The sequence below is a fragment of the Pseudomonas sp. QL9 genome (assembly GCF_041409665.1).
GTDB classification, from domain to species: domain Bacteria; phylum Pseudomonadota; class Gammaproteobacteria; order Pseudomonadales; family Pseudomonadaceae; genus Pseudomonas; species Pseudomonas knackmussii.
Map to the genome: position 1 here is coordinate 1,801,264 of NZ_CP166971.1, position 110,530 is coordinate 1,911,793.

At 66.7% G+C, this 110,530-nt stretch carries 110 protein-coding genes, 3 pseudogenes and 2 riboswitches (2 of these 115 running past the window's edge); of the genes and pseudogenes, 45 read left to right on the forward strand and 68 right to left on the reverse strand.

Translation table 11 applies throughout. The features are described from left to right. On the forward strand, positions 1-772 hold the 3' portion of the coding sequence (locus ACA097_RS08450) for a GNAT family N-acetyltransferase (RefSeq protein ID WP_371369728.1). Its footprint begins 770 nt before the window's first position; the window shows 772 of its 1,542 coding nt (coding positions 771-1,542); its start codon lies beyond the left edge, outside the window; the stop codon is at positions 770-772. 6 nt (positions 773-778) lie between these two features. Here the strand turns inward: ACA097_RS08450 and ACA097_RS08455 are convergent, their stop codons facing one another. After that, positions 779-1,318: an ATP-binding protein gene (locus ACA097_RS08455; RefSeq protein ID WP_371369730.1), complete on the reverse strand. Its 540-nt coding sequence runs from the start codon at positions 1,316-1,318 to the stop codon at positions 779-781. Between the two features lie 639 nt (positions 1,319-1,957). Here ACA097_RS08455 and ACA097_RS08460 point away from each other — a divergent pair. Continuing rightward, positions 1,958-2,299 (forward strand): hypothetical protein, encoded by a 342-nt coding sequence (locus ACA097_RS08460; RefSeq protein ID WP_371369732.1) that lies wholly within the window; start codon positions 1,958-1,960, stop codon positions 2,297-2,299. A gap of 219 nt (positions 2,300-2,518) precedes the next feature. Here ACA097_RS08460 and ACA097_RS08465 read toward each other — a convergent pair whose 3' ends face one another. Further along, positions 2,519-3,214 (reverse strand): SOS response-associated peptidase, encoded by a 696-nt coding sequence (locus ACA097_RS08465; protein WP_371369734.1) that lies wholly within the window; start codon positions 3,212-3,214, stop codon positions 2,519-2,521. 203 nt (positions 3,215-3,417) lie between these two features. Here ACA097_RS08465 and ACA097_RS08470 point away from each other — a divergent pair, with 203 nt between their 5' ends. Both ACA097_RS08470 and ispA read left to right on the forward strand, forming a co-directional pair. Beyond that, entirely contained in the window at positions 3,418-3,660 is a 243-nt protein-coding gene (locus ACA097_RS08470; protein ID WP_160285810.1) for an exodeoxyribonuclease VII small subunit, read from the forward strand. Continuing rightward, positions 3,657-4,544 carry a (2E,6E)-farnesyl diphosphate synthase gene (gene ispA, locus ACA097_RS08475; RefSeq protein ID WP_371369736.1) on the forward strand — a complete coding sequence of 296 codons (888 nt, stop codon included), beginning with the start codon at positions 3,657-3,659 and terminating at the stop codon, positions 4,542-4,544. Before ACA097_RS08470 ends, ispA begins: the two co-directional genes overlap by 4 nt. 3 nt (positions 4,545-4,547) lie before the next feature. Here ispA and ACA097_RS08480 read toward each other — a convergent pair whose 3' ends face one another. Then, positions 4,548-5,633, reverse strand: a complete 1,086-nt coding sequence (locus tag ACA097_RS08480; RefSeq protein ID WP_371369738.1) for a polysaccharide deacetylase family protein — start codon at positions 5,631-5,633, stop codon at positions 4,548-4,550. Between the two features lie 65 nt (positions 5,634-5,698). Then, positions 5,699-7,435 (reverse strand): VWA domain-containing protein, encoded by a 1,737-nt coding sequence (locus tag ACA097_RS08485; protein WP_371369740.1) that lies wholly within the window; start codon positions 7,433-7,435, stop codon positions 5,699-5,701. A 385-nt stretch (positions 7,436-7,820) separates the two neighbouring features. Here ACA097_RS08485 and dxs point away from each other — a divergent pair, with 385 nt between their 5' ends. Together dxs and ACA097_RS08495 are read left to right on the forward strand one after the other, a co-directional pair. After that, the gene (gene dxs / locus ACA097_RS08490) at positions 7,821-9,713 is read left to right on the forward strand and encodes a 1-deoxy-D-xylulose-5-phosphate synthase (protein WP_371369742.1); all 1,893 of its coding nucleotides are present in this window, start codon (positions 7,821-7,823) and stop codon (positions 9,711-9,713) included. Positions 9,714-9,749: 36 nt separating this feature from the next. Further along, positions 9,750-9,950, forward strand: a riboswitch (cobalamin riboswitch). Between the two features lie 93 nt (positions 9,951-10,043). Beyond that, entirely contained in the window at positions 10,044-11,909 is a 1,866-nt protein-coding gene (locus ACA097_RS08495; protein WP_371369744.1) for a TonB-dependent receptor domain-containing protein, read from the forward strand. Positions 11,910-12,124: 215 nt separating this feature from the next. Here ACA097_RS08495 and ACA097_RS08500 read toward each other — a convergent pair whose 3' ends face one another. Genes ACA097_RS08500 through ACA097_RS08515 form a run of 4 tightly spaced genes read right to left on the reverse strand, consistent with a single transcriptional unit; the run spans position 12,125 to position 15,757 of the window. Next, complete coding sequence (locus tag ACA097_RS08500; RefSeq protein ID WP_371369746.1) at positions 12,125-12,724, reverse strand: HAD family hydrolase; 600 nt, start codon at positions 12,722-12,724, stop codon at positions 12,125-12,127. Continuing rightward, positions 12,721-13,590, reverse strand: coding sequence for an acyl-CoA thioesterase II (gene tesB, locus ACA097_RS08505; protein ID WP_371369748.1), 870 nt, complete (start codon positions 13,588-13,590; stop codon positions 12,721-12,723). Before tesB ends, ACA097_RS08500 begins: the two co-directional genes overlap by 4 nt. Next, a complete protein-coding gene (locus ACA097_RS08510) occupies positions 13,587-15,188 on the reverse strand; it encodes a SagB/ThcOx family dehydrogenase (RefSeq protein ID WP_371370496.1) in 1,602 nt (533 codons plus the stop codon). Before ACA097_RS08510 ends, tesB begins: the two co-directional genes overlap by 4 nt. A gap of 5 nt (positions 15,189-15,193) precedes the next feature. Continuing rightward, entirely contained in the window at positions 15,194-15,757 is a 564-nt protein-coding gene (locus ACA097_RS08515) for a GNAT family N-acetyltransferase (protein ID WP_371369750.1), read from the reverse strand. A gap of 123 nt (positions 15,758-15,880) precedes the next feature. Here ACA097_RS08515 and ACA097_RS08520 point away from each other — a divergent pair, with 123 nt between their 5' ends. The 3 genes from ACA097_RS08520 to ACA097_RS08530 all read left to right on the forward strand — a co-directional run bounded on the left by ACA097_RS08520 (position 15,881) and on the right by ACA097_RS08530 (position 18,962). Next, on the forward strand, positions 15,881-16,801 hold the full coding sequence (locus tag ACA097_RS08520; protein WP_371369752.1) for a histone deacetylase: 921 nt from the start codon (positions 15,881-15,883) through the stop codon (positions 16,799-16,801). Positions 16,802-17,074: 273 nt separating this feature from the next. Continuing rightward, on the forward strand, positions 17,075-18,316 hold the full coding sequence (locus ACA097_RS08525; protein WP_371369754.1) for an NAD(P)/FAD-dependent oxidoreductase: 1,242 nt from the start codon (positions 17,075-17,077) through the stop codon (positions 18,314-18,316). A 40-nt stretch (positions 18,317-18,356) separates the two neighbouring features. Further along, positions 18,357-18,962, forward strand: coding sequence for an N-acetyltransferase (locus tag ACA097_RS08530; RefSeq protein ID WP_160285801.1), 606 nt, complete (start codon positions 18,357-18,359; stop codon positions 18,960-18,962). A 126-nt stretch (positions 18,963-19,088) separates the two neighbouring features. On the opposite strand, the gene ACA097_RS08535 is transcribed toward ACA097_RS08530, so the two are convergent. The 9 genes from ACA097_RS08535 to ACA097_RS08575 all read right to left on the reverse strand — a co-directional run bounded on the left by ACA097_RS08535 (position 19,089) and on the right by ACA097_RS08575 (position 28,681). Next, positions 19,089-20,558 carry an aldehyde dehydrogenase family protein gene (locus ACA097_RS08535; RefSeq protein WP_371369756.1) on the reverse strand — a complete coding sequence of 490 codons (1,470 nt, stop codon included), beginning with the start codon at positions 20,556-20,558 and terminating at the stop codon, positions 19,089-19,091. Positions 20,559-20,577: 19 nt separating this feature from the next. After that, entirely contained in the window at positions 20,578-21,396 is an 819-nt protein-coding gene (locus ACA097_RS08540; protein ID WP_043249219.1) for an ABC transporter permease, read from the reverse strand. Between the two features lies 1 nt (position 21,397). Beyond that, positions 21,398-22,309, reverse strand: coding sequence for an ABC transporter permease (locus ACA097_RS08545; protein ID WP_160285798.1), 912 nt, complete (start codon positions 22,307-22,309; stop codon positions 21,398-21,400). Between the two features lie 149 nt (positions 22,310-22,458). Next, positions 22,459-23,601, reverse strand: a complete 1,143-nt coding sequence (locus ACA097_RS08550; protein WP_043249217.1) for a PotD/PotF family extracellular solute-binding protein — start codon at positions 23,599-23,601, stop codon at positions 22,459-22,461. Positions 23,602-23,678: 77 nt separating this feature from the next. Continuing rightward, positions 23,679-24,794, reverse strand: coding sequence for an ABC transporter ATP-binding protein (locus tag ACA097_RS08555; RefSeq protein ID WP_371369759.1), 1,116 nt, complete (start codon positions 24,792-24,794; stop codon positions 23,679-23,681). 210 nt (positions 24,795-25,004) lie between these two features. Continuing rightward, positions 25,005-25,823 (reverse strand): response regulator transcription factor, encoded by an 819-nt coding sequence (locus ACA097_RS08560; protein WP_371369761.1) that lies wholly within the window; start codon positions 25,821-25,823, stop codon positions 25,005-25,007. 160 nt (positions 25,824-25,983) lie between these two features. After that, on the reverse strand, positions 25,984-27,330 hold the full coding sequence (locus tag ACA097_RS08565) for a DEAD/DEAH box helicase (protein ID WP_371369763.1): 1,347 nt from the start codon (positions 27,328-27,330) through the stop codon (positions 25,984-25,986). A gap of 53 nt (positions 27,331-27,383) precedes the next feature. Then, positions 27,384-27,860 (reverse strand): NYN domain-containing protein, encoded by a 477-nt coding sequence (locus ACA097_RS08570; RefSeq protein ID WP_043249213.1) that lies wholly within the window; start codon positions 27,858-27,860, stop codon positions 27,384-27,386. Between the two features lie 89 nt (positions 27,861-27,949). Beyond that, the gene (locus tag ACA097_RS08575) at positions 27,950-28,681 is read right to left on the reverse strand and encodes a DUF2076 domain-containing protein (protein WP_371369765.1); all 732 of its coding nucleotides are present in this window, start codon (positions 28,679-28,681) and stop codon (positions 27,950-27,952) included. Between the two features lie 169 nt (positions 28,682-28,850). Between ACA097_RS08575 and ACA097_RS08580 the strand changes: the two genes are divergently transcribed. Beyond that, positions 28,851-29,516 (forward strand): YciC family protein, encoded by a 666-nt coding sequence (locus ACA097_RS08580; protein ID WP_371369767.1) that lies wholly within the window; start codon positions 28,851-28,853, stop codon positions 29,514-29,516. A gap of 7 nt (positions 29,517-29,523) precedes the next feature. Here ACA097_RS08580 and ACA097_RS08585 read toward each other — a convergent pair whose 3' ends face one another. Beyond that, positions 29,524-30,363, reverse strand: coding sequence for an SDR family oxidoreductase (locus ACA097_RS08585; protein WP_043249210.1), 840 nt, complete (start codon positions 30,361-30,363; stop codon positions 29,524-29,526). A 199-nt stretch (positions 30,364-30,562) separates the two neighbouring features. Between ACA097_RS08585 and ACA097_RS08590 the strand changes: the two genes are divergently transcribed. After that, complete coding sequence (locus tag ACA097_RS08590) at positions 30,563-31,312, forward strand: substrate-binding periplasmic protein (protein ID WP_371369768.1); 750 nt, start codon at positions 30,563-30,565, stop codon at positions 31,310-31,312. A 4-nt stretch (positions 31,313-31,316) separates the two neighbouring features. Here the strand turns inward: ACA097_RS08590 and hrpB are convergent, their stop codons facing one another. Next, on the reverse strand, positions 31,317-33,836 hold the full coding sequence (gene hrpB, locus ACA097_RS08595; RefSeq protein WP_371369770.1) for an ATP-dependent helicase HrpB: 2,520 nt from the start codon (positions 33,834-33,836) through the stop codon (positions 31,317-31,319). A gap of 169 nt (positions 33,837-34,005) precedes the next feature. Here hrpB and ACA097_RS08600 point away from each other — a divergent pair, with 169 nt between their 5' ends. Genes ACA097_RS08600 through ACA097_RS08610 form a run of 3 tightly spaced genes read left to right on the forward strand, consistent with a single transcriptional unit; the run spans position 34,006 to position 35,832 of the window. Continuing rightward, positions 34,006-34,422: a hypothetical protein gene (locus ACA097_RS08600; protein WP_043249207.1), complete on the forward strand. Its 417-nt coding sequence runs from the start codon at positions 34,006-34,008 to the stop codon at positions 34,420-34,422. Position 34,423: 1 nt separating this feature from the next. Next, entirely contained in the window at positions 34,424-34,939 is a 516-nt protein-coding gene (locus ACA097_RS08605; protein WP_371369772.1) for a DinB family protein, read from the forward strand. Then, positions 34,936-35,832: a cation diffusion facilitator family transporter gene (locus ACA097_RS08610; protein WP_371369774.1), complete on the forward strand. Its 897-nt coding sequence runs from the start codon at positions 34,936-34,938 to the stop codon at positions 35,830-35,832. The genes ACA097_RS08605 and ACA097_RS08610 overlap by 4 nt, the downstream gene beginning before the upstream one ends. On the opposite strand, the gene ACA097_RS08615 is transcribed toward ACA097_RS08610, so the two are convergent. Next, positions 35,825-37,123: a DUF6515 family protein gene (locus ACA097_RS08615; RefSeq protein ID WP_371369776.1), complete on the reverse strand. Its 1,299-nt coding sequence runs from the start codon at positions 37,121-37,123 to the stop codon at positions 35,825-35,827. The genes ACA097_RS08610 and ACA097_RS08615 overlap by 8 nt on opposite strands. Before the next feature lie 444 nt (positions 37,124-37,567). Between ACA097_RS08615 and ACA097_RS08620 the strand changes: the two genes are divergently transcribed. Together ACA097_RS08620 and ACA097_RS08625 are read left to right on the forward strand one after the other, a co-directional pair. Continuing rightward, positions 37,568-38,047 carry an Lrp/AsnC family transcriptional regulator gene (locus ACA097_RS08620; RefSeq protein ID WP_043249202.1) on the forward strand — a complete coding sequence of 160 codons (480 nt, stop codon included), beginning with the start codon at positions 37,568-37,570 and terminating at the stop codon, positions 38,045-38,047. Between the two features lie 261 nt (positions 38,048-38,308). Continuing rightward, positions 38,309-38,512: a DUF2788 domain-containing protein gene (locus ACA097_RS08625; protein ID WP_043249201.1), complete on the forward strand. Its 204-nt coding sequence runs from the start codon at positions 38,309-38,311 to the stop codon at positions 38,510-38,512. Between the two features lie 7 nt (positions 38,513-38,519). Here ACA097_RS08625 and ACA097_RS08630 read toward each other — a convergent pair whose 3' ends face one another. Further along, on the reverse strand, positions 38,520-39,080 hold the full coding sequence (locus tag ACA097_RS08630; protein ID WP_371370497.1) for a pseudouridine synthase: 561 nt from the start codon (positions 39,078-39,080) through the stop codon (positions 38,520-38,522). Positions 39,081-39,225: 145 nt separating this feature from the next. Here ACA097_RS08630 and ACA097_RS08635 point away from each other — a divergent pair, with 145 nt between their 5' ends. Beyond that, positions 39,226-40,290, forward strand: a complete 1,065-nt coding sequence (locus tag ACA097_RS08635; RefSeq protein WP_371369778.1) for an MBL fold metallo-hydrolase — start codon at positions 39,226-39,228, stop codon at positions 40,288-40,290. Here the strand turns inward: ACA097_RS08635 and deoC are convergent. The 17 genes and pseudogenes from deoC to ACA097_RS08720 all read right to left on the reverse strand — a co-directional run bounded on the left by deoC (position 40,287) and on the right by ACA097_RS08720 (position 58,695). Beyond that, on the reverse strand, positions 40,287-41,060 hold the full coding sequence (gene deoC / locus ACA097_RS08640) for a deoxyribose-phosphate aldolase (RefSeq protein ID WP_371369780.1): 774 nt from the start codon (positions 41,058-41,060) through the stop codon (positions 40,287-40,289). The genes ACA097_RS08635 and deoC overlap by 4 nt on opposite strands. Positions 41,061-41,142: 82 nt before the next feature. Then, complete coding sequence (gene amn, locus ACA097_RS08645) at positions 41,143-42,618, reverse strand: AMP nucleosidase (protein ID WP_160285784.1); 1,476 nt, start codon at positions 42,616-42,618, stop codon at positions 41,143-41,145. Positions 42,619-42,757: 139 nt separating this feature from the next. Next, on the reverse strand, positions 42,758-44,407 hold the full coding sequence (locus tag ACA097_RS08650; protein WP_371369782.1) for an acyl-CoA dehydrogenase family protein: 1,650 nt from the start codon (positions 44,405-44,407) through the stop codon (positions 42,758-42,760). Beyond that, complete coding sequence (locus ACA097_RS08655; protein ID WP_371369784.1) at positions 44,404-45,051, reverse strand: TetR/AcrR family transcriptional regulator; 648 nt, start codon at positions 45,049-45,051, stop codon at positions 44,404-44,406. The genes ACA097_RS08650 and ACA097_RS08655 overlap by 4 nt, the downstream gene beginning before the upstream one ends. 127 nt (positions 45,052-45,178) lie before the next feature. Then, positions 45,179-46,408 carry an EAL domain-containing protein gene (locus ACA097_RS08660; protein ID WP_371370498.1) on the reverse strand — a complete coding sequence of 410 codons (1,230 nt, stop codon included), beginning with the start codon at positions 46,406-46,408 and terminating at the stop codon, positions 45,179-45,181. A gap of 5 nt (positions 46,409-46,413) precedes the next feature. Next, a complete protein-coding gene (locus tag ACA097_RS08665; RefSeq protein WP_160285780.1) occupies positions 46,414-47,472 on the reverse strand; it encodes a chemotaxis response regulator protein-glutamate methylesterase in 1,059 nt (352 codons plus the stop codon). Beyond that, the gene (locus tag ACA097_RS08670) at positions 47,469-47,975 is read right to left on the reverse strand and encodes a chemotaxis protein CheD (protein WP_160285779.1); all 507 of its coding nucleotides are present in this window, start codon (positions 47,973-47,975) and stop codon (positions 47,469-47,471) included. The genes ACA097_RS08665 and ACA097_RS08670 overlap by 4 nt, the downstream gene beginning before the upstream one ends. Next, on the reverse strand, positions 47,972-48,811 hold the full coding sequence (locus ACA097_RS08675) for a protein-glutamate O-methyltransferase CheR (RefSeq protein ID WP_052355171.1): 840 nt from the start codon (positions 48,809-48,811) through the stop codon (positions 47,972-47,974). Before ACA097_RS08675 ends, ACA097_RS08670 begins: the two co-directional genes overlap by 4 nt. 10 nt (positions 48,812-48,821) lie before the next feature. Then, positions 48,822-49,355 carry a chemotaxis protein CheW gene (locus tag ACA097_RS08680; protein ID WP_043249193.1) on the reverse strand — a complete coding sequence of 178 codons (534 nt, stop codon included), beginning with the start codon at positions 49,353-49,355 and terminating at the stop codon, positions 48,822-48,824. A 57-nt stretch (positions 49,356-49,412) separates the two neighbouring features. After that, positions 49,413-50,435 (reverse strand): annotated as a pseudogene (locus ACA097_RS08685) (methyl-accepting chemotaxis protein); the annotation flags it as partial. A 42-nt stretch (positions 50,436-50,477) separates the two neighbouring features. Beyond that, a pseudogene (locus tag ACA097_RS08690) lies at positions 50,478-51,014 on the reverse strand (MCP four helix bundle domain-containing protein); the annotation flags it as partial. A gap of 20 nt (positions 51,015-51,034) precedes the next feature. Further along, positions 51,035-53,239: a chemotaxis protein CheA gene (locus tag ACA097_RS08695; RefSeq protein WP_371369787.1), complete on the reverse strand. Its 2,205-nt coding sequence runs from the start codon at positions 53,237-53,239 to the stop codon at positions 51,035-51,037. Then, on the reverse strand, positions 53,236-53,574 hold the full coding sequence (locus tag ACA097_RS08700; RefSeq protein ID WP_371369789.1) for a lipid asymmetry maintenance protein MlaB: 339 nt from the start codon (positions 53,572-53,574) through the stop codon (positions 53,236-53,238). The genes ACA097_RS08695 and ACA097_RS08700 overlap by 4 nt, the downstream gene beginning before the upstream one ends. Before the next feature lie 10 nt (positions 53,575-53,584). Next, the gene (locus tag ACA097_RS08705) at positions 53,585-53,953 is read right to left on the reverse strand and encodes a response regulator (RefSeq protein WP_043249191.1); all 369 of its coding nucleotides are present in this window, start codon (positions 53,951-53,953) and stop codon (positions 53,585-53,587) included. A gap of 26 nt (positions 53,954-53,979) precedes the next feature. Then, positions 53,980-54,564 (reverse strand): annotated as a pseudogene (locus ACA097_RS08710) (methyl-accepting chemotaxis protein); the annotation flags it as partial. 742 nt (positions 54,565-55,306) lie between these two features. Then, positions 55,307-55,948, reverse strand: a complete 642-nt coding sequence (locus ACA097_RS08715) for a response regulator transcription factor (protein ID WP_043249190.1) — start codon at positions 55,946-55,948, stop codon at positions 55,307-55,309. A gap of 356 nt (positions 55,949-56,304) precedes the next feature. Beyond that, on the reverse strand, positions 56,305-58,695 hold the full coding sequence (locus ACA097_RS08720) for a hybrid sensor histidine kinase/response regulator (RefSeq protein WP_160285774.1): 2,391 nt from the start codon (positions 58,693-58,695) through the stop codon (positions 56,305-56,307). Positions 58,696-58,859: 164 nt separating this feature from the next. Here ACA097_RS08720 and ACA097_RS08725 point away from each other — a divergent pair, with 164 nt between their 5' ends. The 4 genes from ACA097_RS08725 to ACA097_RS08740 all read left to right on the forward strand — a co-directional run bounded on the left by ACA097_RS08725 (position 58,860) and on the right by ACA097_RS08740 (position 62,414). Beyond that, positions 58,860-59,657 (forward strand): hydroxymethylpyrimidine/phosphomethylpyrimidine kinase, encoded by a 798-nt coding sequence (locus ACA097_RS08725; protein WP_043256871.1) that lies wholly within the window; start codon positions 58,860-58,862, stop codon positions 59,655-59,657. Between the two features lie 19 nt (positions 59,658-59,676). Next, positions 59,677-60,300 (forward strand): thiamine phosphate synthase, encoded by a 624-nt coding sequence (thiE, locus tag ACA097_RS08730; protein WP_371369792.1) that lies wholly within the window; start codon positions 59,677-59,679, stop codon positions 60,298-60,300. Between the two features lie 64 nt (positions 60,301-60,364). Then, positions 60,365-61,648 carry a glutamate-1-semialdehyde 2,1-aminomutase gene (gene hemL, locus ACA097_RS08735; RefSeq protein WP_371369794.1) on the forward strand — a complete coding sequence of 428 codons (1,284 nt, stop codon included), beginning with the start codon at positions 60,365-60,367 and terminating at the stop codon, positions 61,646-61,648. A 220-nt stretch (positions 61,649-61,868) separates the two neighbouring features. After that, on the forward strand, positions 61,869-62,414 hold the full coding sequence (locus tag ACA097_RS08740; protein ID WP_043249111.1) for a tetratricopeptide repeat protein: 546 nt from the start codon (positions 61,869-61,871) through the stop codon (positions 62,412-62,414). A 122-nt stretch (positions 62,415-62,536) separates the two neighbouring features. Here the strand turns inward: ACA097_RS08740 and ACA097_RS08745 are convergent, their stop codons facing one another. After that, on the reverse strand, positions 62,537-62,866 hold the full coding sequence (locus tag ACA097_RS08745) for a DUF1820 family protein (protein ID WP_043249109.1): 330 nt from the start codon (positions 62,864-62,866) through the stop codon (positions 62,537-62,539). Positions 62,867-62,995: 129 nt separating this feature from the next. Here ACA097_RS08745 and miaB point away from each other — a divergent pair, with 129 nt between their 5' ends. The 5 genes from miaB to lnt all read left to right on the forward strand — a co-directional run bounded on the left by miaB (position 62,996) and on the right by lnt (position 68,498). Beyond that, positions 62,996-64,336, forward strand: coding sequence for a tRNA (N6-isopentenyl adenosine(37)-C2)-methylthiotransferase MiaB (gene miaB / locus ACA097_RS08750; RefSeq protein ID WP_371369797.1), 1,341 nt, complete (start codon positions 62,996-62,998; stop codon positions 64,334-64,336). An 88-nt stretch (positions 64,337-64,424) separates the two neighbouring features. Then, positions 64,425-65,441 carry a PhoH family protein gene (locus ACA097_RS08755; RefSeq protein ID WP_371369799.1) on the forward strand — a complete coding sequence of 339 codons (1,017 nt, stop codon included), beginning with the start codon at positions 64,425-64,427 and terminating at the stop codon, positions 65,439-65,441. Further along, positions 65,434-65,895: an rRNA maturation RNase YbeY gene (gene ybeY, locus ACA097_RS08760; RefSeq protein ID WP_160285770.1), complete on the forward strand. Its 462-nt coding sequence runs from the start codon at positions 65,434-65,436 to the stop codon at positions 65,893-65,895. Before ACA097_RS08755 ends, ybeY begins: the two co-directional genes overlap by 8 nt. 21 nt (positions 65,896-65,916) lie before the next feature. Then, a complete protein-coding gene (locus ACA097_RS08765; protein WP_043249103.1) occupies positions 65,917-66,756 on the forward strand; it encodes an HlyC/CorC family transporter in 840 nt (279 codons plus the stop codon). 209 nt (positions 66,757-66,965) lie between these two features. After that, the gene (gene lnt, locus ACA097_RS08770; RefSeq protein ID WP_371369801.1) at positions 66,966-68,498 is read left to right on the forward strand and encodes an apolipoprotein N-acyltransferase; all 1,533 of its coding nucleotides are present in this window, start codon (positions 66,966-66,968) and stop codon (positions 68,496-68,498) included. Between the two features lie 50 nt (positions 68,499-68,548). Here the strand turns inward: lnt and ACA097_RS08775 are convergent, their stop codons facing one another. Together ACA097_RS08775 and ACA097_RS08780 are read right to left on the reverse strand one after the other, a co-directional pair. Then, positions 68,549-69,310, reverse strand: coding sequence for a YdcF family protein (locus ACA097_RS08775; RefSeq protein ID WP_371369803.1), 762 nt, complete (start codon positions 69,308-69,310; stop codon positions 68,549-68,551). Positions 69,311-69,359: 49 nt separating this feature from the next. Continuing rightward, on the reverse strand, positions 69,360-69,791 hold the full coding sequence (locus tag ACA097_RS08780) for a hypothetical protein (RefSeq protein WP_043249098.1): 432 nt from the start codon (positions 69,789-69,791) through the stop codon (positions 69,360-69,362). A 234-nt stretch (positions 69,792-70,025) separates the two neighbouring features. On the opposite strand from ACA097_RS08780, the gene leuS reads away from it, so the two are divergent. The 5 genes from leuS (at position 70,026) to ACA097_RS08805 (ending at position 76,092) form a co-directional block, all read left to right on the forward strand. Next, entirely contained in the window at positions 70,026-72,647 is a 2,622-nt protein-coding gene (gene leuS / locus ACA097_RS08785; RefSeq protein ID WP_371369805.1) for a leucine--tRNA ligase, read from the forward strand. Between the two features lie 61 nt (positions 72,648-72,708). Next, complete coding sequence (gene lptE / locus ACA097_RS08790; protein ID WP_084166564.1) at positions 72,709-73,323, forward strand: LPS assembly lipoprotein LptE; 615 nt, start codon at positions 72,709-72,711, stop codon at positions 73,321-73,323. Between the two features lie 37 nt (positions 73,324-73,360). Next, positions 73,361-74,398, forward strand: a complete 1,038-nt coding sequence (gene holA / locus ACA097_RS08795; protein WP_371369807.1) for a DNA polymerase III subunit delta — start codon at positions 73,361-73,363, stop codon at positions 74,396-74,398. Between the two features lie 99 nt (positions 74,399-74,497). Continuing rightward, positions 74,498-74,650 (forward strand): alternative ribosome rescue factor ArfA, encoded by a 153-nt coding sequence (gene arfA / locus ACA097_RS08800; RefSeq protein ID WP_160285766.1) that lies wholly within the window; start codon positions 74,498-74,500, stop codon positions 74,648-74,650. Between the two features lie 164 nt (positions 74,651-74,814). After that, positions 74,815-76,092, forward strand: coding sequence for a lytic murein transglycosylase (locus ACA097_RS08805; protein WP_371369810.1), 1,278 nt, complete (start codon positions 74,815-74,817; stop codon positions 76,090-76,092). 57 nt (positions 76,093-76,149) lie between these two features. On the opposite strand, the gene lipA is transcribed toward ACA097_RS08805, so the two are convergent. The 12 genes from lipA to ACA097_RS08865 form a co-directional block, all read right to left on the reverse strand. Next, a complete protein-coding gene (gene lipA, locus ACA097_RS08810; RefSeq protein ID WP_043249086.1) occupies positions 76,150-77,133 on the reverse strand; it encodes a lipoyl synthase in 984 nt (327 codons plus the stop codon). Then, positions 77,130-77,792 (reverse strand): lipoyl(octanoyl) transferase LipB, encoded by a 663-nt coding sequence (gene lipB / locus ACA097_RS08815; RefSeq protein ID WP_043249085.1) that lies wholly within the window; start codon positions 77,790-77,792, stop codon positions 77,130-77,132. The genes lipA and lipB overlap by 4 nt, the downstream gene beginning before the upstream one ends. Continuing rightward, the gene (locus ACA097_RS08820; RefSeq protein ID WP_043249083.1) at positions 77,792-78,082 is read right to left on the reverse strand and encodes a DUF493 domain-containing protein; all 291 of its coding nucleotides are present in this window, start codon (positions 78,080-78,082) and stop codon (positions 77,792-77,794) included. Before ACA097_RS08820 ends, lipB begins: the two co-directional genes overlap by 1 nt. Positions 78,083-78,276: 194 nt before the next feature. Next, positions 78,277-79,437, reverse strand: a complete 1,161-nt coding sequence (locus ACA097_RS08825; protein ID WP_043249082.1) for a D-alanyl-D-alanine carboxypeptidase family protein — start codon at positions 79,435-79,437, stop codon at positions 78,277-78,279. An 86-nt stretch (positions 79,438-79,523) separates the two neighbouring features. Further along, positions 79,524-80,549 carry a septal ring lytic transglycosylase RlpA family protein gene (locus ACA097_RS08830; protein WP_052355161.1) on the reverse strand — a complete coding sequence of 342 codons (1,026 nt, stop codon included), beginning with the start codon at positions 80,547-80,549 and terminating at the stop codon, positions 79,524-79,526. Beyond that, entirely contained in the window at positions 80,546-81,568 is a 1,023-nt protein-coding gene (gene mltB, locus ACA097_RS08835) for a lytic murein transglycosylase B (RefSeq protein ID WP_156957982.1), read from the reverse strand. The genes ACA097_RS08830 and mltB overlap by 4 nt, the downstream gene beginning before the upstream one ends. Positions 81,569-81,588: 20 nt before the next feature. Further along, positions 81,589-82,692: a rod shape-determining protein RodA gene (gene rodA, locus ACA097_RS08840; RefSeq protein ID WP_156958110.1), complete on the reverse strand. Its 1,104-nt coding sequence runs from the start codon at positions 82,690-82,692 to the stop codon at positions 81,589-81,591. 50 nt (positions 82,693-82,742) lie between these two features. After that, the gene (gene mrdA / locus ACA097_RS08845) at positions 82,743-84,629 is read right to left on the reverse strand and encodes a penicillin-binding protein 2 (RefSeq protein WP_043249076.1); all 1,887 of its coding nucleotides are present in this window, start codon (positions 84,627-84,629) and stop codon (positions 82,743-82,745) included. Positions 84,630-84,644: 15 nt separating this feature from the next. Further along, a complete protein-coding gene (rlmH, locus tag ACA097_RS08850) occupies positions 84,645-85,112 on the reverse strand; it encodes a 23S rRNA (pseudouridine(1915)-N(3))-methyltransferase RlmH (RefSeq protein ID WP_043249074.1) in 468 nt (155 codons plus the stop codon). Between the two features lie 7 nt (positions 85,113-85,119). Further along, positions 85,120-85,473, reverse strand: a complete 354-nt coding sequence (gene rsfS, locus ACA097_RS08855; protein ID WP_043249073.1) for a ribosome silencing factor — start codon at positions 85,471-85,473, stop codon at positions 85,120-85,122. A 10-nt stretch (positions 85,474-85,483) separates the two neighbouring features. After that, positions 85,484-86,146: a nicotinate-nucleotide adenylyltransferase gene (nadD, locus tag ACA097_RS08860; RefSeq protein WP_160285761.1), complete on the reverse strand. Its 663-nt coding sequence runs from the start codon at positions 86,144-86,146 to the stop codon at positions 85,484-85,486. Then, a complete protein-coding gene (locus tag ACA097_RS08865) occupies positions 86,146-87,411 on the reverse strand; it encodes a glutamate-5-semialdehyde dehydrogenase (protein ID WP_371369815.1) in 1,266 nt (421 codons plus the stop codon). The genes nadD and ACA097_RS08865 overlap by 1 nt, the downstream gene beginning before the upstream one ends. A gap of 302 nt (positions 87,412-87,713) precedes the next feature. On the opposite strand from ACA097_RS08865, the gene ACA097_RS08870 reads away from it, so the two are divergent. Next, positions 87,714-88,940 carry an alpha/beta fold hydrolase gene (locus ACA097_RS08870; RefSeq protein ID WP_371369817.1) on the forward strand — a complete coding sequence of 409 codons (1,227 nt, stop codon included), beginning with the start codon at positions 87,714-87,716 and terminating at the stop codon, positions 88,938-88,940. Between the two features lie 42 nt (positions 88,941-88,982). On the opposite strand, the gene ACA097_RS08875 is transcribed toward ACA097_RS08870, so the two are convergent. After that, positions 88,983-89,837, reverse strand: coding sequence for a class I SAM-dependent methyltransferase (locus tag ACA097_RS08875; RefSeq protein ID WP_043249066.1), 855 nt, complete (start codon positions 89,835-89,837; stop codon positions 88,983-88,985). Between the two features lie 62 nt (positions 89,838-89,899). Between ACA097_RS08875 and ACA097_RS08880 the strand changes: the two genes are divergently transcribed. Both ACA097_RS08880 and ACA097_RS08885 read left to right on the forward strand, forming a co-directional pair. Continuing rightward, positions 89,900-90,619: a DNA-3-methyladenine glycosylase gene (locus ACA097_RS08880; RefSeq protein WP_371369819.1), complete on the forward strand. Its 720-nt coding sequence runs from the start codon at positions 89,900-89,902 to the stop codon at positions 90,617-90,619. Beyond that, entirely contained in the window at positions 90,616-91,929 is a 1,314-nt protein-coding gene (locus tag ACA097_RS08885) for a bifunctional DedA family/phosphatase PAP2 family protein (protein ID WP_371369821.1), read from the forward strand. The genes ACA097_RS08880 and ACA097_RS08885 overlap by 4 nt, the downstream gene beginning before the upstream one ends. On the opposite strand, the gene ACA097_RS08890 is transcribed toward ACA097_RS08885, so the two are convergent. Then, positions 91,926-92,840 (reverse strand): LysR family transcriptional regulator, encoded by a 915-nt coding sequence (locus tag ACA097_RS08890; RefSeq protein ID WP_371369823.1) that lies wholly within the window; start codon positions 92,838-92,840, stop codon positions 91,926-91,928. The two genes, ACA097_RS08885 and ACA097_RS08890, sit on opposite strands and share 4 nt — an antisense overlap. A 102-nt stretch (positions 92,841-92,942) precedes the next feature. Here ACA097_RS08890 and ACA097_RS08895 point away from each other — a divergent pair, with 102 nt between their 5' ends. Both ACA097_RS08895 and ACA097_RS08900 read left to right on the forward strand, forming a co-directional pair. Continuing rightward, complete coding sequence (locus ACA097_RS08895; RefSeq protein ID WP_371369825.1) at positions 92,943-93,236, forward strand: putative quinol monooxygenase; 294 nt, start codon at positions 92,943-92,945, stop codon at positions 93,234-93,236. Positions 93,237-93,247: 11 nt separating this feature from the next. Continuing rightward, complete coding sequence (locus ACA097_RS08900; protein ID WP_371369827.1) at positions 93,248-94,261, forward strand: zinc-binding alcohol dehydrogenase family protein; 1,014 nt, start codon at positions 93,248-93,250, stop codon at positions 94,259-94,261. A 78-nt stretch (positions 94,262-94,339) separates the two neighbouring features. Here ACA097_RS08900 and ACA097_RS08905 read toward each other — a convergent pair whose 3' ends face one another. The 12 genes from ACA097_RS08905 to nrdR form a co-directional block, all read right to left on the reverse strand. After that, entirely contained in the window at positions 94,340-95,149 is an 810-nt protein-coding gene (locus tag ACA097_RS08905) for a cobalamin-binding protein (protein ID WP_371369829.1), read from the reverse strand. Then, positions 95,149-95,565, reverse strand: coding sequence for an MFS transporter (locus tag ACA097_RS08910; protein ID WP_371369831.1), 417 nt, complete (start codon positions 95,563-95,565; stop codon positions 95,149-95,151). The genes ACA097_RS08905 and ACA097_RS08910 overlap by 1 nt, the downstream gene beginning before the upstream one ends. Next, positions 95,562-96,185, reverse strand: a complete 624-nt coding sequence (ribA, locus tag ACA097_RS08915) for a GTP cyclohydrolase II (RefSeq protein ID WP_371369833.1) — start codon at positions 96,183-96,185, stop codon at positions 95,562-95,564. The genes ACA097_RS08910 and ribA overlap by 4 nt, the downstream gene beginning before the upstream one ends. A gap of 131 nt (positions 96,186-96,316) precedes the next feature. Continuing rightward, entirely contained in the window at positions 96,317-96,961 is a 645-nt protein-coding gene (locus ACA097_RS08920) for a TIGR02281 family clan AA aspartic protease (RefSeq protein ID WP_043249047.1), read from the reverse strand. An 83-nt stretch (positions 96,962-97,044) separates the two neighbouring features. After that, positions 97,045-97,560, reverse strand: a complete 516-nt coding sequence (locus ACA097_RS08925) for a phosphatidylglycerophosphatase A (protein WP_043249044.1) — start codon at positions 97,558-97,560, stop codon at positions 97,045-97,047. Between the two features lie 2 nt (positions 97,561-97,562). After that, positions 97,563-98,522, reverse strand: a complete 960-nt coding sequence (thiL, locus tag ACA097_RS08930; protein WP_371369836.1) for a thiamine-phosphate kinase — start codon at positions 98,520-98,522, stop codon at positions 97,563-97,565. A gap of 18 nt (positions 98,523-98,540) precedes the next feature. Beyond that, on the reverse strand, positions 98,541-99,020 hold the full coding sequence (gene nusB, locus ACA097_RS08935; RefSeq protein ID WP_043249041.1) for a transcription antitermination factor NusB: 480 nt from the start codon (positions 99,018-99,020) through the stop codon (positions 98,541-98,543). Next, positions 99,017-99,493 carry a 6,7-dimethyl-8-ribityllumazine synthase gene (gene ribE / locus ACA097_RS08940; RefSeq protein WP_043249039.1) on the reverse strand — a complete coding sequence of 159 codons (477 nt, stop codon included), beginning with the start codon at positions 99,491-99,493 and terminating at the stop codon, positions 99,017-99,019. Before ribE ends, nusB begins: the two co-directional genes overlap by 4 nt. 97 nt (positions 99,494-99,590) lie before the next feature. After that, the gene (gene ribBA / locus ACA097_RS08945; RefSeq protein ID WP_043249037.1) at positions 99,591-100,685 is read right to left on the reverse strand and encodes a bifunctional 3,4-dihydroxy-2-butanone-4-phosphate synthase/GTP cyclohydrolase II; all 1,095 of its coding nucleotides are present in this window, start codon (positions 100,683-100,685) and stop codon (positions 99,591-99,593) included. Between the two features lie 15 nt (positions 100,686-100,700). Continuing rightward, positions 100,701-101,363 (reverse strand): riboflavin synthase, encoded by a 663-nt coding sequence (locus tag ACA097_RS08950; protein ID WP_043249035.1) that lies wholly within the window; start codon positions 101,361-101,363, stop codon positions 100,701-100,703. A gap of 163 nt (positions 101,364-101,526) precedes the next feature. Further along, positions 101,527-101,693: riboswitch (FMN riboswitch) on the reverse strand. A 122-nt stretch (positions 101,694-101,815) separates the two neighbouring features. Next, positions 101,816-102,916: a bifunctional diaminohydroxyphosphoribosylaminopyrimidine deaminase/5-amino-6-(5-phosphoribosylamino)uracil reductase RibD gene (gene ribD, locus ACA097_RS08955; protein ID WP_371369839.1), complete on the reverse strand. Its 1,101-nt coding sequence runs from the start codon at positions 102,914-102,916 to the stop codon at positions 101,816-101,818. Continuing rightward, positions 102,913-103,377, reverse strand: coding sequence for a transcriptional regulator NrdR (gene nrdR / locus ACA097_RS08960; RefSeq protein ID WP_043249030.1), 465 nt, complete (start codon positions 103,375-103,377; stop codon positions 102,913-102,915). The genes ribD and nrdR overlap by 4 nt, the downstream gene beginning before the upstream one ends. Positions 103,378-103,519: 142 nt before the next feature. On the opposite strand from nrdR, the gene ACA097_RS08965 reads away from it, so the two are divergent. The 3 genes from ACA097_RS08965 to trxA all read left to right on the forward strand — a co-directional run bounded on the left by ACA097_RS08965 (position 103,520) and on the right by trxA (position 105,711). Continuing rightward, positions 103,520-103,963, forward strand: coding sequence for a YbaY family lipoprotein (locus tag ACA097_RS08965; protein WP_371369841.1), 444 nt, complete (start codon positions 103,520-103,522; stop codon positions 103,961-103,963). Continuing rightward, positions 103,960-104,619 carry a 50S ribosomal protein L11 methyltransferase gene (locus ACA097_RS08970; protein ID WP_371369843.1) on the forward strand — a complete coding sequence of 220 codons (660 nt, stop codon included), beginning with the start codon at positions 103,960-103,962 and terminating at the stop codon, positions 104,617-104,619. The genes ACA097_RS08965 and ACA097_RS08970 overlap by 4 nt, the downstream gene beginning before the upstream one ends. Positions 104,620-104,841: 222 nt before the next feature. Then, complete coding sequence (gene trxA / locus ACA097_RS08975) at positions 104,842-105,711, forward strand: thioredoxin (protein ID WP_371369845.1); 870 nt, start codon at positions 104,842-104,844, stop codon at positions 105,709-105,711. A 102-nt stretch (positions 105,712-105,813) separates the two neighbouring features. Here trxA and ACA097_RS08980 read toward each other — a convergent pair whose 3' ends face one another. After that, entirely contained in the window at positions 105,814-106,194 is a 381-nt protein-coding gene (locus ACA097_RS08980) for a hypothetical protein (RefSeq protein ID WP_371369847.1), read from the reverse strand. 105 nt (positions 106,195-106,299) lie between these two features. On the opposite strand from ACA097_RS08980, the gene ACA097_RS08985 reads away from it, so the two are divergent. The 6 genes from ACA097_RS08985 to ACA097_RS09010 all read left to right on the forward strand — a co-directional run. Beyond that, the gene (locus ACA097_RS08985; RefSeq protein WP_043249020.1) at positions 106,300-106,857 is read left to right on the forward strand and encodes a DUF2796 domain-containing protein; all 558 of its coding nucleotides are present in this window, start codon (positions 106,300-106,302) and stop codon (positions 106,855-106,857) included. Positions 106,858-106,863: 6 nt separating this feature from the next. Further along, positions 106,864-107,571, forward strand: a complete 708-nt coding sequence (locus ACA097_RS08990) for an ABC transporter ATP-binding protein (protein WP_371369850.1) — start codon at positions 106,864-106,866, stop codon at positions 107,569-107,571. Between the two features lie 2 nt (positions 107,572-107,573). Further along, entirely contained in the window at positions 107,574-108,839 is a 1,266-nt protein-coding gene (locus tag ACA097_RS08995; RefSeq protein WP_371369852.1) for an ABC transporter permease, read from the forward strand. 11 nt (positions 108,840-108,850) lie between these two features. Then, positions 108,851-109,381 (forward strand): DUF3299 domain-containing protein, encoded by a 531-nt coding sequence (locus tag ACA097_RS09000; protein WP_371369854.1) that lies wholly within the window; start codon positions 108,851-108,853, stop codon positions 109,379-109,381. 129 nt (positions 109,382-109,510) lie between these two features. Continuing rightward, positions 109,511-110,233: an OmpW family protein gene (locus ACA097_RS09005; protein ID WP_043249014.1), complete on the forward strand. Its 723-nt coding sequence runs from the start codon at positions 109,511-109,513 to the stop codon at positions 110,231-110,233. Between the two features lie 73 nt (positions 110,234-110,306). Then, on the forward strand, positions 110,307-110,530 hold the 5' portion of the coding sequence (locus ACA097_RS09010) for a SirB2 family protein (RefSeq protein ID WP_371369857.1). 133 nt of this gene lie beyond the right edge of the window; 224 of the gene's 357 nt are visible here — the first part of the coding sequence; it begins with the start codon at positions 110,307-110,309; the stop codon falls past the right edge of the window.

Genomic DNA, 110,530 nt, shown 5'->3' on the forward strand with positions numbered 1-110,530 from the left:
AGTTTTCTGGTTCGCTCAGAAGAACAAATATGATCTTGTGTATGTTACAACATACAAAACACAGACATCGCTAATTGACCTTCTTGAATACTACGGCTTCCAGCATACTGGGACTAAACCAGATGGCGAGCTAATATACGAAAAAACTTTCTCTACAAAGAGACTTGATCGCCAACCAGGCCAATCACTTTTCACTACAGCCCGAATTAACTACCCACGCTTTGTCACGGACTCCAAAGTAAGAGCCTTCGGGATACCGATTAAAGAGGAGTATCACGATACCCTATATCCCGATCTTAAATTCCGACCTCAAGCGGACCTATTCGAGAGCGCCGGCATGACTGGTGGCCCGCAGCGGCCTGGAAACACAATTCGCAAGGTATATCTTTGCAGAGCAAAATCGAATCTCGGCGAACCAGGATCAATCCTATTCTTTTATAAAGGAAAATCCAAGCACGATCCTTCCCAAGTCATAGCGGCTGTTGGGATATTGGAAGAAATCGCAAGTGCAAGCTCAACAAAGCAACTGATGACACTTGCCGGAGGGAGGTCCGTATATAGCGAAAGCGAAATTGAGAGTTGGGGCGCAACAGAAGAAGACCCCATAAAAGTAATAAACTATTTGCTTGTAGGCTATATAGAGCCGCCTGTTGGCATTAGCGAACTAAAAGAAATGAGTATTTTCGGCGCCCATCCCCCACAATCAATATTCGAGATTAAAACCAATCTCAGAAATCTAGTCATACGGGCAAATCTTGGATTTGAAGTCTAAATCTAACTACTGCCTATTGCTCTCAACTTCAAACAGCCCAGCGACAACTCTTGAGAAAACTTCAAGATCCGGCTGACGAAGGACGTGAAGGGGAACACACAGCTCTTTGCAGACCCGTTCGGCCTGTTCTCTCTCTGCCTTCAAAAACAAATCAATATCAATAGATCTTTTCAATGAGTCGCGCTTCGACATACGAGAAGCAACAATAGACGCATTTGCCTCAATTAGCACAACACCAGAAATGGCGAGCCCCTGAAACACAGAATAATCCAACGCAACAAACTCTGAATTATCGTTTACTAAAACAAAATGCCCATCGAGTAAAAGGAATTTCTCATCAGATAAAATTCTGCGCACAGCAGCATTAAGTGCCGCCTGATTATCATCAATTTCAGCGACCTTTTTATCAGCACTCCAATTTTCCTTAGAACGCTCCTTTCTGATCAGTCCACTCGCACTTTCATGCACAACTAAAGAAGCACTCGCGTACTTTTTACAGAGATAGCTCTTACCTACACCATGGACCCCAGCAACAAATACAGTCATAACTACCCCCCCCAAAAGATAGCAAAGAGTTTTTACACCCTTACTCCTGAGCATCCTCAGGACATTTGTAGTTTAAATGTTGTTTAGGCAACGACTAAACATCGAAGCCACTTCTCCGACTTACTTGTCGGAGAGAGTAGCTAAACCCCAAGAGCGATCACTTCGCGAAATTTTTCTCCATTAGGGAAACAATCTTCGGAACGCTCAAAGTATTGATTGTGAGAGTTTCATAGGAGCTAACGTTACCTGTTGCCTTTTCCCCGACTGCAAGATGGACTCGTTGGTCATCCGCGTCGTCAACTGAGATCACGATACGGCACCCTGAGCGAGTGCAATCGAGTGACGCAGAATCCATCAAGCACCCACCTGGACCAGGTAGTCCATAAGAGTACCCCATAAGTACACACGAGTTCTGATACAATTTAAGAAAGACATCGTTTGCAGTTGTCGCAATTCCCATCACTCGGGTGAAATCAGCCATGCATTCCTCTACATAGTCAGAAAGGTTCAGCACTGATCCTGCCATAATCGCACCAATTAAAAAAGGCCATCATTTTGGCATCGCAACAAACAAATCATTGACTGCATCAGAGATCACTCATGAGATTCATAGAATCTGTGCCGCGATAGGATGCGCCCATGAGTAAATTTCTTGGTTTCCCTGGCTATATCGACCTAGCGGTCCTCTCCGTCCTTGCCTTCCTCTATCTGAGCCCAGATATACCGCTCACGCTTGCCGTCACCGTTGCGGTGATTCGAGTGCTGTTCGCCGTGCTGTTCTTTCGGAAGTACATCTACTTCTCAAGCAGGGGCCTGACCTACAACCTGATTCTTTTTGCGCTTGCTGCGGGCTATCTGTTGATTGGAGGTCACGGTTGGAGAGCCGCCGTGACGACTTATCTGGGAGTTGGGGGACTGACAGAAATACTGTTCATAATTTGCGCAGAACTGCGGAGCCGGATCAGGTCTTCGAGAGGGTGACTACATTGATGGCCTAGAAAGTAGCAGTAGGGTTCAACTAGGCCTCAGCCACTCTAAGAGCACCGAAATATGGGGTTCTGAGGGACAGCGACGGAGACTCCATGCGATTCATAATGCTGATGTCCCAGGTTCAAGGCCCGGTGTAGCGACCATCTTCAGAAAGGGGTTAGCGAAAGCTAACCCCTTTTGCATTGCCTACGAAAAAGCGGCCGCACGAACTCAGCCCGGCAACGGTTCTATCAACTCCGCCGCATCGTTCTCCTGCCTATTCACCAACAAGCTGACCCGATGCCCCACGAGCGCCGGCCCGGCTTTATCCACAAGGGCCGCGACTTCCTTCGGCGACAGTTGCGGCGCCAGCCAGGCTTCCTGCTGCTCGCGCCCGAGTACCACTGGCATGCGGGTGTGGATGGCTTCGAGGGCGGGCGTGGCGGCGCGGGTCAGCATGGCGCAGGACAGCACTTCTTCCCCGCTCGGGCTTTGCCACACCGACCAGAGCCCGGCGAAGGCCAGCAGTTCGTCGTCGGTGGGGTGGATGTAGTACGGCTGGTGTACCAGGCGGCCGGCGGCGTTGCGCACGCTTTCGCGTTCGTTCCACTCGTACCAGCCCACGGCGGGCATCAGGCAGCGGGTGCTGTGCAGGGCCTGGCGCCACATGGGCTTGCTGGCCGCTTCTTCACTGCGGGCGTTGAAGGAGAAGCGCGGCGGCGTTTCTTCCTTCCACCAGAAGGGGATCAGGCCCCAGCGCGCAGGCAGCAGCTCCAGTTGCCCGCCCGCGCTCTCGCGCAGGATGGGCACGAGGGTGGTCGGCGCCACATTGAAGCCCCGGCGAATCCAGCGGCCAGAATTGCGCGAACCGATATGCCAGTAGCGCTCGATTTCCGACTCTTCGGGGGTGACGTAGCGGCCGCACATGGGAGTTGCCTTCGCGCCGGGGGAAATGTCCTCAAGCATAGGCCGGGCGCGGATTGGCAGCGTGTGGACTCAGTCGAGCGCAGGCAGTCTTCAACGCGGCTTCGCCGCCCTTCCGAACCCCGCTAAAATCCCCCGCAAATTTGCCCGCAAGCCCCGTCTCTGCTAGTGTCGCCGGGTTTTGAACCCCCCCGCCGAGAGTCCCCATGGCCCGCAAGAAAGCCGTCGATTTCGAGCAGTCCCTCGCTGAACTGCAAACCCTGGTGGAACGCCTGGAGAGTGGCGAGCTGTCCCTGGAGGATTCGCTCGGTGCCTTCGAGCAAGGCATCCGCCTGACCCGTGATTGCCAGTCGGCGCTGAGCCAGGCCGAGCAGAAGGTGCAGATCCTTCTGGAGCGCGATGGTGAGCTGAGCGAGGCGCCCTTCGATCCGGCGGGCGACGAAGCATGATCAGCGAGTACCAGGCGCGCTGCCAGGCGCGTGTCGATGCTGCGCTCGACGCCCTTTTCGTTGCTCCCCGCCCCGAACTCACCCGCATCTACCAGGCCATGCGCTACAGCGTCGTGAATGGCGGCAAGCGCGTGCGTCCGCTGCTGGCCTATGCCGCTTGCGAAGCGCTGGGTGGCGACATTGCCCATGCCGATGGCGCGGCCTGTGCGGTGGAGCTGATCCACGCCTATTCGCTGGTGCATGACGACCTGCCGGCGATGGACGACGACGACCTGCGCCGTGGCCAGCCGACCACGCACATCGCGTTCGACGAGGCCTGTGCCATTCTTGCCGGCGACGGCCTGCAGGCGCTGGCTTTCGAGGTGCTGGGCGATGCCGTGCGCAACCCGCAGGACGTCGATACGCGGCTGGCCATGGTCACCGCGCTGGCGCGTGCCGCCGGTTCTGCTGGCATGGTCGGCGGCCAGGCCATCGACCTCGAATCCGTGGGCCGCAAGATCGACCAGGCGGCGCTGGAGAACATGCACCGGCACAAGACCGGCGCGCTGATCGAAGCCAGCGTGCGCCTCGGCGCCCTGGCCAGCGGCAATGCCGATACCGCCCGTCTGGATGCCCTCTCGCGCTACGCCAAGGCCATCGGCCTGGCGTTCCAGGTGCAGGACGACATCCTCGACGTGGAGAGCGACACCGCCACCCTCGGCAAGACCCAGGGCAAGGATGAGGCGAACGACAAACCCACCTACCCCGCCCTGCTCGGCCTGGACGCCGCCAAGGCCTACGCCCTGGCCCTGCGCGACCAGGCGCTGGCCGCGCTGGAAGGCTTCGATGCCAACGCCGAGCCGCTGCGCCAGCTGGCCCGCTACATCGTCGAGCGACGCAGCTGAGGATCAGCTAAGGGGCGAGCCTCGCTCGCCTGCCCAGCGCATGATCAAGTCCCTGCAATCTTCCACCTCGCCACCGCCAGCACGCACAAATCCAAGTAGTTCTGGCAGCACCTGGCGTGCCCTGGGGTGGATATCGTGGAATAGCACTATCCCACTGCGCCAAAGCAGCATCAGCGTCATCAGGCGATTGCGAATGGCTTCTGGCTGCATTTTTCCGTTCCAATCCTGCGAGTCGATGTTCCACAACACCAGGCGCCCACCGCGCTCGTTCAGATAGCCCACGAGTTCGAGGGAGCGTTGACCGTACGGTGGGCGAAACCAGGGCTCGACAGATTGGCGCCCCGGCGCGATCTGCCGGATCAGCTGCCCCGTTTGCTCTAGCGAATCTCGCCAGGAACCCAGCTTCTGGTGAGAAGCGTGGCGATAGCCGTGAGAGCCCAGACACTGACTGGCATACAACTGCCGCATTTGCTCTGCAGTGGAACTTGCCAGGCGTTGCTCCAGCTTCTCGCCAAGAACGAAAAAGAATGCGCCCACTTCCTGAGCCCGTAAGACCTCCAGGGTCTTGTCGGTTTGCCCTGGCAGAGAGGGGCCGTCGTCGAAGCTGAGCGCAAAGTGCCGGTCGGGGAGTTCCGCCCCTGTCAGCTCAAGGCCATCCAGGGGGAGGATTTCGCTTGTGATCGCCGGAAACAGCGCCGCCAGACGCACCTGCTCATAGAGGTAGGTAAGGTGAAAACCCTCGGCCACGCGTTGCCAACGCTCATTGGCGGAGGCCTCCAGTGGCAGAAGTGCGGCAGCCTGCAGGTCATCCCAACTGTTCGCTACACCACCCGCGGCTCGATAGTTCGATACCAGCCGCTGGCGTGTCTTTTCCTGCCAACGATGCACCGAGTCAATATCAGGCTTCTTCACTCCAGTGAACAAACTGATAGCACTCGCGTCTCCCAGCGGAGTGCTTTGCATCACCTTGGCAAAGGACAGAATCTCCTGGCGTGAGGCGCGATCGAAGCGCTCCGGAGTATCAATAGCTTCGGGCCACAAGGCGCGATCGTAACTGGCGACCCGTTCGGGCCCCGCTGCTTCGCTCACTATGGCAACGACTGCAAAAAGCAGCCCGATAACCCGGGCTACTAAGGCTCTCACACAGAACCCCATTAGCGCCCCAGCTTTCCGTTCATGCGAACGATCGCGTTGTCATAGACGCTGTTTTCCTTGCTGCTCTTGGCCCATATGTAGTTTTGCAGGGCCTGCTCGAACTTGTTTTGTGCCTCGAACAAGCGCGCGATGTTGTAGTAAGAACTGGCCAATACAGTCGAGCGCGTGGCACCCCGAGCCAGTGCAATGGCCTGGCGATTAGCCCAAATGGCGTCTGCGACTTTGTTCTGGCGCTGAAAAGCAAGACCAAGGTTGCTGTAAGCCTGCGCATAGCTGGGGTCGTTCTTCAGGGCTTCGCGGTAATAGAACACTGCGTCATCATATTTCTTTGCGTGATAGAACCGCTCACCCTGTTGGTTCTGCTCCATAGCCAGTTTGGCGGTGCGCCGGACATCGTGAGCCCTAGCGATTGGCTCGACGAGTTTGTCGCCCTGATAGAGTTCTATTTCCGCAAAACCGTTGGCACCGCTTTTCGCCGACTCCAGCACAACCTTGAAACTCGATACCGATACCGGAGACGGTAATTTGAACGACTGGCGCGACTTGCCAGCAGCAAGATCGTAGAAGCGCTTGCCCTCGCTGTTGATCTGCACGCTGACTCGCTGCGGTGCGCCACCGGAAGGAAGAGTCAGGGTAAAGCGGTCAGCACTCACCGGGCTGGCGAAGTTGAGTTCCACCCATTCGCCGATACCGGCCCCGGAAATGCCTTCTGCCCAATAGCTCTCGGTATTGCCATCAACCACGTTGTGCGGGGCGTATAGGCTGTCGATACCTCGCTCCGGCTCTGCTCGCGATGAGGCCGTCACCCAACTCGGCGCTTGATATTGCGAGACGCCACTACCTTCGAAAGCCGCACCCTTGACGCGAACCTCAACAGCACGCCAGGTGTCGTCGAACTCCGGCCGGCTCGTACGCAGTGTCAACCGGTAATTGCTCGCGCCTCCACCAGCGATCTGCTCGATGATGCGTTTGAACTGGCCTGAATCCTTGTCGTAGAAGCTGCCGAAACGGCTATTTGCCAGCCAGCGGTATTCATCAAGATTAGGGCCAACCACGTTGAGAACCGCGTCGATATTTGCCAGATCGCCCAGCACATCGTTAGCGGTCAGCGCCGTTACGGAGTCAGAAGAGTGGAAAGGCGCGTCGGTTATCAAAACGAACACTTTGCGGCGGGCGACATCGTGGCTGAGAGTCGTCGCTGCATAACGCAGGGCATCTAGGGCGTTTTCCGGCTCGTCACCGCCACCGTCAGCACGTAGCTCCGACACTGACCTCTTGAACTCCTCTGCCGAATGGGTGAAGTCCACCTTCTTATGCAGCTCGTCACCAAAGGAGACCAGCGCGAACCGATAATCGAAACCAGAACCTTGAACAATGTTGGCGAATTCCATGGTGCGCTGAATCAGGCTGTCGATTTCGTCCTGCATGCTACCGGTGTCATCAAATACAAAGACGAAATCTACACCCCGCTTATCATCCGAATCGGGAGCAAGGCTTTCGACTCGAAGCAACTCCGACGCCCGAAGATCTTCAGATACGGAAAAGTCCGCAGTGGTGAGCCCTGAGATCGGGGTTCCGGTTTTGGCATCGCGAACATTCACATCCACGCTAATGAGCGGAAAACGGCTAGCGACGGGCTGAATCAATAGCTCGGCGGTCTTGGCTGCATGTGCGGAGACACTGAAGGCAAGTGAACAAACAGAGAAAGCAGATAAAGCTGCGAATCGCAGAGACATGACGGCTCCTTGTCGGAAGGTATTGGATACGCCCTGCCCAGACAGGCGGGGCCGGCGAATCTACAAAGCCTGTCTCTGAAGGAACAACCTCAGCGACCGTGAATCATCACCGTCCGCCATATATCTAGGAAATCCCCTACGAAACTCTTCTACTCCGCCACCCAGAGCTGAACAAATAACGGAATCCCGTGACTGCCATTGATGCGCAATGTCATGAAGACGGGGCCAAGCTACTTTCCCATGTCGGCGTTTCTTCGAAGCCTGGCTCGCCCATGCCGACGCTGCAGACCATCCGGTCTGCCCATGAACGCGCCGCGCCTTGCTTGGGCCTGCCCGATGCATCGGGTAAACTTCCGCATCTTTGCCTCTTATAACGATCAGCCCGATGCCCACGACGTTCCACGAGATTCCCCGCGAGCGCCCCGCCACGCCCCTGCTGGACCGTGCCAGCACGCCGGTCGAGCTGCGCCGTCTCGGCGAGGCTGAGCTCGTCACCCTCGCTGACGAACTGCGCCAGTACCTGCTGTACACCGTCGGCCAGACCGGCGGGCACTTCGGCGCCGGCCTCGGTGTGGTCGAGCTGACCATCGCCCTGCACTACGTCTTCGACACCCCGGACGACCGCCTGGTGTGGGACGTGGGCCACCAGGCCTACCCGCACAAGATCCTTACCGGCCGCCGCGAGCGCATGGGCACGCTGCGCCAGAAGGACGGCCTGGCCGCCTTCCCGCGCCGCAGCGAGAGCGAGTACGACACCTTCGGCGTCGGGCATTCCAGCACCTCCATCAGCGCCGCACTGGGCATGGCCATCGCCGCGCGCATGCAGGGTTCGGGGCGCAAGTCGGTCGCCGTGATCGGTGACGGCGCGCTGACCGCCGGCATGGCCTTCGAGGCGCTGAACCATGCCTCCGACGTGCAGGCCGATATGCTGGTGATCCTCAACGACAACGACATGTCGATCTCGCACAACGTCGGCGGCCTGTCGAACTACCTGGCGAAGATCCTCTCCAGCCGCACCTACAGCAGCATGCGCGAAGGCAGCAAGAAGGTGCTCTCGCGCCTGCCCGGCGCCTGGGAGATCGCCCGCCGCACCGAGGAATACGCCAAGGGCATGCTGGTCCCCGGCACCCTCTTCGAGGAGCTGGGCTGGAACTACATCGGCCCGATTGATGGCCACGACCTGCCGACCCTGGTCGCCACCCTGCGCAACATGCGCGACCTCAAGGGCCCGCAGTTCCTCCACGTGATCACCAAGAAGGGCAAGGGCTTCGGCCCGGCCGAGCTGGACCCCATCGGCTACCACGCGATCACCAAGCTGGAGCCGGCCGGCGCCGCGCCGAAGAAGGCCGGCGGGCCGAAATACTCGAACGTCTTCGGCCAGTGGCTGTGCGACATGGCGTCGCAGGACCCGCGCCTGGTCGGCATTACTCCGGCGATGAAGGAAGGCTCCGACCTGGTCGCCTTCGCCGAGCGCTTCCCGGACCGCTACTTCGACGTCGCCATCGCCGAGCAGCACGCCGTGACCCTGGCGGCCGGCATGGCCTGCGACGGCGTCAAGCCGGTGGTGGCGATCTACTCCACCTTCCTGCAGCGCGGTTATGACCAGCTGATCCACGACGTCGCAGTGCAGAACCTCGACGTGCTCTTCGCCATCGACCGCGCCGGCCTGGTCGGCGAAGACGGCCCGACGCACGCGGGCAGCTTCGATCTCTCCTACCTGCGCTGCATCCCCGGCATCCTGGTGATGACGCCCAGCGACGAAGACGAGCTGCGCAAGCTGCTGACCACCGGCTACCTGTTCGAAGGCCCGGCGGCGGTGCGCTACCCGCGCGGCAGCGGCCCGAACACCCCGATCGAACCGGCGCTGGAGCCGGTGGAAATCGGCAAGGGCGTGGTGCGTCGCCGCGGCAGCGCCGGCAAGGTCGCCATCCTCGCCTTCGGCGTGCAGCTGGCCGAAGCCCTGCAGGTGGCCGAACGCTTCGATGCGACTGTCGTCGACATGCGCTTCGTCAAACCGCTGGACGAGGCCCTGGTGCGTGAGCTGGCCGACAGCCACGAGTTGCTGGTGACCATCGAGGAGAACGCCATCATGGGTGGCGCCGGCGCCGCCGTCAGCGAGTTCCTCGCCCACGAGAATCGCCAGCAGCCGATCCTCCACCTGGGCCTGCCGGACTACTACGTGGAGCACGCCAAGCCGAGCCAGATGCTCGCCGAGTGCGGCCTCGACGCGGCCGGCATCGAGCGCGCCATCGCCGAGCGCCTGGCTCAGCTGGGCTGACCGCTAGGCGCATTGCCACCCCTGAGCCTTGCAGCGACGGGCGCACCCTTATAAGGTGCGCCCGTTTTCGTTCGAGGTAACGGGAAGCAGGTGAAAGACCTGCGCTGCCCCCGCAACGGTAACCGACCGCAGGCCCCGGCCTGCCGCGCTCCGAACCGCCACTGTGCGTCACGCATGGGAAGGCCGCGAGCGTGCGTGTCGGCAGCCCGGAGACCGCCCTCGACGCGATCCGACTGGTGTTGCGGAGGGCCGCACCGTCAAGCGCGGCCGTTCGCCGCCCTTGCCTGCCCTCCTCGAAAGTCGCCGACGTACTTTTGAGGATTCCAATCCATGAAGCTTTCCCGTCTCGCCCTGGCCGTCGCCGTACTGCCCGGGGCTTCCTTCGCCGCGACCGATGCCGAGCAGGCCTACAAGCTGCCGGACATGGTCATCACCTCGGCGCGCATGGCGCAGCCGCGCGACCAGGCCACCTCGGCCAACACCGTGTTCACCCGCGACGACATCGAGCGCCTGCAGGCCCGCAGCGTGCCTGAGCTGCTGCAGCGCGTGCCGGGCGTACAGGTGAGCACTGCCGCCGGGCTGATCAGCTACTCGGTGCGCGGCACCAACACCGCGCAGACCCTGGTGCTGGTCGACGGCCAGCGCATCGCCTCGGCGAGCAGCGGCATCGCCCGCCTGGACTACCTGAGCATCGACAACATCGAGCGCGTCGAAGTGACCCGCGGCCCGCGCTCCTCGCTGTACGGCGCCGACGCCATCGGCGGGGTGATCCAGATATTCACCCGGCGCGGCGAAACCGGCCTGCACCCGGAAGTGCGCCTGGCGGCGGGCAACCACGGCACCTTCGAGCGCAGCGCCTCGCTGGCCGGTGGCGACGAGCGCACCCGCTTCAACCTCGGCGCCAGCCTCGACGAAACCCAGGGCTGGGACATGACCCGCGACAACCGCGGCGCCGACAGCGACGACGACGGCCGGCGCAACAAGGCCGTGCACCTGAACCTCGACCACCAGTTGAACGACGACTGGAAGGCCGGTTTCAGCCTCAACGACCAGCGCGGCGACAGCGAATACGACGACGCCTACAGCTACGCGCCGGGCCTGCCCCACGACGAATTCCGCGTCAGCAGCTACAGCGGTTACCTCGAGGGCCAGCTCACCGACATGTGGAACAGCCGCGTCGAACTGGGCCGCAGCTACGACCGCAACAAGGCGGTCGGCGCCGCCGAGGACTGGAACAACGGCAGCCTGGAAACCACCCGCCACTCGGCGAGCTGGATCAACCGCCTGCAACTGGACCCGCGCAACCAGCTGGCCCTGGGCGCGGACTGGTACGAAGACCGGGTCGACGGCAGCACCGAGTTCGCCGAGGACAGCCGCGAGAACCACGCCTTCTTCGCCCAGCACAGCTTCAAGGCCGACGCCTTCTCCACCGAGCTGGGCCTGCGCCACGACGACAACCAGCGCTACGGCACGCAGAACAGCTGGAACGGCGCCCTGACCCTGCCGGTGGGCGAGAACCAGAGCTGGATCGCCAGCTACGGCGAGGGCTTCCGCGCGCCGACCTTCAGCGACCTCTACTACCCCGGCGCCGGCAACCCGAACCTCAAGGCCGAAACCTCGAAGACCTACGAGCTGCAATGGCGCGGCGAATTCGACGGCAACCACCTGGACGCCTCGATCTACCGCACCGAGGTCGACGACCTGATCGCCTGGGACAGCACCGCCAACCAGCCGGAGAACATCGCCAAGGCGCGCATCAACGGCTTCGAGGCGAACTGGGCGCGTGAGGTCTACGGCTGGCAAGCCAACCTCGGCGTAGCAGTGATCGACCCGCGCGACCGCGACACCGGCCACACCCTGCCCCGCCGCGCCCGCCGCACCCTGAGCCTGGACCTGGACCGCCAGTTCGGCGCCTTCGGCCTGGGCGGCAGCTGGCGCGCGCTGAGCAACAGCTATGCCGACGCGGCCAACAGCGAAACCCTGGGCGGCTACGGCGTGCTGGATGTGCGCGGCAGCTGGCTGTTCAGCGAAAGCATCCGCTGGGACCTGAAGGTGCAGAACCTGCTGGACCGCGACTACGCCCAGGCCACCTACCAGCGGCCGACCGACCCGGCCGGCTTCCCCACCGAAACCTTCGCCTATCGCGAAGCCGGCCGCACCGCGCTGCTGGCGCTGACCTGGACGCCGGAGCTGTAGGGCTCACTGTCTTCTGGGCTATTCCCCTTCGGGCCAGCGCAAGCGCTGTTCGCGATGAAGCCGCGTCCCGCGTTCGCGAGAGTGACGGGATTAGATCTCGCTTTCTCCTGCGTCATCCCCGCGAACGCGGGGCCCCAGTTGCGTAGGGTGCTCTCGTAGGAGCGCGCCATGCGCGCGAATCGCGGGCATGGCCCGCTCCTACACGGGGTTCGGTGTTAGGCCAGAACCCCGGCCAACCGCCCCAGCGCCGTGCAATCGGCGGCGTGCCAGTCGGTCAGCTCCGGCCAGGGGTTTTCCGGCAGGTTCACCAGGGCCGTATAGCTACCCGCCGCGCGGCCGCATTCGAGGTCGAAGCGGTAGTCGCCGATCATCAGCATTTCGCGCGGCTGCACGCTCCAGCGTTCGGCCAGGTGCAGCAGGCCGTCAGGGCTAGGCTTGGGCTGGGCTTCGCCGCGGCCGAGGATGTCCTTGGTGTGGAAGCAGTCGCCCAGGCCTATCGCTTCGAGGGTCAGCAGCGCCAGCTCGTGGGCGTTTCGCGTGAGGATGCCCAGGCGATAGCCGGCGCCGTGCAGCGCGCGCACCAGTTCCACTGCGCCCGGCGCGGCGGTCGAGGCGACGGCCAGTTCGCGTTCGTGCTCCAGCAGCCAGGCGTGCTTGGCCGCCGCCTCCGCCTCGGGCAGCGCCGCCAGGTGGTGGAGGATGTCGTCTTCCTGGGGAATGCCCAGGGCCCGCTTGATCGCCGGGAAGTCGTGCACCGCCAGGGTCAGGGTGCCGTCCATGTCGAACACCCAGTGGCGGATCTGCGTGGGGATCATGCCCAGTCCTCGCGGCGGCGGATCAGGCCTTCCTGGGTTGCCGAGGCGACCAGCTGGCCGTCGCGGTTGAAGATGCTGCCGCGCACGAAGCCACGGCCATTGCCGGCCCAGGGGCTGTCGATGGCGTACAGCAGCCACTCGTCCGCGCGCAGGTCGCGGTGGAACCACACGGAATGGTCGATGGTGGCGACCTGCATGTCCTTCTGCCACACCGAGCGCCCGTGCGGCAGCAGCGAAGTGGTCAGGAAGCCGAAGTCAGAGGCGTACGCGAGGATGTACTTGTGCAGCGCCGGCACGTCCGGCAGCTTGCCGTCGGCGCGCAGCCAGAGGTACTTGATCGGCTCGCCGACCGAAGGATCGTAAGGGTCGTTCTGGGTGACCGGGCGGATCTCGATGGGCTTGGGATACAGCAGCTTGTCGCGGATGCGCTCGGGGAACTGGGCGATGCTGCGCTGCTTGAGTTCGAGGTCGGTCGGCAGATTCTCCGGGCCGACCACGTCGGGCATCGGGATCTGGTGGTGGAAGCCCTCTTCCTCGGTCTGGAACGAGGTGCTCAGGGCGAAGATCGGCTGGCCCTTCTGGATCGCGGTGACGCGGCGGGTGCTGAAGGTGCCGCCGTCGCGCACGCGGTCGACCTGGTAGACCACCGGCATGCTGGCATCGCCCGGGCGCAGGAAGTAGCCGTGCATGGAATGCACGTGGCGCGCCGGCTCGACCGTCTGGCTGGCCGCCGACAACGCCTGGCCGAGCACCTGGCCGCCGTACAGCTGGCGGAACCCGAGGTCCTGGCTCATGCCCCGGAAGAGGTTCTCCTCGATGGGTTCCAGGCTCAGCAAAGCCACCAGGTTGTCCAGGATCTGGGTCATGTCGGTTCCTCGAAATCGGTACTGCGAATGGGATGCGGGCGGCGCGGCTGGGGGTACGCGGGCAGGCTGGTGAGGCGAGTGTCCCATACCGCGCGGCCGAGGGTGAAATGATAGAGGCTGACCAGCCGGTCCGTTCCCTCGCCCAGCAATTCCTGTACCGCCGCGTCGAAATAGCAGCCGATGCCGGTGCCGGAAATCCCCGCCGCCTCGGCCTCCAGGTAGAGCAACTGGCCGATCTGCCCGCACTCCCAATACAGCCGTGGATAAGTCCAGGCGCCCTCGGCCAACGCGGCGTCGAGATCGGCGAGCATGGCGAAGGCGACGCAGCCGTCGCTGGCGATGTCCTGGCCGCAGGAGAGGAACGCCGAGAGCTGGCGCGCGTCGCCTTGCAGCAGGCGGTAGAGCGGCAGGTCATCGACGGCGCGTTCCCAGAGGAAGTCCTCACGTAGACCGCCCGGCGCGCGGCCGCTGCGGCCCAGCCAGTAGAGACCGGGCGCCAGGCCCTGGACGCGGTGGACGAACAGCAGCAGGTCGATGCGCGGCGGCTCGCCGGTACTCGCGAAAGGCACGGGCGAGTTCCCGGGCATCAGCCGACGCAGCCAGGCGTAAAGCAACTCGGCGTGAATGCCGGAGCGCCCGTCCATGGACTGCGCGCTGCGCCGCCGGTGCAGGATCGGCCGCAACGGCAGGCCGGGGTTATCCACCGTTACTTCGCGGCGCGGCAGTGCCCCATCGACGGGCGCCAGCGCCGGGGCGCGGCACAGCGAATGCACACGCTCCAGCTCCGGCCAGTGACGGTACTGGCGCGACAGGCGATTGGGCTGGCCATCCAGCTCCAGTGCGGACAGACCTTGCAGCAGCGACTCGGACAGGCGCGGTTCGCTGTCGCGCGGCGGACCAATCCACAGCAGCGCATCCACCGCCTCGCGTTCGTGGAAACCTTCGCGGTCGAGGCCGAACAGCGCATCCAGCCGAGTCTCGGCGACGCCATGCAGCAATCGCACTTCCCAGCCCTGGATGCTCGCGGCGATGGACAGGCAAGCCAGCGCGTGGCCGAGGTCGTGGTTGCAGTAGCGATAGGCGCGCTCGCCGTACTTCCAGGCCTCGCGCCAGGGGATGCTGGACAGTGCCAGGAGCGCACCGCCTTCGGGCAGGTTCAGCGCGGCGGGCAGCTCGGCGCGCACTTCCAGCACATGTTCGTCAGCGCTGTAGTGCGCCAGCACGGCGGACTTGTCCACAGCCCCGGCCGGCAGCAGCAGGTAGGCCTCGGTCGGGTGCAGGTTGCCGCTCGACGGGTTGACCCGCAGGGCCCAGCGGCTGCCGCCGGCTTCCTTCCAGGCGGAGATGGCCAGGCTGTCGTAGAGCAGCTGCGAGAGGCTGGCGAGGTTCAGCGACGCGGGCTCGCCGATGGGGCCGGCGAAAGCCAGGTCATAGCTCGGCGACTCTTCCCGCGGTCGGTGCAACAGTTCGATCAGGCGGGCACCGGCATAGCGGCGGAACGCCGCGGGCTGGGTCGCCCAATCCAGTTGGCCGGGGCCCGGTGCGAAGCGCTGCGGCTCGTGGCAGCTCAGCGCGTGATAGGCGCGGATGTCGTCGATGACGCTCAAGTCTGCGCCTCCAGCCACTGCATACGGGTTATCCGGTAGAGCACATGCGGGCGCAGCGGGTGGCCCTGCGGCAGGCGCGGGTGCTCGAAGTCGAAAGCCGCATCGTGGTGCATGCCGAGGCGCTGCATCAGCCCTTGCGACGGCAGGTTCGCCGGAACGGTGAAGGCCACCACTTCGTCCAGTTGCAGGTGGGCGAAGGCGTATTGGAGTACCGCACGCGCCGCTTCCAGTGCATAGCCCTGGCGCCAGAACGCGTGGTTCAGGCGCCAGCCGATTTCGACCGCCGGGGTGAAGCTCGCCTCGAAGCCAACATGCTGCACGCCAACTACACCGAGGAAGGCGCCATCACTGCGGCGCTCGACGATCCACTGGCCGAAGCCGTGTTCGGCGACGTGCGCGTGGATGCGCGCGGCCAGGGAGTCGCTTTCCTCGCGGCTCATGCAATTGGGGAAATGGCGCATCACCTCGGGGTCCGCATTCATCGCGGCGAAGTCCTGCAGATCGCCTTCGCGCCAGGGGCGCAGCAGCAGGCGGTCGGTGCTCAGGCTGGGCAGTTCCATGGTTCACCTCGGCGCGTTCGAACAATCCGCTATTGTGCCCCATGCCCCGCGGCGGGACACGCTTCTGGCCTAGCGGCGAGCCCTCGGCGTACCCTTGCTGCTGTTCTCCCCGAGCCCCGCACCATGCCGCTGCCCCTGGTCTACCACGACGACTACAGCCCGCCCTTCCCCGCCGGCCACCGCTTCCCAATGGAGAAGTTCCGCCTGCTCAAGGAGCACCTGGTGGACAGCGGCCTGACCTGCGACGAAGCGCTGCTGCGTCCGGAACTGTGCTCGCACGATGTCCTCGCCTTGGCGCACGACCGCGCCTACATCGAACGCTATTGCAGCGGCAACATGAGCCACGAGGAACTGCGCCGCCTCGGCCTGCCCTGGAGCGAAGAACTGGCTCGGCGCACCGTGCGCGCGGTGGGCGGCTCGCTGCTCGGCGCCGACCTGGCGCTGCAACATGGGCTGGCCTGCCACCTCGCTGGCGGCACGCACCACGCGCACCACGACCACGCCTCAGGCTTCTGCATCTTCAACGACCTCGCGGTGATCGCCCTCTACCTGCTGGAAAGCGGGCGCGCCGGGCGGGTGCTGATCTTCGACTGCGACGTGCATCAGGGCGACGGCACCGCGCGCATCCTGGAGCACGTGCCGGATGCGATCACCGTATCGCTGCACTGCGAGAAGAACTTCCCCGCGCGCAAGGCGCAGAGCGACTGGGACATCCCGCTGCCGCTGCATATGGGCGATGCCGACTACCTGCGCGTGGTGGACGAGGCCCTCGACTACCTGCTGCCGCTGTACCAGCCCGACCTGGTGCTCTACGACGCCGGTGTGGATGTGCACAAGGACGATGCGCTCGGCTACCTGAACCTCACCGACGAGGGCCTGGCTGCGCGCGACGAGCGCGTGATCGAGCGCTGCCTGGCCCGCGACATCCCGGTGCTCGGCGTGATCGGCGGCGGCTATGACAAGGACCGCCACGCCCTGGCGCGACGCCACGGCATCCTGCATCACAGTGCCCAGCGGGTGTGGGAGCGATTGGGGATGGATTGAATTGTCCACCGGGACTGTGGAACAACCTGTGGACAAGCTGCGGAGCACCCTCTGGAAACCGCTCCACAGCTGGTCAGCCGACGAATGGTCGAAATTTGAACAGGCGTTCGGCAGGGCGTTGTCCACCGATCCTGTGGAGCATTCTGTGGATAAACTGGGTCCACTCGCGGCGACCCCGCACGGCACAGCGCCAGCGGCGCGTTGCCCGGAAAATGACCAGCCGTCACCCGGCTAGGCTAGAATGCGCCCCCCTTTTCCAGACCCGGCATGGCCATGAGCGAACCCCGTCCCTCGTCCCCCCGCAGCGCCCTCGTCATCGGCGGCGGCCCCGCCGGCCTGATGGCCGCCGAAGTGCTGGCCGGCGCGGGCGTGCGCGTGGCGCTGTACGACGCCATGCCCTCGGTTGGGCGCAAGTTCCTGCTGGCTGGCGTGGGCGGCATGAACATCACCCACTCCGAAGCGCAGGAGGCCTTCGTCGGCCGCTACGGCGAGCGCCGCGAGGAAGTCGGCGCGCTGCTCGCCGGCTTCGACAGCGAAGCGCTGCGCAGCTGGATTCACGGCCTGGGTATCGACACCTTCGTCGGCACCTCGGGCCGGGTCTTCCCCACCGACATGAAGGCTGCGCCGCTGCTGCGCGCCTGGCTCAAGCGCCTGCGCGAACAGGGTGTGGATATCCACACCCGCAGCCGCTGGCTGGGCTGGGACGAACAGGGCCGCGCGCTGATCGAAGGCCCCGAAGGCCGCCAGGCCCTGCAGGCCGACGCCACCGTGCTGGCCCTGGGCGGCGGCAGCTGGCAGCGCCTGGGCTCCGACGGCGCCTGGGTGCCGCTGCTCGAAGCGCGCGGCGTGGAAGTCGCCACGCTGCGGCCTTCCAACTGCGGCTTCGAGGTCGAGGGCTGGAGCGAGTTCTTCCGCGACAAGTTCGCCGGGGCGCCGGTCAAGCCGGTCGCCTTGAGCGTGAATGGAAGCGAACCGCGCCAGGGCGAATTCGTGGTCACTGCCAGCGGCATCGAAGGCAGCCTGGTCTATGCGCTGTCGGCGCCGATCCGCGAGCGCATCTCCCGCGATGGCAAAGCCACCGTGCATCTGGACCTGCTGCCGAACCGCAGCCCGGAACAGATCGCCAAGGCCCTCGCCCAGCCGCGCGGCTCCAAGTCCATGGCCAACCACCTGCGCGGCAAGCTTGGCCTGGACGGTGTACGTGCGGGCCTGCTGCGCGAGTTGTCCACAGCCGCCGACTATGCCGATCCGCAGCGCCTGGCCGGGTTGATCAAGGCGCTGCCGCTGAGCGTGGTGCGCGCGCGTCCGCTGGACGAAGCCATCAGCAGCGCCGGTGGCGTCACTTTCGGGGCTGTGGATAAGCAGCTGATGCTCAAGGCCCTGCCCGGCGTGTTCTGCGCCGGCGAAATGCTCGACTGGGAAGCGCCCACCGGCGGCTACCTGCTCACCGCATGCTTCGCCAGCGGCCGAGTGGCTGGGCATGGCGCGCTGCACTGGCTGAATCTGGAACCATAGTGCTAGATTCTCGACTCCCAGCCCTGCCGAGTCCGAGACCATGCCCCTGAGCTTCCGCCCGGCCCGCCCCGAAGACGTCGACGCCGCCATCCCGCTGATCTACAGCTCCGGCCCCGATGCCTTCGACTACGCCTTCGCCCGCCCCGGCCGCAACAGCGCCCAGGACTTCCTGCGCCGCGCCTTCCTGCACGGCGGCGGCCAGTTCGGCTGGCGCCAGCACACGGTGGGCGAGCTGGACGGCAAGGTCGTCGCGGCGGGAACGATCTTCGGCGGCGAAGCCAACCTCGGCTACCTGCTCGCCGCGGCGCGGCAGATCCTCGGCTACTTCGGCCTGGGTTCGGTCGGCGTGATCCACCACGGCCTGCAGCTGGAGAAGATCATCTGCCCGCCGCCCAAGCACACGCTGTACCTGGCCCACCTGGGCGTCGACCCGAGCCTGCGCAGCCAGGGCGTGGGCCGCGAGTTGATCGAACACTTCCTCGAGCGCGGCCGCCGCGCCGGCCTGAAGACCGCAGCGCTGGACGTCTCGGCAGCCAACCCGCGCGCCCAGGCGCTGTACGAGAAGCTGGGCTTCGAGGTGCAGGTGGAACGAACCTCGACCCTCCCCGGCGTCGCCAACCACCGTTATATGCAGCGGGTGATCTGAGCCGTAGGGCGTACAACCGTTCGCGGTTGTACGCCGATACACCAGGACCACAGGCAACACCCAGGCCGAACACGGCGCACCCTGTAACCAAGGCCAATCGGCGTATAACGCGGAGCGTTATACGCCCTACAGGTACCACCCCCACGGCTGATCGGAGATGTACTCGGTCACCTGCTTCACCTCCAGGTAGTTCTCCAGCCCCCACACGCCGAGCTCGCGGCCGATGCCGCTCTGCTTCATGCCGCCCCAGGGCGCCTGGGTGAAGGTCGGCTGCGAGCAGTTGACCCAGACGATTCCCGCGCGCAGCCCATCCGCCACTCGCGCGGCGCGCTGCGGGTCGCCGGACATCACCGCGCCGGCCAGGCCGAAGCGGCTGTCGTTGGCCAGGCGTAGCGCCTCGGTCTCGGTCTTGAAGCGCTTCACGCAGAGCACCGGCCCGAAGATTTCCTCACGCCAGACGATGGCGTTTTCCGCCGGTTCGTCGAAGATCGCCGGCTCGACGAACCAGCCCTCGTTCAGCCCCGCCGGACGCCGTCCGCCGGTCAGCAGGCGCGCACCGCAGGCTTTGCCCTGCTCGACGAAGCCGAGCACCTTGTCGTACTGCCCCTGGCTCACCAGCGGGCCGAGCAGCACGCCTGGCGTCATGCCATTGCCGATGGTGATGGCGCGCGTCGCCTCGACCAGGCGTTCGATCAGGCGCGGGGCGATGCCTTCCTGCACTAGCAGCCTTGAGGTCGCCGAGCACACCTGGCCCTGGTTCCAGAAGATGCCGAAGAGAATCCACTCCACCGCCGCCTCGACATCGCTATCGTCGAAGACGATGAAGGCCGACTTGCCGCCCAGCTCCAGGCTGACGTTCTTGATGTCCTGGGCCGCCGCCGACATGATCTTCGCCCCGGTCGGCACGCTGCCGGTGAAGGCCAGCTTGTCCACGCCCGGATGCTGGCTGAGCGGTCCGCCCGCCTCGCTGCCAAGGCCTGGCAGCACGTTCAGCACGCCCGCCGGCAGGCCCACCGCATCGGCGGCTGCCGCGAGTTCCAAAGCGCTCAACGGCGTCAGCTCGGACGGCTTGAGCACGCAGGTCGCGCCGGCGGCCAGTGCCGGCGCCACCTTCCAGGCCGCCATCAGCAGCGGATAGTTCCAGGGGATGATCTGCCCGGCCACGCCCACCGGTTCGTGGCGGATACGGCAGCGAAAGCGCTCGTCGGGCAGCGCCAGCACCTGGTCCTGGCGCTCGTCGAGTTCAGCCGCCAGCTCCGCGTAATAGCGGAAGCAACCGATGGCGTCGGCCACGTCCCACTGTGCCTCGGGCAGCGGCTTGCCATTGTCGCGCACCTCCAGTTCGGCCAGCTCGGCCTGGTTGCGCTCCAGTTCGTTGGCCAGCGCTTGCAGCCACTCGGCGCGCTCGGCGCCGCGGCTCTGCCCCCAACCGCGATTGAAGGCCTGGCGCGCCGCGCGCACGGCATGGTCGACGTCCTCCTCGGTGGCTGCAGGCACTTCGCGCAAAGGCCGCCCTGTGGCCGGGTCGAAGCTGGTGAAACGGCCGCCCAGGTCCGGGCTCACCCATTGCCCATTGATGTACAGCTGGTCGCGCATCGCACGTCTCCTTGTAGCCTCAGGCGGTCTGAACGCCGGCACGGCGGTTCTGCAGGTAGCGGGAGGTGAACAGCAGCGCCAGCGAGGCGCAGATGATCACCGTGGATATGGCGTTGATCTCCGGGGTGATGCCCCGGCGGATCGACGAGAAGATGTAGATCGGCAGCGTGGTCTCGGAGCCGGCGACGAAGAAGGCGATGATGAAATCGTCGAAGCTGAAGGTGAACGCGAGCAGGAAGCCGGCCAGGATCGCCGGGGCGATCTGCGGCAAGGTCACGCGCCAGAAGGTGTCCAGGGGCGGTGCGTAGAGGTCCGCCGAGGCTTCCAGCAGCGCCTTGTCCATGGCCTCCACGCGGGTGCGGACGATCACCATCACCAGCGCCATGGTGAACAGCGAGTGCGCCGCGACCACGGTGCCGAAGCCCATGTTCAGCTTCGGCAGGCCCAGCTCCAGGGCCGCCAGCAGCGGGTTGAGCACGTCGAACAGCGTGATGAAGGCGATCAGCGTGGCGATGCCGATGACGATCCCCGGCACGATGATCGCGCAGTAGGTCAGCGCATCGAACAGCAGGCGTACGCGCTTGCCCACGCGCTGCAGGCCGAACACCGCGAGGGTGCCGAACAGCGTGGCGATCAGCGCGGAGCAGGTGGCGATGATCGCGCTGTTGCCCAGCGCTTCCATGATGAAGGGATTGCCGAAGGCGCGGCCGAACCACTGCACCGAGCAGCACTGGAAGCTCAACCCACTGCGCCCGGCGTTGAAGGCGAAGAGCATGATCAGCGCGATGGGCGCATAGAGGAACAGGTAGATCGAGGTCGAATAGCTGCGCAGCCACATCTCAGAGCACCCCGTCGTTGCGCGGCCCGCCGAAGCGCGCCGCGAGTTTCAGGTACAGGCCGATGATCGCCAGCATCATCGCCACCAGGGTCATGGCCACGGCGCTGCCGAACGGCCAGTTGCGCGACTGCAGGAACAGGTCGACCAGGGCGTTGCCGACGAAGAACACCTTGCCGCCGCCGAGGATCGCCGGGATCAGGAACTCGCCCATCAGCAGGATGAACACCAGCATCACGCCAGTGATCACGCCGGGCGCCGAGAGCGGCAGGGTGATCCGGCGGAAGGTCTCGAACGCGCTCGCGCCGAGGTCGCCGGAGGCTTCCAGCAGGCGCTTGTCGAGCTTCTCCAGGGTCACGTAGATGGGGAACACCATCAGCGGCAGGTAGCCGTAGACGATGCCGATCAGCACCGCCCAGGGCGTGTTGATCAGGCGCACGTCGGCGATGCCGAAGGTTTCCAGCAGCGCCGGGATGCCCTTGCCGCTGAGGATGAAGATCCAGGCGTAGGTGCGGATCAGGAAGCTGGTCCAGAACGGCACTATCACCAGGGTCAGCAGCAGCGACTTGTTGCTCCGCACCTTCACCGCCAGGAAGTACGCCAGCGGATAGGCCGCCAGCAGGCAGGCCAGGGTGCCCAACGGGGCGAGGGTCAGGGTGTTCCAGAAGGCCTGGGCGCGCGAGCCGAGGTTCAGGTAGTTCTCCAGCGTCAGCCCGCCGCCGTAGCCGCCCACCGCGCTGCGCTCGCCGAAGCTGAAGACCAGGATGATCACCAGCGGCATCAGCAGCATGAGCAGGAACCAGAGGGTGGAAGGCAGCAGCAGGAGCAGGGTGACGCGCCGGCCGAGACTTCTGGCGCGCGACACCGGGGGCGTCGCCTGCGTCTGCGGCAACGGGGCGCTGACAGCGATGTTCATGTTCGATTCCCTACGCATGGATTTGTCGCCTGGGCATTGCGGTTCACTGGGTCCCCGCGTTCGCGGGGAAGACGATTGGAAACCCCGCGAACGCGGGGCGACGATTGGTGCCCCCCGTCATTCCCGCGAACGCGGGAACCCAGAAACCGTCAGGCAGCCTTGAACCGCGCCATCAGCTCGGCGCGCGCCGGGCTGGTGAGGGTTGCTGCGGCACCGAACTCCAGCGGCGAGAGGCGTTCAGCCGCCGGGTACATGATCGGGTCGTCGAGCATCGCCTTGGGCAGCAGCGCATCGACCCGGCTGTCACCGCTCGGGTAGCCGTGGGCCTCGACCTCCAGCTTGTTGTGCTGCGGGTCGAGCAGGTAGTTGATGAAGGCGTAGGCGGCGTCCTTGTGCTCGGAGCCCTTGGGAATGGCGAAGAAGTCGCTCCAGATTTCGCCGCCTTCCTTGCCCAGCACGAAGGTCATGTCCTTGTTGTCGCGGTGCAGCTGCGAGGCGTCGCCGGTCCAGGCCATGGCCATCCAGGCATCGCCGTTGCGCAGCGAGGGCTGGATGTCGGAGTTGATGGCGAACAGGTGCGGCTTGGCCTGGATCAGCAGCTTCTCGGCCTCGGCGAGTTCCTTCGGGTCCAGCGAGTTGAAGCTGTAGCCGTAGTACTTCAGCGCGTTGCCGATGGCGGTGAGCTGGTAGTCGTGGACGATGGTGCGGCCCGAGGCGCTGGTCAGGGTCAGGTCCCAGAACTGCTTCCAGGAGTCCGGGCTGCCCTTGATGTGGCTGGCGTCATAGACGATGCCGGTGGTGCCCCAGTTCTTCGGCACGGCGTAGACCTTGCCGTCCACCGTGCCCTGGGCCATGAAGCGTTCCTGGAAGTCCTTGGCATCGAAGTTGGGGATGCGCGAGAGGTCCAGCGGCTCGATCAGGCCGAGCTTCACGTAGGTGCTGATGGTGTAGTTGGTCGGCACGAAGACGTCCCAGCCGCTGCCGCCGGCCTGCAGCTTGGCGAGCATCTCCTCGTTGGAGCCGAACACGTTCATCTGCACCCGCGCGCCGGTGGCCTTGGCGAAGGCGTCGAAGTTCTCCGGGTTGTGGTAGTTCGGCCAGGTCGCCAGGGTCACGCGGTCGCCCAGGTTGCTGCCCTCGCCGGCGTAGGCCTTGCCCAGCAGCAGGCCCGGCGTGTTTGCCGCCACCACCGCCGCCGCCAGCCCCAGGCCGGTGCGGCCGAGGAACTCGCGGCGGGTGATGGAACCGTTTTCCCAGCTGCGCATCGTCTTGATGAAGCTCTTCTTGTCCATCGTCACTCCCCGCCTGTCTGCTGATTGTCGTTAGTGTTGGATCGTCGAGTGCCGCGCCGCCCGGCGCGGCGAAAAACTCAGAGGGTCATGGCCAGCCCGCTGGCCTGGTTCCAGCCGACCTGCACGCGCGCGCCGTGGCCGAAGCCGTCACCGCCTTCCCCGCCCTGGCGCGGCACGCGCACGCAGACAAAGCCGAAAGCGTCGGTGCGCACCCGGTATTCGGTGAGATTGCCCAGGTAGATGCGGTCCTCGACGCAGCCGCGCAGGCGCACTTCGCGCGCGAGGTCGGCGTCGTCGGCGGCGATGCCGACCAGCTCCGGGCGCACCGCGATGCAGCCCTCGGTCTGCGGCGCCAGCGCGGGGCCCGTGGGCGTCTGCGGGCTGCTCAGTTCGAGGCCGGTGGCGGTGCCCAGCACCACGCGGTCGCCATCGAGGCGGCGCACAGTGCCGGAGAACAGGTTGGACTCGCCGATGAAGTCGGCCACGTAGCGGCTCGCCGGGGTCTCGTAGAGGGCTTCGGGACTGGCGGTCTGGATGATCAGGCCGTCCTTCATGATGCTGATGCTGTCGCTCATCGACAGCGCCTCTTCCTGGTCGTGGGTGACCAGCACGAAGGTGATGCCGACTTCGCGCTGCAGGCGCAGCAGCTCGGACTGCATCTCCTTGCGCAGCTTGCGGTCCAGCGCTGCGAGCGGTTCGTCGAGCAGCAGCACGGTGGGCTTGTTGACCAGCGCGCGGGCCAGCGCCACCCGTTGCTGCTGGCCGCCGGAAAGCTCGTGCGGCTTGCGCGCGCCGAAGCCGGACAGGCGCACCATCTCCAGCGCCTCGTCGGCCATGCGGCGCTGGGCGGCGCGGTCCGGGCGCGGCGTGCGGTAGCGCAGGCCGTAGGCGATGTTCTCGGCCACCGTCAGGTGCGGGAACAGCGCGTAGTGCTGGAACACCATGTTCACCGGGCGCTGGTGCGCGGGAATCCCGGCCACCGGCTTGCCGGCCAGCAGCACCTCGCCTTCGCTGGGCTGCTCGAAGCCGGCAATCATCCGCAGGGTGGTGGTCTTGCCGCAGCCGGAGCTACCGAGGAAGGAATGGAAGGCGCCGCGACGCACCTTGAAGCTCAGGCCGTTGACCGCCTGCACGCTGCCGTAGCGCTTGACCACGTTGCGGAATTCGATGTCGAAGACCTGGCTGGAATCCATCACCGCGCGCCTCTCGATAGTTGTTTTCGTTGTTGCCGAACACGCTATCAACGGGGCTTTCGGGGTGTATATATCCCTCGGGGGATAGGCCCGGTACGAATAATGTAGGAGCGGATCTCATCCGCGAAAATCCAGCGCAGAGGCCACCTTGTAGGAGCGCACCATGCGCGCGATTCGCGGGCAAGGCCCGCTCCTACAGGTTCCCGCCGTTCAGGCGGTAGCGCGCACTTCTCGGACGCCCTCGTGCCCCGCCAGTTCGCGGATGAACAGGCCCAGCAGCTCCGACTGGCTGCCGATGCCGAGCTTGGCGTAGATGTTCTTGCGGTGGATCTTCACCGTGCCGGGGCTGATGTCGAGCTGCTCGGCCACCGAGGCGCTGGAGTGACCGCGCAGCAGCAGCTGGACGATCTCCTGCTCGCGCGCGGTCAGCACCTGGGCGCCGAACTGGTCGAAGGCCTCGCGGATCTTGTAGTCCAGGTCCTGTGCCGGTCGGGGCTGCGCGCGGCGCAGCGCCCAGGCTTCGCGAACCATCTGCTCGACCACCGGGCGGGCGCATTCCAGCAACTGCATTTCGTCGCGGCTGTACGCGGGGCTCGAAGCCTTGCGCATCAGCGACAGCACCGCCTTGGCGCCGTCGTCGAGGTCGACGAAGAAGGCGATCTCCTCGGTCAGCCCGGTCTGCTGGTAGTAGGTCTGGTAGTACTCGCCCAGGTAGAAGTGGTCCGGCGCGAACTGGCGCAGGCGCCACAGGCCGGGCGCCTGGTCGCGGGTGCAAGCGAGGTAGAAGGGATCGAGCAGGTAGGGGCCGACCTGGTAGTCCTCGACATAGACGTGGCGGACATCAGCCGGAAAGGTGTCGAACAGGTCCAGCGGCCGGTGGTTGCCTTCGTAGACGAAGAGCACGAAGTGATCCACCGGGCAGGCCTGCTGCAACCACTGGCTGAGACCGAGCAGGCGCGGACGCCCGGGGGGCAGCGGGAACAACTGGGCGACACCGCCCGTCCAGGCTTTGAGTTCCTTGTGGCGCATAGGCTTTCGTTCTTGTTGTGTGCGCGGAGCACACACTATAGGCGTTCAGGATTCCGCACGGAAATGCAGGTTCTGCGCCAGTATCCTGAAAGCCCGGTCGGCGCGGCGTCGCGCGAGCCGACCATCGAAAAAGCGCACCAGCTTGATGCGCCCTGCCCTGTCAGCGCCCCTTGCCCTTGGGCGCGCTCGGCTTCTTGCCCGCCGGCGCCTTGGCGAAGCCGGGCGCCTTGCGCACCGCCTTCACCTGCGGTTTGTCGTCCAGCAGATTGCCAAGGTGGACCTTGCCCGGCTTGCCCTCGGGGACCTTGGGCTGCTTGGGTTTCTTCGGCTTCTTCACCAGTTGGCCACCGAGGGTGGTCTGCGGCACCCGGTGCTCGGCCTCGAAACCGTCCTCTTCGCTGCGCGTCAGCAGCTGGCCGATCAGCGTCTCGATGGCCGCCAGCTGCTGTACTTCGTCGGCGCAGACCAGCGACAGCGCCTGGCCGCTGGCCCCGGCGCGGCCGGTACGGCCGATGCGGTGGACGTAGTCCTCGGCGACGATGGGCAGGTCGTAGTTGACCACCAGCGGCATTTCCTCGATATCGAGGCCGCGCGCGGCAACGTCGGTGGCGACCAGGAAGTTCACCTCGCCGTCCTTGAACCGCTGCAGCGCGCGCAGGCGCGACGGCTGCGGCTTGTCGCCGTGAATCGAATCGGCGGCCAGGCCCTCGGCATGCAGGCGGCCGACCAGCTCATCGACGCCCTTGCGGGTCTTGGCGAACACCAGCGCCTGGCGCCAGCCGCGGCTCTGCAGCAGGTGCAGGAACAGCTCGGCCTTGCGCTTCTTGTCCACGGTGATGAGTTGTTGCTTGACCGTCTTCGCCGCGGTGTTGCGCGGTGCCACTTCAATGGACAGCGGATCGCGCAGCAGGCCGCCGGCCATCTTGCGGATCGCCTCCGAGAAGGTCGCGGAGAACAGCAGGGTCTGCCGGCGCTTGGGCAGCGCGGCGAAGACTTCGTCCAGCTCGCGGGCGAAGCCCAGGTCGAGCATGCGGTCGGCTTCGTCGAGCACCAGCACCTGCAATTGGGTGAATTTCAGGGCGTTCTGCCGGTACAGGTCGAGCAGCCGGCCGGGGGTGGCGACCAGCACGTCGACGCCCTTGCGCAGCTTCATCATCTGCGGGTTGATGCTCACCCCGCCGTAGGCCACCGCCGTGCGCAGCGGCACATGCTGGCCGTAGACGCGGAAGCTCTCGTGGACCTGCTCGGCCAGCTCGCGGGTCGGCACCAGTACCAGCGCGCGAATCGAGTTGGCGGCCACCTGCGGGCCTTCCTGAAGCAGCTTCTGCAACAGCGGCAGGGCGAAGCCGGCGGTCTTGCCGGTGCCGGTCTGCGCCGCGGCGAGCAGGTCGCGGCCCTTGAGCACGGCGGGAATCGCCTGCGCCTGCACCGGCGTCGGCTTCTGGTAGTCGAGCCCGTCGAGGGCGCGCAGCAGGGGTTCGATCAGGCCGAGTTCGGCGAAGGTCATGGAAAGCTCGCAATCACAAAGGGAATGGGCGGCATTTTAGCCGCGCCTGCGGTTCAATGGCGCAGCAGCAGGCTGCCTTCGATGGGCACGTAGCGCGTCGCCGAGCGAATCAGCGCCTGCGCGGTGAGCCCCGGCACACCGTAGGCGGTGGCGTCCTTGCCCTGGGCGCGGACGCGCTGCAGCAGCAAGTCGAAGTCGCCGTCGCCGGAGCACAGGACGATCTCGTCTACCCGCGGCACCGCGTCGAGGATGTCGATGGTGATGCCGACATCCCAGTCGCCCTTGGCCGAGCCGTCGCTGCGCTGGATGTAGGGCTTGAGCTTCACCTCGAAGCCGAGGTTGCGCAGGATGCGCTGGAACTGCTGCTGGCGGGCGTCGCCACGGTCGATGGCGTAGGCGTAGGCCTCGACGATCTGGCCGTCGCGGCTCAGCTCTTCCCAGAGCGCGGTGTAGTTGAAATGGCAGCCGTAGGCCTGGCGAACCGTGTAGTAGAGGTTCTGCACATCGGCGAACAGGGCGAGGGTCTTCAACGGCGGCTCCGGGGTTGGCGGCGGGCGCGCATTATCGCAGCCCGCCGCCGCGCCGCCAGCCCCGCGCGTCGTCGGCGCGGGGCGATCGGTCAGCTGAACATGTCGCCGTCGTCGTCGAAGAAGCTCGAATCGCCGCCGCCGAAGCCGCCGTCGTCATAGTTGGTGTCGGTGAAACCGCTGTCGGCGTAGTTGTCTCCGCCGAGGGAGGACAGGCTGTCGTCGAAGTTGGTCGGCTGCTGGTCGAAGCGATCCACCGGCACCTGCTCCTGGATCACCTCGACGATTTCCTGCGGCTGCGAGTGGTGGAACATGTTGGTCAGCAGGTCCGCCACCACCATGCCGCCGGCTACGCCCGCAGCGGTCTGCAGCGCGCCACGCATGAAGCCGCCACCCTGGGCGGGAGCCGCCTGGGGCGCGGCGGCCGGGCGGAAGTCGTTGGGATTGCTGGTATAGCCGGCCCCGGCCGGCTGCGAGAAGCGGGTCTGCCCCCAGCCATCAGGGCGCTGCTGTTGCTGCGGCTGCGGCGCGGCCTCGCGCTGGCCGCCGCCGAACAGGCCGGCGAGGAAGCCGCCGCTGCTTGGACGCGTTTCCTGCTGCTGGGCGACCTGGGCTTCCAGCTCCTTCACGCGCTGGTCCAGGCGCTTGATCGCCGCTTCCTGGATCAGCATCGCCTGCGCCATGTAGTAGGGCGCTGCGGGCTGGCGCACCAGGTACTGGTTGATCTGCGCCTCGGCCTGGGGGTCGCGCGGCGCGGATTGGCGCTCGGCTTCCTGCAGGCGGGTGAACAGGCCTTCGATCAGGGTTTGCTCTTCGGATTTCATGTGCTGCCTCGAGTGAGCGGCGGGGGGGAGAGGGATAGCGCTGAAGATTGGATCGACCGGCGAAAAAACAAGTTCCTGCCCGATGAAATGTTCATCCCCGCGCACCCTCTGGTCGGCCCAGCCGGGCATGGGTTAGAGTCGCTGGCGTCCTGGTCTGCTTGGCGAGCCGATGAATCCCATCTCCATCCTGCGCGATACCTGGTTCTTCTTCAGCCGCCACCTCGGCACCCTGCTGCCGCTGTGCCTGCCGTGGATCGTCCTCGAGAGCCTGACCCAGCAACAGCTGAGCCTCGCCGCCCAGTCCCAGCAGTTCGCGCCCTGGGGCATGGCCGCCGGCCTGGTCTTCTACCCCATCTACACCGCCAGCCTGCTGCTCTACCTGATCGACTTCGGCGAGGAACGCCGGCGCAGCGTCAGCGAGCTATGGCGCGCCGCGCTACGCCTGTGGCCGGCCTTCGCGCTTTTGTCAGCGCTCAGCTCGCTACTGATCGTCATCGGTTTCTCGCTGATGATCCTTCCGGGCATCTACGTGATGATCAAGCTGGCCTTCGCTGAGGTGCTGCTGGTCAAGCGCGGGCTGCGTCCGCTGGACGCAATGCGCGAGAGCTTCCGCCTGACCAACGGGCATTTCTTCCTGCTGCTGACCACGGTGCTGGTGATACTTGCGCCGACCTGGGCGCTGCAGGGCTACATCGAGCAGTTGAACGACGAGGCGGCCGGCTACGGCCTGGCGCTCAACGCCCTGAGCGGCTTCTTCCAGTTACTGCTGACGGTCCTCACCTACCGCATCTACATGCTCGGCCCGGAGCGCGAGCAGGACAGCGAGCAAGCCTGACGGCCGCTCAGCGCGGCCCCGGTTTCAGGCCCGACATCCTGGGCACCAGCAGACGCTCGAACAGCCGCGGGAAGTAGCGCGCCAGGATGCGCGCCCGCCAATTGACGTTGGACAGCACCAGCAATCGCTTGCGACGCAGCGCGCCCTGGTAGATCGCCTCGGCCACGTCACGCGGCGAAGCCACTTCGCTACCCAGCACCGTGGCCGGCTGGCGGATCACCGAACCATCGCCGACCAAGGCGTTCTTGCGCAAATCAGTAGCCGTGAATCCCGGACAGGCCAAGGTGATCGCCACGCCGGTGCCGTCCAGCTCCATGCGCAAGGTGTCGAACAACCCGTGCAGCGCATGTTTGCTGGCGTTGTAGGCGCTGCGATAGAGCAGCGGCGCGAAGCCGGTCAGCGAACTGAGCACGATGATCTGCCCCTGCCGCGCGACCAGGCTGGGCAGCGCCGCCTGGGTGCAATGCAGGGCACCATAGAAGTTCACCGCCATGACCCGCTGGAAGACCTTCAGGTCGGTCTCGGCGAACAGGCTGCGGTGGGTGATGCCGGCGTTGTTGATCAGCACGTCGATGCCGCCGAAGCGCTCGACCGCCAGTGCCACCGCTTGTCGCACAGCTTCCGGATCGGCGATGTCGCAGCGCAGGCCGAGGGCTTCGACGTTGAGATGCTGCTGCAGGTGCTGCACCAGGCTGTCGAGCGCCGCCTGGTCGAGATCGAGGATCACCGGACGCGCGCCGGCCTGGGCGAAACGCAGCACCAGGGCGCGGCCGATCCCCGAGCAGCCGCCGGTGACTAGCACCGTCTTGTGCAGGTAGACCTTGCTGGAAAAGACCTTGCGTTGCATCGCCGATGCCCTCGCCGGACGCCATCGAGGCCGCGTCGCCTCTAGCATAGCCGTTGCCGCTGGAGGCCCCGCCACGTCTGCCGTGCGGCACGTCACAGGTGCACCTGTCAGCGGTCCGGGGAGTGCTGGACAAGCCCCCAAACGGCGACCATGCTCGCTCTGACACCACCACAAAAACGATAAAGGTGCAGAGCCCGCCATGCTCAAAAAATTCCTGCTTCCGCTCGCCTCGACGCTGCTGCCCGCCTCCTTCGGTCATGCCATTCCGGGGACATCGCCGTCTCCGCAGCAGCTAAACGTCGGCTACTACGAGTTCCCGCCATACATCTTCACCGACGACGACGGCAGCACCCAGGGACTGGGCGCCGAGCTGGTGCGCAAGCTGCTGCGCCAGGCCGGTTATCGCGCCGAGCTCCACTCGCTGCCGAGCGCGCGCCTGTACCAGTCGCTGCAGGATGGCAGCATCCAGGTCTGGGCCGGCGCCCCGGGCAAGCCGGAACTGGCCGACAGCACCCTCGAATGCGCGCACACCCTCGGCCATGTCGAGCTCAACCTCTATCGCCTGGCCACGCGCCCGGCGCCGCGCCTGCCGCAAGACCTGGTCGGCAAGCGGATCATCCTGATCAGCGGCTACAGCTACTGGCGCCCGGCGACAGAGCTGCTCGACGACCCGGCGCTCAAGCTGGAAGTGCACCGCACCAGCACCCACGCCGCCGCCCTGCAGATGCTGCTGCGCGACCGGGGCGACTACCTGCTCGACTACCAGGCGCCGGTGGAACAGGCCCGGCGCGACGCCGGCATGCCGCCGCTGGCCGCCACCGCGCTGTTCCGCCTGCCGCTCAAGCTGATCCTCTCGCGCCGCACGCCGGACGCCGAACAACTGCGCCAGCGCCTGGACCACGCCTACGAGGAACTGCACTCCGCCGGCGAACGCCTGGAACTCAACTAGCCGCTCAACTCTTGCGTGGCTTGGCCCGCGCGGTGGGTTCGGCGATCAGCGGGTCGTCCGGCCAGTAGTGCTTCGGATAGCGGCCCTTGAGGTCCTTCTTCACCTCGGCGTAAGTGCTGCGCCAGAAGTTCGCCAGGTCCTGGGTCACCTGCACCGGCCGCTGCGCCGGCGACAGCAGGTGCAGCTTCACCGCTACTCGGCCATTGGCAATGCGCGGCGTATCGGCCAGGCCGAAAAGCTCCTGCAGGCGCACCGCCAGCACCGGTGGAAACTCGGTGTAATCCAGGCGGATGTTCGAGCCGGACGGCACCTGCAAGGTGCGCGGCGCCAGTTCGTCCAGGCGCGACGGCAGCGGCCAGGGCAGGATGCCGTGAAGGATGCCGGCCAGCTCCAGGTTGGCGAAGTGCGACAACCGCGAGACCTTGCCCAGGTACGGCTGCAACCAGTCCTCCAGAGAGTCCAGCAAGGCAGCGTCGCTGACGTCCGGCCATTCGCTCTCCCCCTTGTTCTCCAGGTCGAGCCGGCGCAACAGGTTCACCCGCGCCTGCCATTGGCGCAGCTCAGGCGTCCACGCCAACAGTTCCAACCCCTTGCGCCGCACCAGGCCGAGCAGGGCCCGGCTGCGCGCCTCTTCATCGAGACCGGGCAGCGCCTCGCGGCTGAGCACCAGCTCGCCGACCTTGCGCTGGCGTTCCGCGCGCAGGACGCCTTCGCGCTCGTCCCAGTCCAGCTCGTCGCGCTGGCTGACCTGCTCGGCGAGCACCGAATCGAACAGCGCCGCATCGAGCGCCGCCGCCAGGTAGATGCGCTCCTCGCGCTGGCCCTGGCGGCTGCCGAGGTCGGCGACCACCAGCCAGGGTTCCTTCATCAGCGCGTCGGGTTCGCCGAATTGCGCGGCGCGGCCATTGGCCAGGCGGTACTCGCCACCGCCCTCGCGGCGCTGGCGGGCCACGCGGTCGGGATAGGCGAAAGCCAGCAACGCGCCGAGCCAGCGCGGGTGATCGGGATCGCTAACCGCCTCGCTGGGTTTGCCACGCAGGTATCCGCGGAACTGTCGGGAGAGTTGCTTGGCGCGCTGCAGCGCACCGCGACTCGCGCGGTTGCTTGCCGATTCGCCGGCCAGCAACGCCGTGCGTTCGTGCAGGTCGGCACCGGCACCGCGCAGGATGTCGCGCTCGCCAAGCAACGCCGCAACGTCGCAGGCTAGTTGGCCGAGGCCGAGCGCCTGGCCGCGCAGCAGCAAGTGAGCGATGCGTGGGTGCGCCGGCAGCTCGGCCATCGCCTGGCCATGAGTATTCAAAGCGCCGCTGTCGTTCAGTGCACCGAGACGAGCAAGCAGGTCGCGCGCCTGGGCATAGGCGGCAGCCGGCGGCGTATCGAGCCAGGCCAGCTCGCCCGGTTCCACGCCCCAGCGGCCGAGCTGCAAAGCCAGGCCGGCGAGGTCGGCCTGGAGGATCTCCGCCGTGCCATAGGCCGGCAGTTGGTCGTGCTGCGCCTCCGACCACAGCCGGTAGCACACACCCGGCTCCAGGCGCCCGGCGCGGCCAGCACGCTGGGTGGCGGAGGCGCGGGAGATGCGCTGGGTTTCCAGACGGGTCATGCCGCTGCCCGGATCGAAGCGCGGCACCCGCGCCAGGCCGGCGTCGACGACGACGCGCACACCGTCGATGGTCAGGCTGGTCTCGGCGATGTTGGTCGCAAGCACCACCTTGCGCTTGCCCGCCGGCGCCGGCTCGATGGCCGCGCGCTGGGCGGAGAGTTCGAGCTCGCCATGCAGCGGGCAGAGCATGACCTCGTCACGCCCGGCCAGCGCCTCGCCCAATTGTTCGGCAACGCGGCGGATCTCGGCCTGCCCGGGGAGGAAGACCAGCAGGCTGCCCCTCTCGTCGGCCAGCGCCTGGAGGACGGTCTGCACGACGCGCGGTTCGACGAACTCGCCGGCCTGGAAGGGCCGGCCCCAGCGCGTCTCGACCGGGAACATGCGCCCTTCGCTGCGCACCACCGGCGCCTCGCCGAGCAACGCGGACAGGCGCTCGCCTTCGAGTGTGGCGGACATCACCAGCACCTTCAGCGGCGTGTCGCGCAGCAGTTCGCGGCCATTGAGCGTCAGCGCCAGGGCGAGATCGGCATCGAGGCTTCTTTCATGGAATTCGTCGAAGATCACCAGGCCGACGCCCTCCAGCGCCGGGTCGTCCTGCAGGCGGCGAGTAAGAATGCCTTCGGTCACGACTTCGATGCGCGTCTTCGGGCCGACCTTGCTGTCCAGGCGGATGCGGTAACCGACCGTTTCCCCGGCCTTCTCGCCGAGCTCCTCGGCCAGGCGCTCGGCCGCCGCGCGGGCAGCCAGGCGGCGCGGTTCGAGCATGAGGATGCTCTGCCCGGCCAGCCAGGGTTCGTCGAGCAGCGCCAGCGGCACGCGGGTGGTCTTGCCGGCGCCCGGCGGCGCCTCCAGCACGGCCTCGTCGCGCTCGGCGAAAGCCTGGCGCAGGGCCGGCAGGACTGCGTCGATCGGAAGCGCATTCATGACTATATTTCTTCAACCCTTAAGGAGACGGAAACGACAAACCTGCGATTATAACGGCGAACCGCCGCGGCCTTGCGGCAGTCCCATAAACAGGTGGGAGTTCACCACCGATAGAGGCTTCCGGCGCCTGGTTGCTATAGTCGCCGGCTCATCTTCCAGGAGGTTCTTCATGCGTCTCGCTACCCGAGTTTCCTGCGCGGTCCTCAGCGCCACCCTGCTCACCCAGCTCACCGCCTGCGGCACTCTGTTTTATCCCGAGCGGCGCGGCCAGATCGACGGCCGTATCGACCCGGCAATCGCGGTGTTCGACGCCATCGGTCTGTTGTTCTACATCATCCCGGGCCTGATCGCCTTCGGCGTAGACTTCGCCACCGGAGCCATCTACCTGCCCGACGCGAAATACTCGGTCGCCCCGGAGAAACTGCACGAGGCGGTCGGCGCCGACGGCCAGGTGGACAAGGCTAAACTCAAAGCGATCATCCAACGCGAGACGGGTCGAGCGCTGCCGCTTGACGATCCGCGCCTGATCCAGCGCGTCGGCAACCCGCAGCAACTGGCCAGCCTCGGAATGCATCTGGAGGGCTGACATGCACGCGGCACTTGGGCGCCACCTTGAAAAACTCCTCGACTACCACCTCTGGGCCTACGAGCGCATGCTCGAGGCCGTCGCGCTGCTGGACGAGGACGCCTACCGGGCGCCGCGCGGGCTGTTCTTCGGCAGCCTGCACGGCACCCTCAACCACCTCGCGGTGGTGGACCGTATCTGGCTGGCGCGGGTCGAGGGCAAGCCCTGGCAGTTCGAGCGCCTGGATACCGAGGCCGCCCCCGATCGCGAATCGCTCGCCGCCTTCCTCTCCGAAGGCCTGGCCGGCTGGCGGCTATGGCTGAGCAGGCAGGACGAGACCGACCTCGACCGCCTGCTCGAGTACCGCAACATGGCCGGGCAGGAACACCGCCAGAGCCTGACCGACATCGTCCAGCACCTGGTCAACCACGGCACCCACCACCGCGGGCAAATGAGCGCCGCGCTTACCGCGCTCGGCCAACCTGCCCCGCTGCTCGACTACATCTATTTCCTTCCGCATCGCCAGGACACACGATGACTGAAAAATCCCAACGCGCCCGGTTGCTGCACCTGGCCACCGGCGCGTCGCTGGCGGTCGCCCTCACGCTGGTCGTGGCCAAGGCGGCGGCCTGGTGGTTCAGCGGCTCGGTGAGCATGCTCGCCGGCCTCACCGACTCGCTGCTCGACGGTGCCGCCTCCCTGCTCAACCTGCTCGCCGTGCGCTACGCGCTGCGCCCGGCGGACGACGATCACCGCTACGGCCACGGCAAGGCGGAATCGCTGTCGGGCATGGGCCAGGCACTGTTCATCGCGGTCAGCGCGGTGCTCATCGGCACCCAGGCGCTGGATCGCCTGCAGCACCCGGAACCGATCGGCGCCACCGGCTGGGGCATCCTGGTCATGCTTCTGTCACTGGCGCTTACCGCTGCATTGCTGACACTGCAACACTACGTGATCAAGCGCACCAGCTCGCTGGCGGTGCAGGCCGATTCGCTGCACTACCGCTCGGACCTGCTGCTCAACGGCAGCATCCTGGTCGCGCTGGTCCTGGCCCGCTATGGCTTCCCGCGGATGGACGCGATCTTCGGCCTGGGCATCGCCTGCTACATCCTGTGGAGCGCAGTGACCATCGCCCGCGAATCGCTCACCGTGCTGATGGACGAAGAACTGCCGGCGGGCGTCAGCGCCCGCATGCTCGAACTGGCGTGCCAGGTGCCTGGCGTGGCCGGCGCCCACGACCTGCGCACGCGGGTTTCGGGCGAGCACTGGTTCGTCCAGCTGCACCTGGAGTTCCCCGGCGACATGCGCCTGTCGCAGGCGCACAAGCTGTGCGACGACGCGGTGCTGGCGATCCGCAAGGAATTTCCCAAGGCCGACGTGCTGGTGCACGCCGACCCGCTGGAAGTGGTGGGCAAGGAAACCATCAGTTGATGCTGTAGCCGCGCCCGCTCAGGCAGGCCGACAAGGCGCCGCGATAGGCATCCACCGCCTGTTGCGGCGGCGCGTACTGGGCCATGGCCGGATCGAAGCCACTCTGCCCCACCGCCCAGGTGTGGCAATCGTAGTGGTCCTGCGCCTGCTGCTGCGGGCCCTGGCCGTACATCGGGTATGCGATCACATCGTACGGATTGCTCGGTTCCACCGGCGCCTGCGCCACCTGTGCCGGGGGCGGCACCACCTCGTAACTCTGCGAACCGCTGTCGAACAGGTAGTAGGTGCCGGCCGCGAGGAAGTACAGCACGCTGCCGATCCATATCTGCTCGGCGTACGACGGCAGATAGTCCACGCGCACGCCATAGGGCGGTGCCACCATCACGTAGCGCGGGCCGTGCGGGCGGTACCAGTAGCCGTCGCTGAAGAAGTAGTCATTGCCACGCCAGGGCACCCGGCGATAGCCATGGGGTACACGGTCGACCACGTAGCCGGGCCGCCAGTTGTCCGGGTGCGGCCCCCAGTTGCCGCCCGGCGGTCGGCCATGCCAGTCGTTGCCGCCACCTGGCGGACGACCCTGCCAGGAGTTGCCGGACGCCGATGGACGACCGTAGCCGTGGTTGTCGCGGTCGCCATGGTTGAGGCTTGGCCACTGCGTGGTCCAGTCGCCGGGGCGACGATCGTTGCCGTGGTCGTCACGCTCGGCTGTAGGTCGGCTCTGCCATTGGCCATTGCCGTTACCTTGCTGATGGCCTTGCCATTGCCCGGCCTGGCTGTTCTGCGGGCGGCCTTGCCACTGGCCAGCCTGGTTATTCTGCTGATGCCCCTGCCATTGCCCGCCGGGGTTGCCCCGCGGGCGACCCTGCCACTGGCCGGCCTGATTACCCTGCTGGTGGCCCTGCCATTGCCCGCCGGGATTGCCCTGCGGACGACCCTGCCACTGGCCGGCCTGGTTGTTCTGTTGATGCCCCTGCCATTGCCCGCCGGGGTTGCCCTGCGGGCGACCCTGCCACTGGCCGGCCTGATTACCCTGCTGGTGGCCCTGCCATTGCCCGCCGGGATTGCCCTGCGGGCGACCCTGCCACTGGCCACCCGGGTTGCCCTGCGAATGCCCCTGACCCTGGTCGCCCCCATTGCCCTGGGGACGTCCCTGCCATTGGCCACCGCCACCGTTGCCATTGCCTCCGCGCCCATCATGCCCCTGTCCGCCTTGCCCTTCGGCCAGGGATTGACCGGCGATGGCCAGGGACAACAGCCCGCAGGTTGCCAGACGCCAGATAGCCGATTTCATGATTGCCTCGCCGCGACCTTCCGGCCGACCTGTGACGATTGGATATCCGGTAGACAACGCCGCACCGAGCCCATCCCCAAGGGCTAGGTAAAGTCAGCGTAAAGGTCGGCGGGGCAAATCGCAGGCAAGAAAAAAGGGAGGTCATTGACCTCCCTTCGGGAAACTCGTCCTGGCTCGTCGCTGTTGGCGCCGGCTCACCTCGCTCCACCTTCTGGGTAGTGCGTAGCCCGGTGGCCGGCGCGCCCCTGTGGGGTCGGCGGGCCGCGATCCGCCTGATTGGGTGGATCGCCGTGGACGTGCTGTCCGGGCCGTGATTCTTGGGAGAGATCTTACGGGCCCAACGCTGAAGGAGGATTGCGAAGATTGCTCACAGACAAGGCTATTGCGCAATAAATCTTCAAAAATGTATAAGTCTTGGCAATCCGTTTAAAAAACGAGGCCACCATGAACAAACTCGACCGCTACGACCTGCGCATCCTCGCCGAATTGCAGCGCGACGCGCGCATCTCCAACCAGGAGCTGGCCGAGCGCATCGGCCTGTCGCCCTCGCCTTGCTCGCGGCGGGTCAAGCAGCTGGAGGACGACGGCTACATCCTGCGCCAGGTCGCCCTGCTCGACAGCAAGAAGCTCGGCCTGAGCCTCACCGCCTTCGTGCTGATCGGCATGGACCGCCACACCCCGGAGCGCTTCGAGCATTTTCAGTCGATCATCGGCAAGTGCCCGGAGGTGCTGGAGTGCAGCCTGGTCACCGGGATGGACGCCGACTACCAGCTGAAGGTGATGGTGCCGGACATGGAGCACTACCAGCACTTCCTGCTCGGCACCCTGACCCGCATCGAGGGCGTGACCAGCGTTCGTTCCAGCTTCGTGCTGCGCAACATCATGGCCAGCACCGAGTTGCCGCTGGAGCATCTGCGCAGCTGAACGAAACGCTCCTACCGCCGCAAACCTGCGACAAAACCGCACACATTGCGTCCTGCCGACGCGGCGTGGCGCTCGAATAATTCGCGCCAGGACCGCTGTCACGCGACTTCCTGCGCCGTGCGCGCCAGCCGACGGGAAGATTTGCTCAATTTCCGAGCAACCTGATCAACAAACAGCCAGATGCGTATAATGCCGGCCTTCATCGCCCCGCCGGCCCGCCCGGCGACCCACTGGCAATGCCCGCGCCGGGCAGGAGCAGCAATGAACGAGAGTTTCGAAGACTGGATGATGTACGGGCTGGTCAGCGCCCTGATCCTGTTCATGGCCTTCATCGTCTGGGACCTGGCCAAGAAGTCCAAGGCCGGCCGCATGGGGACCCTGGTGCTGTTCTTCGCGCTCGGTCTCGGCGTCTTCGGCTTCCTGGTGAAATCCTTCGTGGTCGCCGGCCTGGAAGGCGGTTTCTGATCCAGCCCTAGGGCTGCACCTCGCGCCACTCGCCAGGCTGCAGCCCGTCCAGCGCCCAGGGGCCGATGCGCACCCGCACCAGGCGCAGGGTCGGCAAGCCCACCGCGGCGGTCATGCGCCGCACCTGGCGGTTGCGTCCCTCGCGGATCACCAGTTCCAGCCAGGCGGTCGGAATCGACTTGCGGAATCGCACTGGCGGCACCCTCTCCCACAGCTGCGGCTCATCGAGCCGGCGCGCCTCGGCCGGCAGGGTCGGGCCGTCGTTCAGTTCGACGCCCTCGCGCAGGCGCTGCAGCTGTTCGTCACTCGGTTCACCTTCTACTTGCACCCAGTAGGTCTTCGGCAGCTTGTGCTTCGGATCGGCGATGCGCGCCTGCAGGCGGCCGTCGTTGGTCAGCAGCAGCAGGCCTTCGCTGTCGCGGTCCAGGCGCCCCGCCGGATAGACGCCGGGCACATCCACGTAATCCTTGAGCGTCGCCCTGCCCTCGCTGTCGTTGAACTGGGTCAGCACGTCGAACGGCTTGTTCAGCAGGATCAGGCGAGACTGCACGGGCGGCGCCTTGGGCACGCGGCGCGGCGTGGCGGGAGCATGGGGGCGGCGATTGGCGGGACGGGGCGGACGAGGCATGGGCGGGGCCGTGAAGTCGGCGAGGCAGAAGCGTGGCCGAGCATGCTAGGTTGTGGAACGGCCCCCTCGCAAGAGCATCGACCCCATGTCCAGCGACCGACGCGCCCCCTGGCTGATCACCCTGCTGAACCTCGCCGGCCGTCTCGGCGGCGGCTATCGCGGCCCGCAGAGCACGAACTTCGACGGCCTGCGCTTCCGCAACCTCGACGCCAAGCCGCACCATGGCTTCGGCGCTTTCCTCAAGTGGCAGTTCGAACGCAGCCGGCAACTGGCCTGGATCGACCAGCCGGGCCCCGAACAACGCCCGGAAACACCGGCGCGTGTCAGCGGCGCGGAGCTGCGCGTCACCTACATCAATCACGCCACCCTGCTGATCCAGCACCGCGGCCTGAACATCCTCACCGACCCGCTGTGGTGCGAGCGCACCAGCCCGTTCAGCTTCGTCGGGCCCAAGCGCCACCACCCGCCCGGACTGGCGCTGGACGAACTGCCACCGATCAACCTGATCCTGGTCAGCCACAACCACTACGACCACCTCGACGTCGGCAGCCTCGACGAACTGGCGCGGCGTTTCCCTGCCGCCAAGGTGGTGACCGGGCTGGGCAACGGCGAGCTGATCCGCGCCTGCGGTTTCGTCGACGTGCAGGAGATCGATTGGTGGCAGAGCGTGCCGCTGCACGACGGCATGTTGCTCACCGGTGTGCCCGCGCAGCACTGGTCCGCGCGCTCGCGCTACGACACCAACCGCACCCTGTGGATGGGCTTCGTCCTCGAATCACCCGACGGCCCGCTGCTGTTCCCTGGCGACACCGGCCTGGGTCCGGAATTCGGGCTGATCCGCGAGCGCTTCGGGCCGCTGCGCTTCGCCGCGCTGCCGATCGGCGCCTACGAGCCGCGCTGGTTCATGCGTCACCACCACATGAGTCCGGACGATGCAGTGAAAGCCCACCGCACGCTGGAATCGCAGTGCAGCATGGCCATCCATTTCGGTACCTTCCGCCTGAGCGACGAAGGTCAGTTCACCCCGGTCAGCGACCTGGCCCGCGCACTGGCCGAGCAGGGTGTGGAAAGCCAAGCCTTCCGCGCGCCGCAGCCGGGCGAGCAATGGCAAGTGGCGCCCCTGACGAGCGCCGTGGCGACGCCCGCCTAGGCGGGCTGTTCCGCCTCGCCGAGTGCTTTGAGCAGATCGTCGAGCAACGTGGAAGCGCCGATACGCAGGTGCTGCGGAGTGATCCAGGCATCGCCGAGGATCGATGCGGCCAGGCGCAGATAGACCTCGGCGTCCTCCAGCGTGCGAATCCCGCCGGAAGCCTTGAAGCCCACCAGCCCGCCGCTTTCGGCGATGCATTCGAGCATCACCCGCGCCGCTTCCGGGGTGGCATTCACCGGCACCTTGCCGGTGCTGGTCTTGAGGAAGTCGGCGCCGGCGGCGATGGCCGTGAGGCTGGCGGCGCGGATCAGTTCGGGATCGCCGAGTTCACCGGTTTCGAGAATTACCTTGAGCCGGTGGTACGGCCCGCACAGCGCCTTGCAGGCACGGATAAGTGCCTCCGCACCATCGGCCCGGCCCTCCTTGAGCGCGCGCCAGGGGTAGACCAGGTCGATCTCGTCGGCGCCTTCGGCCAGAGTGCGGCGCACCTCTTCCACCACTTCATCGGCCCGCCCATCGCCGCCGGGGAAGTTGCACACGCTGGCGACCTTCACCGCGCGTCCGCCGAAGCCGGTGAGCGTACGCCGGGCGACGTGCACGAAGCGCGGCGCCACGCACACCGCCGCCACCTCGCCGAATGGCGTCATGGCCTGGCGGCTGAGCTGGACGATATGCGGCATGTCGTCGGTGGCATTCAGCGAAGTGAGGTCGAGCAGCGACAGGACTCGTGCAGCACGTTTGGCGCGGCTGGGCAGTTGCGGTTCGGTCATGGCGTCCTCCGGATCGGCTTTTGGTCATCCTGCCACGGCCGATTTCCGCGCGAGCGGCTATCGGCCGTTGCCTTGCGCTGGATCAGCGGAACGGCGGCTCGTCGAAGCTGCGCAGCTTGCGCGAGTGCAGCGAGTTGAGCTGGGTGCGCAGCAGGTCGACGGCGGCGATGCCGATCGCCAGGTGCTGGCTCACCGCGCGCTGGTAGAAGGACGTCGCCGCGCCGGGCAGCTTGATCTCGCTGTGCAGCGGCTTGTCCGACACGCACAGCAGCGTGCCGTACGGCACCCGCAGGCGGTAACCCTGGGCGGCGATGGTGCCGCTCTCCATGTCCACCGCCACGGCCCGCGCCAGGTTGATCAGCGGACGCTCCTGGGCCCAGTGCAGCTCCCAGTTGCGGTCGTCGTATGTCAGCACGGTGCCGGTGCGCAGGCGCCGCTTCAGGGCTTCGCCACGTTCGCCGGTGACCAGCGCCGCGGCCTCCTGCAGGGCTACCTGCACTTCGGCCAGTGCCGGCACCGGGATGTGCGGCGGCAGCACGCGGTCGAGGATGCCGTCGCGGCGCATGTAGGCGTGGGCCAGCACGTAGTCGCCGATGGTCTGCGACTGCCGCAAGCCGCCGCAGTGGCCGATCATCAGCCAGCAGTGAGGCCGCAGCACGGCCAGGTGGTCGGTAATGTTCTTCGCGTTGGACGGGCCGACACCGATGTTCACCAGAGTGACGCCGTCGCCATCGCTGGCGATCAGGTGGTAGGCGGGCATCTGGAAGCGATGCCATTCGACGCTGGCGATGATGGCGTTGGCCTCGCCTTCGTCCATGCCCCGCTCGATGATCACGTTGCCCGGCAGCACCATGCGCACGAAGCGCGGGTCGTCGCGCAGGCGCTCGAGGCCGGTGTGGATGAACTGGTCGACGTAGCGGTGGTAGTTGGTCAGCAGGATCCACGGCTGCACGTGGCGCCAGTCGCTGCCGGTGTAGTGCACCAGGCGGCGCAGCGAGAAGTCGGTGCGGGCGGCGTCGAACAGCGCCAGCGGCATGGGGTCGGCGGTCTCCCACTGGTAGAGGCCGTCGGCGATGCTGTCGGAGGTGGCCGACAGGTCGGTGCTGGGGAACACCCGCGCCAGCTCCGCGGCGGTCACGCCGGAACCGGCCAGCTCGTCGCCCTGCTCGACCACGTAGGGATAGGGGATGTTCTGCTCGCTGGGGCCGACCTCGATGCGCACGGTGAAGTCTTCCATCAGCGGCCGCAACTGCTCCAGCAGGTACTTACGGAAGGCATCGGGCTGGGTGATGGTGACGGCGTAGGTGCCCGGCGTCTGCACCTTGGCGTAGGCGCGGGTGGTCGAGGGCACTTCGCCCTGGCACAGGTAGGTCAGACGCAGCAGCGGGTAACGGAACAGCGCGCGCTCTTCGGCGCCAGGCTGCTCACGGGTTTTCAGGTAGCGCCGCAGGGCTTGGCTCAGCGCCCCGGTGGCGCGCTGGTGCAGCTCGGCCAGGTGGTCGACCGCCTCTTCGGCGGTGTGGGCGACGACGAAGGTATTGCCGTTCTCGGCATTCATGATGGGCTTCCTGTCTGGACGATCGGTTCCATCTTGCCTGCTTCCGCGCAGGAAAGGGATGACAGCGTTCGCTGTTGGTCGGCCAATCGACAGGAAGAGTTCCCGCCGCCGGGAGCCTCGCGGCTCCCGGCGGTCGGAGTCAGGCCAGGTGCGGCGTCGAACGCGCCACTAGAGCCTCGGCGTCGGTGCCGCGCGGCAGGGTGCCGTAGACGCGGCCGCCACCGCCCAGGCGGCTGCCGATGAAGGCATCGGCGACGGTGGCGTTGCCGGCTTCCAGCAGCAGCTTGGCCTGCAGTGCCACGGCCACGTCTTCGGTGAGCTGGCGGGCGCGGAACTGGATGTCAGCGGTATCGGCGAAGGACGCTTTCAGTTTGCCGATGAACGCGCCCAGTCGGGCATCGCCGTGGCCGTCGCCCAGTTCAGTGAAGAGTGCGTCGAGCACGCCCGGCTCTTTCGACAGTGCGCGCAGCACGTCCAGGCACTGCACGTTGCCCGAGCCTTCCCAGGTGGAGTTCACCGGCGCTTCGCGGTACAGGCGCGGCAGGATGGTGTCTTCGACGTAGCCGGCGCCGCCCAGGCATTCGGCGGCCTCGTTGATCATCGCGGGGGCGCGTTTGCAGATCCAGTACTTGCCCACGGCGGTGACCAGGCGGGCGAACTTGTCCTCCTGCTCGTCGTGCAGGTGGTCCAGCGCGCGGCCCATGCGCATGGTCAGCGCCAGTGCGGCTTCGCTTTCCAGCGCGAGGTCAGCCAGCACGTTCTGCATCAGCGGCTGCTCGGCCAGCACGCGGCCGCCGACCTGGCGGTAGGCGCAGTGGTGCGCGGCCTGGGTCAGCGCCTGGCGCATCAGCGAGCTGGAGCCGACCATGCAGTCGAAGCGGGTCAGCGAGACCATCTCGATGATGGTCGGCACGCCGCGCCCTTCCTCGCCGATCATCCAGGCGAAGGCGCCGCGGTACTCGACCTCGCTGGAGGCGTTCGACCAGTTGCCCAGCTTGTTCTTCAGGCGCTGCACGTAGAACTCGTTGCGCGTACCGTCCGGGCGGTGGCGCGGCAGCAGGAAGCAGGAGAGGCCCTTGTCGGTGTAGGCCAGGGTGAGGAAGGCGTCGCACATCGGCGCCGAGCAGAACCACTTGTGCCCGACCAGCTCGTAGGCCTGGCCCGGGCCGGGGATACCGACCGGATAGGCGCGCGTGGTGTTGGCGCGCACGTCGGTGCCGCCCTGCTTCTCGGTCATCGCCATGCCGATGGTCGCGCCGGTCTTCTGCTCGATCGGCAGGTTGCGCGGGTCGTACTCGGTGGAAAGGATCTTCGGCAGCCACTTCTCGGCCACGTCCGGTTGCAGGCGCAGCGCCGGCACGCTGGCGAAGGTCATGGTCAGCGGGCAGCCGCTGCCGGCCTCGGCCTGGCTGTGCAGGTAGCTCATGCCGGCGCGGGCGACGTTGGCGCCGGCGCGCGGGTCGGTCCAGGGCAGCGACGGGATGCCGTGGGCGATGGCCGTGCGCATCAGCTCGTGATAGGCCGGGTGGAATTCCACCAGGTCGATGCGGTGGCCGTAACGGTCGTGGCTCTTGAATACCGGCTTGTTTTCGTTGGCCAGGAAGCCCGCGGCCATCAGCGGACCGCCAGCCAGCGCGCCGTAGGTGTCGAGGCGCTGCTCGGCCCAGCCGCCGTCGTAGCGGCGCACCCACTCCTGCAATGGCAGGTCGACGCGGTACAGGTTGGCACCGTCCAGCGGCGGTACCTGGTTGGTCACTTCGTGGGTTTCGGCGTACGGGTGCAGGTTCATCGCTCATCCTCCGGCAGGGGCGCGCCGACGGCGCGCAGGCAGAATTGCACGAGGGCCTGGCTGACTTGCTCCAGGCTCAGGCTGGGGTGCCCGGCATCGCGGGCGGCACGGGCTGGCGGCGACAGCGGGCCGACCAGGGATTCGGCGATCGCGCCGACCACGCAGGCGGCGATCAGCGACGGCGGGCCAGGGCGGAATTGCCCCTGGCGGGTGCCGTCTTCGAGCAGTTCGACGAACAACTCGGCGTAGGCTTCGCGGTAGAGCAGGCGCTGCTCGTCGACCTCCGGCTCGACCGGCTCGGCGATCAGCGCGAAGGCCAGCCGACGGCTGTCCCAGGCGCGCCGGGCGAACTGCAGCAGCCCTTGGGTAAGGCGCTCAGCGGGCGCGCCGGCGCCGCGCAGGACCAGGGCCAGGGCGTCCACTTCGCGCTGGCTGGCGCGGGCGAAGACCTCGGCGGCCAACTCACCCTTGCCACGGAAATAGCGATAGAGGCTGCCGGTGGCGATGCCCGCCTCCTCCGCCAGCCCCTGCATGGTCAGCGCAGCGAAGCCGCCTTCGGCGACGCGCGCCAGGGCCAGTTGGAGGATGCGTTCGCGCTGTTCGCCGTCCTTCTGCAGACGGGCTTCGGTCAGTCGGTAGGCCATGCTCTGAATCCGGATTCACATCTTTGAAGTAGTGAATCACGGTTCATAGCTTGACCATAGGGGGAAATTCGCCAGCGGCGCGGCCAATTCGGCCAGAATCCGACCGAATCGCCCTAGCGTCGGCCGCTCACGCGATATGGCTCAGGCGCACCGCGTGTTCGTCCCACCAGCCCAGCAGCTGCCAACCGGGCATCGGCCGCGCCAGCAGGTAGCCCTGGGCCTCGTCGCAGCCGAGGTTGCGCAGCAGCATCCAGTCGTCCTCGGTTTCCACGCCTTCGGCCACCACCCGCAGGTTGAACTTGCGGGCGATGTCCAGCGCGCTTTCCAGCAGCACACGCAGGTGAGTGCTCTGGCAGGCGCCATTGACGAAGGCGCGGTCCACCTTGAGCTCGGTGCAGGGCACGCGGGACAGCTGGAGCATGCAGGAGAAGCCGGTGCCGTAGTCGTCCACCGACAGGCCGAAGCCCTTCAGGCGCAGGCGCGCCAGGGTGCCGAGGGTGGTGCTGAGGTCGGTCATGATCGCGCTTTCGGTGATTTCCAGGATCACCCGGCAGGGTGGGATGCCGCTGGCGCTCACGCGGTCGATGATGGCGTCGGCCAGCAGCGAGTCGGCGAGCGAGCGCGCCGAGACGTTGATCGACACGCTCAGCTCCAGGCCCGCGGCCTGCCAGACCAGGCAATGGCGCAGGGACTGGTCGAGCATCTGCAGGGTCAGCTCGGAGATGAACTGGCTGCGCTCGACCAGCTCCATGAAGCGCCCCGGCGGCAGCATGCCGTATACGGGGTGATTCCAGCGCACCAGTGCCTCGACCCCTTTCAGGCGGCCGTCCTGCAGGGCGATCTTGGGCTGGAAGTAGGCCTCGAACTCGCGATTGCGCACGGCACGCTGCACGTCGCGCACGCTGAGTTCGGGGCCGCTGTCGTATTGCTCCTCGCCCTCGCTGCGCAGCTGCACCGCCGAGTAGCGGCTCAGGCTGGAGACCAGCTGGTCGCGCAGCACCGGCTTGCGCAGCACGCCGAGCAGGCGCAGGCCGAGGCTCTTGCCGAGGCTCTCGACCACGTTGAGCAGGGTGTTCTCGCGGGCGCTGGCGACTATCACCGCCGGGTCCAGGCCGAGGTTCGCCAGTTCGTGGAGCACCTGCACGCCGTCCATGTGGGGCATTTCCAGGTCGAGGATGATCGCCTCGATCTGCGGCTGGCTCTTCAGCAGCTCGATCGCACGGCGGCCGTCCTCGGCATGCAGGATGCCGCGGATGCCGAAATCGCGGCACAGCTCGGCCATGAAGTGCCGCTGTATCTCGCTGTCGTCGATGAGCAGCACATGCTCTGGAAGTCTGTCCGGTATCAATTCCTTCACCTCGCTCAACGCCACTCCGTGACCACCTGGGCAATCCGCTCCAGGCTCACGACCTGGTCCACCCCGCCCAGCCTGATGGCTTCCTTGGGCATACCGAACACCACGCAACTGTCTTCGTCCTGGGCGCAGGTCCGCGCGCCCGCCTCATGCATTTCCTTCAGCCCGCGCGCGCCGTCGTCGCCCATGCCGGTCATGATCACGCCCAGGGCGTTGCGACCGGCATGCACGGCGGCGGAGCGGAACAGCACATCCACCGATGGCCGATGCCGGCTGACCAGCGGGCCGTCGCGCACCTCGACCAGGTACTGCGCGCCGCTGCGGCGCACCAGCAGGTGCCGGCCACCGGGGGCGATCAGCGCGCGGCCGGGCAGGATGCGGTCGCCGTCCTGTGCCTCACGCACTTCGATCGCGCACAACGAGTCCAGGCGCTGGGCGAAGCTGCGGGTGAACTTCTCCGGCATGTGCTGGACGATGGCGATGCCCGGGGCGTTCAGCGGCAGCTGGCAGAGCACATGCTCCAGCGCCTGGGTGCCGCCGGTGGACGTGCCCATCACCACGATGCGCTCGGTAGTGCGCTGGTTGAGCAGCGCATTACCTGGAAGGCTGAGCAGCGCATCGGCACTGCGTTTGACTTGCGGCGCCGGCACCGGCGCCGATGGCCGCGCCCGCGCACGGGCCGCGGTGCGGATCGCGCCCACCAGTTCCTGCACGCTGGCCTGGAGAAAGTCGCGCAGGCCGGAGGTCGGTTTGCAGATGACCTCCACCGCGCCGGCCGCCAGGGCCTGCAGGGTGATGTCGGCGCCCTTCTCGGTGAGGGTCGAGCAGATCACCACCGGCGTCGGCCGCGTGGCCATGATCTGGCGCAGGAAGGTGATGCCGTCCATGCGCGGCATCTCGACGTCGAGGAGGATCACGTCCGGCCAGGCGCGCTCCATCTTCTGCAACGCCAGCAGCGGGTCCATGGCCGCGCCTATCACCTCGATGTCGGCATAGCCCTGGAGCATCTGCTGCATCACTTCGCGCATCACCGCCGAGTCATCGACGATCATTACCTTGATGCTCATTTACCGGCTCCCTCCTTCGCGCGAACCGTCAGGGCGCCACCACGGCGCACCCAGACCGCGCCAGTGGCGAGGTCGAAGCGCAGGTAGCGGCAGCCCTCGCCGCCCAGGTCACGCCCGACCACCTTCACGCCCGCTTCGGCCAGCAACTGCTCGACGAAGACGATGTTCTGCCGCCCGATGTCGGTCGAGCGCTGGCTGGCCGCGCCGGTCAGGCTGCGCGCGCCGCCGAACAGCTTGACCTCGGCCTCTTCCATGCGCAGCGCCTGGACCCGCGCCTGCTGCTTGAGCCAGACCCAGGCGTCGTAGCCATAGCGGCCATCCAGCTGGCGGGCGTGCTCGGCCACCCGCCGCGGCCCCGGCAGCTGGAAGTGGCAGATGCCACCCATGCGGGCCGAGGGGAACCAGACGACGATGGCGATGCACGGCCCCAGCAGGGTCTCGACGAAGCCCTCGCCGCCGCCGAAGTACCAGCCGCCGGGATTGAGGAAGCACTTCGAACTCATCGGCCCACCTTGCGGTAGATCGAGGAGCTCACCAGCTCCAGGGGCAGCGCGGTGTCGTGCAGCGCCTCGGAGTGGCCGACCATCAGCCAGCCGCCCGGCTTGAGGCGATCCACCACGCTCTTCAGCACCTTGAGCTTGGTCGGCACGTCGAAATAGATCAGCACGTTGCGCAGCAGGATCAGGTCGAACTGGCCCAGTTCGGGGTTCTCGTCGATCAGGTTCGCGTAGCGGAAGTCGACCCGCTCGCGCAGCACGCGCTCCACCAGGAAGTGCCCTTCGTAGCGGTCGCGGCCCTTCAGGCAATAGCGCTTGAGCAGCTCCAGCGGAATCCGCTCGCCGCGCGCCATCACGTAGAGACCGCGACGGGCGCTGTGCAGCACCTGCTGGCTGACATCGGTGGCGACGATGCTCCAGGGCAACTGCGCACGCTCGCGGTCGAGCAGCATGGCCAGGGTGTAGGCCTCCTCGCCGGTGGAGCTGGCGGCGCTCCAGGCGCGGAACTCATCCTGCGCCCGCAGCTGCGGCAGGATGCGCTGGCTGAGGAACTCGAAGTGCTTGGGCTCGCGGAAGAAATAGGTCTCGTGGGTGGTGATCAGGTCGATCGCCACCTCCAGCTCGGCGCGCCCCTGCGGCGACACCAGCAGTTGGTAGTAGGCCTGGTAGCTGGATAGCTGCAGAGCGATCAGGCGCTTGGCCAGGCGGCCGCAGATCAGCGACTTCTTCACCGGCTGCAGCTGCAGCCCGACGCGCTCGTAGAACAACCCCTGCAGCTGGCGGAACTCCAGCTCGCTCAGCGGGATATCGAGGCCCGATGCCGGTGCGGCGGCGCACTCCATCCTGGATTCCTCAGAGGCCACTTTGATCGAGCGCGCCGACCAGCTCCGCCAGCTCGTCGAGCGACAGGACCTGGGGAATGTTCAGCACCACGATGAACTGGTCGTTCTGCTTGAGGATGCCGGAGATGAAGTCGGCGCGGATGCGCGCGCCGAAGGCCGGACGCGCCTCCAGCTGATCGGCATCCACCGCGAGCACCTCGTTCACCGCATCGACGATCACGCCAAGCAGTTGCAGGCCGTCGCCCAGCGCCACCTCGACGATGACGATGCAGGTACGCCGGGCGATCACCGTGTGCTCGCGACCGAAGCGCACCGCCAGGTCGATGACCGGCACCACGGCGCCGCGCAGGTTGATGACCCCGCGCAGGAAGGGGGGCATCAGCGGGATGCGCGTCAGGCCGCCGAATTCGATGATCTCGCGGATGTGCTCGATCGGCAGGGCGAACAGCTCATCACCCAGGGACAGGGTGAGGAACTGCTGCGCCGGCGAGGACTCGACCTGCACCAGGTCCTGGGCCCTGGTGCGGACGGGCAGATTGCTCATCGCAGCCTCCTAGAAACGGCTGAAGGAGGATTCATCGATGGGCTCCTCGTGCAGCTGCCGGCGAGTCTTGGTCGAGTGCAGCGGTCGCGGCGTGCTGGCGCCGCGGGACTCGGCACGCACCGGAGCCGGCGCCGGCTTGCTCGGCAGGCCGCGGTCGCTGATGCGGAAGTACTGGATCATCTCCTGCAACTGCACGGCCTGGCCGCTCATCTCCTCGGAGGTCGAGGACAGCTCCTCGGACGCCGAGGCGTTGACCTGGGTGGTCTGCGCCAGCTGGGTCACCGCCAGGTTGATCTGCTCGAGGCCGGTGTTCTGCTCGCGCGAAGCGGAAGCGATTTCCTGCACCAGGTCGGCGGTCTTGCGGATCGACGGCACCATCTTTTCCAGCAGGGTCCCGGCGCGTTCGGCCAGGGTCACGCTGTCGCCGGCCACCGCGCCGATTTCCTGCGCGGCCACCTGGCTGCGTTCGGCCAGCTTGCGCACTTCCGCCGCCACCACGGCGAAGCCCTTGCCGTGGTCGCCGGCACGCGCCGCTTCGATGGCCGCGTTCAGTGCCAGCAGATTGGTCTGGTAAGCGATGTCGTCGATGATGCCGATCTTGTCGGCGATCTGGCGCATGGCGTCGACCATCGCGCGCACCGCCGAGCCGCCCTCTTCCGCGTCCTTCGACGACTGGCTGGCCATGCTGTCGGTGACCTTGGCGTTCTCGCTGTTCTGCGCCACGGTGGCAGCGATCTGCTCCACCGAGGCACTGGTTTCCTCGACGTTGGCCGCCTGCTCGGAAGCGTTCTGGCTCAGCGCCTGGGCGGAAGCTGCAACCTGCTCGGAAGCCGAGGCCAGGGAGTCGGCGGTGATGCGCACGTCGCCCATGATGCCGCGAAGCTTGAGCACCATCTGTTGCAGGTTCGCCAGCATGCTCTGCTGGTCGCCGTTGCGCAGTGGGATGTCCACGGTCAGGTCGCCACCGGCAACACGCTGCAGGTATTCGGCGGCCTCGCGGGGCTCGCCGCCGAGCTGGCGCAACAGGCTGCGGGTGATCAGGGTGCAGAGCACGGCGGCGAGGATCAGGCCGGCGACGATGCAACCGGTGACCAGGCTGAAGATGGTCCAGTAGCGGTCGTTGGCGAGGTCGTACTGCTGCTTGGCGACGCGCAGCTGCAAGTCGACCAGTTGGCCGAAGCGCGCCGACACCGGATCGATCTTCTGGTACAGCTGCTCCTTGATGAACTGCTCGAGTCCCGCCTGGTCGTGAGCGGAAAGCACCTGCACGAGCGTGCCCACCGACTGGTCGGCGTCCCTGAGCAGCGGTCGCAGTTCCTCCACCAGGGCCTGCTCCTCGTGCACCATCGAGGTCGCGGTGTAGCGCTGCCAGGCGTCGCGCACGTCGGCCTGGGCCTGTTCCACGTTGCGCCGCCCCTCTTCCCAACCAAGGTTTCCGATGCGCACCTTGTGCGAGGTGTCGACTATGTTCACGGCGTAGCGGTCGGCGATCAGCTTCAGGTCGCGCAATGGCACCACGCGGTCGTTGTAGACGGTCTCCAGCCCCTGGTTGGTGGCGCGCATGCCGAATATGCCCAGCAGGCCGAGGCACACCATGCAGCAGATCAGCACCCCCGCGAGCAGGAAGAGGCGAGTCCCCACTTTCATCTTGTCGAACATTGTCTTCTCTCCCGTGATTTCTAATCGGCCAGGCTTCCCGCGGCAGGACGCATCGCGTCTGCCGGCGGAAGCCTGGCCAGTTGTTCAGCTGCTTCGCTGGCACGCTGTATCAGATGGGGTACGTCGAGGATCAGCGCCACGCTCCCGTCGCCGAGGATGGTGGAGCCGCTGAGTACCCTGTTCATGGCGAATATGTGGCCCAGCGGCTTGATCACCGCCTGGAACTCGCCGCCGAGCTGGTCGACCACCAGCCCCGCGCGCTCCTGGCCGAACTGCAGGACCACCAGGCTCTCGCGTTGGCCCAGGCTCGGCGCCAAGCCGAAGAGTTCGCCCAGGCGCACGAACGGCAACGGCTCGCCGCGAAGGTTGAGCAGGTCGTGCTGGCCGCTCTGCCGGCCTAGATCGACGCACTCCACCACCAGGTCCAGGGGCAGCACGAAGGACTCCCCGGCGACCCGCACGAGGAAGCCGTCGATGATCGCCAGGGTCAGCGGCAGGCGGATGCGCACCGTGGTGCCACAGCCGAATTCGCTGAGCACCTCGACTTCGCCGCGCAGCTGCTCGATGTTGCGTCGCACCACGTCCATGCCCACGCCGCGGCCGGACAGGTTGGTCACCGCGGCGGCGGTGGAGAAGCCGGGCTCGAAGATCAGCTGGAAGATCTCCCGCTCGCTGAGCATCTGCTCCGGCTGCACCAGGCCCTTCTCGATGGCCTTGGCGAGGATGCGTTCGCGGTCCAGGCCGCGGCCGTCGTCGCCGACCTCGATGACGATGCTGCCCGACTCGTGGAAGGCGTTCAGGCGCAGGGTGCCGCTGGCCGGCTTGCCATTGGCCAGGCGCTGTTCCGAGGGTTCGATGCCGTGGTCCATGGCGTTGCGCACGATGTGCATGAGCGGGTCCGCGAGCTTCTCGACCATGGACTTGTCCAGTTCGGTCTCGGCGCCGGTGACCAGCAGTTCGATGTCCTTGCCCAGCTCCTTGCTGATGTCGCGAACCACCCGCGGGAAGCGCTGGAACACCTCGCCGATGGCGACCATGCGCAGCGACAGCGAGGCATCGCGGATGCGCTCCACCAGCGAGGTCACTTCCTCGTTGGCCTCGGCCATGGCGCCGGTGTCGCCCTGGCGCAGCGACAGGCTGGCGGCGGCGCCGGCGATCACCAGTTCGCCGACCAGGTTGATCAGGGTATCGAGCTTGCCCACCTCGACCTTGATGAATACCTGCTCGTGGGCGCGGCGCTCCTCGACCTGTTTCTGCTTGTTCAGCGCGGCGTTGATCACCGGCGGTGCGACCAGTTGCTCGGCCACCAGCAGGCTGCCCAGCGGCGGCGCCGGCTGCTGCGCCTCGCTCTGCTGCTCGAGCACGCGTTGCAGCTCGTGGGGCGTCAGTGCGCCGCATTTGACCAGAATATCGCCGAGGCGCGCGGGCGTTTCCGGCAGGCTGCCGATCAGCTGGGTGTAGGTCTGGATGGCGCTGTGCGGGGCGATGATGTGCAGGTGGCAATCGTCGCGGATGAATTCGAAGGCGTCCTCGATTTCCTGGCGGCTGGCCGTCGAGTCGAACTCGATCTCGTAGCCGAGGTAGCAGACCTCGGCATCGAAGTCCTCGGCCGGCGGCAGCGCCTCGGTCAGGGTGTGCAGGTAGACGATCTTGCCGAGCTTCTGCAGGTAGCGCAGGAAGGACAGCGGGTCGAGGCCGTTGCGCAGCACGTCGCCGGCCGGGCGCAGGGAAATGTGCCAGAGCCCGCTGGAAACGCTGTCGCTCTCCAGCACGTCGACGCGGCCCTGGGCGGCCACTTCGGCCAGCACGACGGGCGTCGCTGCAGAGGCCGGGGGTTCGCTCAGGTAGCGCTCCAGGCTCGCCAGCAGCAGCGCGCGCAGCTCGGGAGCGGGGTCGGTTTCGTCTTCGCCGCGGTCCACGGCGTCCAGCAGGCTGCCGATGTAGTCGCCGCAGTCGAGCAGCAGCGAGAGCATCGGGCCGTCCAGCTCGACTTCGTCGTTGCGCACCTGGTCGAGCAGGCTTTCCACCCCGTGGGTGAAGCTCACCAGCAGTTGCAGGCCGAACAGTCCGGCCGAGCCCTTGATGGTGTGCGCGGCGCGGAAGATGGCGTTGACGTGGTCGGCGCTGTAGCCGCTGGCTTCGATCTCCAGCAGCGCCTCTTCCATCGCCACCAGCAGTTCGCGGCCTTCTTGAACGAGGGCGCCACGGGCCTGGTCGAGGTTCATGCCGAAGCCCTCCCGTGGTCGGCCGGCAGCACCAGCGGATCGCCCAGGTCCATGCCCAGGTTGAGCAGTTCGATGACCTCGGCGACGCAGGCCGAGTGGTTCACCAGCGCTAGGCGTTTGTCCTGCCGCCGCGCTTCGCGCTTGAGCAGCAGCAACAGCTGGATGCCGCAGCTGTCGCAGTCGACGACATCCGCCAGGTCCAGCTCCAGGTCGGCGTGCTCGGCCAGGAGCGCGAGCAGTTCGTCGCGCAGGCGGGCACCGTGGAAGATGTTCAGCTCGCCTTCCAGGCGAAAGGCGTTGCCGGGCGCTTCGCCAGCTCTGTGCAGAGTCGCCATGTCAGGTCCTTCAGGGCAGGATCAGCTTGGCCACGGCGTCGAGCAGCACCGGCGGCTGGAACGGCTTGACCACCCAGGCGCGCACGCCGGCGGCCTTGCCCTCGGCCTTCTTCGCCTCGCCGGCCTCGGTGGTCAGCATGATCACCGGGGTGAACTTGTAGGCCGCCAGTTGCTTGGCCGATTTGACGAAGCTGATGCCGTCCATCACCGGCATGTTCACGTCGGAGACGATCAGGTTGATCTTGCGGCCATCGAGCTTGCCCAGCGCATCCTTGCCGTCGCTGGCCTCCAGCACGTCGTAGCCCGCTCCCTTTAGGGCGATGCTCACCACCTGTCGAAAGCTCGACGAGTCATCCACTACCAGCACGGTCTTGCCCATACGAAGTCTGTCCTGTTCCGGATCGATCAGAAGAAGGTCACCGAGGACTGCTGCGCGGCCGCGACGGGGCTCTGCCCGTGGTGCACGTGCTGCTGTTCCAGGGTCGTGTAGCTGGCTTCCAGCTCGCGCAGCCAGTCGCGGCTGGCGGGCACCGGCGAGTCGCCCAGGCGCTGGCCGAGGCGCGCCATGTCGGCGCCGATGTGGGAAATGATCTGACTCACGCGGTCCTGGAACTGCAGGTCGACGAGCACGCCGTTGACCGCGTGCTCGACCTCCAGGCTGCTCGCGCTGAGGGTCTGCAGGCGCTGCTCCAGGCTGCTGATGCCGTCGCCCAGCTCGCCGAGCACCTTGCCGACAATGCCTTCGGCCTCCCGCGTGCTGCTGCGACTCTGCTCGGTCATGTTTTCGGCGTGGGCGACCATGGCCTGCATCGACTGCGCCATGATCTGGACCTTCTCGGTGATCTTCGAACCGGTGCTGCCGGACAGCGAGGAGAGCTTGCGCACCTCGTCGGCCACCACCGCGAAACCGCGACCGCTCTCGCCGGCGCGCGCCGCCTCGATGGCTGCGTTGAGCGCCAGCAGGTTGGTCTGCGAGGCGATCTTCGCCACGTCCTCGGCCATGCTGTGCAGCTCGCCGACGAAACCTTCCAGCTCACGGATCTCGTCGAGGAAGCGCTCGCGCTGGTCGCGGGTCTCGTCCAGGCGCTGCAGCGCCTGCGGCAGTTCGACCTGGGCGCCGCGCAGCACTTCGAAGACGCGGCCGCCGTGATCGGCGCCGCCCAGGTCCAGGGCCTGGCGAATCTGGATGCCGATCTGGGTGAACTTGTCCACCAGCCCGCCGGTGGCCTGGCGCGTCTGCGCCTCGACCAGTTCCACATGCTGCTCCCACAGCGGCAATACGGCGGCGAGCAGCGCACGCAGATCGTTCAGGTCGCGCTCGGTTGTTTCCTGCACGCCAGGAACCGGCTCGATGCCGCGCACCGGCTCGCCACCCAGGCGGACCTGGAGCAGCAGGCCGAACCCGCTGCAGAGCACCACGACACCGATCAGCCCGGCCCACCAGTTGATCACCAGGACCAGGGGCACGACCGCCAGCAGGACGAAGCCGGCCAGCAGCCAGGCACGCGGCAGGAGGGCGATCAGTCGCTGGTCGGCCATTCTCGAACTCCGGTTCTCTCAGAAGCCTTCGGGAGGTCCGGCCACTCGCACGCAGCCGCAAGCGCCACCCAGTGGTGGCAACAAGCCATCTTTTGATGGGCATGGCGAAGCTTAGGGAAAAAGCCGGCGGGCTCTAATCAGCAAAATAGGAAGGGGGCGTCTCAGTAGATTTCCTTAGGAAAACTCCTGCGGATCACTCGTCCAGCTTGATGATTCCGCGACGCAGCGCATACCGCACCAGCCCCGCCAGATCGCGGATCGCGAGGCGGTCCATGATCTGCGCGCGGTGGGTGTCTACGGTCTTCACGCTGAGATTGAGGATGAACGCGATTTCCTTGTTGCTCTTGCCCTTGGCCAGCCAGTAGAGAACCTCTTTCTGACGACCGGTCAGCAGCTCCACCGGGACCTCGACTGCCGGTCGGGACAGCGCATCGATGACCTGGCCGGCAACGCGCGGGCTGAGGTAGCGATGCCCGCCGATCACCGCCTCGATCGACAGGCGCAGCTCGACCACCGCGGCATCCTTCAGCAGGTAGCCGCTGGCGCCCATCTGCATGGCCTGGACCACGTAGTCGCGGGTGTCGTGCATGGACAGCAGGATGACCGGCAGCTCCGGCCAGCGCGAACGCACCACCGACAGGGCCTCGAGCCCGGAGCAGCGGCGCATGGTGAGATCGAGCAACAGGACATCCGGCGCATGAGCCTCGATCAGTTCCTCGACCTGATCGCCGTCGTTCCCCTCGGCAACGACCTGGTAACCCGCCTCTACCAGCAGCGAACGGATGCCGGCGCGGACCAGCTCATGGTCATCGACCAACACAACCCTAACGGGCATTCTTTCAATTCCTCACGCAAGGCATACCTACCCTTTTTTGTAATAGTCAGCCGCTCCCTGAACTGACCGACGAAGCATGCCGAGGCGTTACTCCAAACCCAGCAAAGCAAAAATGCTGAGGGAGCTCAACGGTAATGGCAATAAGCCATTTACTGAGGAAATCATCCGGTAAATCAGCGACATCCCGACGATCGGTCACCGCAGCGAGCAAACGCGCCACCGCTCCGCGGACGCTGCCGGATTCTTCGGCAATTTGGCAGAAACACCCTGCGCGCGCCCCTGGCGGTACGGCGCGTTTCAGGCTTGCCGGGTGTCCGCGGGCGAGAATTTTTCTCTCTCACCCTTCCGACGACCGGTCAGACGTGGCTGGGCTGCGCAGGCTGGCAGAGCAACCAGTCGTGCAGCAGGGTCTGCAGTTCCTCGAACTTCACCGGCTTGGCCAGGTAGTCGCTCATCCCTGCGGCCAGGCAGCGCTCGCGGTCGCCGCTGTGGCTGTGCGCGGTGATCGCCAGCACCGGCAGCTCGGCGCCGTGCGGCAGGGTGCGGATCGCCCGGCAGGTGGCGAAGCCGTCCATCACCGGCATCTGGCAGTCCAGCAGCACGGCGTCGATGGTTTCCCGGCGCAGCAGATCGATGCCTTCCGAACCGTTGTCGGCAGTGCGCACCCGGTAACCGAGCTTGAGTAGCATGCCGCGGATCACCAGCTGGTTGATCGCGTTGTCTTCCACCACCAGCACGGTGCACTGCTCCGGCCGGCGCAGCGCATGGCCGCCGGCGCGCCGTGGCGGCGGCACGGCTATCCCCTGCACCGGCTGGCCGAGCGGCAGGTCAAGGAGGAACAGGCTGCCGCGACCGGGCGCCGAGGTGTGGCTCAGCTTGCCGCCGAGCAGCTCGGTGAGCTGCCGGCACAGCGCCAGGCCAATGCCCAGGCCGCCGTACTCGCGGGTCAGCGACCCGTCGAGCTGGTGGAAGCGCTGGTAGAGGGCATCGTTTTCCGGGGTCTCGAAGCCGATCCCGCTGTCCTGCACCTCGACATGCAGCGCCACGCCTTCGTCGTCCTGGCGCCCTTCGACGCGCAGCGCCACGCTGCCTTGCGCGGTGAACTTGATGGCGTTGTCCAGCAGGTAGCCCAGTGCCTGGGTCAGCTTGCCGGCGTCGCCTTCCAGGGTGTCCGGCAGGCTCTCGTCGAGCAGCAGGACGAAGTGCAGGCCCTTTTCCTCGGCGCGCGGCGCGTACTGCGCGCGCAGGCTGTCGAATAGCCCGCGCAGGCTGAACGGCTCACGGCGCGGGTAGAGCTTGCCGGCCTGCAGCTCGATCAGCGCGAGGATGTCGTTGACCATGCGCATCATGTCGCGCGCCGAGCCAGTGGCGGTCTTCTGGTACTGCGTCAGCTCGACGTCCATCGGCACCGTCTGCATCAGCTCCAGCGAACCGATCACCCCGCTCATGGGCGTGCGCAGCTCGTGGGTGACGGTGGCCAGGAACTCGTCCTTCAGGCGGTTGCTGTTGGCCAGCTCCAGGTTCAGCTGCTCCAGCTTGCGGCTGGACTCCTGGAGGATGCGCGTGCGCTCTTCCTTCATCGCGTTGATGCGGTCGGCCAGGGCCAGCGACAGCAGCCCGACCTCCAGCGCCGAGCCGATCTGGCTGGCGTACATGGTGAGGAAGACGTTGGGCAGGAAGCCCAGCACCATCAGGGTGTTGATGGTTCCGCCGAGGAGGAAGGCGGTCCAGGCGAAGATGAAATAGCGCGCCACGCGCATGCCGCGCAGCCAGGCGAGGATGCCGGCGCTGAAGATCACCACGACGAACGCCAGCGCCAGGTAGGTAGCCAGGCGCAGCGCGATGGCGTAGCTCGCCGAGAGCGCCAGCACCATCACCAGCGCGCCCACCGCCATCAGCAGCAGCAGGGTGCGGTCGATCCACGGGCTGTGTTCGCGGGTATGCAGGAAGCTGCGCGCGAACTGGCAGCCGAAGAGCGCGGCCGAGCCGATCAGGAAGGGCGTCGCGGCGTTGGCCCACCAGGGGTTGTCCGGCCAGAAGTACTCGATGCCGGCGCCGTTCACCGAGATCTGGTAGAGGCCGAACGAGGCGATGTAGAGGATGTAGTAGAGGTAGCTGGTGTCGCGGACGCTGAGGAAGATGAACAGGTTGTAGATCATCATCACCAGCAGCACGCCGTAGATGATCCCCAGCACGTAGACGTTGCCCGGCAGGTTCTCCATGTAGGCCTTGGGCGACCAGAGCGTCAGCGGCGCCTGGATCGAGCCCTGGCTTTCCAGGCGCAGGTAGACGCGCATCGGCTTGCCCGGCTCGAGCTTCAGGTCGAACAGGTAGTTGGTCAGGCTGATCGGCCGGCTGGAGAACGGCAGGGTGTCGCCGGTGCGCTGCGCCAGGTGGTACTTGCCGTCGGCGCCGGGCAGGTAGAGGTCCAGGTGGTCCAGCGGCGGATAGGCCAGCTCGAGCAGCCAGTGCGCCGGATCGGTGGAGGCCAGCGGACGATAGTCCAGGTCCAGGCGCAGCCAGAACACCGAGCGCGAATAGCCGGCATTGAGCACGTCGCGCTGGTGCTGGCGGAAGCTGCCGTCGAGCGCCGCCGAAGTGATGTCGTTGATGTCCGCGGTGCCGCGCACGTCCTCGAAGACATCGATGGCATGCCCCAACGGCAAGCGATCGGTGTGCTCGTTGAAAGTCACGGCGCCCGCCAGCGGCGAGAGAATCAACAGGAATAGGATCAGCCAGTGCCGCATGTCGCCCCGCAGTGTCCCTTTCGGTCGCGCCGGGGAGCCCCATCTCCCGGTGTTGGCGCGCCTTGTGGACGTTATTTCGAATCGCCGAACTCTAGCACGCCAATATGAACGGCATGGAGTGGCGCGGCGGCGTCTGCAGCGGTTTAGTGGTAAGCTCCCGCGCCATGAAAACGCCCACCTCCCGTCCCGTAGTGCTCTGCCTGTCCGGCCACGACCCCAGTGGCGGTGCCGGCCTGCAGGCCGATATCGAAGCCCTGATCGCGCAAGGCTGCCACGCGGCGCCGACCGTCACCGCGCTGACCGTTCAGGATACCGTCGACGTTTCCGACTTCCGCGTGCTCGACCGCGAGTGGGTGCTGGCCCAGGCCCGCGCGGTGATCGCCGATCTGCCGGTGGCCGCCGTGAAACTCGGCATGCTCGGCTCGGTGGAGATGGTCGAGACCGTCCTCGAAATCATGCAGTCGCTGCCCGGCGTGCCGCTGGTCTGCGACCCGGTGCTGCGCGCCGGCGGCGGCGGCGCCCTGGGCAAGGACGAGGTCGGCTACGCAATCCGCGAGCGCCTGTTCCCGGTGGCCACCATCGCCACGCCGAACCTGCCCGAAGCGCGGATCCTCGCCGAACTGCCCAACGGCAGCGCCGACGAGTGCGCCGAGAAGCTGCTGCCGTTCATCCAGCACCTGCTGATCACCGGCGGCCACGGCGACGAGTCGCAAGTGCACAACCGCCTGTACTCCCGCGACGGCAGCCAGCACAGCTTCACCTGCCAGCGCCTGCCGGGCAGCTACCACGGCTCCGGCTGCACCCTGGCCAGCGCCCTCTCCGGCCGCCTGGCCCTGGGCGAGGAACTGTCCAGCGCCGTGCGCAGCGCGCTCGACTACACCTGGCGCACCCTGCGCGATGCCGAGGCCCCCGGCCACGGCCAGTACATCCCGCGCCGGCTGCCGCTGGACTTCTGCTCCTGATTCACCTGCCGAGGCACCCATGAAACTCCGCGGACTCTACGCCATCACCGACAGCAAGCTGCTCGCCGACGGCCGCCTGCTGCCCTACGTCGAGGCCGCCCTGCGCGGTGGCGCGCGCCTGCTGCAGTACCGCGACAAGACCACCGACGAGTCGCGCCGCCTGCGCGAGGCCGAAGCCCTGCGCGAGCTCTGCGAACGCCACGGCGCCGAGCTGATCATCAACGACGATGCCGAACTGGCCGCGCGCCTGGGCGTCAGCGTGCACCTGGGGCAGACCGACGGCTCGCTGGCCGCCGCGCGCGCCCTGCTCGGCCGCAAGGCGATCATCGGCGCCACCTGCCACGGCAGCCTGGAGCTGGCCGCGCAAGCCGTCGCCGAGGGCGCCGACTACGTCGCCTTCGGACGCTTCTTCAATTCGCTGACCAAGCCCGGCGCCTCCGAAGCCAGCCCGGAACTGCTGGAGCAGGCCCGCGCCCGCTTCCCCGGCGTGCCGCTGGTGGCCATCGGCGGCGTGACCCTGGACAACGCCCCCGAACTGATCAGCCGCGGCGCCGACCTGCTGTCGGTGATCAACGCCCTCTTCGCCGCCGACACCCCGGCCGAAGTGGAGCGCCGCGCGCGCGCCTTCAGCGCACTGTTCTAAGCCCATTCCCCGCGGCGGCCGCCACCCCGGCGGCGCCTGAATCCAGCATCCTAGAGAGGTCGCCATGTCTCGCTCCGAAACCCTCTTCGCCAACGCCCAGAAGCACATCCCCGGCGGCGTCAACTCGCCGGTCCGCGCCTTCAAGAGCGTCGGCGGCACTCCGCTGTTCTTCAAGCACGCGGAAGGCGCCTACGTGGTGGACGAAGACGACAAGCGCTACGTCGACTACGTCGGCTCCTGGGGCCCGATGATCCTCGGCCACAGCCATCCGGACGTACTCGACGCCGTGCGCAAGCAACTGGATCACGGCCTGTCCTACGGCGCGCCGACCGCGCTGGAAGTGGAAATGGCCGACCTGGTCTGCTCGCTGGTGCCGTCGATGGACCTGGTGCGCATGGTCAGCTCCGGCACCGAGGCGACCATGAGCGCCATCCGCCTGGCCCGTGGCTACACCGGCCGAGACGCGATCATCAAGTTCGAGGGCTGCTACCACGGCCACTCCGACAGCCTGCTGGTGAAAGCCGGTTCCGGCCTGCTGACCCAGGGCGTACCGAGCTCGGCCGGGGTGCCGGCGGATTTCGCCAAACACACCCTGACCCTGCCGTTCAACGACCTGGCCGCCGTCGAGCGGAGCCTCGCCGAAGTGGGCCAGAGCGTGGCCTGCATCATCGTCGAGCCGGTAGCCGGCAACATGAACTGCGTGCCGCCGGCGCCGGGCTTCCTCGAAGGCCTGCGCCGCCTGTGCGACCAGCACGGCGTGGTGCTGATCTTCGACGAAGTGATGACCGGTTTCCGCGTCGCCCTCGGCGGTGCCCAGGCGTACTACGGCGTGACGCCGGACCTGTCGACCTTCGGCAAGATCGTCGGTGGCGGCATGCCGGTGGGCGCCTTCGGTGGCAAGCGCGAGATCATGGAGCGCATCGCCCCGCTCGGCCCGGTCTACCAGGCCGGCACCCTGTCCGGTAACCCGCTGGCCATGGCCGCCGGCCTGACCACCCTGAAGCTGATCAGCCGCCCGGGCTTCCACGACGAGCTGAGCGCCTACACCAGCCGCATGCTGCAAGGTCTGCAGGAGCGCGCCGATGCCGCCGGCGTACCGTTCGTCACCACCCAGGCCGGCGCCATGTTCGGCCTGTATTTCAGCGGCGCGGACGACATCGTCACCTTCGCCGACGTGATGGCCAGCGACGCTGCGCGCTTCAACCGCTTCTTCCACCTGATGCTGGAAGGCGGCGTGTACCTCGCGCCAAGCGCCTACGAAGCCGGTTTCACCTCGATCGCCCACGGCGAAACCGAGCTGAAACTGACCCTGGACGCCGCCGAGCGCGCCTTCGCCGCCCTCAAGTAAGCCCCCTCCGACCGCGGCACATGCCGCGGTCGGCCCCCCTCGTAAAATTGATCCCCGCGTTACGCCGAGCGAAAAAAGTTCCCTCGCAAAGCAACGAATCCGCGAAAAACACCGTAAAGACTTTGTAAGGAAGCGCCCGCTTATTTCATAATGTGCGGGCCGGCACGTTTCCGCCGGCCGGGCCAAGCGCCCGCCCCGATTCTGGAGGCTGCTTCTCCCCATGTTCCGCTCCGGTCGAGCCCTGATGCTGGGCAGCCTGTTGCTCCTCTCGCCCCTGCTGGCGCAGGCGGGTGGCAACTCGCTGCTGGTCCCGGCGACCGGCCGTTGCACGCTGGACACCGTACCCGAGCAACAGCAGCAGGCACTGGCCAGCTGCCAGCAGATCGCCAACGGCGGCGACGCCGAAGCGCAATTCGAACTGGGCGAGTACTACTACACCGGCGAACACACCCCGCGTGACTTCCAGGCTGCCCTGCGCTGGTACGAGAAAGCCTCGCTGCAAGGACAGGCCCAGGCCCAGTGGCGGCTGGGGACCATGTTCTACCGTGGCGAAGGGGTCAAGGCGAACAACATCCAGGCTTATATCGTGCTGAAGATGGCCGCGGTCAACGGCGCCGAAGACGCCATGGACACCGCCGACCTGGTCGCCGAGCAGATGAGCAAGGACGAGTTGGACATCGCCTCCAAGGTGCTCGGGCAGATTTTCCGCAACTACCTGATCGAACTGCAGACCGCCGGCAACTCGCCGTTCTCGCCGCTGCCCTGACGGCACGTTGTTTTCTGGGTCTCCGCGTTCGCGGAGAAGACGCAGGCGAAATCGAATCTCAGATCCGTCACTCCCGCGAACGCGGGAGCCCAATAGACAGATACCCCAATATCAGTCGGGACTCAGCTCTTGTCCGGCATCGGCACCGGGAACGGCATGACGTTGCCGCCACCCTTGGCTTCCATGATCTTCGCGGTACCCAGACGCTCGACCTCGTCGATGCGGATGATCGCGTGCATCGGCACGAAGCTGCGGATCACACCCTCGAACTGCGCCTTGAGCTTTTCCTCGCTGGGATCGACGACCACCTGGGTGCGCTCGCCGAAGACGAATTCCTCGATCTCCAGGAAGCCCCACAGCTCGCTCTGGAAGATCTGCTTGGCGTACATCTCGTACACCTGGCCCTGGTTGAGGAAGACGACCTTGTAGATCGGGTTCTCGCGCTTGTTCATGAACGGCAGATGACGGCTTTGCGAAAAAGGGCGCGCATCATAGCACGGCCGGCCGGCGCGCAGCCCTAGGAACCGGCCCTGCGCGCCTCTATAATCCGCGGTCCAATTCGATTTACCCGACGAACGCGCATGGCCAAGAAGCTTTTCATTCAGACCCACGGTTGCCAGATGAACGAGTACGACAGCTCGCGCATGGCCGACCTGCTGGGCGAACAGCACGCTCTGGAATTGACCGAGAAGGCCGAAGAAGCCGACGTCATCCTGCTCAATACCTGCTCGATCCGCGAAAAAGCCCAGGAGAAGGTCTTCTCCGAGCTGGGTGCCTGGCGCACCCTCAAGCAGCAGAAGCCGGAGCTGGTGATCGGCGTCGGCGGTTGCGTGGCCAGCCAGGAAGGCGCCGCCATCCGCGAACGCGCACCGTACGTCGACGTGGTCTTCGGCCCGCAGACCCTGCACCGCCTGCCGGAAATGATCGACGCCGCGCGCGCCACCCGCAAACCGCAGGTGGACGTGTCCTTCCCGGAAATCGAGAAGTTCGACCGCCTGCCCGAACCGCGCGTCGACGGCCCCAGCGCCTTCGTCTCGGTGATGGAAGGCTGCAGCAAGTACTGCAGCTTCTGCGTGGTGCCCTACACCCGCGGCGAGGAAGTCAGCCGGCCGTTCGACGACGTGCTCGCCGAGGTCATCCACCTCGCCGAGAACGGCGTCAAGGAAGTCACCCTGCTTGGGCAGAACGTCAACGGCTACCGCGGCGCCACCCACGACGGCCGCATCGCCGACTTCGCCGAACTGATCCGCGTGGTCGCCGAGGTCGATGGCATCGAGCGCATCCGCTACACCACCTCGCACCCGCTGGAGTTCAGCGACGCGCTGATCGCCGCCCATGCCGAAGTGCCGCAACTGGTGCCGTTCGTCCACCTGCCAGTGCAGTCCGGCTCGGACCGCGTACTGGCCGCGATGAAGCGCAACCACACGGCGCTCGAATACAAGTCGCGCATCCGCAAGCTCAAGGCCGCGGCGCCGGACATCTGCATCAGCTCGGACTTCATCGTCGGCTTCCCCGGCGAGACCGACAAGGACTTCGAGCAGACCCTGAAGCTGGTCGAGGAAGTCGGCTTCGACTACTCCTTCGTCTTCATCTACAGCCCGCGCCCGGGCACCCCGGCCTCGGACCTCGCGGACGACACCCCGGAAGAAGTGAAGAAGCAGCGCCTGCTGATCCTCAACGCGCGCCTGCAGCAGCAGGGCTTCGAGATCAGCCGACGCATGGTCGGCACCGTGCAGCGCGTACTGGTCACCGACTACTCCAAGCGCGACCCTGGCCAGCTGCAGGGCCGCACGGCGAACAACCGGGTGGTCAACTTCAGCTGCGACAACCCCCGCCTGATCGGCCAGTTCGCCGAGGTGGAAATCTACGAAGCGCTGCCCAACTCGCTGCGCGGCCGCCTCGTCGAGGCCGACCACCACTGATCCCATCCCGGCGTCCGATCTTTCCCACACGGGCCGCCGGGGTTATTCTTCGACCATCATTCCTGCCACTGGCGACATCGACAGCACCTTGAACGCCCCCCTGGATATTCACCGCTTCACCCTGGAACCCTTCGACGCACGCAGCTTCGCCAATCTCTGCGGGCAGTTCGACGAGCACCTGCACCAGATCGAGAAACGCCTGGACATCGAGATCCGCAATCGCGGCAACCAGTTCGAACTGGTCGGCGACGCGGCGCGCACCCAGGCTGCCGAAAACCTCCTGCAGCGCCTCTATCGCGAAGCGCAGAGCGGAACCGAGCTGAGCCCGAACATGGTTCACCTGTTCCTCCAGGAGTCCGGCCTGGAAGATCTCGCCAACCCGGTCGAAACCCCGAGCGTCACGCTGAAGACCCGCAAGGCGCACATCCGCCCGCGCGGCGCCAACCAGCAGCGCTACGTCAAGGCGATCCTCGACCACGACATCAACTTCGGCATCGGCCCGGCCGGCACCGGCAAGACCTACCTCGCGGTGGCCTGCGCGGTGGACGCCCTGGAGCGCGAGCAGATCCGCCGCATCCTGCTGGTGCGCCCGGCGGTCGAGGCCGGCGAGAAGCTCGGCTTCCTGCCCGGCGACCTGTCGCAGAAGATCGACCCGTACCTGCGCCCGCTCTACGACGCTCTTTACGAGATGCTCGGTTTCGAGACCGTGGCCAAGCTGATCGAACGCCAGGTGATCGAAGTCGCGCCGCTGGCCTACATGCGTGGCCGCACGCTGAACAACAGCTTCATCATCCTCGACGAAAGCCAGAACACCACCATCGAGCAGATGAAGATGTTCCTCACCCGGATCGGCTTCGGCTCCACCGCGGTGATCACCGGCGACATCACCCAGGTCGACCTGCCGCGCGGCACCCGCTCGGGTCTCAAGCACGTGATGGAAGTGCTGGCCGATGTACCGGGCATCAGCTTCACCCACTTCAAGCCCAAGGACGTCGTGCGCCACCCGCTGGTGCAACGCATCGTCGAGGCCTACGAACGCTACGAGAACCGCCAGCCGACCCGCCCCGAAGGCGAACGCGCGCAGCGGGAAACCCGCGATGCTTGAATTGGACCTGCAGATCGCCAGCGAGGCCCCCGGCCTGCCTGACGAGGCGCAGCTGCGCCAGTGGTGCGAATTGGCGCTACGCCAGCGCAAGAACGATTCCGAGCTGACCATCCGCCTGGTCGATGAGCCGGAGGGGCGCGAGCTCAACCGCACCTGGCGGCACAAGGACTACGCCACTAACGTGCTGTCCTTCCCCGCCGACGTGCCGGACGAGTTGCTGGACATCCCGCTGCTCGGCGACCTGGTGATCTGCGTGCCGGTGGTCGAGCGCGAAGCCGCCGAACAGGGCAAGGAACCGGCAGCGCACTGGGCGCACCTGGTCATCCACGGGTGCCTGCACCTGCTGGGCTACGACCACATCGAAGACGACGAGGCCGAGGAAATGGAGGCTCTGGAGCGGCAATTGCTGGCCGAACTGGGCTATCCCGACCCCTATGCGGCAGACGAAGAATAAGAGCCAACGAGCAAAGGAAAGATGAGCGAAGACCGATCGAGCAACGGGCATAAGTCCTGGCTGGACAAGATTACCCAGGCTTTTGCCCATGAGCCGAGAAACCGCCAGGAGCTCCTCGAGCTGCTGCGCGACGCCCACGACAACAAGCTGCTGGACAGCGAGGCGCTGTCCATCGTCGAAGGCGCCATCCAGGTCGCCGACCTGCAAGTACGCGACATCATGGTGCCGCGCTCGCAGATGATCAGCATCAAGGCCGCCCACAGCCCGCGCGAGTTCCTCCCGGCGATCATCGAGGCGGCGCACTCGCGCTATCCGGTGGTTGGCGAGAGCCTCGACGACGTCATGGGCGTGCTGCTGGCCAAGGACCTGCTGCCGCTGATCCTCCACGACGACAACCACGCCTTCAACATCAAGGACCTGCTGCGCCCGGCCACCTTCGTGCCCGAGTCCAAGCGCCTGAACGTGCTGCTGCGCGAGTTCCGCGCCAACCACAACCACATGGCCATCGTCATCGACGAATACGGCGGCGTGGCGGGCCTGGTGACCATCGAGGACGTGCTGGAGCAGATCGTCGGCGACATCGAGGACGAGCACGACGTCGAGGAAGACAGCTACATCAAGCCGCTGCCCAGCGGCGACTTCATCGTCAAGGCGCTGACCCCGGTGGAAGCCTTCAACGACTTCTTCGGCTCGGAGTTCTCCGACGAGGAATTCGACACCGTCGGCGGCCTGGTGATGAGCGCCTTCGGGCATCTGCCCAAGCGCAACGAAACCACCGAGCTGGGCGGCTTCCGCTTCCGCGTCCTCAACGCCGACAGCCGCCGCCTGCACCTGCTGCGCCTGACGCCGCTGCGCGACTGACGCCCACTCCCTGTAGGAGCGGATCTCATCCGCGAATCGCGCCGGAATCTCCGGCCATCGCGGACAAGGCCCGCTCCTACAGGGAAGCCATCCGCAGCCCTGCAACAACCCGCCGCAGGCTACGTCGGGCATTTCGCCCGCCCTCCCCGTAGCCTGCCGTTCGTCTCTCCATTACTCTTGCGCATCGCAATCGCTTCCAAGGATCTCCGATGCGCTGGATCACCCGTCCCGGCTGGCCGGGCCACCTGCTGGCCCTCGCCGCCGGCGCCATCACTCCGCTGGCCCTGGCGCCCTATGGCATCTGGCCGCTGGCCCTGCTCTCGGTCGCCCTGTTCTACCTCGGGCTGCGCGGCGTCACCCCGCGCTCGGGGCTCTGGCGCGGCTGGTGGTACGGCTTCGGCGCCTTCCTCGCCGGCACCGGCTGGATCTACTACAGCATCCACGACTTCGGCGGCGCCTCGCCAGCCCTGGCCGGCTTCCTGGTCGGCGGCTTCAGCGCCGGCGTAGCCTTCTTCTTCGCCCTGCCCGCCTGGCTCTGGGTGCGCATGCTGCGCCGCGACAATGCGCCGGTCAGCGACGCACTCGCCTTCGCTTCTCTGTGGCTGGGCCTGGAGCTGTTCCGCAGCTGGTTCCTCACCGGCTTCCCCTGGCTCTACACCGGCTACAGCCAGCTGCAGGGCCCACTGGCGGGGCTGGCGCCAGTCGGTGGCGTCTGGCTGATCTCCTTCAGCATCGCCCTGTGCGGCGCGCTGCTGGTGAACCTGCCGCAACTGACCTACCGCCCGGCGCGCATGGTCTTCGGCCTGGTCCTGCTGCTAGCCCCCTGGGCCGCCGGCATCGCCCTCAAGGGCCACGCCTGGACCACCCCGGCCGGCTCGCCGCTGCATGTCGCGGCGATCCAGGGCAACATCGCCCAGGACATGAAATGGGACCCGGCGCAGGTCAACGCGCAGCTGGCGCTGTATCGCGACCTCAGCGCCGAGCAGCATGACGTCGACCTCATCGTCCTGCCGGAAACCGCCGTCCCCGTGCTCAAGGACCTGGCCGGCAACTACCTGGCGATGCTCGACGACCTGGCCAAGCAGAAGCGCGCCGCGCTGATCACCGGCGTACCGGTGCGCCAGCGCGACGCCAACGGCGTGCACTACTACAACGGCATCACCGTGGTCGGCGACGGCAGCGGCGATTACCTCAAGCAGAAGCTGGTGCCCTTCGGCGAATACGTGCCGATGCAGGACCTGCTGCGCGGCCTGATCAGCTTCTTCGACCTGCCGATGTCCGACTTCGCCCGCGGCCCGGACGACCAGGCACTGCTCAAGGCCAAGGGCTACGCCATCGCCCCCTTCATCTGCTACGAAGTGGTCTATCCGGAGTTCGCCGCGGGGCTCGCCGCACAGAGCCAACTGCTGCTGACCATCAGCAACGACGCCTGGTTCGGCACCTCGATCGGCCCGCTGCAGCACCTGCAGATGGCGCAGATGCGCGCCCTGGAAGCTGGCCGCTGGATGGTCCGCGGCACCAACAATGGCGTGACCGCGCTGATCGACCCGCAAGGTCGCATCGCGCAGGAAATTCCGCAGTTCCAGCAAGGCGTGCTGCACGGCGAAGTCACCCCGATGCAGGGCCTGACGCCGTACTTGCATTGGCGCCTGTGGCCGCTGGGCACGCTGGCGGTGCTCTTCGCGATCTGGGCCGCAGTGCGTCGCCAAGCGGTTCCCGAGCAGCGCCGCCTGTTCAGCTGATCCATCGACCGTCGGCCGCATGACCTCGAAGCGTCATACGGCCGGCGGATTCATCGATAGAACAACCAGTACCCCAGCAAGCCCAGCGCCTCGTTGAGCAACTGGTTGCTCTGCCAGAAGGCCTTGGCCTCCGGCAGCAATCCCGCGAAAGGCCTGGCGTTGTCGACGCCGATGAAGCCGACTGGCGCCGGCAGCACCTCCAGCCCGTTGCGCTCGAAGCTCCAGACCGCGCGCGGCATGTGCTGCGCCTGGGTCACCAGGACGATCCGCCGAATGCCTGCCTCGCGCAGGATAGGTGCGCTGAATTCGGCATTTTCCCAGGTCGTCCGGCTGCGCTCCTCGCGCCAGCGCACCTTCAGTCCGTAATCCTCGGCCAGGCTATCGGCCATGAGCTGGGCCTCGCTGGGCGGCGTGCCGTAATGCAAGCCGCCCGAGGTCAGCAGCGGCAATCCGCTGGCCTTCGCCAGGCGTGCGGCGTAGCGCAACCGCTCGCGGGCCATCAGCCCCGGCTGGTCGCTGCCCCAGGATGGATCACCGCGCTCGCGCCCCGCCCCAATGATCACGATGGCATCGGCACGTTGCGCCAACTGCGCCCATTCGCTCGGCGCCAGCGCCGGCTCGCGCTCGAGCAGCCGCGCGCCCCACTCCACCGTGAGCGGCAGACTGAGCAGCCAGAACCCGGCGAATCCAACGACGAAGCAGCCGACCGCCAGACGCGGGCGCCGGCGGCGCAGGAGAAAACCCAGCAACAACAGAAGCAGCAGGATGCCCGGAGGCATCAGGATCTGCTTGAGGAGGTAGCGCAACGGCATCGGCGGCTCCTTGATGGAGCGCCACAGCCTAGCGGAACGACCGGCGGATTCAACGCCCGCGGGCGCCGCGGAACAGCTGCGAACCGCAGGACGTGCAAGGCATTACGCCCTGGCTGCGGTTATAGACGACCGGCGTGCCACAGAGGGCGCAAAGCAACTGCAGGTGGCGATGGGTCAGCCGGGGCTTGGCGGGGGCGTTGAGCAGACGGGCAGTACGCGCGCTGCGCGGGGGAGTCTTTTCCAGCAGGGCCAGTTCTTCGGCGGCGGCGTGCCAGCCGCGCAGCCAGTGGACATCCTGTTCGAGATAGGCGCGGATCAGCTCCATTTCCGCGCTGCTCAGACCGCGCAGCTCCAGCTCTTCGGGATGCTCGTCGCGCAGTCGTTCGGCGGTGTCGGCCTCATCGAGGGCCAGTTCTAGACGATGCAGCAACCGTTCATACAAACCGGAAGCGGGAACACTTGCACGATGCAGCTCAGCCATCAGTCACCTCAACCGGACGGAAACCTCCCGCCCTCAGGCCAAGCTTAGCGTTCCGCCCCCTGCGGCACCGAGCGCGCGACAAACGGCGCGGGCTACCGGCTCGGGGAGGGGTCATGTATGCTACGGGGCTTTATGCAGCCCTTGCCAGCCGCCCTTTCGGCCCTGGCAAAAAAGGAAGCGCCCACGCCGCTCCCCCAGCCGCAAACCTATTTCCGTACAGGTTCAAGTCGCGCCATGCACGAGCAATACCAGCCCCTCGAAGTCGAAGCCCAGGCCCAGAAATACTGGAACGAACACCACTCCTTCTGCGTCGACGAAGCGGACGGCAAAGAGAAGTTCTATTGCCTGTCGATGTTCCCGTACCCGAGCGGCAAGCTGCACATGGGCCACGTGCGCAACTACACCATCGGCGACGTGATCAGCCGCTACCACCGCATGCAGGGCAAGAACGTGCTGCAGCCCATGGGCTGGGACGCCTTCGGCATGCCGGCGGAAAACGCCGCGATGAAGAACAACGTCGCACCGGCCGCCTGGACCTACGACAACATCGCCTACATGAAGTCCCAGCTGAACAGCCTGGGCCTGGCGATCGACTGGTCGCGCGAAGTCACCACCTGCAAGCCGGACTACTACCGCTGGGAGCAGTGGCTGTTCACCCGCCTGTTCGAGAAGGGCGTGATCTATCGCAAGAACGGCACCGTGAACTGGGACCCGGTGGACCAGACCGTACTGGCCAACGAGCAGGTCATCGACGGCCGTGGCTGGCGTTCGGGCGCGCTGATCGAGAAGCGCGAAATCCCGATGTACTACTTCAAGATCACTGCCTACGCCGAAGAGCTGCTGTCCAGCCTCGACGATCTGCCGGGCTGGCCGGAACAGGTCAAGACCATGCAGCGCAACTGGATCGGCAAGTCCCGCGGCATGGAGATCGCCTTCCCCTATGACCAGGCCTCCATCGGCGAAGCTGGCCAGATGAAGGTCTTCACCACCCGTCCGGACACCCTGATGGGCGCCACCTACGTCGCCGTGGCCGCCGAACACCACCTGGCCACCCTGGCCGCCCAGCGCGATCCGTCGCTGCAGGCGTTCATCGACGAGTGCAAGCGCGGCGGCGTCGCCGAGGCCGACCTCGCCACCCAGGAGAAGAAAGGCGTCGCCACTTCCCTGTTCGTCGAGCACCCGCTGACCGGCGCCAAGCTGCCGGTGTGGATCGCCAACTACGTCCTGATGACCTACGGCGAAGGCGCCGTGATGGCCGTTCCGGGCCACGACGAGCGCGACTTCGAGTTCGCCAACAAGTACCAGCTGCCGATCCGGCAGGTGATCTCCAAGGTCGAAGGTGACAACGACTTCGAACCGACCGTCTGGAAAGAGTGGTACGGCGTGAAGGACGAAAGCGTCCGCACCGTCAACTCCGGCAAGTACGACGGCCTCGGCTACCAGGCCGCGTTCGACGCCATCGGCGCCGACCTCGCCGCCAAGGGCCTGGGCCAGGCGCGCACCCAGTTCCGCCTGCGCGACTGGGGCATCAGCCGCCAGCGCTACTGGGGCTGCCCGATCCCGATCATCCACTGCGCCGCCTGCGGCGACGTACCGGTCCCGGCCGAGCAACTGCCGGTGGTCCTGCCGGAGAACGTGGTGCCGGACGGCGCCGGTTCGCCGCTGGCCAAGATGCCCGAGTTCTACGAGTGCAGCTGCCCGAAATGCGGCCAGCCGGCCAAGCGCGAAACCGACACCATGGACACCTTCGTGGAGTCGTCCTGGTACTTCGCCCGCTACGCCTGCCCGCAGTTCGAAGACGGCATGCTGGACAAGAAGGCCGCCAACTACTGGCTGCCGGTCGACCAGTACATCGGCGGCATCGAGCACGCCATCCTGCACCTGCTCTACGCGCGCTTCTTCCACAAGCTGATGCGCGACGAAGGCCTGATCGACTCCGACGAGCCGTTCAAGAACCTGCTGACCCAGGGCATGGTGGTCGCCGAGACCTACTACCGCACCCTGCCCAACGGCAGCAAGGACTGGTTCAACCCGGCCGACGTCGAGGTCGAGCGTGACGCCAAGGCCAAGGTCATTGGCGCGCGCCTGAAGACCGACGGCCTGCCGGTGGAAATCGGCGGCACCGAGAAGATGTCCAAGTCGAAGAACAACGGCGTGGACCCGCAGGCCATGATCGACGCCTATGGCGCCGACACCTGCCGCCTGTTCATGATGTTCGCCTCGCCGCCGGACATGAGCCTGGAATGGTCCGACTCCGGCGTCGAGGGCGCGAGCCGCTTCCTGCGTCGTGTCTGGCGCCTGGCCCAGGCGCACGTCAGCGCCGGCTTCGCCGCCGCGGTGGCACAGGACACCCTGACCGACGCGCAGAAGGAAATCCGCCGCGCCATCCACCTGGCCATCAAACAGGCCAGCCAGGACGTCGGCCAGAACCACAAGTTCAACACCGCCATCGCCGCCGTGATGACCCTGATGAACGTGCTGGAGAAGGTCGCGCAGGACGACGCCGGCAACCGCGCCCTGCTGCAGGAAGGCCTGGAAACCGTGACCCTGCTGCTCGCCCCGATCACCCCGCACATCTGCCACGTGCTCTGGCACGAACTGGGCAAGGAAGGCGCGGTGATCGACGCCAGCTGGCCGCAGGTCGACGAAGCGGCCCTGGTACAGGACACCCTGCAACTGGTGGTACAGGTCAACGGCAAGCTGCGCGGCCACATCGAAGTGCCGGCCGAAGCCAGCCGCGAAGACGTCGAGGCCTGCGCCCGCGCCAACGAGAACGTGCTGCGCTTCACCGACGGCCTGACCATTCGCAAGGTCATCGTGGTGCCCGGCAAGCTGGTCAACATCGTCGCCAACTGATGCATTGGCCCGTGGCGCCTTGCCACGGGCAACCCGGATCAACAGGAGTGAGGGAAGCTTGATGAAACGTATCCTGACCAGCATCGCGCTGATCGGCCTGACCACGCTGCTGGGCGCCTGCGGCTTCCACCTGCGCGGCCTGGGCGATACGAGCTTCGCGTTGAAGGAAATCGACCTGAGCGCGCGCAATGCCTACGGCGACACCGTCAAGGACCTGCAACGCCTGCTCGAAAACAGCGGCGTGAAAGTGACCAAGAGCGCGCCCTACCACCTGTTCCTCGCTCGCGAGGACGAGACCCAGCGCACCGCCAGCTACACCGGCTCCGCGCGTAGCGCCGAGTACGAGCTGACCAACACCGTCACCTACGAGATGCGCGGCGCCAACAACCTGCTGCTGCTCACCGACAAGGTGGAAGTGCAGAAGGTCTACCTGAACGACGAGAACAACCTGATCGGTTCCGCCCAGGAAGCCGACCAGCTGCGCAAGGAAATGCGCCGCGACCTGGTGCAGCAGCTGTCCCTGCGCCTGCAACTGCTGACTCCGGCACAGCTGGCTTCCCTGCAGCAGAAAGCCGAAGCCAAGGCCAAGGCCGAAGCCGACGCGCTCAAGGCCGCGGACGAAGCCGCCAAGCAGCAGCCGCAGCAATCGCCGATCCAACTGCCGCCCGCGCAGTAACGGATGAGGGGCCGGCCATGCCGGCCCCACTGCTTTCATGAAGCTCTCTCCCGCGCAACTCGCCAAGCACCTGCAGGGCAACCTGGCGCCCGTCTACGTGATCAGCGGCGACGAACCGCTGCTCTGCCAGGAAGCCTGCGACGCCATTCGTGCAGCCTGCCGCCAGCGCGATTTCAGCGAACGCCAGGTGTTCAACGCCGAGGCCAACTTCGACTGGGGCCTGCTGCTCGAAGCCGGCGCCAGCCTGTCGCTGTTCGCCGAGAAGCGCCTGCTGGAACTGCGCCTACCGTCGGGTAAACCCGGCGACAAGGGCGCGGCCATCCTCCTCGAGTACCTGCAGCGGCCGCCGGAAGACACCGTGCTGCTGGTCAGCCTGCCCAAGCTCGACGGCTCGACGCAGAAGACCAAATGGGCCAAGGCGCTGATCGACGGCGACGTCGCGCAGTTCATCCAGATCTGGCCGGTGGACGCGCAACAGCTGCCGCAATGGATTCGCCAGCGCCTGTCGCAAGCTGGCCTCGCTGCCAGCCAGGACGCCGTTGATCTGATCGCCGCCCGCGTGGAAGGCAACCTGTTGGCCGCTGCCCAGGAGATCGAGAAGCTAAAGCTGCTCGCCGAAGGCAACCAGCTCGATGCCGAAACCGTGCAGGCAGCCGTGGCCGACAGCGCGCGCTTCGACGTCTTCGGCCTGATCGACGCGTCCCTCGGCGGCGAAGCCGCGCACAGCCTGCGCATGCTCGAAGGCCTGCGTGGCGAAGGCGTTGAACCGCCAGTCATCCTCTGGGCGCTGGCCCGGGAAATCCGCCAACTGGCCACCATCGCCCAGCAGTACGGCCAGGGCGTCCCCCTGGACAAGGCCTTCGCCCAATGCCGCCCGCCGGTCTGGGACAAGCGCCGCCCGTTGCTCACCCGAGCCCTGCAGCGCCACTCCGGCTCACGCTGGAATCAACTGCTGCAGGACGCCCAGCTGATCGATGCTCAGATCAAGGGCCAGGCACCGGGCGACGCCTGGAACGGCCTGGCGCGCCTGGTGCTGCTGGTCGCCGGGCAACGCCTGCCGCTGCCGCCGGGCTGAGCGGAGACGGCCCGACAAGCGGTGCATGGACATTCGCCAACGATCGGCCGATCATTCGCACGCCCGTGATGGACGGGCAGCCCCTGAGAGGTAGAACCGATGGCGAAGAAAGCCAAGCGGCCGAACAAGGCCAAATCCCTGATCGCACAACCGCTGTTCCGCAGCCGCCAGGAACAGCCACTGAAAGGCAAAGGCAGCTACCGCCGCGAAGCCTCCCGTAACTGGGAGGCTTCTTCGCTTCTGGCGGCCTGAAAATCGCTCCGCCCTCCCCACCCTTTCGGGAACCCCCGCCGCTCCTCCCCTGTCGAACCCCCTGAATCGCCACTCCCGCCACATGCCGTAACGGGACGCCCGACCCACGCTGCGGCAGTGCCGTGCTAAGGTGGTCGCTCCGCTCACCCGCTTCGAGGAGCGCAATGCGCAAGCCCGTTTCATCCGCTCGTCTGGTCCCGCTCAGCCTCGCCCTGCTCACCGCCTGCCTGCTCTCCGCCTGCGCCGACGCTCCCGCGGCCACTCCGCTGCAAGCCAGCATCAACGACCAGCAGACACAGCCTGATTTCCCGACGCCGACACAGAGCTTCGAGGATTGGCGCAACGGCTTCCGCGGCCTGGCCCTGTCCAAGGGCATCGATGCGCAGACCTTCGACCAGGCCTTCTCCGGCGTGGAGCCCGATCCTGCAGTAATCAGCGCCGATCGCAGCCAGCCGGAGTTCACCCGCCCGGTGTGGGAATACCTGGCCGGCGCCTTGACCGCAGCGCGCGTCCGCAATGGACAGAGCAAGCTGGCGGAGAACGCCGAAGCCCTCCAGCGCATCGACCAGCGTTACGCGGTGGACGCCGATGCCGTGGTGGCGATCTGGGGCATGGAGAGCAACTTCGGCAGCACCATGGGCAGCCGCAACGTCATCCGCTCGCTCGCCACCCTGGCCTACGAGGGCCGCCGACCGGACTTCGCCCAGGGCGAGCTGCTCGCCGCGCTGGGCATCCTCCAGCATGGCGATGTGCCGGCGCGCTACATGATCGGCTCCTGGGCCGGCGCCATGGGGCAGACCCAATTCATCCCCAGCACCTACAACCGTTACGCAGTGGACTTCGACGGCGACGGCCGACGCGACATATGGGGCTCGCCGACCGACGCCCTGGCCTCCACCGCCAACTACCTGCAGGCCTCCGGCTGGAAGCCCGGCCAGAGCTGGGGCTTCGAGGTCCACCTCACGCCGGGCTTCGACTACGCCCAGGCCGACATGAGCGTCCGCAAGCCGATCGCCGAATGGCTGAAGATGGGCGTGCAACCCGTGGGAGGCGTGCTGCCCAGCAGTCCGCAGGCCAGCGCTTCGCTGCTGCTGCCGGCGGGCTATCGCGGCCCGGCCTTCCTGGTGCTGGACAACTTCCGCGCCATCCTGCGCTACAACAACTCCACGTCCTACGCCCTGGCCGTCTCCCTGTTGGCCGACAGTTTCAAGGGTGGCGGGCGTATCGATGCCGCCTGGCCGGTGGCCGACCGACCGTTAAGCAGAAGCGAGCGCATCGCGCTGCAGGAAGGACTGGCAGCCCGCGGCTACCAACCGGGCAACCCCGACGGCATCATCGGTGCCGGAACGCGCCAGGCGATCCGCGCCTTCCAGCAGAGCGAAGGCCTGCCGGCCGACGGTTATCCGACCCCGGAACTGCTGGCGCGCCTGCGCAGCCAGTAACGACCGGCATGAAAAAGGCGCCCAAGGGCGCCTTTTTTCTGCCTGCAGACAGGGCGATCAGCGGATCTTGTCGCCGTGCGCCTGCTGGTCGGCGTGGTACGAGGAACGCACCAGCGGGCCGGAAGCGACATTCTTGAAGCCCATCTTCTCGCCCTCTTCGGCGAACCAGGCGAAGGTGTCCGGGTGGACGAAGCGCTGCACCGGCAGGTGGTTGCGCGAGGGCTGCAGGTACTGGCCGAGGGTCAGCATGTCGATGTCGTGCTCGCGCATGCGCTGCATGGTCTCGATGACTTCGTCGTCGGTCTCGCCCAGGCCGAGCATCAGGCCGGACTTGGTCGGCACGTGCGGAACCATTTGCTTGAACTTCTGCAGCAGGTCCAGCGACCACTCGAAATCCGAGCCCGGGCGCGAGGACTTGTACAGGCGCGGCACGGTTTCCATGTTGTGGTTGAACACGTCCGGCGGCTCTTTCGCGGTGATTTCCAGGGCGATGTCCATGCGTCCGCGGTAGTCCGGCACCAGGGTTTCCAGCTGGATGCCGGGGGACAGCAGGCGGATTTCGCGCAGGCAGTCGGCGAAGTGCTGGGCGCCGCCGTCACGCAGGTCGTCGCGGTCCACCGAGGTGATCACCACGTACTTCAGGCGCAGGTCGGCGATGGCGATGGCGAGGTTCTTCGGCTCGTCCAAGTCCAGCGGCTTCGGCCGGCCGTGGCCGACGTCGCAGAACGGGCAACGGCGGGTGCAGATGTCGCCCATGATCATGAAAGTCGCGGTGCCGCCGGAGAAGCACTCGCCCAGGTTCGGGCAGGACGCCTCTTCGCAGACGCTGTGCAGCTTGTGCTTGCGCAGCAGCTGCTTGATGCGATCGACCTCGGGGGAAACCGGGATGCGCACGCGAATCCAGTCGGGCTTCTTCGGCAGCTCTTCGGTGGGAATGATCTTCACCGGAATGCGCGCGACCTTCTCGGCGCCGCGCAGCTTCACGCCGACCTCGACCTTGGCCGGCTTGCCTTTTTCCGGGGTCTCCACAACAGTGCTCATCTCAGTTCGATCCCGCCCGTTAGGGTCTTCTGTTCAGCGTAGCCAAGGCGCTCGGTGAGTTCGCCGCGCAGGCGCTCGCGCACCTCGGCCAGGGTGATGGGGCCAGCCAGCTCACTCAGCTGGGTCATGGCCATGCCTGCGTAGCCGCAGGGATTGATTCGACGGAAAGGCTCCAGGTCCATGTCGACATTCAGCGCCAGACCATGGAAGGAACGGCCGTTGCGGATGCGCAGGCCGAGCGAGGCGATTTTCGCGCCGTCGACATAGACGCCCGGGGCGTCGGGTTTGGACACAGCGTTCACGCCGAAACCGGCGAGCAGGCCGATCAAGCTCTGTTCGATGCGGCTGACCAGCTCACGCACGCCCAGGTGCGAACGGCGCACGTCGAGCATCAGGTAGGCGACTAGCTGGCCGGGACCGTGGTAGGTCACCTGGCCGCCACGATCGACCTGGACCACCGGAATGTCGCCGGGCAGCAGCACATGCTCGGCCTTGCCGGCCTGGCCTTGGGTGAAGACCCTCTCATGCTCGAGCAGCCAGACTTCGTCGGCCGTGTTCTCGTCGCGCTCGGCTGTGAAGCGCTGCATGGCGTGCCAGGTCGGCTCGTAGGGCAGCAGCCCGAGTTCGCGGAATCCGAGGACAGGAACCGCCTCGGCCATCACAGCACCATGTGCACGCGGCCGGTGGCGCGCAGGTCGGCATGGATGTTCTGCAGTTGGTCGATGCCGGTCGCGGTGATCAGCACCTGTACCGAGAGGAAACGACCGTTGCGGCTGTCGCGCATGACGAGGGTGGTTTCGTCGAGGTCGGGCGCATGGCGCTGGATGATCTCGATGACCAGGTCGGAGAAACCGTCGCCGGCGTCGCCGATCACCTTGATCGGGTAGCGCTCGCAGGGGAATTCGATCTTGGGTGCGGGAGGGGTTGCGGTATCGATGGTATCAGTCATGGCTGTCGCGGGCGGGTAGCCTGCCTCCGTGAGAATCCCCGGGTTGGGGGCTTCCGGATGGATAGGACCTGACGGCTGCCGAGACCGCGGCGGTGCGTCGGTCAGTCGCAGGCGCGCATTTTACCTGAGTAAAGGGCGCGCATGCGCGGGAATTGCCGGGCTTGTATACAAAAGTTCAAGCCCGGCAATCGGGGTCAGTTGAACAGACCGTAGAAGAACAGGCGGAGGCTGTCCCACAGGCGACGGATGAAACCGCCTTCCTCGACACCGTTCAGGGCTACCAGGTCGGAGGTACGCACCACCTTGTCGCCCATCTTCACTTCCACCTTGCCAATCACCTGACCCTGCTGGATCGGGGCCATCAGCTGCGGCTGCATGACCATGGTGGCTTGCAGTTGCTTGAGCTGGCCGCGCGGCACGGTCATGGTCAGGTCTTCGGCGAGGCCGGCCTTCACTTCATGCTCGGAGCCTTTCCAGACCAGGGCCTTGGTCAGCTCGGCGCCCTTCTTGTAGAAGGTCTGCGATTCGAAGAAGCGGAAGCCGTAGGTCAGCAGCTTCTGGGTCTCGGCGGCACGGGCCTGCTCGCTGTTGGTGCCGAACACCACGGCGATCATGCGCTGGCCGTCGCGTACGGCGGAAGCCACCAGGCAGTAGCCGGCTTCTTCGGTGTGGCCGGTCTTCAGGCCGTCGACGGTCTTGTCACGCCACAGCAGCAGGTTGCGGTTCGGCTGCTTGATGTTGTTCCAGAAGAATTCCTTCTGCGCGTAGATCGCGTAGTGGGTCGGCTCGCCGTAGATGATCGCGCGGGCCAGCAGCGCCATGTCGTGGGCCGACGAGTAGTGCTCGGGGTTCGGCAGGCCGGTGGCGTCCATGAAGTGGGAGTTGCTCATGCCCAGCTTCTGCGCAGTGTTGTTCATCATGTCGGCGAAGGCGTCTTCGCTGCCGGCGATATGCTCGGCCAGGGCGACCGAGGCGTCGTTGCCGGACTGGATGATGATGCCGTGCAGCAGGTCGCTGACAGACACCTGCGAACCGAGCTTGATGAACATCCGCGAGCCGCCGGTGCGCCAGGCGTGTTCGCTGACGGTGACCAGGTCGTCTTCCTTGATGCGGCCGCCCTCGATCTCCTTGGTGGCGATGTAGGCGGTCATCAGCTTGGTCAGGCTCGCCGGTGGCAGGCGCTCGTCGGCATTGTTCTCGACCAGGATCTGGCCACTGGCGCCGTCCATCAGCACCCAGGCCTTGGCTGCCAGCTGCGGTGCGGCGGGCACGACGGATTCAGCGGCCCAGCTGGCCACGGGGGCGCTGAGCAGCACGAGCATGGAAAGTCGTTTGGCGATGTTGAAGATATTCATCCGTCTCTCTGGGTTTCGCTAATGGTCAAACAATCCCTTGGGGGAATTCCTGGGGCGGCCTCTGGCGGGCCGCTCGGGCGCGCCGGTCAGTCCGGACGCACCAGTTTGGGTTGGCCGAGATTGGCCACGCGGATGCTGTCCTGCATCCGATTCGCTTCATCCGGCGTTCCGATCGGCCCCAGACGCACCCGGTGCAAGGTCTGTTTGTTGACCACGACCGAGCTGATAAAGACCTGGGCCCCAGTCAGGCCGCTGAGCTTCTCCCTGAGGAGCTCGGCAGCGTCCGGGTTGGCGAAGGCACCCACCTGGAGATACAGGCCATCGGCTGGTAATGAAGCGTTTTTTTTTGAGTCGATCTGCACCGGAGCCGGCGGCTCCGCATGCTGCGCCGGCGGCGGCGTGTAGACCTCGATCGGCTGCGCCATGGCCACGGCCTGAGGTTGCGCTGCAGCCGGTGCGGGCTGTACCGGAGCCATCTTCGGCTGCGCCAGGACCATGGGCACCGGACGGCCCTGAGCAGCCCACCAGCGTACCGGGTCGATGCCTTCGACCTTGACCCGGGCGGTGCCGACTTCGGCATAGCCGAGCTTCTTGGCGGCAGCGAAGGACAGGTCGATGACCCGGTCGGAGTAGAACGGACCGCGGTCGTTGACGCGGACGATCACGCTCTTGCCGTTGTCCAGGTTGGTCACCCGGACGTAGCTGGGCAGCGGCAGCGTCTTGTGCGCGGCGGTCATGCCGTACAGGTCGTACATCTCGCCGTTGGCGGTGGCCTGGCCATGGAACTTGGTGCCGTACCAGGATGCCGTGCCGGTGACGGCGTAGGTGCGCGCGTCGTTCAGCGGGTAGTAGGTCTTGCCCAGCACCGTGTAGGGGTTGTTCTTCAGCGGGCCGTTGTGCGGCATCGGCACCGCGTCGGGAATGCGCGAGACGTCGACGTCCCACCAGGGCGCGCCGTCGCGGTGCGGACGGTTGTAGTCCATCGGACCGGACATGCCGCCGGAGGTCTGCTGCGGCGGACGGCTGCTGGTGCAGCTGGCCAGCAGCACGACGCCCAGCCCGAAGCTGGCGGCGACCGACCAGAAACGCGGATTCCCCAATCGCTTGCTCAATGGACACCTCGCACGCGGACGATCTCGTCGGCCAGCTGGTGGACCGCCATGGCGTACATGGCGCTGCGGTTGTAACGGGTGATCACGTAGAAGTTCGGCAGGCCGACCCAGTATTCGGGGCCATTCTCGCCGTCGAAGCGGATGGCGGTGACCTTCAGGTCGTCCGGCAGCACGTCATGGGTGCGCCAGCCGGCAGCGCGCAGCTGACCAAGGTTCATCTGCGGGTCGAGGCCCGGAGTCACGGCGTCCTGGGCGCTGTCGACGCCGAGGTCAGCCTGCGACACCACCGGCTGCCCGGCTTGCCAGCCGTGCTGCTTGAAGTAGCTGGCGACGCTGCCGATGGCATCGGTCGGGTCGTTCCAGATGTTGATGTGGCCGTCGCCGTCGAAGTCCACGGCATAGGCGCGGAAGCTGCTCGGCATGAACTGCGGCAGGCCCATGGCGCCGGCGTAGGAGCCGTTCAGGCTGAGCGGATCGACCTGCTGCTCGCGGGCCAGCAGAAGGAACTGCTTGAGCTCCTTGCGGAAGAAGTCGGCGCGCGGCGGGTAGTCGAAGCCCAGGGTGGAGAGTGCGTCCATCACCCGGTAACGGCCGGTATTGCGGCCGAAGAAGGTTTCCACGCCGATGATCGCCACTATGTATTGCGCGGGAACGCCGTAGGTCTTCTCGGCGCGGGCCAGGGCCTCGGCATTCTGGTTCCAGAAGTCGGCGCCGGCCTTGATGCGTGCATCGGTAATGAAGATCGGCCGGTATTCCTTCCAGGCCTTGACCCGCTCGGCGGGCTTGGAGATGGCGTCGAGAATGGATTGCTTGCGCTCGACATCGTGGAACAGCGAAAGCAGCTGCTCGTCGGCGAAGCCGTAGTCGCGGGTCATCTCGTTGACGAACTCCGCAACCTGCGGCGAGCCGTCGTAGTCGCCCGCATGCGCAGCGCCGCCGAAGCCGATCGCCCCCGCGAGACCGACCCAATGGACACCCCTGGCTGCCCATTCGCGCAGTATCTGCATTCCTTTCTTCACTCTTGTCTCAACGCTTGAATTCAAACCTGGGCGATCCATTTCCGGTGGGTATGAATCGACATCAAAACCCCGAACCCTGACAGCAGCGTCACCAGCGAAGTTCCGCCGTAGCTGATGAAGGGAAGCGGCACCCCCACCACCGGCAGCAGACCGCTGACCATGCCGATGTTGACGAACACGTAGACGAAGAAGGTCATGGTGATGCTGCCGGCCAGCAGCTTGCCGTACAGCGTCTGTGCCTGCGCGGTAATCACCAGTCCGCGGTAGATCACCAGCAGGTAAAGGGTCAGCAGCAGGCACACCCCCACCAGGCCGAACTCTTCGCCGAGCACGGCAATGATAAAGTCCGTATGGCTTTCCGGCAAAAAATCCAGATGCGACTGAGTGCCCATCAGCCAACCCTTACCGAATACTCCGCCCGATCCGATGGCCGCTTTCGACTGGATGATGTTCCAGCCGGTACCCAACGGATCGCTCTCCGGGTCGAGGAAGGTCAGCACGCGCTGCTTCTGGTAGTCGTGCATGACGAAGAACCACATCGCCACCGCCACCGGCACCGCCGCAGTCACCGCGCCGAAGATCCAGCGCCACTGCAGGCCGCCGACGAACAGCACGAAGGCCCCCGAGGCGAGCACCAGCATCGCAGTACCCAGGTCCGGCTGCTTGAGGATCAGCACGAAGGGCACGCCGATCAGCGCCAGGCTGATCACCAGATGCTTGAGGTTGGGCGGCAGGTTGCGCTTGGACATGTACCAGGCGAGCGTCATCGGCATGAACAGCTTCATGAACTCCGCCGGCTGGAAGCGGATCACCCCGGGGATGTTGATCCAGCGCGTGGCGCCCATGGCGTTGTGGCCCATGACGTCCACCGCCACCAGCAGCAGTACGCCGAGCACGTAGCCCAGCGGCACCCAGCGCGCGAGGAAGCGCGGTTCGACCTGGGCGATGACGAACATCATCACCAGGCCCAGGCCGAAGGACGAGGCCTGCTTGATCAGCAGGTCCCAGCTCTTGCCGCTGGCCGAATAGAGGACGAACAGGCCCGCGGCGCCGAGGATCAGCAGCAGGAGCAGCAGCAGCCCGTCGATGTGCAGACGCTGCAGCAGGCTGGCCCGCCGCTTCATCACGTCCTCGTTGGACAGCGTGCGGTCGAAGTTGGGGTTCATGTTCATGCTCATGGCTTCTGCACCTGCGCCACCTGCGGCGCATACTCGGGCTTGAGCTTGCCGTTCTCGTCGAGCAGCCAGGCGTCCATCACCTGCTTGAGCACTGGAGCGGCGACGCCGGAGCCGGACTCGCCGTTCTCCACCATCACCGAGACGGCGATCTGCGGGTTGTCCGCCGGAGCGAAGCCGACGAACAGCGCGTGGTCGCGGGTCCGTTCGGAGAGCTTGGAGCGGTCGTATTTCTCGTTCTGCTTGATCGCCACCACCTGCGCGGTACCGGACTTGCCGGCGATGCGGTAGACCGAGGTGGCGCCGACCTTGTGCGCCGTGCCGCGGGCATTGTGCACCACCTGCTGCATGTCCGAATCGATCATTTCCCAGTTGCCCGGTTCGCGCAGGTCGATGTCCGGCATCGGTTCCGGGTCGGCTGGCGGCTGGCCTTCGATGGTCTTGGCCAGGTGCGGGCGGATCCACTTGCCGTGGTTGGCGATCAGCGCGGTCATCTGCGCGAGCTGCAGCGGCGTGGCCTGCATGTAGCCCTGGCCGATGCCGAGGATCAGGGTTTCCCCCGGGAACCAGACCTGCCGGCGGGTGATGCGCTTCCAGTCGCGCGAAGGCATCAGGCCAGGCGATTCGCCGTACATGTCCAGGGCCACGCGCTGGCCGAAGCCGAAGCGGCTCATGTAGTCGTGCAGCCTGTCGATGCCGAGCTTGTGGGCGAGGTCGTAGAAGTAGGTGTCGTTGGACCGCATGATCGCGGTTTCCAGGTTCACCCAGCCTTCGCCTGAATGGTTCCAGTTGCGGTACTTGTGGTCGTAGTTCGGCAACTGGTAGTAGCCCGGGTCGAAGATCCGCGAGCTCGGCGTCACAACGCCCGCGTCGAGGCCGGCGATGGCCACCGCCGGTTTCACCGTCGAGCCCGGCGGGTAGAGGCCGCGCAGCACGCGGTTGTACAGCGGACGGTCGATGGAATCGCGCAGCGCCGAGTAATCCTTGAAGCTGATGCCGGTGACGAACAGGTTGGGGTCGTAGCTCGGCTGGCTGACCATCGCCAGCACCTCACCGGTGGACGGCTGGATCGCCACGATGGCGCCGCGGCGCCCACCCAGGGCCTCCTCGGCCTTGGCCTGCAGCTTGCTGTCGATGCTCAGGACGATGTCCTTGCCCGGCACCGGGTCGGTGCGCTTGAGCACGCGCAGGACGCGGCCGCGGGCGTTGGTCTCGACCTCCTCGTAGCCCACGGTGCCGTGCAGCTGGGCCTCGTAGAACTTCTCCACGCCGGTCTTGCCGATGTGGTGGGTGCCGGCGTAGTTGACCGGGTCGAGGATCTTCAGCTCCGGTTCGTTGATCCGCCCGACGTAGCCGACCGAGTGGGCGAAGTGCTCGCCCAGCGGGTAGTGGCGGACGAACTGCGCGGTGACATCGATACCGGGCAGGCGGTACTGGTTCACCGCGATGCGGGCGATCTGCTCTTCCGACAGCTCGAACATGATCGGCACCGGCTCGAACGGCCGCCGGCCCTGCTTCATACGCTTCTCGAAGATCGCGCGGTCTTCCTCGGTCAGCCCGAGGATGTCCACCAGGAACTGCAGCTCCTGCTTCAGGTTCTCGGTGCGTTCGCGGGTCACCGTGAGGCTGAAGCTCGGCCGGTTGTCGGCGATCAGCACACCGTTGCGGTCGTAGATCAGGCCGCGGGTCGGCGGGATAGGCTGGACGTGGACGCGGTTGTTCTCCGACAGCGTCGAGTGATACTCGTACTGCGTGACCTGCAGGTGGTACATGCGCGCCACCAGCACCAGCGCCAGGATGAACACCGCCACCGCGCCGACGACGACCCGGCTGCGTACCAGGCGGGCGTCCTTTTCGTGGTCTTTGAGTTGAATCGGCTGCGGCATCGGGTACGACTACGGCTACTTGTGGTACGGGTGCCCGGACAGCACGGTCCAGGCCCTGTAGATCTGCTCACCCACGAGGATGCGCACCAGCGGATGCGGCAGCGTCAGCGGCGACAGCGACCAGCGTTGCTCGCTGCGCGCGCAGACCTCCGGCGCCAGCCCTTCCGGGCCGCCGACCATGAGGTTCACGGTGCGCGCGTCGAGGCGCCAGCGATCGAGCTCGGAAGCCAGCTGCGGCGTGCTCCAGGGCTTGCCCTCGACTTCCAGGGTGACGATCTTCTCCCCCGGCTGGACCTTGGCCAGCATGGCCTCGCCTTCCTGGCGGATCAGCCGCGCCACGTCGGCATTCTTGCCGCGGGTGTTCAGCGGGATCTCCACCAGTTCGAGGGACAGCTCGGCGGGCAGGCGTTTGACATACTCCTGCCACCCCTCCTCGACCCATCGCGGCATGCGCGAGCCGACTGCGATCAGACGCAGACGCAACGCCGAATCACTCGCCGCTGTGGTGGGCGCGGCTCTGTTCGGCGCCCTGCCACAGGCGCTCGAGGTCGTAGAACTGGCGGGTGGCCGGCTGCATGACGTGGACGACGACGTTGCCCAGGTCGATCAGCACCCACTCGCCGCCTTCCTGACCTTCGCTGCCGATCGGCTTGACGCCCTGCTCCTTGACCTTCTCCAGGACGTTGTCGGCGAGCGACTTGACCTGGCGGCTGGAGGAACCGGTGGCGATGACCATGGTGTCGGTGATGCTGGTTTTGTCGCGCACGTCGATGGCCAGGATGTCCTGGGCCTTCATATCTTCAAGAGCGGCGATGGCCAGCTCGACCAGTTGTTCGGTTTGCATGAATGACTCTCTAGTTTGTCTGGGGCGCGCGATACAGCTCGTGCGCCTCGATGTAGTTCAATACCGCGTCCGGCACCAGGAAGCGCGGCGAGCGCCCCTGCACCAGGAGGGCGCGGATCTGGGTGGCGGACACTGCCAGGGGCGTCTGCCAGATGAAGGTGACCTGCCCGGCCGCGCCACTCAGGGCATTGGGGTCGGCCACGCTGCGCGCCGCAAGCAGATCGCGCAGGGCTTCGGGCGCCTCCATGTCGGCGTCCGGGCGCTGCAGCACGGCCAGGTGGCAGTGCTGCAGCAGTTCTTCCCAGCGGTGCCAGGTCGGCAGGCCGCAGAAAGCGTCCCAACCCACCAGCAGCACCAGCTGCACGTCCTTTCCCAGCTCCGCGCGAAGCGACTCCAGGGTGTCGATGGTGTAGGACGGTTTATCACGCTGCAGCTCGCGGTCATCGACCCGCAGCGGCGCGACGCCGGCGACGGCCAGTTCGACCATCGCCAGGCGTTGTTGTGCCGACACCCGCGGCGTTTCCCGATGCGGCGGGCGCGCTGCCGGCAGCAGGCGCAGCTCGTCGAGGCCGAGCAGCTCGGCGGTCTCCAGCGCGCTGCGCAGGTGACCGATGTGCACCGGGTCGAACGTACCGCCGAACAGGCCGATACGCCGCGGGGAAGCCTTGCTCATCAGGTGCGCACGTGCCCGTCGCCGAACACCACGTATTTCTCGCTGGTCAGGCCTTCCAGGCCGACGGGGCCACGGGCATGCAGCTTGTCGGTGGAAATGCCGATCTCCGCGCCCAGGCCGTACTCGAAGCCGTCGGCGAAGCGGGTCGAGGCGTTGACCATGACCGACGCCGAGTCCACTTCGGCGAGGAAGCGCCGGGCGTTGCTGAAGTTTTCGCTGACGATGGCGTCGGTGTGCTGCGAGCCGTAGGTGTTGATGTGCTCGATGGCCGCGTCCAGGTCGTCGACGATGCGGATCGACAGGATCGGCGCGTTGTATTCGGTGCGCCAGTCTTCCTCGGTGGCTTCCAGCACATCCGCACCCAGCAGCGCGCGAGTCGCGGCGTCGCCACGCAGCTCAACGCCCTTGTCGCGGTAGATGGCGGCCAGCGGCGGCAGTACGCGGGCGGCGATGGCCTGGTGCACCAGCAGGGTTTCCATGGTGTTGCACGGCGCGTAGCGCTGGGTCTTGGCGTTGTCGGCGATGCGGATGGCCTTGTCGAGGTCGGCCGACTCGTCGATGAACACGTGGCAGATGCCGTCCAGGTGCTTGATCACCGGCACCTTGGCGTCGCGGCTGATGCGCTCGATCAGGCCCTTGCCACCGCGCGGAACGATGACGTCGACGAACTCGGGCATGCTGATCAGCGCGCCCACGGCAGCGCGGTCGGTGGTTTCCACCACCTGCACGGCAGCCGCCGGCAGGCCGGACTGGGCCAGGCCGAGCTGGATGCACTTGGCGATCGCCTGGTTCGAATGAATGGCCTCGGAGCCGCCGCGCAGGATGGTTGCGTTGCCCGACTTCAGGCACAGGCTGGCGGCGTCGATGGTCACGTTGGGACGCGATTCGTAGATGATCCCGACCACGCCCAGCGGCACGCGCATCTTGCCGATCTGGATGCCCGAGGGGACGAAGCGCATGTCGCGGATCTCGCCGATCGGGTCAGGCAGCTTGGCGACCTGGCGCAGGCCTTCGATCATGTCGTCGATGCGTGCCGGGGTCAGCGCCAGGCGGTCCAGCATGGCTGGCTCCAGCCCGTTGGCGCGGCCGTTGGCCAGATCCAGTTCATTGGCCTGGGCCAGCTCGGCGCGGGCGGCATCCAGGGCATCGGCGGCGGCCAGCAGGGCGGCGTTCTTCTGCGCGGTGGAGGCGCGCGCGAGGACGCGGGAAGCGTCGCGTGCGGCGCGGCCCAGGCGGCTCATGTAATCGAGGACGGACTCGGTCATGGTTCTACGCGTCTTGCGTGAGGGAAATGCGCGATTATAGCGATCCGCCCCCCTCCCGCCCAGCCACAGCAGCCAACCGGTAGACAGCCCGTCACGCCGACCATCCGGTAACGCCAGCGGCCGCCGCCTCGCCGGGCGCCGCCGCGAGACGGTGACACCCGCCCCTTCGCGCCGCCCGAAGGTTGGGTAAACAAAAAGACCCCTTCTGTCTACCTTGGTCCTGCCGGCACCCGATGCCAGCCCTTCGCCACTAGCACGCCAGGGAATAACGATAAGAGGCGGCCCACCGCCGGAGATTCGCCATGCGCTATCGCACCGATTACAGCGCCCAGGCCCTCACTGCCCCTCCGGCGGTGCTCGAACTGGGACGCTGGCAACTGCATTACCAGGCGTTCGCCCTGCGCGCCGACGACGCGCGCCCGCCCGTCCTGCTGCTGGGCGGGGCGTTCCAGAGCTTCCGTTCCTTCGCCAGCGAGGTCAGCGAACTGCTCGCCGAGCACCCGGTGATCCTGCTCGACCTGCCCAGCCAGGGCGGCAACCTGCAGCTCGCCCCGGAGCTCAGCCTGGAAGACCTCGCCGACCTGATCGCCGCCTTCGCCGAGGAACTGCAACTGCCGCCGCTGATGCCGATCGGCCTGTCCTACGGCTCGGCGCTGGCTGCCCTGTTCGCCGCCCGTCATCCGCGGCGCTGCGCGCGCCTGCTGCTGGCCGGCATCACCGCCTTCGGCCGCCCCGGCGCCCGCGCCCTGCTGGAAGAGGCCCTCGCCCGGCTCGACCTGGGCCAGCACGAGCCCTTCGCCAACGGCGTGCTGACCGGCCTGGTCAACCCGCTGCGGCTGGCCGACACCGGCGTTTCCCCGGTCTTCCGCAAGGCCCTGCTGCGCCAGCTGCAGCGCCTCACTCCGGCAGAAGTCGAGCGCTATCGGCAGAACAGCCGCAGGCTGCTCGCCTTCGGCGGCTTCGAGCGCCATCCGCAGTGCCCGACCCTGGTGCTGGCCGGCGAATACGACCACTTCACCCAGCCCTGGGAACACGCCGAGTTCGCCCACGCCTGCGCCGACGCCGAATTCGCCCTGATCCACGATGCCGACCACCTGGCGCAGTTCGAGCGGCGCGGCGCCTGCGCCCGGCTCTACACGCCTTTCCTGGATGGCCAGGCACTACCGCCGAACGCTGCCGGCAGCACGCGTTTCCAGCGCCAGCAACTGCTGCATCTGGAGCGCCGCTTCGAGCCACGCCTGCCGCCGGCACAGCCGCGCGCCCTGCTGCGCCACGCCGATGGCGGCGAATGGCCGTGCGAGTTGGCGGAGCTGGGGTACTTCGGCGGTCTGGTCCGCGCCGAACTGCCACGGGATATCCCCCAACGCGGCTGGCGTTTGGCCGCCAGCGGCATGGCCGAACTGGACGTATTGCCGCTGCGCCGCACGGCAGACGGCTTCGCCTTCATCTTCCCCCACGGCGAACCGCAGGCCAGCGCCACGCTCGCGGCAGTCGTGGTGCCGATGCAACAAGGCGCCCGCGCCGCGTAATGCGTTGGAGTAACGGTGTACAACCGCGAACGGTTGTACGCCCTACGTCCTCGCCTCGATCACCCGCACCAGGCTTGGCATACGCCCCTGCGCAAGGCCCAGCTCGGCACTGTGCTCCTGCGGGTTGAGCACATCCACGGCGGCAAATCCGCAGCGGCGGAAGGCTTCGGCGATCTCCGCCTCGCTGCGGTAATGCAGTGGATAACCGCCGCGGGTCAGCCGGCCGATCAGCCCGACGCCCCAGCGGATCTGCCGGTAGCGCGGGTGCTCGCGCAGGTCGGGGTAAAGCTCGGTGAGGTAGGTAGCTTGCGGGAAGTCGGCCAATACCCGTGCCAGGCGCGTCCAGAAATCCTCGATCAGCGGGCGCTGGAAGTAGTTCACCAGGCCCTCGGTGATAACCACCAAGGGGCGCTTGCGGTCGAGATTGGCAAAGAGTGCGGAGAGGCTCTGCGGCCCGTCCTCGGCAAGAATGTCCACGCTGCGCACGCGGTGGCGTTCGTCGAGCCAGCCTTGGCCGTCGAGCAACGCCGCCTTGCGCGCAGCCATTGGCGGCAGGTCGGCCTCAAGGTAATCGAGCTGCGGATAACGCTGGCGGAAGCGTCTTCCGCGAGGAGACAGGCCGCAGGCGATCTCGACTACCTGGGTCGCGCCGCGCTGTTCGATGGCCTGGCGCAGTTGTGCATCTATCAACAGATGGCGCTGCAGCAGGAAGTCCTCGATGTCGAGACCGAAGCCCAGGCGCGCGCCCCAGTTGATCGGCGTCACGCAGCCGTGCACCCAGCGCCCGAAGGCGGTGGCGAAGGCCGGCTCGGCGAGCTGGTGACGGAACCAGACATAACCGGTGTAGTGCGCACTGGGGGTGATGTGCGCGCTGTCGGCACGGACGCGTTCAGTCATGATTCAGTCTCTTGTTGTTATCATCCGCCAGCCTAAGAGCGCCCTGCGACCACGACAATCCCATGCCCGCCGATCCCATCCTTGGTTTGCCCTGGGCCGACGCCCGCCCGCTGCCCGACGCCTTCTTCGACCGCGACGCCCAGACCGTAGCCCGCGAACTGCTGGGCAAGATCATCCGTCACCGCGTCGGCGACCTCTGGCTGTCGGCGCGGATCATCGAGACCGAAGCCTATTACCTGGCCGAGAAAGGCAGCCACGCCTCGCTCGGCTACACCGAGAAGCGCAAGGCGCTGTTCCTCGACGGCGGGCACATCTACATGTACTACGCGCGCGGCGGCGACTCACTGAACTTCAGCGCCGGCGGTGCCGGCAATGCGGTGCTGATCAAGTCCGGCCACCCGTGGATGGACCGCATGAGCGGCGACGAAGCCATCGCCCATATGCGCCAGCTCAACCCAGCCGCCGACGGCGGAGAGCGCCCGCTGGGCAAGCTCTGCGCCGGCCAGACGCTCCTGTGCAAGGCCATGGGCCTGAAGGTGCCGGACTGGGACGCGCAGCGCTTCGACACCGACCGGCTGTTCGTCGACGACATCGGCGAGCGCCCCGCGCAGGTCATCCAGACCACCCGCCTGGGCATTCCCCACGGCCGCGACGAACACCTGATGTATCGCTTCGTCGATGCCGCCTTCGCGCCCTTCTGCACACGAAACCCCTTGCGCCGCGGCCAGGTCGAAGGCCGTGACTACTATCTGCTGGACAGCTCGGAAGCCCATCGCCCATGAACCTGGAAGTCTTCAACCAGTGGATCGCCAGCCATCCGCAATGGCTCGGCCTGATCGTCTTCCTCGTCGCATTCCTCGAATGCGCGGCCGTAGTCGGCCTGGTGCTGCCCGGCGTGGTGATGCTCTTCGCCCTGGCCTTGCTTGCCGGTGGCGGGGCGTTGGGGCTGGGCGAGACGCTGCTGCTGGCGTTCGCCGGCGGCATGCTCGGCGACCTGTCGTCGTACTGGCTGGGCCGGCGCTTCCACCAGGACATCCGCCGCCTGCCGTTGCTGCGCCATCACCCGGAATGGCTGGCCGGCGCCGAGGGCTTCGTTTCCCGCTATGGCGTCGCGAGCCTGCTGGTCGGACGCTTCATCGGCGCCTTGCGGCCGTTCCTGCCGCTGGTGGCAGGCATGCTCGACATGCCCTTCGGGCGCTTCCTGGCGGTCTCGATCCTGGCCGCCGGCGGCTGGTCGGTAGCCTACCTCCTGCCCGGCTGGACCACCGGCGCGGCGCTGCGCCTGCCGCTGCCGGAAGGTTTCTGGCCGGAACTGGCGGTGATCGCCGGCGGCCTGGCGCTGCTCGGCGCCCCCCTGATCCACGCCAATCTCAAGGGCCATCGGCACACCACGCCGATCGCCGCCGGGCTCAGCCTCGCGCTGCTGCTGGCGCTGCTGATCGGCTGGCCGCACCTGGATGCCCTCGACCACGGCCTGATGACGCTGGTGCAGGAAGAGCGCCATCCGCTGCTCGACCAGGTGATGGTGGCAGTGACCCGCCTTGGCGACTTCCGCACCCAGCTCATCGTCGGCGTACTGCTCAGCGCCCTGCTGCTGGTCTTCCGCCAGTGGCGCCAGGCGTTTTTCGCTGGTGGAGCCCTGCTGGCAACGGCACTGGCCAACGGCGGGCTCAAGCACCTGTTCGCCCGCGCCCGCCCGGAGGTGATCGCCGATCCGTTGAGCGCTTTCAGCATGCCCAGCGGCCACGCTTCGGCGTCCTTCGCCTGCTTCCTCGTGCTCGGCGTGCTGGCCAGCCGCGAGAGCTCGCCGCGGGTGCGGCTGACCTGGCTATTGCTGGCGATGCTGCCGGCCACCTGGATCGCCGGGTCGCGCATCTACCTGGGCGCGCACTGGCCGAGCGACGTGATCGCCGGCGCGCTGCTGGCCGCTGGCGTCTGCGCCGCCGCGCTCGGCCTGGCGCAGTGGCATCAGCCGCTGCCGGCGCTGCCGAAGCGGGTCTGGTGGTGGATCGTGCCGGCGTTGCTGCTGGTGTTAGGCCTGTCCGTCGGCTGGGACCTGAACCTCGCCGTGGCGCGCTACCGACCGCTCTAACGCCCGGGGCGCTCGCGCTGCAACTCGGCGCATCGCTGCTGGATGAACTCGCGTAGCAGAGTCACCGGCCGACTCAGTTGCGCGCGGTGGGTGCAGAACAGGTTCAGCGGTGCCGGCTCGCCCTGGTAGTCCGCCAACACCACTTCCAGGCGTCCGGCGCGCACGTCGGCCGCCACGTCCAGCCAGGACTTGTAGACCAGCCCTCGCCCCGCTACCGCCCAGCGCCGCACCACGTCGGCATCGTCGCAGACGCGGTCGCCGCTCACCGTCACCACCTGGCTGCGCTTGCCGTCGGCAAAGCTCCAGCGTTCGTGGGCGCGCCCGCCGAGCATGTACAGCAGGCAGTTGTGCCGCAGCAGGTCCTCCGGCTGCTGCGGCCGGCCATGCCGCGCGAAGTACGCCGGCGCGCCGCAGAGCACGCGGCGGTTGTCGGCATCCAGGGGCAACGCCACCAGGCTGGAGTCCGGCGGCTGGCCAAGACGGATCGCCACATCCACCGGCTGGCGGTAGAGGTCGGCCTGGCGGTCGCTGATGAGCAGGCGCAGCTGCAGGCGCGGATGCTGCGCCTGGAACTCGTCGAACCATGGCAGCAAGACGTTGCGCCCCAGATCGGAAGGCGCCGAGACCTGCAAGACCCCTGCGATCTCGCTGCGCCCGCCGGCCAGCAGCTGGCGGCCATCCTCCAGGCTCTGCAGCGAAGCGCGGGCGTGAACCAGGAACAGCTCGCCCTCTGCGGTTAGCCGCAAGCTGCGCGTGGAGCGCGCGAACAGCCGCGTTTGCAGCGCCGCCTCCAGACGCTTGAGCGCCGCGCTGGCCACGGCCGGCGAGACGTCCAGCTCGCGGGCGGCGGCGGACAGACTGCCGCGCTCGGCCGTGCGAACGAATACCTGGAGGTCATCTAGACGCAGCATTTTCAATTTTCCTTTGAAAGAGACTTTCTTCCTACCCGGTTTTTCTTCGCCACGAAAGAGCGGAGCATGCGCCCATCGTTCACCCCGCAAGGACCGAGCCCCATGAGCACTCCGTTGACCCTGATCGCCATCATCCGTGCCAAACCCGGGCGCGCCGACGTCCTGCAGGCGCAGTTGGCCGAACTGCGCGTTCCCTCGCGCGCCGAAGCCGGCTGCATCCAGTACGACATGCACCGCGACCGCAAGGACCCGGACCTGATCTATATGGTCGAGCAATGGCGCGACGAGGCCGCCCTCGCCGAACACGAGGCCAGCGAGCACTTCCAGGCCTTCGTGAAGGCGACCCAGGCAGACCTGGCCGAACTCGATATCCGCCTGATGAACCGAATCGACTGAAGGAGCCCGCCATGAAAGCCATCGGCTACAGCCACAGCCGCCCTATCGACGCAGCCGACACCCTGCTCGACATCCAGTTGCCGGAACCCGTGCCCGGCCCGCGGGACCTGCTGGTGGAAGTGCGCGCCATCTCGGTCAACCCGGTGGACACCAAGGTGCGCCAGCGCGCCGAGCCGCCGGCCGGCGAGTACAAGGTGCTGGGCTGGGACGCCGCCGGCGTGGTCCGCGCGGTGGGCAGCGAAGTGAGCCTGTTCCGCCCCGGCGACAAGGTGTTCTACGCCGGCGACCTGACCCGCCCAGGCAGCAACGCCGAGCTGCAGGTGGTCGACGAACGCATCGTCGGCGCCATGCCGCAGAGCCTCGACTTCGCCCAGGCTGCAGCCCTGCCGCTGACCAGCATCACCGCCTGGGAGCTGCTGTTCGAGCGTCTGCAGATTGCCGAAGGCGCAGCCAGCGCCGGGCAGAGCCTGCTGATCGTCGGCGCCGCCGGCGGCGTCGGCTCGATCCTCACCCAACTCGCCCGCCAACTGACCGGCGCAACCGTGATCGGCACCGCCTCGCGAGCGGACACCCAGGAATGGGTACGCAACCTCGGCGCCCACCATGTGATCGACCACAGCAAGCCGCTGGCCGAGGAACTGAAGCGCATCGGCATCGGCGAAGTGACCCACGTCGCCAGCCTGACCCACACCGACACGCACCTCGAACAAATAGTCGCCAGCCTGCGCCCGCAAGGCCGCCTGGCGCTGATCGATGACCCGGCGAGCCTCAACGTCGGCCTGCTCAAGCAGAAGAGCCTGTCGCTGCACTGGGAGTTCATGTACACCCGCTCGATGTTCCAGACCGACGACATGACCGAACAGCACAAGCTGCTCAACCGCGTCTCGAAGCTCATCGACGAGGGCGTGCTGCGCACCACCCTGGGCGAGCACTTCGGCCGCATCGACGCCGCCAACCTGCGTCGTGCCCATGCGCTGCTGGAGAGCGGCACGGCCAAGGGCAAGATCGTGCTGGAAGGGTTCTGAGGAGGGGGTTGCGAATCGCGGACAAGGTCCGCTCCTACAGGGATCGCCCGGCGTAGGAGCGGATCTTATCCGCGAACATCAATGCGCCGCCGGCTTCGCCCCGGCGAGCAGACTGCAGAGCTTCTCGGTCGCCGCGAGCATCGCGTAGCTCGGCCGCTCCAGGTTGCGGTCGGGCAATACCCACAGCTGTCCAAGGCGCGTCGCGCTGAGTTGCGGCATGTTGCGCCATTCGGCGAGCTGCTCGGCGTTGGGCGCCAGTATCACTTCCGGATCGCGCGCCAGTACCGACTCCATTCCCACCTGCGGCGCCGGCAACGCCAGGTCGGCAAACAGGTTGCGCGCGCCGCAGACCTCCAGCGCATCGCTCACCACCTGGCGTCCACCGAGCGTGTACAGCGGCTGGTTCCACACCTGATAGAACAACCGCAGCGGGCGCGGCCGCGCATAGCGCTGGCGCAGGTCGGAGATACGCCGGCGGAAGTCGTCTGCCAAGGCCTTGCCTTTCTGCTCCGCACCCAGGCGCGCGGCGAGGTCTTCCAGTTGCTGCGGCACGTCGTCGAGGCGATGCGGCTCGGCGATGTACAGGGGAATGCCGAACTCCCGCAGGCGCGCGAGCTGGGCTTCGGGAATGCTTCCGGGCCAGACCAGCAGCAGGTCGGGGCGCAGGCTCAGCAAGCGCTCCATGTCGAGCTGCCCATACCGGCCAACCGAGGGCAGCGCGGCCAATTGCGGCGGGCGGACGTCGCCGTCGAGCACCGCGACCAGGCGATCTTCCGCACCCAGCTCGAGCACGCTGTCGGTCATCGAAGGAGCGAGACTGATCACTCTTTGCGCGGCCAGCGCCGGCAGGCCCAGGAGCAGCAGCAGGACAGCGGCGGCCAGGCGCATCAGACGATCAGGCGCGGGACGCGGTAGAGCCAGAGGATCAGCAGGCTGGTGAGGCCGAGGAGAATGATGGCCACGCCCGAGAGGTCGGTGAAGCAGGCCAGCGCGCCTATCCAGGCCGGCAGGCTGGCCCCGAGCACGCCGTTGCGCCAGGTGCGGGCCAGTTCGCTCCAGCGCTCCGGCTCATCGTCGGCATCGCGGGCCTTGCCGGCGGCTATCAGCGCCAGCTTGTAGCGGCGGAACAGCGGCAGGGTGAAATACATCGAGACCAGTGCGGCGATGTAGAGCGGCGTGGCGAGGACGGCCAGTTCGTCGAACTCGCGGCCCCAGGCCAGCAGCGCGAAGAGCGGACCGAGTGCCAACAGCAGATGCAACCACCAGCGTCCGGCCAGGCGGCCGTGCTCGGCGGCGCGGTTCACTGCGCCTCGATCTCCGCCTCGCCCTGGTGCAGCTCGCCGAGCATGTGTCCGAGTTTGCCGGCCTTGGTCGCCAGGTAGCGCTTGTTGTGCGGGTTGAGACCCTTCTGCAGGGGTACGCGTTCGGCAACGGTGATGCCGTAGCCTTCCAGCGCCTTCACCTTGCGCGGGTTGTTGGTCATCAGCTTCAGCGAGCAGACGCCCAGGTGCTGCAGCATCGGCAGGCACATCGCGTAGTCGCGCTGGTCGGCGCCGAAGCCGAGCTTGAGGTTGGCTTCCACGGTGTCCGCACCCTCGTCCTGCAGGGCGTAGGCGCGAATCTTGTTCAGCAGGCCAATGCCACGGCCTTCCTGGCGCAGGTAGAGCAGCACGCCGCGGCCTTCGCGGGCGATGGCCGAGAGCGCGCCTTCCAGCTGGAAGCCGCAGTCGCAGCGCAGGCTGAACAGCGCGTCGCCGGTCAGGCATTCGGAATGCAGGCGGCCGAGTACCGGTTGACCGTCGTCGATCTCGCCCATGGTCAGGGCGACATGTTCCTTGCCGGTCTCCTCGTCGAGGAAGCCATGCATGTTGAACTCGCCGAAGGGAGTGGGCAGTTTGGAGACGGCGACGAACACGACGGACACCGGAAACTCCTGAAAGTCAGACAGTAGAAAGGAGCCGGCATTGTAACAGCAGTGCCGGCGCGCCGGTCATCGCGAATTCCGCAACATAAGAATCGACGCCATCGATGGAACGCGCGGCCGCGCGACCGGCGTCAATGCTTGGACTGGATGTACATCATGCCCTGGTCTTCCCGCCAACCGACGCGGTTGAGGTAGCTCATGCCAAGCAGGATCTCGGTAGGGAAGCCGCCTTCCAGCACGCTGGCGTCGACGCCGAGCACCTCGATGCCGCCGAGCTTCACGCTGTTCAGGGTGACGCGCCAGCCTTGCACCGTGCCGCTGGCCGTGGAGGCGACCATGGGCTTGCCGACGACGCGGTAATCGATGCCCAGGCGCCGTGCCTGTTCATCGTTCATCGCAATGGTGGTGGCGCCGGTGTCGATCAGGAATTGCGCGGTCTGACCGTTGATCGAGCCGGACACCCAGTAATGCCCGTCGGTGTTGCGAGCGATGCCCATTTCCTGCGCCGGGGCCGGCGCGGAATAGCCACTGGCGTTGTATTCGCGGCTGAGGTCGAAGGTCTGCTCGACGCCATTCACCCGCAGCACCGCCTTGTGACTGTCGGCGCTGATTACCTGCACGCCTTGCGGCCCCGTCTCGCCGACCTTGAGGAACTTGCGCTGGCCGTCGATGTTGACCACTGCCGCATTGGGGAACAGGCCGACGACCCGCACCTGCGGCGCGGCTTGCGCTACGGCGGCGAGAGAAAGGGTCAGGGCAAGCAACGCACGCAGCATGATCGACTCCTAGTCGGCAGGACGCTGGGATGGATGCAAACATACACTGGCGACGCGCCAGCGTCAGTGACGCGATCGGCTTGTCAGAACAGCCAGTGCACCCAGGCCCAGACCAGGCCCTGCATGGCCAGCCAGGCGAAGACGCCGGCGAGCAGGTCGTCGAGCATGATGCCGACTCCGCCGTGGACGTGGCGGTCGATCCAGCGGATCGGCCAGGGCTTGAGGATGTCGAAGAAGCGGAACGCCAGGAAGCCGACCAGCAGCCAGACCCAGCCCTCCGGCACCAGCCAGAGGGTGATCCACATGCCGACCATCTCGTCCCAGACGATGCCTTCGTGGTCGTGCACGCGCAGGTCGTCGGCCACCTTGCCGCACAGCCAGAAGCCGAACAGCATGGTGATCCCGAGCATCAGCCAGTAGCCCCAGTCCGGCAGCATCTGCCACAGCGGAACGAACGGGATGGCGACCAGCGAACCCCAGGTGCCCGGTGCCTTGGGCAGGGTGCCGGAGCCGAAGCCGAAGGCCAGGAAGTGCCAGGGGTTGCGCCAGACCGAAGGCGGCACCGGCTGGGCCGGGGCCTGATGGGGATGCTCTGTCACTGTCACTCCGTGAAATGCAGGTAGCCGCCCTGTCGCGGCGTGATGTCGTGACCGCTGCGGTCCAGCACGCGCACACCGCTGCCCGCTTCCACCCGTCCGATCACCGCCAACGCTGGCCATTGCGCCTGCAAGGCGGGCAGTTCGGACGGCGGCAAGGTGAAGGCAATGACGTAGTCGTCGCCGGCGCCGAGCTTGGCCTGCAGCGCACGCTCCGCACCAAGCAGCGCTTCCAGCGGCTCGCTCACGGGCAGGCGCTCGGCCTCGATGACCAGGGCCACGCCGGATGCACGGGCGATATGCCCGCAGTCGGCGAGCAGGCCGTCGGAAACGTCCAGCGCCGCCGTGGCGCGGCCGCGCAGCGCCTGACCGAGGGCCAGCTGCGGTTGCGGCGACCAGTAGCGGGCGAGCAAGGGTTCGGCCACTTCGGGTTCGGCAGCCAGGCGGCCAAGCACCAGCTCCAGCGCACCGCCCGCCTCGCCCACCGGACCACCGACGCAGAGCAGGTCGCCGACGCGCGCACCGGCGCGGGTCAGCGCCTGGCCAGCTGGAACCTGGCCAAAAACGGTCAGGGTCATGCTCAGCGGGCCACGTGTGGTGTCGCCACCGACCAGCGCCAGCTTGCAGTCCTCGGCCATGCGGTTGAGGCCGCGGGCGAAGGCCTCCAGCCAGGCCGGATCGGCTTCGGGCAGGGTCAGCGCGAGGGTGAACGCCAGGGGCGCGGCGCCCATCCCGGCCAGGTCGCTGGCGGAGACTGCCAGGGCACGCTGGCCGAGCAGGTAGGGATCGCAGAGGGCGGGAAAATGCACGCCGGCCACCAGGGTGTCGGTGGACACCGCCAGCTGTTGGCCGGCGGCCGGCGTCAGCAGGGCGCAGTCGTCGCCGATGCCCAGCGCAACGCCTTCGCTCGCAGCCGCACAGGCGGCCGCGGCGAAGTAGCGGCGGATCAGTTCGAACTCACCCATGCCGGCGCGAACGAAGCCTCAGCGCTTCGCGCCGCGCAGCTCGGCCGCGCGCAGGCGCGGTGCCAGCTTGTCCAGCACGCCGTTGACGAACTTGTGGCCGTCGGTGGCGCCGAAGGTCTTGGCCAGCTCGATGCCTTCGTTGATCACCACTTTGTACGGCACGTCCAGGCGCACGCGCAGCTCGTAGGTGGCCAGGCGCAGGATCGCCAGCTCGACCGGGTCGACCTCGTCCAGCGCGCGATCCAGGCAAGGCGTGAACGCCTCGTCCAGCTCGCTCTTCAGGCGCGGCACGCCGTGAAGGATCTCGTGGAAGTAGGCGCCATCGACATCGCTGAAATCGTTCTCGGTGCGGAAGCTCGCCTCGATCTCGTTCAGCGACTGACCGGCCATGTGCCAGGAGTACAGGGCCTGCACCGCGAGGCTGCGGGCCTTGCGGCGCATGGCGATCTTGTTCGGCTTGGCCGGTTTGGCCGGAGCACCGTTGTCGGTGTTGCTCACTTGGCCTCCAACTGCGACAGCAGGCTCACCATTTCCAGGGCGGACAGCGCGGCTTCGGCGCCTTTGTTGCCGGCCTTGGTGCCGGAACGCTCGATGGCCTGTTCGATGGAGTCGACGGTCAGCACGCCGAAGGCGACCGGTACGTCGAACTGCAGGGAGACCTGGGCCAGGCCCTTGGTGCACTCACCGGCGACGTACTCGAAATGCGGGGTGCCGCCACGGATGACCGCGCCGAGGGCGATGATGGCGTCGAACTCGCCGCGCTTGGCGACTTTCTGCGCGACCAGCGGGATCTCGAAGGCGCCCGGGGCACGGATGATGGTGATTTCGCTTTCAGCGACGCCGTGGCGAACCAGGGCGTCGATGGCGCCGCTCACCAGGCTTTCGACGACGAAGCTGTTGAAGCGGCCGACCACCAGGGCGAAACGGCCTTTGGGGGCGATGAAGGTACCTTCGATGGTCTTCAGGGTCATGGACAGGTCTCGTTTGTCTAAAGAGCCGGGGCGCTCGGGGCACCCCGAAAGAAATGGGCTGAGGCACGGCCGCCGCGCGGGGCGCGGCGGCGGGCGATCATTCAGCGGGCAGGTATTCTACAACTTCCAGGTCGAAACCGGATATCGCGTTGAAGCGCATCGGCGCCGACATCAGGCGCATCTTGCGCACGCCGAGGTCGCGCAGGATCTGCGAACCGGCCCCTACCGTACTGTAGGTGGTGGTCGGCTTGGGCGCCGCCGCGGGGTTGGCGATTTCGCGCACGTGGGCCAGCAGGTCCTCGCCGCCGATCTGGTGACCGAGCAGCAGCACCACGCCACGGCCGGCTTCGGCCACCTTGGCCATGGCCGCGCGCAGGTTCCAGCGACCGGCCTGGTTGACCATCAGCAGGTCGCGCAGCGGGTCCATGTTATGCACGCGCACCAGGGTCGCTTCTTCGGCGCAGATGCTGCCGAGGGTCAGCGCCAGGTGCACTTCGCCTTCCACGGAGTCGCGGTAGGTGATCAGCTTGAACTGGCCGAGCTCGGTGTCCAGCGGCTGTTCGGCCAGGCGCTCGACGGTGCGCTCGTGGATCAGCCGATAGTGGATCAGCTCGGCGATGGTGCCGATCTTGATGCCGTGCTGCTTGGCGAATTCTTCCAGTTCCGGACGGCGGGCCATGGTGCCGTCGTCGTTCATGATCTCGCAGATCACCCCGGAAGCCTCGAAACCGGCCATGCGCGCGAGGTCGCAGGCAGCTTCGGTGTGGCCGGCGCGAGCCAGGGTGCCGCCGGGCTGGGCCATCAGCGGGAAGATGTGGCCGGGGCTGACGATATCGGCAGCCACGGCATTCTTGGCGGCGGCGGCCTGCACGGTGCGGGCGCGGTCGGCGGCGGAGATGCCGGTGGTCACGCCTTCGGCGGCCTCGATGGAAACGGTGAACTTGGTGCCGAAGCCGGAACCGTTGCGCTGCACCATCAGCGGCAGGCCGAGGCGCTCGCAACGCTCGCGGGTCATCGGCATGCAGATCAGGCCGCGGGCGTGCTTGGCCATGAAGTTGATGTCTTCGGTGCGGACGCACTCGGCGGCCATGATCAGGTCGCCTTCGTTCTCGCGGTCCTCGTCATCCATGAGGATGACCATCTTGCCTTGGCGGATGTCTTCGACCAGTTCTTCGATGCTGTTGAGTGCCATCTGGGCAGCTCCTAATCAGTGCTTCATGAAGCCGTTTTCGGCCAGGAATGCTTCGGTGATGCCAGGGGCGCTGGGCTCGGCGGCCTTGTCGCCGAGCAGCAGGCGCTCGAGGTAGCGCGCCAGCAGGTCGACCTCGAGGTTGACCTCACGGCCCGGGCGGTAGTCGTCCATTATCGTCTCGACCAGGGTGTGCGGGACGATGGTCAGCTCGAACTCGGCGCCGTTCACGGCGTTGACCGTCAGGCTGGTGCCGTCGACGGTGATCGAGCCCTTGAGCGCGATGTACTTGGCCAGCTCACGCGGCGCGCGCACGGTGAACTGAATGGCGCGGGCGTTATCCTCGCGCTTGACGATCTCGCCGACGCCGTCGACGTGCCCGCTGACCAGGTGGCCGCCCAGGCGGGTGGTCGGGGTCAGGGCCTTCTCCAGGTTCACTTTGCTGCCGACCTTGAGCTGGTGGAAGGCGGTGCGCGCCAGGGTTTCGCGGCTGACGTCGGCCCAGAAGCCGTCGCCGGGCAGATCAACGGCGGTGAGGCAGATGCCGTTGACCGCGATGCTGTCGCCGAGCTTGACGTCGCCGAGGTCCAGCTTGCCGGTCTGCACGTACAGGCGCACGTCACCGCCCTTGGGGGTGATCGAGCGGATGGTGCCGATGGCTTCGATTATGCCGGTGAACATGGGGCCTCCTGGGCAGCGCTATGCGGCTGCGCGCCGGCACGGGCCAGCGGACGGAAAACGAAGGGGTGGTGCATGCAACTGAACTCCTGTTTTGGGAAAAACAGGGCAAATCGGATCGAAGGGACTTTTGCGGACGCGCGCAGGCACGCCGAGCGCAGGCTCATCCCGTTCTCTCTTCATCCGGACTGTTACCGTCGGCCCCGGAATCGCACCGGGTCTGCTGACCTTGCCGCTCCGCCGTGAAAGCCGGTCGTGGCAAGCGCTCGCGGGCTAGACGCATTGCGCGCCATTACCGCCGGTGGGGACTTGCACCCCGCCCTGAGAACGTCAATCGCGGCCGTTGCAAAGCCGGCCGCGTGTGGCGTTTTACCACAGGCGGCCGCAAGTCGGAAGATTCAGTTGGGTGAGTCTCCGCATTCGCGGGAAGGATGAGGAAATCGGATCGGAACGCTTCAGGCGGGACGCGCAGTGACCAGCCAGTCGTCGCCCACCGCGCGAATGTCGAGGATGCGCAGCTCACGCGCCTCGGCCATTTTGTCCAGCGGCAGGTCGAGCAAGGGACGGGCGCTGGAGCCGAGAAGCTTGGGCGCCATGAAGACCTGATACTCGTCCACCAACCCCTGGCGAGCGAAGGCACCGGCCAGGCGCGGGCCGGCTTCCACCAGCACCTCATTGACACCACGCGAGCCCAGCTCGGCGAGCAGCCGCGGCAGATCGACATGGCCATCGTTGCCCGGCAGCACGAGCAGCTCGCGACCGTCGGCGGCGAAGCCCTCACGCTCGGCAGAACTGGCGACCAGCGCCGGCCCCGCACGGTAGAAAGGCGCATCCGGCGGCACCCGCAGGCGGCCATCGACCAGCACGCGCAGCGGCTGGCGCCCAGCTGCCAGGGCGGTCTGCTCGGGGTCGAGACCCAGTTCATCGGGCCGCACGGTGAGGCGGGCGTCATCCAGAAGCACGGTATCGGCGCCGGAGAGCACCACGCTGGAACGTGCGCGCAGGCGCTGAACGGCGCGGCGCGCAGCCGGGCCAGTGATCCACTGGCTCTCGCCGCTGGCCATGGCCGTGCGGCCGTCCAGGCTCATCGCCAGCTTGACGCGGACGAACGGCAGGCCGCTCTCCATGCGCTTGATGAAGCCGACGTTGAGCTCGCGGGCCTCGGCCTCCAGCACGCCGGAGGAAACCTCGATGCCGGCGTCGGCCAGGCGCAGCAGGCCACGCCCGGCGACTTGCGGGTTGGGGTCCTGCATGGCCGCCACTACGCGGGCGACGCCAGCGTTGACCAAAGCGTCCGCGCACGGCGGCGTGCGACCGAAGTGGCTGCAGGGCTCCAGGGTCACGTAGGCGGTGGCGCCGCGGGCTCGCTCGCCGGCCTGGCGCAGGGCGTGGACCTCGGCGTGCGGCTCGCCGGCGCGCACGTGCCAGCCTTCGCCGAGCACCTGGCCGTCCTTGACGATCACGCAGCCGACGCGCGGATTCGGATGGGTCGAATAGAGCCCCTTGCGCGCCAGTTCCAGCGCGCGCGCCATATGGGCCTGGTCGACGGCGCTCATTCCTTGGACGGCTCGCGCGCCAGGCGCTCGATCTCTTCGCGGAACTCGTTGAGGTCCTGGAAGCGCCGGTAGACCGAGGCGAAGCGGATGTAGGCGACTTCGTCAAGCTTCTGCAGCTCGGCCATCACCAACTCGCCGAGCACCCGCGACTTCACCTCGCGCTCACCGGTCGCGCGCAGCTTGTGCTTGATGTGGGCGATGGCTTCTTCCAGGCGATCGACGCCCACCGGACGCTTCTCCAGCGCGCGCTGCATGCCGGCGCGCAGCTTGTCCTCGTCGAACGGCTGGCGGCTGCCGTCCTGCTTGATCAGGCGCGGCATGACCAGCTCGGCGGTCTCGAAGGTGGTGAAGCGCTCGCCGCAGGCCAGGCATTCGCGGCGGCGGCGGACCTGATCGCCCTCGGCGACCAGGCGCGAGTCGATGACTTTGGTGTCATTGGCAGCGCAGAACGGACAATGCATGGCAGGAAAGGCCCTACAGAAAGATCGCCAATGGTAGCGCATCCGCTGCTGCCCATCGACCAGCCGAGCATTCCCGCAAGACAAGCCCCACACTTTAGGCTATACACGCCGCCCTGGAATCCGTCGCGAGGGACACCGCCCCATGCCACTCCGCCTCCTCTGCCTCTTCACCCTGGCACTGCTGGCCGCCTGCTCGAGCAAGCAACCCGCTCCCGAGCAGCCGCCCGCCATGTCGCAGGCCAAGGCCAGCGCGCCGCTGCCGGCCAACCAGCGCGAACTGTCCGGCACCATCACCAGTGCCCGTGGCTACCTGCCGGCCGGTGCGGAAGTGGAAGTGGCGCTGCTGCTGATGGACCAACGCGATCACCCGCAAGGCGCCCTCGCCAGCCTCGACCTGCTCGGCAACGGCGGCGCCCTGCCCTTCAGCCTGCGCTTCGATCCGAGCGCCTTCCCAGCCGGCGCACGCGTCGAGCTGCACGTGCGGGTCGCGCAGAACGGCCAGTTGGCCTGGCGCCTGCGCCCCATCCCGATCGCCGCGGCGCAATCGCAGGCCCTCGGCGAACTGCGCCTGGAGCAGGCACCGTGAATCCGCCGCGCGAGTTGCAGCAGGCCCTCGTCGAACTGCTCGGCGACGCGCGCCTGGTCGCCGAGCGCCTGCCCGGCACCGAGCTCTCGCTGTGGCTGATCGACGCCGACAACATGGATCGCCAGTTCAACCCGGAGGAAACCCGGCGCATCCTCGAAGAGCCGCCCTACTGGTGCTTCTGCTGGGCCAGCGGCCTGGCCATGGCGCGCTGGCTGGCCGAGCGCCCGGAGTGGGTCGCCGGCAAGCGCGTGCTGGACTTCGGCGCAGGCTCCGGCATCGCCGCCATCGCCGCGGTCAAGGCCGGCGCCCGCGAAGTGGTGGCCTGCGACCTCGACCCGCTGGCCCTGGCCGCCAGCCGCGCGAACGCCGCACTCAACGGCGTGGAGCTGAGCTATTCCGACGATTTCTTCAAGGAAGCAAACGACTACGACCTGATCCTGGTCGCCGACGTGCTCTACGACCGCGCCAACCTGCCGCTGCTCGACGCCTTCCTCGGCCGCGGCCGCGAAGCCCTGGTGGCCGACTCGCGGGTCCGCGACTTCCAGCACCCGCTGTACCGGCGCCTGGACATCCTCGACGCCTGCACCTGGCCGGACCTGGCCGAGCCCCACGAATTCCGCAAGGTCAGCCTGTACCACGCACGGCGCGAGGGCTAAGCACCGCTCGCTGGGTCCCCGCGTTCGCGGGGATGACGATGAAAATCACCGCACCCTTTCCGCGACGTCGAAAGCGCCCGCACCTACGTCGTCATTCCCGCGAACGCGGGAAACTAGAGACACCGGCTGCACGCCGCCGCGCCCACCTTGTTTCCCCCACAGCGCGCCCCCACTTATAGTGGCACCCCGAATCAATCGCCCCTGCGCACGACGAGAGCCCCCATGAGCGATACCCCCTACATCTTCGACGTCAGCTCGGCCAACTTCGACCAGCTGGTGATCCAGAACTCCTTCCACAAGCCGGTGCTGGTCGACTTCTGGGCCGACTGGTGCGCCCCGTGCAAGTCGCTGATGCCACTGCTCGCGCAGATCACCGAGTCGTACCAGGGGGAATTGCTGCTGGCCAAGGTCAACTGCGATGTCGAGCAGGACATCGTCATGCGCTTCGGCATCCGCAGCCTGCCCACCGTGGTGCTGTTCAAGGACGGCCAGCCGCTCGACGGCTTCGCCGGTGCGCAGCCGGAATCGGCAATTCGCCAGATGCTCGAACAACACGTGCAGCCGCCGGCAGCGCCCGCCGCCAACCCGCTGGAGGCTGCACAGGCGGCTTTCGCCGAGAGCCGCTTCGCCGACGCCGAGGCCCAGCTCAAGGCCCTGCTGAGCGAAGACAACACCAACGCCGCCGCGCTGATCCTCTACGCCCGCTGCCTGGCCGAACGCGGCGAGCTGGGTGAAGCCGAGACCGTGCTGGGCGCGGTGAAGAGCGACGAGCACAAGCAGGCCCTGGCCGCCGCGAAGGCGCAGCTGACCTTCCTTCGCCAGGCCGCCGATCTGCCCAACGCCGCCACCCTGAAGACCCGTCTCGCGGCCGACGCCAACGATGACGAAGCGGCCTACCAACTGGCCGTGCAGCAACTCGCCCGCCAGCAGTACGAAGCGGCGATGGACGGCCTGCTGCGCCTGTTCCAGCGCAACCGCGACTATGGCGACGGCCTGCCGCGCAAGACCCTGGTGCAGGTATTCGACCTGCTCGGCAACGACCACCCGCTGGTCACCACCTACCGCCGCAAGCTGGCCAACCTGCTGTACTAACCCGCACCAAACCATCGTTTGCAGGAGCGAGCTTGCTCGCGAACCAGCTCCACCGAGGAGTCGTTCGCGAGCAAGCTCGCTCCTACGAAGAGCCCTCCCGTCTCAGACCTCCACCCAACTGAACACCTGCGTTCCGTCACACACCTCGATCTTCACATTCGGGCTGTGCCGCAGGCGTACCAGCAAGCCCTTGGCCGCGCCGGCGCTGCCGGCCAGGGCGCTCAGCTCGTCGAGCAGTTGCGGCCCTTCGCTGCTGCCGGCCTGGCGCAACAGGTCACAGGCCGCCTGCCAGAGGCGCTCGGCCGCGCTGGATGGCGGCGGGTTATCCACGGGCGCTACAGGCTCGACTGCAATCGGCGCTTGCTGTAGCGCCACCCCCAGGCGCCGCCATTCCGCCTCGTCCAGTTCCAGCACCAGGTCCACCGGCCAGTCGCCGATGTGTCCGCGAATTCGCATGGGCATTTCCTCCAGAGTGGCGCGCATGCTCCCACGCCGTCGCACGAGCGCCAATTGGAATCCCCCTAGGCGCCGACAACACTTTGTTATAACGTAACAACCCCTGAAACATCCCGACCGTTGGAGAACCCGATGCGCCCCCTGCTGCTTGCCCTGGCCTTGCTCCCTTTCGCCGCCGCCCAGGCCCATGACGAACACCAGCACAGCCTCGGCAAGCACGAGCATGGTGTGGCCCAGCTCAACGTCGCGCTGGACGGCAAGACCCTGGAACTGGAGGTGGACAGCCCGGCGATGAACTTCGTCGGCTTCGAACACCCGGCCAGCAGCGCCGCCGACCAGGCCACAGTAGCCGCCGCCCGCATCCAGCTGGGCAAGCCGCTGGAGCTGTTCGTGCCGCCGGTCGCGGCCAATTGCAGCGTCACCGAGGTCGAGCTGAGCAGCCCGCTGTTCGGCAACGCCAAGGCCGAAGACCACGATGACGACGGCGACGAGCACGAAGGCCACCAGCACGCCGACATCAACGCCCACTACACCCTGACCTGCGCCTCGCCCGAAGCCCTCGCCAGCCTAGACCTGGCGCCGCTGTTCAAGCGCTTCCCCGCCACCCAGAAGCTGGTGGTGCAGTTGATCGGCCCGAAAGGCCAGCAAGGCGCCGAGCTGACCCCGTCGAACAGCCTGCTGAGCTTCTGACCGGCCATGGATGACCTGCTCGAACTCCGCGACCTCGGCTTCGCCTGGCCCGGCCAGGCGGAGCTGCTGGACATCCCGCACTTCGCCCTGCGCCGCGGCGAGACGCTGTTCCTCAAGGGCCCGTCCGGCAGCGGCAAGACCACCCTGCTCGGCCTGCTCGGCGGCGTACAGAAGCCGCAACGCGGCAGCATCCGCCTGCTCGGCGAAGATCTGGCGCAGCTCTCCGCCGCGCGCCGCGATCACTTCCGCGTCGACCACACCGGCTACATCTTCCAGCAGTTCAACCTGCTGCCGTTCCTCTCGGTGCTGGAGAACGTCGAGCTGCCCTGCCACTTCTCGCGCAGTCGCGCGGCGCGTGCGAAGGAGCGCCACGGCAGCGTCGCCGAAGCCTCGCGCGCATTGCTCGCGCACCTTGGCCTGGGCGATGCAGCACTGCAGCAGCGGCGCGCCGACAACCTGTCGATCGGCCAGCAGCAGCGGGTCGCCGCGGCGCGCGCGCTGATCGGCCAGCCGGAGCTGGTGATCGCCGACGAACCGACCTCGGCGCTCGATGCCGACGCCCGCGAAGCCTTCCTCCAACTGCTGTTCGCCGAATGCCGCGACGCCGGCGCCAGCCTGCTGTTCGTCAGCCACGACCAGAGCCTGGCGCGGCTGTTCGACCGCAGCCTGTCGCTGGCCGACCTCAACCGCGCCGCCACTGCCCCCGGGATCTGAGCATGTACCTGTTCCGCCTGGCCCTGGCCAGCCTCGCCAACCGCCGTTTCACCGCCCTGCTCACGGTCTTCGCCATCGCCCTCTCGGCCTGCCTGCTGCTGGCCGTCGAGCGGGTGCGCAGCGAAGCCCGCGCCAGCTTCGCCAGCACCATCGCCGGCACCGACCTGATCGTCGGCGCGCGCTCGGGCTCCATCAACCTGCTGCTCTACTCGGTGTTCCGCATCGGCAACGCCACCAACAACATCCGCTGGGAAAGCTTCGAGACGGTGAAGGAAAGCCCGCTGGTGAAGTGGGCCATCCCGATCTCCCTGGGCGACTCACACCGCGGCTACCGGGTGATGGGCACCGACGCCAGCTACTTCGAGCACTACCACTACGGCCACGACCAGGCGCTGCAGCTCGCCGAAGGCCGGCCCTTCGGCCAGGACCTGTTCGACGTGGTGCTCGGCGCCGAAGTAGCCGAGGCGCTGCACTACAAGCTCGGCGACCACATCGTCCTCAGCCACGGCGTGAGCACCATCAGCCTGGTGCAGCACGCCGACAAGCCGTTCACCGTGGTCGGCATCCTCGCCCGCACCGGCACGCCGGTGGATCGCACGCTGCACATATCCCTCGCGGGCATGGAAGCGCTGCACGTCGACTGGAAGAACGGCGTGCCGGCGCGCGGCGACGGCCGCATCAGCGCCGACCAGGCGCGGGCGATGAACCTGCAACCAACCGCCATCACCGCCTTCCTGCTCGGCCTGAAGAGCAAGGTGGCGACCTTCGCCCTGCAGCGGCAGATCAACGAATACGACGGCGAACCGTTGCTGGCGATCCTCCCCGGCGTCGCCCTGCAGGAGCTCTGGGGGCTGATGGGCACGGCGGAGAAGGCACTGTTCGTGGTCTCGCTGTTCGTCGTGCTGACCGGGCTGATCGGCATGCTCACGGCGATCCTCACCAGCCTCAACGAACGCCGCCGCGAAATGGCCATCCTGCGCTCGGTGGGCGCGCGGCCCTGGCACGTGTTCAGCCTGCTGGTGGCCGAGGCCTTCGCCCTGGCGCTGGCCGGCGTCGCCCTCGGGCTCGGCCTGCTTTACGTGGGCATAGGCGCGGCGCAAGGCTTCGTGCAGGCCAACTACGGCATCTACCTGCCGCTGGCGGCGCCCAGCGCCTATGAGTGGTCGCTGCTCGGCGGCATACTCCTGGCCGCCCTACTGATGGGCTGCGTGCCGGCCTGGCGCGCGTACCGCCAGTCCCTGGCCGATGGCCTGTCGATCCGCCTGTGAGTGCCTGAACCTTGAAGAAAGTTTCTCTCGCCCTGGGTCTTTTTCTCGTCCTGCTCGCCAGCGGCTCGGCCTTGGCCGGCGAGCCGCGCACCCTGACCTGGCCGCAGCTGATCCCCGAGGGCGCTCCGCCGCCCCCGCCGCCGGTGCCGATGCACGACATCTCCAAGCTGGCCGATACGCTCAACACCGAGAGCGCCCCGGCGGCGAAGCAGCAGACACCGAACGCACCCGTGGTGCAGGCGCTGGACGGCCAGCAAATCAAGCTACCCGGCTATGTGGTGCCGCTGGACGTGGCGGCCGACGGCGAGGTCCGCGAGTTCCTCCTGGTGCCCTACTACGGCGCCTGCATCCACGTGCCGCCGCCGCCGTCGAACCAGATCGTCTACGTGCACGACGCCAAGGGCGTGAAGATGGATGAGCTGTACCAGCCGTTCTGGGTCACCGGGAAAATCAGCGTGAAGGCCCTGGACAGCGACCTCGCGCAGGCCGGCTACCAGCTCAAGGCCGACGAGGTGGCGCCCTACGAATACGAGGGGCAGTGACTGCGACGGCTTGTCGCAGCTTGTCAAGGTCGGGCCTTTTGCCCGTATTGAGCTGCGTCAAGAAGCGCCACGGATCGCTGACTATCATGCGGAGCACCAACACTAATTCGAAACTCATGGAGCTCCGTCATGTTCAAGACCCCGCTCGCTGCAGCCCTGCTCGCCGCCACGGTCGCCGCCCCCTTCGCCGCCCAGGCGGCCGATGAATTCATGGGCCACCGCGCCGGTGACTTCATCATCCGTGGCGGCTTCGCCACCGTCGCTCCGAACGACGACAGCGGCAACGTCAAGCTCGACGGCAACAAGGTGAGCGGCACCAAGGCCACCGTGGACAGCGATACCCAGCTGGGCCTGACCTTCAGCTACCTGTTCACCGACCAACTGGGCGTCGAGCTTGTCGCCGCCACTCCGTTCAACCACCAGGTGGACGTCAAGGGCCTGAACCACGCCACCGGCCTGACCGGCCTGGACGGCAAGCTGGCCGACGTCAAGCAGCTGCCGCCGACCGTGCTGCTGCAGTACTACCCCATGGGCGGCCAGAACAACCCGTTCCAGCCCTACGCCGGCATCGGCGTCAACTACACCACCTTCTTCGACGAAAACCTGTCCAGCCAACGCGAGGACCAGGGCTTCAGCAACCTGAAGCTGCAGGACTCCTGGGGCCTGGCCGGCGAACTGGGCTTCGACTACATGCTCAACCCGCACGCGCTGGTGAACGTCTCGGTCTGGTACATGGACATCGACACCAAGGCCAGCGTCGACGGCCCGAGCGCCCTGGGCGTACAGAAGACCAAGGTCAACGTCGACGTCGACCCGTGGGTCTACATGGTCGGCTTCGGCTACAAGTTCTAAGCTGCAACTCCCGGGGACCCCAGCCCCAGCAGAAGGCGCCTTCGGGCGCCTTTTGTCTGTCCGAGGAAAAATCGTGTACCCGCTGCTGAAAGCCCTGCACATCACCTTCGCGCTGAGCAGTGCCGCACTTTTCTGCTGGCGCCTGGCCCTGAGCTGGAGCGGCCGGCGCACGCGCGGCTGGCAACGCTGGGCGCCGCACCTGGTGGATACCTTGTTGCTTCTAAGCGCCCTGGCGCTGGTGCACCTGGCGATGCCCTGGCCGCTGCCACGCTGGCTGCAGGCCAAGCTGGGATTGTT

Excerpts from the sequence above, each read along its gene's own strand:
- ACA097_RS08885 (WP_371369821.1), top strand. The coding sequence starts at position 90,616 with ATGAACCTGGAAGTCTTCAACCAGTGGATCGCCAGCCATCCGCAATGG.
- rodA (WP_156958110.1), bottom strand. The coding sequence starts at position 82,692 with ATGAAGCGGCGGGCCAGCCTGCTGCAGCGTCTGCACATCGACGGGCTG.
- ACA097_RS08550 (WP_043249217.1), bottom strand. The coding sequence starts at position 23,601 with ATGGACAAGAAGAGCTTCATCAAGACGATGCGCAGCTGGGAAAACGGT.
- ACA097_RS08680 (WP_043249193.1), bottom strand. The coding sequence starts at position 49,355 with ATGAGCAATCTGCCCGTCCGCACCAGGGCCCAGGACCTGGTGCAGGTC.
- leuS (WP_371369805.1), top strand. The coding sequence starts at position 70,026 with ATGCACGAGCAATACCAGCCCCTCGAAGTCGAAGCCCAGGCCCAGAAA.
- ACA097_RS08525 (WP_371369754.1), top strand. The coding sequence starts at position 17,075 with ATGAGCGAACCCCGTCCCTCGTCCCCCCGCAGCGCCCTCGTCATCGGC.
- ACA097_RS08590 (WP_371369768.1), top strand. The coding sequence starts at position 30,563 with ATGCTCAAAAAATTCCTGCTTCCGCTCGCCTCGACGCTGCTGCCCGCC.
- ACA097_RS08600 (WP_043249207.1), top strand. The coding sequence starts at position 34,006 with ATGCGTCTCGCTACCCGAGTTTCCTGCGCGGTCCTCAGCGCCACCCTG.
- ACA097_RS08665 (WP_160285780.1), bottom strand. The coding sequence starts at position 47,472 with ATGAGCATCAAGGTAATGATCGTCGATGACTCGGCGGTGATGCGCGAA.
- lipA (WP_043249086.1), bottom strand. The coding sequence starts at position 77,133 with ATGAGCACTGTTGTGGAGACCCCGGAAAAAGGCAAGCCGGCCAAGGTC.
- ACA097_RS08725 (WP_043256871.1), top strand. The coding sequence starts at position 58,860 with ATGAAAACGCCCACCTCCCGTCCCGTAGTGCTCTGCCTGTCCGGCCAC.
- ACA097_RS08870 (WP_371369817.1), top strand. The coding sequence starts at position 87,714 with ATGCGCTATCGCACCGATTACAGCGCCCAGGCCCTCACTGCCCCTCCG.
- deoC (WP_371369780.1), bottom strand. The coding sequence starts at position 41,060 with ATGACCGAACCGCAACTGCCCAGCCGCGCCAAACGTGCTGCACGAGTC.
- ACA097_RS08675 (WP_052355171.1), bottom strand. The coding sequence starts at position 48,811 with ATGGAGTGCGCCGCCGCACCGGCATCGGGCCTCGATATCCCGCTGAGC.
- ACA097_RS08965 (WP_371369841.1), top strand. The coding sequence starts at position 103,520 with ATGCCACTCCGCCTCCTCTGCCTCTTCACCCTGGCACTGCTGGCCGCC.
- ACA097_RS08920 (WP_043249047.1), bottom strand. The coding sequence starts at position 96,961 with ATGCTGCGTGCGTTGCTTGCCCTGACCCTTTCTCTCGCCGCCGTAGCG.
- ACA097_RS08990 (WP_371369850.1), top strand. The coding sequence starts at position 106,864 with ATGGATGACCTGCTCGAACTCCGCGACCTCGGCTTCGCCTGGCCCGGC.
- ACA097_RS08545 (WP_160285798.1), bottom strand. The coding sequence starts at position 22,309 with ATGAACATCGCTGTCAGCGCCCCGTTGCCGCAGACGCAGGCGACGCCC.
- ACA097_RS09005 (WP_043249014.1), top strand. The coding sequence starts at position 109,511 with ATGTTCAAGACCCCGCTCGCTGCAGCCCTGCTCGCCGCCACGGTCGCC.
- ACA097_RS08520 (WP_371369752.1), top strand. The coding sequence starts at position 15,881 with ATGCCGCTGCCCCTGGTCTACCACGACGACTACAGCCCGCCCTTCCCC.
- ACA097_RS08560 (WP_371369761.1), bottom strand. The coding sequence starts at position 25,823 with ATGCGCCACAAGGAACTCAAAGCCTGGACGGGCGGTGTCGCCCAGTTG.
- trxA (WP_371369845.1), top strand. The coding sequence starts at position 104,842 with ATGAGCGATACCCCCTACATCTTCGACGTCAGCTCGGCCAACTTCGAC.
- ACA097_RS08620 (WP_043249202.1), top strand. The coding sequence starts at position 37,568 with ATGAACAAACTCGACCGCTACGACCTGCGCATCCTCGCCGAATTGCAG.
- ACA097_RS08720 (WP_160285774.1), bottom strand. The coding sequence starts at position 58,695 with ATGCGGCACTGGCTGATCCTATTCCTGTTGATTCTCTCGCCGCTGGCG.
- tesB (WP_371369748.1), bottom strand. The coding sequence starts at position 13,590 with ATGACCCAGATCCTGGACAACCTGGTGGCTTTGCTGAGCCTGGAACCC.
- ACA097_RS08670 (WP_160285779.1), bottom strand. The coding sequence starts at position 47,975 with ATGAGTTCGAAGTGCTTCCTCAATCCCGGCGGCTGGTACTTCGGCGGC.
- ispA (WP_371369736.1), top strand. The coding sequence starts at position 3,657 with ATGATCAGCGAGTACCAGGCGCGCTGCCAGGCGCGTGTCGATGCTGCG.
- ACA097_RS08715 (WP_043249190.1), bottom strand. The coding sequence starts at position 55,948 with ATGCCCGTTAGGGTTGTGTTGGTCGATGACCATGAGCTGGTCCGCGCC.
- thiE (WP_371369792.1), top strand. The coding sequence starts at position 59,677 with ATGAAACTCCGCGGACTCTACGCCATCACCGACAGCAAGCTGCTCGCC.
- mrdA (WP_043249076.1), bottom strand. The coding sequence starts at position 84,629 with ATGCCGCAGCCGATTCAACTCAAAGACCACGAAAAGGACGCCCGCCTG.
- ACA097_RS08515 (WP_371369750.1), bottom strand. The coding sequence starts at position 15,757 with ATGGAACTGCCCAGCCTGAGCACCGACCGCCTGCTGCTGCGCCCCTGG.
- ACA097_RS08805 (WP_371369810.1), top strand. The coding sequence starts at position 74,815 with ATGCGCAAGCCCGTTTCATCCGCTCGTCTGGTCCCGCTCAGCCTCGCC.
- ACA097_RS08580 (WP_371369767.1), top strand. The coding sequence starts at position 28,851 with ATGAATCCCATCTCCATCCTGCGCGATACCTGGTTCTTCTTCAGCCGC.
- ACA097_RS08635 (WP_371369778.1), top strand. The coding sequence starts at position 39,226 with ATGTCCAGCGACCGACGCGCCCCCTGGCTGATCACCCTGCTGAACCTC.
- ACA097_RS08765 (WP_043249103.1), top strand. The coding sequence starts at position 65,917 with ATGAGCGAAGACCGATCGAGCAACGGGCATAAGTCCTGGCTGGACAAG.
- ACA097_RS08530 (WP_160285801.1), top strand. The coding sequence starts at position 18,357 with ATGCCCCTGAGCTTCCGCCCGGCCCGCCCCGAAGACGTCGACGCCGCC.
- ACA097_RS08625 (WP_043249201.1), top strand. The coding sequence starts at position 38,309 with ATGAACGAGAGTTTCGAAGACTGGATGATGTACGGGCTGGTCAGCGCC.
- ACA097_RS08615 (WP_371369776.1), bottom strand. The coding sequence starts at position 37,123 with ATGAAATCGGCTATCTGGCGTCTGGCAACCTGCGGGCTGTTGTCCCTG.
- ACA097_RS08775 (WP_371369803.1), bottom strand. The coding sequence starts at position 69,310 with ATGCCGTTGCGCTACCTCCTCAAGCAGATCCTGATGCCTCCGGGCATC.
- ACA097_RS08875 (WP_043249066.1), bottom strand. The coding sequence starts at position 89,837 with ATGACTGAACGCGTCCGTGCCGACAGCGCGCACATCACCCCCAGTGCG.
- ribD (WP_371369839.1), bottom strand. The coding sequence starts at position 102,916 with ATGAGCGCCGTCGACCAGGCCCATATGGCGCGCGCGCTGGAACTGGCG.
- ACA097_RS08890 (WP_371369823.1), bottom strand. The coding sequence starts at position 92,840 with ATGCTGCGTCTAGATGACCTCCAGGTATTCGTTCGCACGGCCGAGCGC.
- ybeY (WP_160285770.1), top strand. The coding sequence starts at position 65,434 with ATGCTTGAATTGGACCTGCAGATCGCCAGCGAGGCCCCCGGCCTGCCT.
- ACA097_RS08500 (WP_371369746.1), bottom strand. The coding sequence starts at position 12,724 with ATGATCCCCACGCAGATCCGCCACTGGGTGTTCGACATGGACGGCACC.
- ACA097_RS08535 (WP_371369756.1), bottom strand. The coding sequence starts at position 20,558 with ATGCGCGACCAGCTGTACATCAATGGGCAATGGGTGAGCCCGGACCTG.
- ACA097_RS08655 (WP_371369784.1), bottom strand. The coding sequence starts at position 45,051 with ATGGCCTACCGACTGACCGAAGCCCGTCTGCAGAAGGACGGCGAACAG.
- ACA097_RS08985 (WP_043249020.1), top strand. The coding sequence starts at position 106,300 with ATGCGCCCCCTGCTGCTTGCCCTGGCCTTGCTCCCTTTCGCCGCCGCC.
- ACA097_RS08705 (WP_043249191.1), bottom strand. The coding sequence starts at position 53,953 with ATGGGCAAGACCGTGCTGGTAGTGGATGACTCGTCGAGCTTTCGACAG.
- rsfS (WP_043249073.1), bottom strand. The coding sequence starts at position 85,473 with ATGCAAACCGAACAACTGGTCGAGCTGGCCATCGCCGCTCTTGAAGAT.
- ribBA (WP_043249037.1), bottom strand. The coding sequence starts at position 100,685 with ATGGCACTCAACAGCATCGAAGAACTGGTCGAAGACATCCGCCAAGGC.
- nrdR (WP_043249030.1), bottom strand. The coding sequence starts at position 103,377 with ATGCATTGTCCGTTCTGCGCTGCCAATGACACCAAAGTCATCGACTCG.
- ACA097_RS08820 (WP_043249083.1), bottom strand. The coding sequence starts at position 78,082 with ATGACTGATACCATCGATACCGCAACCCCTCCCGCACCCAAGATCGAA.
- hrpB (WP_371369770.1), bottom strand. The coding sequence starts at position 33,836 with ATGAATGCGCTTCCGATCGACGCAGTCCTGCCGGCCCTGCGCCAGGCT.
- ACA097_RS08905 (WP_371369829.1), bottom strand. The coding sequence starts at position 95,149 with ATGCGCCTGGCCGCCGCTGTCCTGCTGCTGCTCCTGGGCCTGCCGGCG.
- nadD (WP_160285761.1), bottom strand. The coding sequence starts at position 86,146 with ATGAGCAAGGCTTCCCCGCGGCGTATCGGCCTGTTCGGCGGTACGTTC.
- ACA097_RS08610 (WP_371369774.1), top strand. The coding sequence starts at position 34,936 with ATGACTGAAAAATCCCAACGCGCCCGGTTGCTGCACCTGGCCACCGGC.
- ACA097_RS08865 (WP_371369815.1), bottom strand. The coding sequence starts at position 87,411 with ATGACCGAGTCCGTCCTCGATTACATGAGCCGCCTGGGCCGCGCCGCA.
- ACA097_RS08540 (WP_043249219.1), bottom strand. The coding sequence starts at position 21,396 with ATGTGGCTGCGCAGCTATTCGACCTCGATCTACCTGTTCCTCTATGCG.
- ACA097_RS08900 (WP_371369827.1), top strand. The coding sequence starts at position 93,248 with ATGAAAGCCATCGGCTACAGCCACAGCCGCCCTATCGACGCAGCCGAC.
- holA (WP_371369807.1), top strand. The coding sequence starts at position 73,361 with ATGAAGCTCTCTCCCGCGCAACTCGCCAAGCACCTGCAGGGCAACCTG.
- ACA097_RS08780 (WP_043249098.1), bottom strand. The coding sequence starts at position 69,791 with ATGGCTGAGCTGCATCGTGCAAGTGTTCCCGCTTCCGGTTTGTATGAA.
- ACA097_RS08995 (WP_371369852.1), top strand. The coding sequence starts at position 107,574 with ATGTACCTGTTCCGCCTGGCCCTGGCCAGCCTCGCCAACCGCCGTTTC.
- ACA097_RS08825 (WP_043249082.1), bottom strand. The coding sequence starts at position 79,437 with ATGAATATCTTCAACATCGCCAAACGACTTTCCATGCTCGTGCTGCTC.
- ACA097_RS08470 (WP_160285810.1), top strand. The coding sequence starts at position 3,418 with ATGGCCCGCAAGAAAGCCGTCGATTTCGAGCAGTCCCTCGCTGAACTG.
- ACA097_RS08555 (WP_371369759.1), bottom strand. The coding sequence starts at position 24,794 with ATGGATTCCAGCCAGGTCTTCGACATCGAATTCCGCAACGTGGTCAAG.
- ACA097_RS08495 (WP_371369744.1), top strand. The coding sequence starts at position 10,044 with ATGAAGCTTTCCCGTCTCGCCCTGGCCGTCGCCGTACTGCCCGGGGCT.
- ACA097_RS08650 (WP_371369782.1), bottom strand. The coding sequence starts at position 44,407 with ATGAACCTGCACCCGTACGCCGAAACCCACGAAGTGACCAACCAGGTA.
- lnt (WP_371369801.1), top strand. The coding sequence starts at position 66,966 with ATGCGCTGGATCACCCGTCCCGGCTGGCCGGGCCACCTGCTGGCCCTC.
- amn (WP_160285784.1), bottom strand. The coding sequence starts at position 42,618 with ATGAATGCCGAGAACGGCAATACCTTCGTCGTCGCCCACACCGCCGAA.
- ACA097_RS08485 (WP_371369740.1), bottom strand. The coding sequence starts at position 7,435 with ATGTCTCTGCGATTCGCAGCTTTATCTGCTTTCTCTGTTTGTTCACTT.
- ACA097_RS08740 (WP_043249111.1), top strand. The coding sequence starts at position 61,869 with ATGTTCCGCTCCGGTCGAGCCCTGATGCTGGGCAGCCTGTTGCTCCTC.
- ACA097_RS08465 (WP_371369734.1), bottom strand. The coding sequence starts at position 3,214 with ATGTGCGGCCGCTACGTCACCCCCGAAGAGTCGGAAATCGAGCGCTAC.
- ACA097_RS08950 (WP_043249035.1), bottom strand. The coding sequence starts at position 101,363 with ATGTTCACCGGCATAATCGAAGCCATCGGCACCATCCGCTCGATCACC.
- ACA097_RS08700 (WP_371369789.1), bottom strand. The coding sequence starts at position 53,574 with ATGGCGACTCTGCACAGAGCTGGCGAAGCGCCCGGCAACGCCTTTCGC.
- ribE (WP_043249039.1), bottom strand. The coding sequence starts at position 99,493 with ATGACCCTGAAGACCATCGAAGGTACCTTCATCGCCCCCAAAGGCCGT.
- ACA097_RS08585 (WP_043249210.1), bottom strand. The coding sequence starts at position 30,363 with ATGCAACGCAAGGTCTTTTCCAGCAAGGTCTACCTGCACAAGACGGTG.
- ACA097_RS08695 (WP_371369787.1), bottom strand. The coding sequence starts at position 53,239 with ATGAACCTCGACCAGGCCCGTGGCGCCCTCGTTCAAGAAGGCCGCGAA.
- miaB (WP_371369797.1), top strand. The coding sequence starts at position 62,996 with ATGGCCAAGAAGCTTTTCATTCAGACCCACGGTTGCCAGATGAACGAG.
- ACA097_RS08605 (WP_371369772.1), top strand. The coding sequence starts at position 34,424 with ATGCACGCGGCACTTGGGCGCCACCTTGAAAAACTCCTCGACTACCAC.
- ACA097_RS08575 (WP_371369765.1), bottom strand. The coding sequence starts at position 28,681 with ATGAAATCCGAAGAGCAAACCCTGATCGAAGGCCTGTTCACCCGCCTG.
- lipB (WP_043249085.1), bottom strand. The coding sequence starts at position 77,792 with ATGGCCGAGGCGGTTCCTGTCCTCGGATTCCGCGAACTCGGGCTGCTG.
- hemL (WP_371369794.1), top strand. The coding sequence starts at position 60,365 with ATGTCTCGCTCCGAAACCCTCTTCGCCAACGCCCAGAAGCACATCCCC.
- lptE (WP_084166564.1), top strand. The coding sequence starts at position 72,709 with ATGAAACGTATCCTGACCAGCATCGCGCTGATCGGCCTGACCACGCTG.
- ACA097_RS08980 (WP_371369847.1), bottom strand. The coding sequence starts at position 106,194 with ATGCGCGCCACTCTGGAGGAAATGCCCATGCGAATTCGCGGACACATC.
- arfA (WP_160285766.1), top strand. The coding sequence starts at position 74,498 with ATGGCGAAGAAAGCCAAGCGGCCGAACAAGGCCAAATCCCTGATCGCA.
- ACA097_RS08565 (WP_371369763.1), bottom strand. The coding sequence starts at position 27,330 with ATGACCTTCGCCGAACTCGGCCTGATCGAACCCCTGCTGCGCGCCCTC.
- ACA097_RS08745 (WP_043249109.1), bottom strand. The coding sequence starts at position 62,866 with ATGAACAAGCGCGAGAACCCGATCTACAAGGTCGTCTTCCTCAACCAG.
- dxs (WP_371369742.1), top strand. The coding sequence starts at position 7,821 with ATGCCCACGACGTTCCACGAGATTCCCCGCGAGCGCCCCGCCACGCCC.
- thiL (WP_371369836.1), bottom strand. The coding sequence starts at position 98,522 with ATGGGTGAGTTCGAACTGATCCGCCGCTACTTCGCCGCGGCCGCCTGT.
- ACA097_RS08880 (WP_371369819.1), top strand. The coding sequence starts at position 89,900 with ATGCCCGCCGATCCCATCCTTGGTTTGCCCTGGGCCGACGCCCGCCCG.
- ACA097_RS08460 (WP_371369732.1), top strand. The coding sequence starts at position 1,958 with ATGAGTAAATTTCTTGGTTTCCCTGGCTATATCGACCTAGCGGTCCTC.
- ACA097_RS08455 (WP_371369730.1), bottom strand. The coding sequence starts at position 1,318 with ATGACTGTATTTGTTGCTGGGGTCCATGGTGTAGGTAAGAGCTATCTC.
- ACA097_RS08895 (WP_371369825.1), top strand. The coding sequence starts at position 92,943 with ATGAGCACTCCGTTGACCCTGATCGCCATCATCCGTGCCAAACCCGGG.